120 protein-coding genes, 1 tRNA gene and 3 pseudogenes are annotated in these 109064 nt (G+C 61.2%); 26 read left to right on the forward strand and 98 right to left on the reverse strand.

What is annotated here, in order from left to right; genetic code table 11:
• Positions 1–312: 312 nt before the first annotated feature.
• The 5 genes from EFR00_RS24700 to EFR00_RS24720 form a co-directional block, all read right to left on the reverse strand.
• Positions 313–1314: an ABC transporter ATP-binding protein gene (locus EFR00_RS24700; RefSeq protein WP_077991932.1), complete on the reverse strand. Its 1002-nt coding sequence runs from the start codon at positions 1312–1314 to the stop codon at positions 313–315.
• A gap of 10 nt (positions 1315–1324) precedes the next feature.
• Positions 1325–2383 carry a Gfo/Idh/MocA family protein gene (locus EFR00_RS24705; protein ID WP_077991926.1) on the reverse strand — a complete coding sequence of 353 codons (1059 nt, stop codon included), beginning with the start codon at positions 2381–2383 and terminating at the stop codon, positions 1325–1327.
• Complete coding sequence (locus EFR00_RS24710) at positions 2380–3219, reverse strand: carbohydrate ABC transporter permease (protein ID WP_038690205.1); 840 nt, start codon at positions 3217–3219, stop codon at positions 2380–2382. The genes EFR00_RS24705 and EFR00_RS24710 overlap by 4 nt, the downstream gene beginning before the upstream one ends.
• 9 nt (positions 3220–3228) lie before the next feature.
• Positions 3229–4176: a carbohydrate ABC transporter permease gene (locus EFR00_RS24715; protein ID WP_077991923.1), complete on the reverse strand. Its 948-nt coding sequence runs from the start codon at positions 4174–4176 to the stop codon at positions 3229–3231.
• A 219-nt stretch (positions 4177–4395) separates the two neighbouring features.
• Positions 4396–5655, reverse strand: a complete 1260-nt coding sequence (locus EFR00_RS24720; RefSeq protein ID WP_077991921.1) for an ABC transporter substrate-binding protein — start codon at positions 5653–5655, stop codon at positions 4396–4398.
• Between the two features lie 213 nt (positions 5656–5868).
• On the opposite strand from EFR00_RS24720, the gene EFR00_RS33150 reads away from it, so the two are divergent.
• The 3 genes from EFR00_RS33150 (at position 5869) to EFR00_RS24730 (ending at position 7829) form a co-directional block, all read left to right on the forward strand.
• Complete coding sequence (locus EFR00_RS33150) at positions 5869–6033, forward strand: hypothetical protein (RefSeq protein ID WP_164519043.1); 165 nt, start codon at positions 5869–5871, stop codon at positions 6031–6033.
• Positions 6034–6183: 150 nt separating this feature from the next.
• Complete coding sequence (locus tag EFR00_RS24725; protein WP_077991919.1) at positions 6184–7068, forward strand: glucosamine kinase nucleotide-binding domain-containing protein; 885 nt, start codon at positions 6184–6186, stop codon at positions 7066–7068.
• Positions 7065–7829: a GntR family transcriptional regulator gene (locus EFR00_RS24730; RefSeq protein WP_038690214.1), complete on the forward strand. Its 765-nt coding sequence runs from the start codon at positions 7065–7067 to the stop codon at positions 7827–7829. The genes EFR00_RS24725 and EFR00_RS24730 overlap by 4 nt, the downstream gene beginning before the upstream one ends.
• Positions 7830–7832: 3 nt before the next feature.
• On the opposite strand, the gene EFR00_RS24735 is transcribed toward EFR00_RS24730, so the two are convergent.
• From EFR00_RS24735 to metH, 3 genes are all read right to left on the reverse strand, one after another.
• On the reverse strand, positions 7833–8234 hold the full coding sequence (locus EFR00_RS24735; RefSeq protein WP_009988402.1) for a type II toxin-antitoxin system VapC family toxin: 402 nt from the start codon (positions 8232–8234) through the stop codon (positions 7833–7835).
• Positions 8231–8464, reverse strand: coding sequence for a type II toxin-antitoxin system Phd/YefM family antitoxin (locus tag EFR00_RS24740; protein ID WP_077991917.1), 234 nt, complete (start codon positions 8462–8464; stop codon positions 8231–8233). The genes EFR00_RS24735 and EFR00_RS24740 overlap by 4 nt, the downstream gene beginning before the upstream one ends.
• 196 nt (positions 8465–8660) lie before the next feature.
• Positions 8661–12434: a methionine synthase gene (metH, locus tag EFR00_RS24745; RefSeq protein ID WP_077991916.1), complete on the reverse strand. Its 3774-nt coding sequence runs from the start codon at positions 12432–12434 to the stop codon at positions 8661–8663.
• A 275-nt stretch (positions 12435–12709) separates the two neighbouring features.
• Between metH and EFR00_RS24750 the strand changes: the two genes are divergently transcribed.
• Positions 12710–13969, forward strand: coding sequence for an AGE family epimerase/isomerase (locus EFR00_RS24750; RefSeq protein WP_077991914.1), 1260 nt, complete (start codon positions 12710–12712; stop codon positions 13967–13969).
• 40 nt (positions 13970–14009) lie between these two features.
• Here EFR00_RS24750 and EFR00_RS24755 read toward each other — a convergent pair whose 3' ends face one another.
• From EFR00_RS24755 to EFR00_RS24785, 7 genes are all read right to left on the reverse strand, one after another.
• Entirely contained in the window at positions 14010–14504 is a 495-nt protein-coding gene (locus EFR00_RS24755; RefSeq protein ID WP_009995953.1) for a heme-degrading domain-containing protein, read from the reverse strand.
• A gap of 88 nt (positions 14505–14592) precedes the next feature.
• A complete protein-coding gene (locus tag EFR00_RS24760; RefSeq protein WP_009995954.1) occupies positions 14593–15204 on the reverse strand; it encodes a flavin reductase family protein in 612 nt (203 codons plus the stop codon).
• Positions 15205–15207: 3 nt separating this feature from the next.
• The gene (locus EFR00_RS24765) at positions 15208–15951 is read right to left on the reverse strand and encodes an aspartate/glutamate racemase family protein (RefSeq protein ID WP_077991913.1); all 744 of its coding nucleotides are present in this window, start codon (positions 15949–15951) and stop codon (positions 15208–15210) included.
• Between the two features lies 1 nt (position 15952).
• Positions 15953–16774 (reverse strand): ABC transporter permease, encoded by an 822-nt coding sequence (locus EFR00_RS24770; RefSeq protein WP_038690228.1) that lies wholly within the window; start codon positions 16772–16774, stop codon positions 15953–15955.
• A 1-nt stretch (position 16775) separates the two neighbouring features.
• Complete coding sequence (locus EFR00_RS24775; RefSeq protein ID WP_009993924.1) at positions 16776–17684, reverse strand: ABC transporter permease; 909 nt, start codon at positions 17682–17684, stop codon at positions 16776–16778.
• A gap of 295 nt (positions 17685–17979) precedes the next feature.
• Positions 17980–19278 (reverse strand): ABC transporter substrate-binding protein, encoded by a 1299-nt coding sequence (locus EFR00_RS24780; RefSeq protein ID WP_039621094.1) that lies wholly within the window; start codon positions 19276–19278, stop codon positions 17980–17982.
• Positions 19279–19323: 45 nt separating this feature from the next.
• Positions 19324–20412: an ABC transporter ATP-binding protein gene (locus tag EFR00_RS24785; RefSeq protein ID WP_077991912.1), complete on the reverse strand. Its 1089-nt coding sequence runs from the start codon at positions 20410–20412 to the stop codon at positions 19324–19326.
• Positions 20413–20681: 269 nt separating this feature from the next.
• Here EFR00_RS24785 and EFR00_RS24790 point away from each other — a divergent pair, with 269 nt between their 5' ends.
• Positions 20682–21392 carry a GntR family transcriptional regulator gene (locus EFR00_RS24790; RefSeq protein ID WP_009994295.1) on the forward strand — a complete coding sequence of 237 codons (711 nt, stop codon included), beginning with the start codon at positions 20682–20684 and terminating at the stop codon, positions 21390–21392.
• A 44-nt stretch (positions 21393–21436) separates the two neighbouring features.
• On the opposite strand, the gene EFR00_RS24795 is transcribed toward EFR00_RS24790, so the two are convergent.
• Both EFR00_RS24795 and EFR00_RS24800 read right to left on the reverse strand, forming a co-directional pair.
• Positions 21437–21850, reverse strand: coding sequence for a DUF4174 domain-containing protein (locus EFR00_RS24795; protein ID WP_039621101.1), 414 nt, complete (start codon positions 21848–21850; stop codon positions 21437–21439).
• Between the two features lie 315 nt (positions 21851–22165).
• Complete coding sequence (locus EFR00_RS24800; protein ID WP_038690240.1) at positions 22166–22549, reverse strand: BRA0787 family protein; 384 nt, start codon at positions 22547–22549, stop codon at positions 22166–22168.
• A gap of 350 nt (positions 22550–22899) precedes the next feature.
• Here EFR00_RS24800 and EFR00_RS24805 point away from each other — a divergent pair, with 350 nt between their 5' ends.
• The 3 genes and pseudogenes from EFR00_RS24805 (at position 22900) to EFR00_RS24815 (ending at position 23923) form a co-directional block, all read left to right on the forward strand.
• Entirely contained in the window at positions 22900–23106 is a 207-nt protein-coding gene (locus EFR00_RS24805) for a hypothetical protein (protein ID WP_009994593.1), read from the forward strand.
• Positions 23107–23131: 25 nt separating this feature from the next.
• On the forward strand, positions 23132–23371 hold the full coding sequence (locus tag EFR00_RS24810) for a DUF2934 domain-containing protein (protein WP_009994595.1): 240 nt from the start codon (positions 23132–23134) through the stop codon (positions 23369–23371).
• 254 nt (positions 23372–23625) lie between these two features.
• Positions 23626–23923: pseudogene (locus EFR00_RS24815) on the forward strand (GIY-YIG nuclease family protein).
• Between the two features lie 419 nt (positions 23924–24342).
• Here EFR00_RS24815 and EFR00_RS24820 read toward each other — a convergent pair.
• Positions 24343–24537 carry a hypothetical protein gene (locus EFR00_RS24820; protein WP_009992445.1) on the reverse strand — a complete coding sequence of 65 codons (195 nt, stop codon included), beginning with the start codon at positions 24535–24537 and terminating at the stop codon, positions 24343–24345.
• A 122-nt stretch (positions 24538–24659) separates the two neighbouring features.
• Here EFR00_RS24820 and EFR00_RS24825 point away from each other — a divergent pair, with 122 nt between their 5' ends.
• The 3 genes from EFR00_RS24825 (at position 24660) to EFR00_RS24835 (ending at position 26561) form a co-directional block, all read left to right on the forward strand.
• The gene (locus EFR00_RS24825; protein WP_077991959.1) at positions 24660–25385 is read left to right on the forward strand and encodes a LuxR family transcriptional regulator; all 726 of its coding nucleotides are present in this window, start codon (positions 24660–24662) and stop codon (positions 25383–25385) included.
• A gap of 322 nt (positions 25386–25707) precedes the next feature.
• Positions 25708–26373 carry an acyl-homoserine-lactone synthase gene (locus EFR00_RS24830; RefSeq protein ID WP_038690244.1) on the forward strand — a complete coding sequence of 222 codons (666 nt, stop codon included), beginning with the start codon at positions 25708–25710 and terminating at the stop codon, positions 26371–26373.
• Positions 26370–26561, forward strand: coding sequence for a hypothetical protein (locus EFR00_RS24835; protein WP_009986038.1), 192 nt, complete (start codon positions 26370–26372; stop codon positions 26559–26561). Before EFR00_RS24830 ends, EFR00_RS24835 begins: the two co-directional genes overlap by 4 nt.
• A 95-nt stretch (positions 26562–26656) precedes the next feature.
• Here EFR00_RS24835 and EFR00_RS24840 read toward each other — a convergent pair whose 3' ends face one another.
• Positions 26657–27025, reverse strand: coding sequence for a response regulator (locus tag EFR00_RS24840; RefSeq protein ID WP_077991910.1), 369 nt, complete (start codon positions 27023–27025; stop codon positions 26657–26659).
• A 220-nt stretch (positions 27026–27245) separates the two neighbouring features.
• Here EFR00_RS24840 and EFR00_RS24845 point away from each other — a divergent pair.
• A tRNA-Ile gene (locus EFR00_RS24845) sits at positions 27246–27321 on the forward strand.
• Between the two features lie 461 nt (positions 27322–27782).
• On the opposite strand, the gene EFR00_RS24850 is transcribed toward EFR00_RS24845, so the two are convergent.
• The 37 genes from EFR00_RS24850 to EFR00_RS25030 form a co-directional block, all read right to left on the reverse strand.
• The gene (locus tag EFR00_RS24850) at positions 27783–28586 is read right to left on the reverse strand and encodes a DNA adenine methylase (RefSeq protein WP_077991908.1); all 804 of its coding nucleotides are present in this window, start codon (positions 28584–28586) and stop codon (positions 27783–27785) included.
• A 145-nt stretch (positions 28587–28731) separates the two neighbouring features.
• Positions 28732–30561, reverse strand: coding sequence for a hypothetical protein (locus tag EFR00_RS24855; protein WP_077991957.1), 1830 nt, complete (start codon positions 30559–30561; stop codon positions 28732–28734).
• Between the two features lie 72 nt (positions 30562–30633).
• Positions 30634–31305: a DUF4376 domain-containing protein gene (locus tag EFR00_RS24860; protein ID WP_009997092.1), complete on the reverse strand. Its 672-nt coding sequence runs from the start codon at positions 31303–31305 to the stop codon at positions 30634–30636.
• A complete protein-coding gene (locus EFR00_RS24865) occupies positions 31302–32318 on the reverse strand; it encodes a hypothetical protein (protein WP_009997093.1) in 1017 nt (338 codons plus the stop codon). The genes EFR00_RS24860 and EFR00_RS24865 overlap by 4 nt, the downstream gene beginning before the upstream one ends.
• Positions 32318–32914 (reverse strand): YmfQ family protein, encoded by a 597-nt coding sequence (locus EFR00_RS24870; RefSeq protein WP_009997094.1) that lies wholly within the window; start codon positions 32912–32914, stop codon positions 32318–32320. Before EFR00_RS24870 ends, EFR00_RS24865 begins: the two co-directional genes overlap by 1 nt.
• Positions 32914–34053 (reverse strand): baseplate J/gp47 family protein, encoded by a 1140-nt coding sequence (locus tag EFR00_RS24875; protein ID WP_009997096.1) that lies wholly within the window; start codon positions 34051–34053, stop codon positions 32914–32916. Before EFR00_RS24875 ends, EFR00_RS24870 begins: the two co-directional genes overlap by 1 nt.
• 1 nt (position 34054) lies before the next feature.
• Positions 34055–34540, reverse strand: coding sequence for a phage GP46 family protein (locus EFR00_RS24880; RefSeq protein ID WP_245435271.1), 486 nt, complete (start codon positions 34538–34540; stop codon positions 34055–34057).
• A gap of 29 nt (positions 34541–34569) precedes the next feature.
• A complete protein-coding gene (locus EFR00_RS24885) occupies positions 34570–35082 on the reverse strand; it encodes a phage baseplate assembly protein domain-containing protein (protein ID WP_077991905.1) in 513 nt (170 codons plus the stop codon).
• Positions 35082–36281: a phage baseplate assembly protein gene (locus tag EFR00_RS24890; RefSeq protein ID WP_225887847.1), complete on the reverse strand. Its 1200-nt coding sequence runs from the start codon at positions 36279–36281 to the stop codon at positions 35082–35084. The genes EFR00_RS24885 and EFR00_RS24890 overlap by 1 nt, the downstream gene beginning before the upstream one ends.
• The gene (locus EFR00_RS24895) at positions 36281–37525 is read right to left on the reverse strand and encodes a DNA circularization N-terminal domain-containing protein (RefSeq protein ID WP_009996720.1); all 1245 of its coding nucleotides are present in this window, start codon (positions 37523–37525) and stop codon (positions 36281–36283) included. Before EFR00_RS24895 ends, EFR00_RS24890 begins: the two co-directional genes overlap by 1 nt.
• Positions 37525–39966: a phage tail tape measure protein gene (locus EFR00_RS24900; RefSeq protein ID WP_077991903.1), complete on the reverse strand. Its 2442-nt coding sequence runs from the start codon at positions 39964–39966 to the stop codon at positions 37525–37527. The genes EFR00_RS24895 and EFR00_RS24900 overlap by 1 nt, the downstream gene beginning before the upstream one ends.
• Before the next feature lie 132 nt (positions 39967–40098).
• Complete coding sequence (locus EFR00_RS24905) at positions 40099–40581, reverse strand: hypothetical protein (protein WP_077991900.1); 483 nt, start codon at positions 40579–40581, stop codon at positions 40099–40101.
• Entirely contained in the window at positions 40578–40940 is a 363-nt protein-coding gene (locus tag EFR00_RS24910) for a phage tail tube protein (RefSeq protein ID WP_020050922.1), read from the reverse strand. Before EFR00_RS24910 ends, EFR00_RS24905 begins: the two co-directional genes overlap by 4 nt.
• A gap of 14 nt (positions 40941–40954) precedes the next feature.
• On the reverse strand, positions 40955–42442 hold the full coding sequence (locus EFR00_RS24915) for a phage tail protein (RefSeq protein WP_077991891.1): 1488 nt from the start codon (positions 42440–42442) through the stop codon (positions 40955–40957).
• 3 nt (positions 42443–42445) lie between these two features.
• Positions 42446–42742, reverse strand: a complete 297-nt coding sequence (locus EFR00_RS24920) for a DUF2635 domain-containing protein (protein WP_077991890.1) — start codon at positions 42740–42742, stop codon at positions 42446–42448.
• 3 nt (positions 42743–42745) lie between these two features.
• Complete coding sequence (locus EFR00_RS24925; RefSeq protein ID WP_077991884.1) at positions 42746–43327, reverse strand: hypothetical protein; 582 nt, start codon at positions 43325–43327, stop codon at positions 42746–42748.
• Positions 43327–43761: a gp436 family protein gene (locus EFR00_RS24930; RefSeq protein ID WP_009995560.1), complete on the reverse strand. Its 435-nt coding sequence runs from the start codon at positions 43759–43761 to the stop codon at positions 43327–43329. Before EFR00_RS24930 ends, EFR00_RS24925 begins: the two co-directional genes overlap by 1 nt.
• Positions 43762–43848: 87 nt before the next feature.
• Positions 43849–44286, reverse strand: coding sequence for a hypothetical protein (locus EFR00_RS24935; protein ID WP_009995561.1), 438 nt, complete (start codon positions 44284–44286; stop codon positions 43849–43851).
• Between the two features lie 121 nt (positions 44287–44407).
• A complete protein-coding gene (locus EFR00_RS24940) occupies positions 44408–45301 on the reverse strand; it encodes a Mu-like prophage major head subunit gpT family protein (protein WP_077991881.1) in 894 nt (297 codons plus the stop codon).
• Positions 45302–45311: 10 nt separating this feature from the next.
• Complete coding sequence (locus EFR00_RS24945) at positions 45312–45707, reverse strand: hypothetical protein (RefSeq protein ID WP_077991879.1); 396 nt, start codon at positions 45705–45707, stop codon at positions 45312–45314.
• Between the two features lies 1 nt (position 45708).
• The gene (locus tag EFR00_RS24950) at positions 45709–46746 is read right to left on the reverse strand and encodes a phage protease (protein ID WP_077991877.1); all 1038 of its coding nucleotides are present in this window, start codon (positions 46744–46746) and stop codon (positions 45709–45711) included.
• An 84-nt stretch (positions 46747–46830) separates the two neighbouring features.
• Positions 46831–47343: a phage virion morphogenesis protein gene (locus EFR00_RS24955; RefSeq protein WP_009997114.1), complete on the reverse strand. Its 513-nt coding sequence runs from the start codon at positions 47341–47343 to the stop codon at positions 46831–46833.
• A gap of 103 nt (positions 47344–47446) precedes the next feature.
• Positions 47447–48406 carry a phage head morphogenesis protein gene (locus tag EFR00_RS24960; protein ID WP_245435272.1) on the reverse strand — a complete coding sequence of 320 codons (960 nt, stop codon included), beginning with the start codon at positions 48404–48406 and terminating at the stop codon, positions 47447–47449.
• Positions 48407–48657: 251 nt separating this feature from the next.
• The gene (locus EFR00_RS24965) at positions 48658–50256 is read right to left on the reverse strand and encodes a DUF935 domain-containing protein (protein WP_077991874.1); all 1599 of its coding nucleotides are present in this window, start codon (positions 50254–50256) and stop codon (positions 48658–48660) included.
• Positions 50256–51908 (reverse strand): hypothetical protein, encoded by a 1653-nt coding sequence (locus tag EFR00_RS24970; RefSeq protein WP_077991872.1) that lies wholly within the window; start codon positions 51906–51908, stop codon positions 50256–50258. Before EFR00_RS24970 ends, EFR00_RS24965 begins: the two co-directional genes overlap by 1 nt.
• Positions 51905–52126 (reverse strand): hypothetical protein, encoded by a 222-nt coding sequence (locus tag EFR00_RS24975; RefSeq protein WP_009997111.1) that lies wholly within the window; start codon positions 52124–52126, stop codon positions 51905–51907. The genes EFR00_RS24970 and EFR00_RS24975 overlap by 4 nt, the downstream gene beginning before the upstream one ends.
• 157 nt (positions 52127–52283) lie before the next feature.
• Positions 52284–52892, reverse strand: coding sequence for a DUF3486 family protein (locus tag EFR00_RS24980; RefSeq protein WP_009997109.1), 609 nt, complete (start codon positions 52890–52892; stop codon positions 52284–52286).
• Positions 52893–52894: 2 nt separating this feature from the next.
• Positions 52895–53212 (reverse strand): VpaChn25_0724 family phage protein, encoded by a 318-nt coding sequence (locus tag EFR00_RS24985; RefSeq protein WP_245345030.1) that lies wholly within the window; start codon positions 53210–53212, stop codon positions 52895–52897.
• On the reverse strand, positions 53209–53556 hold the full coding sequence (locus tag EFR00_RS24990) for a DUF2730 family protein (protein WP_037140408.1): 348 nt from the start codon (positions 53554–53556) through the stop codon (positions 53209–53211). The genes EFR00_RS24985 and EFR00_RS24990 overlap by 4 nt, the downstream gene beginning before the upstream one ends.
• Positions 53556–53777 (reverse strand): TraR/DksA C4-type zinc finger protein, encoded by a 222-nt coding sequence (locus EFR00_RS24995; protein WP_077991868.1) that lies wholly within the window; start codon positions 53775–53777, stop codon positions 53556–53558. Before EFR00_RS24995 ends, EFR00_RS24990 begins: the two co-directional genes overlap by 1 nt.
• Positions 53774–53986 carry a hypothetical protein gene (locus EFR00_RS25000; RefSeq protein WP_077991866.1) on the reverse strand — a complete coding sequence of 71 codons (213 nt, stop codon included), beginning with the start codon at positions 53984–53986 and terminating at the stop codon, positions 53774–53776. Before EFR00_RS25000 ends, EFR00_RS24995 begins: the two co-directional genes overlap by 4 nt.
• A gap of 19 nt (positions 53987–54005) precedes the next feature.
• Positions 54006–54368 (reverse strand): hypothetical protein, encoded by a 363-nt coding sequence (locus EFR00_RS25005; RefSeq protein ID WP_077991863.1) that lies wholly within the window; start codon positions 54366–54368, stop codon positions 54006–54008.
• Positions 54365–54643: a hypothetical protein gene (locus tag EFR00_RS25010; RefSeq protein WP_009994352.1), complete on the reverse strand. Its 279-nt coding sequence runs from the start codon at positions 54641–54643 to the stop codon at positions 54365–54367. The genes EFR00_RS25005 and EFR00_RS25010 overlap by 4 nt, the downstream gene beginning before the upstream one ends.
• Positions 54633–55367: an NlpC/P60 family protein gene (locus EFR00_RS25015; RefSeq protein ID WP_009994353.1), complete on the reverse strand. Its 735-nt coding sequence runs from the start codon at positions 55365–55367 to the stop codon at positions 54633–54635. The genes EFR00_RS25010 and EFR00_RS25015 overlap by 11 nt, the downstream gene beginning before the upstream one ends.
• Positions 55368–55463: 96 nt before the next feature.
• On the reverse strand, positions 55464–55823 hold the full coding sequence (locus EFR00_RS25020) for a hypothetical protein (protein WP_077991860.1): 360 nt from the start codon (positions 55821–55823) through the stop codon (positions 55464–55466).
• A complete protein-coding gene (locus EFR00_RS25025; RefSeq protein ID WP_125461984.1) occupies positions 55820–56020 on the reverse strand; it encodes a hypothetical protein in 201 nt (66 codons plus the stop codon). Before EFR00_RS25025 ends, EFR00_RS25020 begins: the two co-directional genes overlap by 4 nt.
• A gap of 80 nt (positions 56021–56100) precedes the next feature.
• Positions 56101–56742, reverse strand: coding sequence for a gp16 family protein (locus EFR00_RS25030; RefSeq protein WP_009995567.1), 642 nt, complete (start codon positions 56740–56742; stop codon positions 56101–56103).
• A gap of 38 nt (positions 56743–56780) precedes the next feature.
• Here EFR00_RS25030 and EFR00_RS25035 point away from each other — a divergent pair, with 38 nt between their 5' ends.
• Positions 56781–57437: a hypothetical protein gene (locus tag EFR00_RS25035; protein ID WP_009995566.1), complete on the forward strand. Its 657-nt coding sequence runs from the start codon at positions 56781–56783 to the stop codon at positions 57435–57437.
• A gap of 27 nt (positions 57438–57464) precedes the next feature.
• Positions 57465–58202 carry a hypothetical protein gene (locus EFR00_RS25040; protein WP_077991850.1) on the forward strand — a complete coding sequence of 246 codons (738 nt, stop codon included), beginning with the start codon at positions 57465–57467 and terminating at the stop codon, positions 58200–58202.
• Positions 58203–58219: 17 nt separating this feature from the next.
• On the opposite strand, the gene EFR00_RS25045 is transcribed toward EFR00_RS25040, so the two are convergent.
• From EFR00_RS25045 to EFR00_RS25085, 9 genes are all read right to left on the reverse strand, one after another.
• Positions 58220–58885 (reverse strand): DUF3164 family protein, encoded by a 666-nt coding sequence (locus tag EFR00_RS25045; RefSeq protein WP_009995811.1) that lies wholly within the window; start codon positions 58883–58885, stop codon positions 58220–58222.
• A 198-nt stretch (positions 58886–59083) separates the two neighbouring features.
• Complete coding sequence (locus EFR00_RS25050; RefSeq protein WP_009995808.1) at positions 59084–59362, reverse strand: hypothetical protein; 279 nt, start codon at positions 59360–59362, stop codon at positions 59084–59086.
• Positions 59359–59652, reverse strand: a complete 294-nt coding sequence (locus EFR00_RS25055; RefSeq protein ID WP_037140431.1) for a hypothetical protein — start codon at positions 59650–59652, stop codon at positions 59359–59361. The genes EFR00_RS25050 and EFR00_RS25055 overlap by 4 nt, the downstream gene beginning before the upstream one ends.
• Positions 59649–60668, reverse strand: coding sequence for an AAA family ATPase (locus tag EFR00_RS25060; RefSeq protein WP_077991847.1), 1020 nt, complete (start codon positions 60666–60668; stop codon positions 59649–59651). Before EFR00_RS25060 ends, EFR00_RS25055 begins: the two co-directional genes overlap by 4 nt.
• Positions 60669–60790: 122 nt before the next feature.
• A complete protein-coding gene (locus EFR00_RS25065) occupies positions 60791–62749 on the reverse strand; it encodes a transposase domain-containing protein (RefSeq protein WP_077991845.1) in 1959 nt (652 codons plus the stop codon).
• A 2-nt stretch (positions 62750–62751) separates the two neighbouring features.
• The gene (locus EFR00_RS25070; RefSeq protein WP_037140437.1) at positions 62752–63210 is read right to left on the reverse strand and encodes a hypothetical protein; all 459 of its coding nucleotides are present in this window, start codon (positions 63208–63210) and stop codon (positions 62752–62754) included.
• Complete coding sequence (locus EFR00_RS25075; RefSeq protein WP_077991841.1) at positions 63203–64054, reverse strand: ParB N-terminal domain-containing protein; 852 nt, start codon at positions 64052–64054, stop codon at positions 63203–63205. Before EFR00_RS25075 ends, EFR00_RS25070 begins: the two co-directional genes overlap by 8 nt.
• Complete coding sequence (locus EFR00_RS25080) at positions 64054–64416, reverse strand: hypothetical protein (RefSeq protein WP_009994519.1); 363 nt, start codon at positions 64414–64416, stop codon at positions 64054–64056. Before EFR00_RS25080 ends, EFR00_RS25075 begins: the two co-directional genes overlap by 1 nt.
• Positions 64417–64543: 127 nt before the next feature.
• The gene (locus tag EFR00_RS25085; RefSeq protein WP_009994523.1) at positions 64544–64876 is read right to left on the reverse strand and encodes a helix-turn-helix domain-containing protein; all 333 of its coding nucleotides are present in this window, start codon (positions 64874–64876) and stop codon (positions 64544–64546) included.
• Between the two features lie 143 nt (positions 64877–65019).
• Between EFR00_RS25085 and EFR00_RS25090 the strand changes: the two genes are divergently transcribed.
• From EFR00_RS25090 to EFR00_RS25100, 3 genes are all read left to right on the forward strand, one after another.
• Positions 65020–65694: an XRE family transcriptional regulator gene (locus EFR00_RS25090; protein WP_086156315.1), complete on the forward strand. Its 675-nt coding sequence runs from the start codon at positions 65020–65022 to the stop codon at positions 65692–65694.
• Positions 65695–65859: 165 nt separating this feature from the next.
• Positions 65860–66096, forward strand: a complete 237-nt coding sequence (locus EFR00_RS25095; RefSeq protein WP_009993382.1) for a hypothetical protein — start codon at positions 65860–65862, stop codon at positions 66094–66096.
• A gap of 233 nt (positions 66097–66329) precedes the next feature.
• On the forward strand, positions 66330–68621 hold the full coding sequence (locus tag EFR00_RS25100; RefSeq protein ID WP_077991840.1) for an AAA family ATPase: 2292 nt from the start codon (positions 66330–66332) through the stop codon (positions 68619–68621).
• 33 nt (positions 68622–68654) lie between these two features.
• On the opposite strand, the gene EFR00_RS25105 is transcribed toward EFR00_RS25100, so the two are convergent.
• Together EFR00_RS25105 and EFR00_RS25110 are read right to left on the reverse strand one after the other, a co-directional pair.
• Positions 68655–69464, reverse strand: coding sequence for a hypothetical protein (locus tag EFR00_RS25105; protein ID WP_125461985.1), 810 nt, complete (start codon positions 69462–69464; stop codon positions 68655–68657).
• 589 nt (positions 69465–70053) lie between these two features.
• Positions 70054–71148 (reverse strand): DUF4238 domain-containing protein, encoded by a 1095-nt coding sequence (locus EFR00_RS25110; protein ID WP_164519044.1) that lies wholly within the window; start codon positions 71146–71148, stop codon positions 70054–70056.
• 126 nt (positions 71149–71274) lie between these two features.
• Between EFR00_RS25110 and EFR00_RS25115 the strand changes: the two genes are divergently transcribed.
• Complete coding sequence (locus tag EFR00_RS25115) at positions 71275–72120, forward strand: hypothetical protein (RefSeq protein ID WP_077991828.1); 846 nt, start codon at positions 71275–71277, stop codon at positions 72118–72120.
• A 910-nt stretch (positions 72121–73030) separates the two neighbouring features.
• Here EFR00_RS25115 and EFR00_RS25120 read toward each other — a convergent pair.
• Entirely contained in the window at positions 73031–73225 is a 195-nt protein-coding gene (locus tag EFR00_RS25120; RefSeq protein ID WP_009996354.1) for a hypothetical protein, read from the reverse strand.
• Positions 73226–73450: 225 nt separating this feature from the next.
• Here EFR00_RS25120 and EFR00_RS33155 point away from each other — a divergent pair, with 225 nt between their 5' ends.
• The gene (locus EFR00_RS33155) at positions 73451–73597 is read left to right on the forward strand and encodes a hypothetical protein (RefSeq protein ID WP_004677729.1); all 147 of its coding nucleotides are present in this window, start codon (positions 73451–73453) and stop codon (positions 73595–73597) included.
• Positions 73598–73925: 328 nt separating this feature from the next.
• Here EFR00_RS33155 and EFR00_RS25125 read toward each other — a convergent pair whose 3' ends face one another.
• Positions 73926–74477, reverse strand: coding sequence for a hypothetical protein (locus tag EFR00_RS25125; protein ID WP_009994284.1), 552 nt, complete (start codon positions 74475–74477; stop codon positions 73926–73928).
• A gap of 541 nt (positions 74478–75018) precedes the next feature.
• Here EFR00_RS25125 and EFR00_RS25130 point away from each other — a divergent pair.
• Positions 75019–75756 (forward strand): SIMPL domain-containing protein, encoded by a 738-nt coding sequence (locus EFR00_RS25130; RefSeq protein ID WP_009994282.1) that lies wholly within the window; start codon positions 75019–75021, stop codon positions 75754–75756.
• Between the two features lie 337 nt (positions 75757–76093).
• Here the strand turns inward: EFR00_RS25130 and EFR00_RS25135 are convergent, their stop codons facing one another.
• From EFR00_RS25135 to EFR00_RS25155, 5 genes are all read right to left on the reverse strand, one after another.
• Positions 76094–76435: a hypothetical protein gene (locus EFR00_RS25135; protein WP_077991825.1), complete on the reverse strand. Its 342-nt coding sequence runs from the start codon at positions 76433–76435 to the stop codon at positions 76094–76096.
• Positions 76436–76664: 229 nt separating this feature from the next.
• Positions 76665–76970 (reverse strand): hypothetical protein, encoded by a 306-nt coding sequence (locus tag EFR00_RS25140; RefSeq protein WP_039621119.1) that lies wholly within the window; start codon positions 76968–76970, stop codon positions 76665–76667.
• 183 nt (positions 76971–77153) lie between these two features.
• Positions 77154–77576: a secondary thiamine-phosphate synthase enzyme YjbQ gene (locus EFR00_RS25145; RefSeq protein WP_077991816.1), complete on the reverse strand. Its 423-nt coding sequence runs from the start codon at positions 77574–77576 to the stop codon at positions 77154–77156.
• Positions 77577–77647: 71 nt separating this feature from the next.
• Complete coding sequence (locus EFR00_RS25150; protein ID WP_009983973.1) at positions 77648–78001, reverse strand: DUF1428 domain-containing protein; 354 nt, start codon at positions 77999–78001, stop codon at positions 77648–77650.
• Positions 78002–78094: 93 nt separating this feature from the next.
• Positions 78095–78673 carry a DUF922 domain-containing Zn-dependent protease gene (locus EFR00_RS25155; protein ID WP_225882541.1) on the reverse strand — a complete coding sequence of 193 codons (579 nt, stop codon included), beginning with the start codon at positions 78671–78673 and terminating at the stop codon, positions 78095–78097.
• Between the two features lie 230 nt (positions 78674–78903).
• On the opposite strand from EFR00_RS25155, the gene EFR00_RS25160 reads away from it, so the two are divergent.
• Positions 78904–79149 carry a DUF6894 family protein gene (locus tag EFR00_RS25160; RefSeq protein WP_010055759.1) on the forward strand — a complete coding sequence of 82 codons (246 nt, stop codon included), beginning with the start codon at positions 78904–78906 and terminating at the stop codon, positions 79147–79149.
• Positions 79150–79286: 137 nt separating this feature from the next.
• Here the strand turns inward: EFR00_RS25160 and EFR00_RS25165 are convergent, their stop codons facing one another.
• The 17 genes from EFR00_RS25165 to EFR00_RS33945 all read right to left on the reverse strand — a co-directional run bounded on the left by EFR00_RS25165 (position 79287) and on the right by EFR00_RS33945 (position 95133).
• Entirely contained in the window at positions 79287–79532 is a 246-nt protein-coding gene (locus EFR00_RS25165; protein ID WP_038690270.1) for a DUF6894 family protein, read from the reverse strand.
• Positions 79533–79605: 73 nt separating this feature from the next.
• On the reverse strand, positions 79606–80004 hold the full coding sequence (locus EFR00_RS25170) for a DUF427 domain-containing protein (protein ID WP_077991814.1): 399 nt from the start codon (positions 80002–80004) through the stop codon (positions 79606–79608).
• 91 nt (positions 80005–80095) lie between these two features.
• Positions 80096–80788: a B3/B4 domain-containing protein gene (locus EFR00_RS25175; RefSeq protein ID WP_077991808.1), complete on the reverse strand. Its 693-nt coding sequence runs from the start codon at positions 80786–80788 to the stop codon at positions 80096–80098.
• A gap of 3 nt (positions 80789–80791) precedes the next feature.
• Positions 80792–81691, reverse strand: a complete 900-nt coding sequence (locus EFR00_RS25180) for a DMT family transporter (RefSeq protein ID WP_077991805.1) — start codon at positions 81689–81691, stop codon at positions 80792–80794.
• 160 nt (positions 81692–81851) lie between these two features.
• A complete protein-coding gene (locus EFR00_RS25185; protein ID WP_077991803.1) occupies positions 81852–82652 on the reverse strand; it encodes an AraC family transcriptional regulator in 801 nt (266 codons plus the stop codon).
• Positions 82653–82739: 87 nt separating this feature from the next.
• On the reverse strand, positions 82740–83525 hold the full coding sequence (locus EFR00_RS25190; protein WP_077991802.1) for an APH(3')-II family aminoglycoside O-phosphotransferase: 786 nt from the start codon (positions 83523–83525) through the stop codon (positions 82740–82742).
• Complete coding sequence (locus EFR00_RS33160) at positions 83522–83683, reverse strand: hypothetical protein (protein WP_004677707.1); 162 nt, start codon at positions 83681–83683, stop codon at positions 83522–83524. The genes EFR00_RS25190 and EFR00_RS33160 overlap by 4 nt, the downstream gene beginning before the upstream one ends.
• A gap of 101 nt (positions 83684–83784) precedes the next feature.
• A complete protein-coding gene (locus tag EFR00_RS25195; protein WP_077991947.1) occupies positions 83785–84876 on the reverse strand; it encodes a DUF930 domain-containing protein in 1092 nt (363 codons plus the stop codon).
• A 116-nt stretch (positions 84877–84992) separates the two neighbouring features.
• Positions 84993–85286, reverse strand: coding sequence for a GYD domain-containing protein (locus tag EFR00_RS25200; protein WP_010033023.1), 294 nt, complete (start codon positions 85284–85286; stop codon positions 84993–84995).
• A gap of 195 nt (positions 85287–85481) precedes the next feature.
• Entirely contained in the window at positions 85482–87539 is a 2058-nt protein-coding gene (gene rpoD, locus EFR00_RS25205; protein ID WP_004677699.1) for an RNA polymerase sigma factor RpoD, read from the reverse strand.
• Positions 87540–87628: 89 nt separating this feature from the next.
• A complete protein-coding gene (locus EFR00_RS25210) occupies positions 87629–87835 on the reverse strand; it encodes a hypothetical protein (protein ID WP_125461986.1) in 207 nt (68 codons plus the stop codon).
• A gap of 174 nt (positions 87836–88009) precedes the next feature.
• Positions 88010–88357, reverse strand: coding sequence for a GFA family protein (locus tag EFR00_RS25215; RefSeq protein ID WP_077991799.1), 348 nt, complete (start codon positions 88355–88357; stop codon positions 88010–88012).
• Between the two features lie 10 nt (positions 88358–88367).
• Positions 88368–89405 carry an L-threonine 3-dehydrogenase gene (gene tdh, locus EFR00_RS25220; RefSeq protein WP_077991798.1) on the reverse strand — a complete coding sequence of 346 codons (1038 nt, stop codon included), beginning with the start codon at positions 89403–89405 and terminating at the stop codon, positions 88368–88370.
• A 220-nt stretch (positions 89406–89625) separates the two neighbouring features.
• Positions 89626–90813, reverse strand: a complete 1188-nt coding sequence (locus EFR00_RS25225; RefSeq protein ID WP_077991796.1) for a glycine C-acetyltransferase — start codon at positions 90811–90813, stop codon at positions 89626–89628.
• A 106-nt stretch (positions 90814–90919) separates the two neighbouring features.
• Positions 90920–92785: a DNA helicase RecQ gene (gene recQ, locus EFR00_RS25230; RefSeq protein ID WP_077991791.1), complete on the reverse strand. Its 1866-nt coding sequence runs from the start codon at positions 92783–92785 to the stop codon at positions 90920–90922.
• Complete coding sequence (gene dnaG, locus EFR00_RS25235) at positions 92785–94785, reverse strand: DNA primase (protein ID WP_077991785.1); 2001 nt, start codon at positions 94783–94785, stop codon at positions 92785–92787. Before dnaG ends, recQ begins: the two co-directional genes overlap by 1 nt.
• 213 nt (positions 94786–94998) lie before the next feature.
• The gene (locus EFR00_RS33945; RefSeq protein WP_280954329.1) at positions 94999–95133 is read right to left on the reverse strand and encodes a hypothetical protein; all 135 of its coding nucleotides are present in this window, start codon (positions 95131–95133) and stop codon (positions 94999–95001) included.
• A gap of 322 nt (positions 95134–95455) precedes the next feature.
• On the opposite strand from EFR00_RS33945, the gene EFR00_RS25245 reads away from it, so the two are divergent.
• Positions 95456–96343, forward strand: coding sequence for a hypothetical protein (locus EFR00_RS25245; RefSeq protein ID WP_077991783.1), 888 nt, complete (start codon positions 95456–95458; stop codon positions 96341–96343).
• Between the two features lies 1 nt (position 96344).
• Here the strand turns inward: EFR00_RS25245 and EFR00_RS25250 are convergent, their stop codons facing one another.
• On the reverse strand, positions 96345–96797 hold the full coding sequence (locus EFR00_RS25250; protein ID WP_077991780.1) for a GatB/YqeY domain-containing protein: 453 nt from the start codon (positions 96795–96797) through the stop codon (positions 96345–96347).
• A 270-nt stretch (positions 96798–97067) separates the two neighbouring features.
• Here EFR00_RS25250 and carA point away from each other — a divergent pair, with 270 nt between their 5' ends.
• From carA to EFR00_RS34270, 3 genes and pseudogenes are all read left to right on the forward strand, one after another.
• Entirely contained in the window at positions 97068–98273 is a 1206-nt protein-coding gene (carA, locus tag EFR00_RS25255; protein WP_077991945.1) for a glutamine-hydrolyzing carbamoyl-phosphate synthase small subunit, read from the forward strand.
• A 368-nt stretch (positions 98274–98641) separates the two neighbouring features.
• Positions 98642–99034: pseudogene (locus EFR00_RS34265) on the forward strand (DUF7256 domain-containing protein); the annotation flags it as partial.
• A 761-nt stretch (positions 99035–99795) separates the two neighbouring features.
• On the forward strand, positions 99796–100182 hold the full coding sequence (locus tag EFR00_RS34270; protein WP_406549646.1) for a hypothetical protein: 387 nt from the start codon (positions 99796–99798) through the stop codon (positions 100180–100182).
• Between the two features lie 82 nt (positions 100183–100264).
• Here the strand turns inward: EFR00_RS34270 and EFR00_RS25270 are convergent, their stop codons facing one another.
• The 3 genes from EFR00_RS25270 to EFR00_RS25280 form a co-directional block, all read right to left on the reverse strand.
• Positions 100265–101440 (reverse strand): sulfite oxidase, encoded by a 1176-nt coding sequence (locus EFR00_RS25270; RefSeq protein WP_183738707.1) that lies wholly within the window; start codon positions 101438–101440, stop codon positions 100265–100267.
• 359 nt (positions 101441–101799) lie between these two features.
• On the reverse strand, positions 101800–104268 hold the full coding sequence (locus EFR00_RS25275; protein ID WP_077991775.1) for an adenylate/guanylate cyclase domain-containing protein: 2469 nt from the start codon (positions 104266–104268) through the stop codon (positions 101800–101802).
• Positions 104269–104351: 83 nt separating this feature from the next.
• Complete coding sequence (locus EFR00_RS25280; protein ID WP_077991774.1) at positions 104352–105449, reverse strand: branched-chain amino acid ABC transporter substrate-binding protein; 1098 nt, start codon at positions 105447–105449, stop codon at positions 104352–104354.
• Between the two features lie 239 nt (positions 105450–105688).
• Here EFR00_RS25280 and EFR00_RS25285 point away from each other — a divergent pair, with 239 nt between their 5' ends.
• Positions 105689–106009: an antibiotic biosynthesis monooxygenase family protein gene (locus tag EFR00_RS25285; protein WP_009995004.1), complete on the forward strand. Its 321-nt coding sequence runs from the start codon at positions 105689–105691 to the stop codon at positions 106007–106009.
• Between the two features lie 15 nt (positions 106010–106024).
• On the opposite strand, the gene EFR00_RS25290 is transcribed toward EFR00_RS25285, so the two are convergent.
• The 3 genes and pseudogenes from EFR00_RS25290 to EFR00_RS25300 form a co-directional block, all read right to left on the reverse strand.
• Positions 106025–107428 carry an MATE family efflux transporter gene (locus EFR00_RS25290; protein WP_077991773.1) on the reverse strand — a complete coding sequence of 468 codons (1404 nt, stop codon included), beginning with the start codon at positions 107426–107428 and terminating at the stop codon, positions 106025–106027.
• Between the two features lie 143 nt (positions 107429–107571).
• Positions 107572–108815, reverse strand: a pseudogene (locus EFR00_RS25295) (TCR/Tet family MFS transporter).
• Positions 108808–109014: a hypothetical protein gene (locus EFR00_RS25300; protein ID WP_009995917.1), complete on the reverse strand. Its 207-nt coding sequence runs from the start codon at positions 109012–109014 to the stop codon at positions 108808–108810. Before EFR00_RS25300 ends, EFR00_RS25295 begins: the two are co-directional and overlap by 8 nt.
• Positions 109015–109064 lie beyond the last annotated feature (50 nt).

A 109064-nucleotide genomic window follows, 5' to 3' on the forward strand; every position in this document is an offset into this window, starting at 1 on the left:
GCTGCCGCCTGCCTGCGGCAACAACGCATCAACAAAGCTGAATTGACCCGTCTGCTTCACCGCCATCCAAATCATCTCCGTTCAAAAACAACGGAATCATATTCTCAGCATTTTGCAACAGTCCCCGGCGGGGAGAAGGTGCCCAGGCGGTTGAGGGGGAGAGCGGCGAAGCCGCGAATGCACGGAGCGTGAGCGAAGGGCAATGAATGGTGTGCCGTCCGGCCCCCTCATCTGACCCTTCGGGCCCCCGACCGGGGTTGAGCCACGCGTCTCAACCCGTCCTTCGGACCCCCACTGGGGAGAAGAAGAAACTCAGCGGATCGCCCGATCGTCCGCATCGAAACGATGCACGCGCGCCTGGTCCGGGGTGGCATAGACGATTTCGTCGGGCTCGTACTGGTGCTCGCCGAAGAGGCGCGCCGTCAGCAGGCCGAACTGGTCGGATTCCAGATAGATGATCGTGTCGGCGCCGAGATGCTCGACATGCACGACCTTCGCCGCCCAGGTCCCCTGCTCGCGTGACAGCGTCATGTGTTCAGGACGCACGCCGATCGTCTTGGCGCTGTGGTCGCCGACCTTCTCGCCCGCGATGAAATTCATCTGCGGCGAGCCGATAAAACCGGCGACGAAGACGTTGGCCGGCCGGTTGTAAAGCTCCATCGGCGAACCGATCTGCTCGATCGTGCCGGCGTTCAACACCACGATCTTGTCGGCCAGCGTCATCGCCTCGACCTGGTCATGGGTGACGTAGATCATCGTCGCCTTCAGGCTGCGGTGCAGCCGGGCGATTTCGAGGCGGGTCTGGACGCGCAACGCGGCGTCGAGGTTCGACAACGGCTCGTCGAACAGGAAGAGTTCCGGCTCGCGCACGATGGCGCGGCCGATCGCAACGCGCTGGCGCTGACCGCCTGATAGCTCGGCCGGCCGGCGCGCCAGATAGGGCGCCAGCGACAGCATGCCGGAGGCCTTGCTGACGCGCTTGTCGATCTCGCCCTTGGCCGTACCGGCCTGCTTGAGGCCGAGGCCCATATTGTCCTTGACCGTCAGATGCGGATAGAGCGCATAGGACTGGAACACCATGGCGATGCCGCGCTTGGCCGGCGGCGTCAGCGTCTCGTCGCGGCCGTTGATGACGACGGCGCCCGAGGTGACGTCCTCCAGACCCGCAATGCTGCGGAGAAGTGTCGACTTCCCGCAGCCCGACGGGCCAACGAAGATGACGAATTCGCCGTCCTTGACCTCGAGGTCGATGCCCTTCAGCACCTCGTGCGTGCCATAGGTCTTGCGGATGGATTTGAGTTGAAGCGATCCCACTGGTTTTCCCTTATAATCTGACCGGCTGACCGGTGCGCACGCTCTCGTCGGCGGCAAGGCAGATGCGCAGCGACGCCACCGCATCCGCCATATGGCGATCGAGGTTCAGATCCTCGCGGATCGCCCTCAGCATGAAGGCCTGTTCCAGGTCGCAGAGCGCCTGATGATCGGGCTCGCCCGTCATCCTCATGTCCTGGTCGGGGCGGATGAATTTGCCGTCCGGACCGGTCTCGGCCGTATGCAGACGGATCACCGAAGTCTTGGTGTGCGTGTCGATATCGTCGGACTTGGCGTTCGGATCCATGACGATCGACACCGCCCCCTTCGGCGACATCACGTCCTTCACGAAGAAGGCCGTCTCCGAAATCATCGGCCCCCAACCGGCCTCGTACCAGCCGACAGAACCGTCCTCGAAGAGCACCTGCAGCTGACCGTAATTGTACATGTCGGCGGCGATCTCATCGGAGAGGCGCAGCCCCATGCCGCGCACCTCGACCGCCCTGGCATCGGTGATCTGGCACATGACATCGACATAATGCACGCCGCAATCGACGATCGGCGAGGTCGTCTGCATCAGCGACTTGTGCGTCGCCCAGGTCGGGCCGCTGGACTGCTGGTTAAGGTTCATGCGGAAAACGTAAGGTGGGCCAAGCTTGCGGGCTTCCGCGATCAGCTTCATCCAGGACGGATGATGGCGAAGTATATAGCCGATCACCAGCTTGCGCCCTGCCTTCGTCGCCGCAGCCACGACACGCTCGGCATCGGCGACGGTGGTCGCCAGCGGCTTCTCCACGAAGACGTCGCAGCCGGCCTCGAAGGCGGCGACGGCATAATCGGCATGGCTGTCGGAATAGGTGCTGATCGAGCAGAGATCCGGCTTCAGCTCGGCGAGCGCCGTCATGAACTCGGGATAGATCGTATAGGCCTGCAGCTCCCGCTCCAGCTTCGGCGTCGAGCGGTTGACGAGACCGACGATCTCGAAACCGGGATTGTTGTGATAGGCGAGCGCATGGCTGCGGCCCATATTGCCGAGGCCGGCAACGAGGACACGGATCGGTTTTTCGGTCACTTGACGGCTCCCGAGGTGATGCCGCGGATCAGCTGCCGCGAGAAGATGACGTAGAGGATCAGGATCGGCAGGATCGCCAGGGACAGCGCCGCCAGCACCGCATTCCAGTTGGTGACGAACTGGCCGATGAAGATCTGCGAGCCGAGCGTTACCGTCTTGGTGGCCTCGGAGGGTGCGAGAATCAGCGGGAACCAGAGGTCGTTCCAGATCGGGATCATGGTGAAGACGGCGACTGTCGCCATGGCAGGGCGCACCAGCGGCAGCACCAGGCGGAAGAAGATCGCGTATTCGGAAAGCCCGTCGATGCGACCGGCATTCTTCAGATCGTCCGAAACCGTGCGCATGAATTCCGACAGGATGAAGATCGCCAGCGGTATGCCCTGCGCGGTATAGACGAGGATCAGCGCCGTCAGCGTATTGACGAGGCCGGCCGCCACCATGCCCTGCAGGATCGCCACGGTGCCGAGGCGGATCGGGATCATGATCCCGATCGCCATATAGAGCCCAAGCAGCGCATTGCCGCGGAAGCGGTATTCCGACAGCGCGAAGGCTGCCATGGCGCCGAAGAGCAACACCAGCAGGATCGAGACGATAGTCACGATGAAGCTGTTCTGGAAATAGGTGGCGAAATCGCCTTGCCCCAGCACCGTCTGGTAGCCGACGAGGCTGAATGTCGACGGCGTCGGGATCATCAGCGGCTCGCGGAAGATCGAGGCACGATCCTTGAACGAGTTGACGATGGTCAGGAACACCGGAAACAGTGCGACCAGCGTGTAGGCGGAGAGCGCCAGATGCACGAGACCGGTGCGGATGGGAGATGTGCGTGCCTTGGACATGCGCGCTCCTCAGAACTGGTAGCGACGCATGCGCCGCTGGATGACGAAGAGATAAAGCGAGACGCCAGCGAGGATGATGAGGAACATCACGGTGGCGATCGTCGCGCCCATCGAGCGGTCGCCGAGCTGCAGCTGGAAACCGAAAAAGGTGCGGTAGAGCAGCGTACCAAGAATATCGGTCGACATGTCGGGCCCGGCGAGCGCCCCCTGCACGGTGTAGATCAGGTCGAAGGCATTGAAATTGCCGACGAAGGTGAGGATCGAGATGATGCCGATCGCCGGCAGGATGAGCGGCAGTTTGATCTTCCAGAACTGCGCCCAGCCGGTGATGCCGTCGCATTCGGCCGCCTCGATCACCTCTTCGGGGATGCTCAGAAGCGCGGCATAGATAAGCATCATTGGAATGCCGATATACTGCCAGTTCGAGATCAGCGACACGGCGATCAGCGCAGAGCCGGGCTTGCCGAGCCAGGGCGCGAACAGGAATTTCAACCCGATGAGATCGAGCATCCAGGGCGCCACGCCCCAGATCGGCGACAGGATCAGCTTCCAGATGAAGCCGACGATGACGAAGGAAAGCAGCGTCGGCAGGAATATTGCCGTGCGGTAAAAGGCCACCCCGCGCAGCTTCGGCACCGAAAGCAGGGCAGCAAGCGCAATGCCGATCGGGTTCTGCACGCACATATGGATGGTGAAGAAGATCAGGTTGTTGACGAGCGCATTCCAGAAATCACGCGCCCAGCGCGGATCGCCGAACAGCACCTTGAAATTCGCAAGCCCGACGAAGGCCGGCTGACCGTCGACAGTATTGTAGAGCGAAAGCCTGAGCGTCTCGATCAGCGGCAGTACCATGACGGCGGAATAAACGATCACCGCCGGCAGCATGAAGACGAAGATGTGCCAGCGCACCGGGCGCTTGATCGGGACGATATCGATCGCGTTGTCGGTTTCGCTCATGGCTTTTGCCTGTTCTTGTCGACTGGCCGCAATCGTGCGGACGCAGATGGAAAATCTTGCGCCTCACCCGAACTCTCTGCCGACTGGGGAAGAGAGGCAACGCCCTGATGGGATGCTATATCGGGCTGAGAGGTCGCTGCGAGTCTCCTTCTCCCCGCAAGCGGGGAGAAGGTGGCCGGCAGGCCGGATGAGGGGCCGCAGACGCCGCCCCTGATCAGATCACTTGGCCGGCTTGTACCAGCTGTCGAGGCCCTTCTGAAGCTTTTCGGCAGCAACCTGTGGCGTATCGGTGCCGTTGATCACGTTGGCCGATTCGACCCAGGTCTCGTTTTCGAGGTTCGGCGTGCCGCGCGACAGGATCTGATAAGTCGAGCGCACGGTCGACTTGTACGGGCCGCGCCAGGAAACGAATTCCTGAGCAAGCGGATCGGACATCTTGACCGGGTTGGAGTTCAGGCTGAAGAAGCCCGGCAGCGCGTTGGCGTAGATATCGGCGAATTCGGGCGACGCGACCCAGCTGAGGAATTTCTTGGCTTCCTCGGCATGCGTGCTCTTCGCGTTCAAGGCAACGCCGATGTCAGGATGATCGGAGATGTAGCCCTGGTCGCCGGCCTTCGGAACCGGGGGCGGGAAAGCGCCCATCTTGAACTGGGCCTGCGTGTTGAACAGCGCGATTTCCCACGAGCCGGCCGGATAGATCGCGGCCCGGCCGAGCGTGAAGAGGTTCTGGCTGTCCGAGTAGGTCTGGGCTTCGAAGCCGTCGCCTAGATAGGGCTTCCACTTGGCAAGCTCCTCATAGGGCTTGACCCATTCCGGATCGGTCAGCTTCTGCTTACCGGCAATCAGGGCTTGGCGGCCCTCTTCACCCTTCCAGTAGTTCGGACCGATGTTCTGGTAGCCCATGGTCGCAGCTTCCCAGAGGTCCTTCGTGCCCATGGCGAGCGGGATGTATGTGCCATCGGCCTTGATCTTGTCGAGTGCTGCGTAGAACTCGTCCTGGGTCTTCGGCACGGAGATGCCGAGCTTGTCGAAGGCATCCTTGTTGTAGATGAAGCCATGGATGACCGATGCCATCGGTACGCAGAAGGTCGACTTGCCGTCGTCGGTCGTCCAGGCGGCCTTGGCGACTGGAGAGAAGTTCTCCATACCGGGCAGGCTGGTGATGTCGGCGAGCTGCTTCTTGTTGAAGAGTTCGAGCGAGGCGTCGAACGGACGGCAGGTGATGATGTCGCCTGCGGAGCCGGCATCGAGCTTGGCGTTCAGCGAGGCGTTGTATTCGGTCGGCGCGGTCGGCGAGAAGACGATCTTGATGCCCGGGTTCTTCGCTTCGAAGGCCGGAATGATCTTCTCCTGCCAGATCTGCAGGTCGTCATTGCGCCAGCTTTCGACCGTCAGCGTAACGTCGGCGGCATGCACGAGACCGGCCGACGTCAGCAGGCTGGAGGCAAGCAGCAGGCTTTTCAGAGCAGTGTTTTTCATTTCCCTCTCCTGTGTTTTGAGCGCCGCAAGGCGCTGTTTTCGATCTGAAACAAGCAGTTGGCGTGCTTGAGGAAACACCCAACGCCTCTTGGAGGGCCGCCAGCACCTGCCGGCCCCGAAAGCTCGACGGACGCAAAGGCGGATCGCTTGCGGCCGGACTGTGCGCTGCCCCATCACCTGCATCGGGCGCGGCAAAATCGATCGGGAAAGCCGATGGATGCTGAACTTCGCCACCAGCCTGTCAGGCGGCGGATCGTTCTCGATCATCTTCGAAGCGGTGCCGGCTTGGCTTTGCTGCCGGTTTTCGTTGGCTTCGATGTGCTGTTCCCTTTTACCGAATTAAGGCCAAAAAAATACCAATTGTCCAGTCGATTTTAACTTTTCGCCCTCCAAAAATTCATTAAAAAATTTTAGTCAATAAAATCAACATGATAAAAAGACGAATTTTCTCCATCTTTCCTACTTGGTAAATGGTATTTTTTTGGTATTGTATGAAAAAACACGGGGAACGGCATAATCGGAGGCCCGATGACGGAGCTTGCAATCGGCATAGACGGCGGCGGAACGAGTTGCCGGGCCGCGGTCGCAGACAGAAACGGCAACATCATCGGCCGCGGCAAAGCAGGCCCGGCTAACATCCTGTCCGACCTGGAAAACTCTCTTCTCAACATCGTCGAATCCGCTCGGCAGGCGTTGCGCGACGCCGGGCTTGCCGATGAAACGATCTCGTCGGTTGCCTCAGTCGTTGGCGTCGCCGGCGCCAATGTCACGGATTACGGCGAGCGAATCGAAAAGGCCCTGCCCTTTGCCGAAGGCCGCGTCGTCACGGATGCGCTGATCGCCCTGCAGGGCGCGCTCGGCAACTCCGACGGCATCGTCGGCGCCTTCGGCACCGGCTCGGTCTACAATGCCCGTAGGAATGGCCGGCTGAACGGCATCGGCGGTTGGGGCTTCGTCGTCGGCGACCAGGCGAGCGGCGCCCGCCTCGGCCGCGATCTCATGGAACGATCACTGCTCGCCCATGACGGCGTGCGCCCGGCTTCTGCGATCACCGAAGCGCTGATGAGCGAATACGGCAACGATCCGGAACGCATCGTCGAATTCGCGCATTCGGCAAGACCGACGGATTTTGCTCGCTATGCGCCTGCTATCTTCGACCATGCGGCCAAGGGCGATACCGTCGCGGTTGGCATCGTCACGGATGCCGCAACGGCGATCGGCGAAAGCCTTGACGCACTGCTCTGGCCCGAATGTCCGTCGATCTGCCTGCTCGGCGGCCTTGCCGGAGCCTATGAGCCGTGGCTTTCCGAACGTTACAGATCGCGGCTTGCCAGCCCCAAGGGCGATGCCCTGCAGGGTGCGGTGGAACTTGCCGTCAAGCTTTTGAACGACCGGCAGAGAGGGGCGGCATGACCGACGACCTCGCTACCCTCCTGTCCCTGCAGCGCCTGCAGGCCGCCGGGACCGGCCCGCTCTACGTCAAACTCCGCCGCACCCTCGAAGAGGCCGTACGCTCCGGCACGCTTGGTCACGGCGATGCGCTGCCGCCGGAACGCGATATCGCCGAATTTGCCGCCGTCAGCCGTGTTACTGTGCGCAAGGCGATCGACGAACTCGTCGCCGACGGCCTTTTGGTGCGCCGCCACGGCTCCGGCACCTTCGTCGCCAAACCGGTTTCAAAGGTCGAGCAGCGCCTGTCGCAGCTCACCTCCTTCACCGAGGACATGGCGCGCCGCGGCATGACCTCCCGCTCCGAATGGCTGCACAAGGGTGTCCATACCCCCTCGCCCGACGAGATGATGATTCTCGGTCTCGGCACCGACGTGAAGGTGTCGCGCCTGTCGCGCCTGCGCATCGCCGACGACCAGCCGCTGGCGATCGAGAATGCCAGTGTCTCCGGCGAATTCCTGCCCGATCCGTCCGTCGTCACCAATTCGCTCTACGCCGAGCTCGAACGCCTCCAGGTCCGCCCGGTGCGCGCCGTGCAGCGCATTTCGGCAACCAACATGAAGGAAGCCGACGCCCAGCTTCTCGGCGTCCCCGTCGGCGCCGCCGGCCTGTCGATCGAGCGCATTTCCTATCTCGGCTCCGGCCGCGCCGTGGAATTCACCCGCTCGCTCTATCGTGGCGACGCCTATGATTTTGTTGCCGAGCTAACGATCGGAGTGACGTAGGCCCTACCAGAAGCGGGCGATCCAAAACTGGTTTCCGGCGAGTTCGTCGAAGACCGTATCGGCGGAGATAATCGGTATCCCATTCTGCATGGCGGTCGCAGCAAGAAGTCGGTCGAACGGATTGCGATGCGTCCAGTCCATCATGGCTGCAGCCAGACAGATTTCCGGTGTCAGGCCCGCGGTAATGCCACCCTGCTCCTGCAGCAGTTCCGGCAGCCGGCCGATGAAAGGCTCCATGTCTGGCCATTTGCCGAGACGGACCTTCTGCCCGATTTCAAAAAGGGATATCGCGCTGACGAGAATAGTCTCCGCCTTTTCGATCAGAGCGACCGCCTTGGCCGAGAGCCGCTCGTCGCCGGTCAGCGACCATGCCCAGGCATGGGTGTCGAGCAGAAGCGAATTCACTCGACCCCTTCCCAGGCAGCAAGATCGCTTTCATCCATGGGCTCGAAAAACTCCGGCCCATTTCCAGCAACCTGTCCCTTGAGCAGACCGATCTTGAAGGAAGATTGCGCAATCGGAATGATCTTCACCACGGGCTTGTGCCCTTTGGCGATCACCACTTCCTCACCGGAAAGAGCGGCGTCGATCAACTTCGACAGATTGGTCTTCGCGGCATGAATGGTAACCTGCATCGCAGCCCTCATTAGCTAACTTAGCTAATCATATCATCTCACCATGAATTCCGCCACCGAATTCGAAAACCCCAAAGGCGGATGACTATTGAACCATATCAAAATAATAAAGCCGGAAAGTGAATCACTTCCCGGCTTTCATTCATTAAATCAGTTCCTCAGCGCGCCGCCTCAAGCGGCTGCGAAGACTCGCCACTCAGGCCGCGTCCTCGATGTCCTCGTCCGCCTTGCGCGGCACGTAGTTCAGCACCGGTCCGAGCCAGCGCTCGACTTCGGAAACTTCCATACCCTTGCGCTTGGCATAGTCTTCCACCTGATCGCGCTCCACCTTGGCGACGCCGAAATAATAGGAGTCGGGGTGGCCGATATAGAGACCGGAGACGGAGGAGCCCGGCCACATCGCATAGCTTTCCGTCAGCTTCACGCCTGCGGTATGTTCCGCATCGAGCAGCTTGAAGAGCGTCTTCTTCTCGGTGTGGTCGGGCTGAGCGGGATAGCCTGGCGCCGGACGGATGCCGGCATAGGCCTCGCCGATGAGATCCTCGTTGCTGAGGTGCTCATCCCTGGCATAGCCCCAATATTCGCGCCGCACCTGCTCGTGCATGCGCTCGGCGAAGGCTTCGGCAAAGCGGTCGGCCAGCGCCTTGACCAGGATCGAGGAATAGTCGTCGTTCGCACGTTCGAAGCGTTCGGCGATGGCGATCTCCTCGATGCCCGCCGTCACCACGAAGCCGCCGACATAGTCCTCGACGCCGCTTGTGACAGGCGCGACAAAATCGGAGAGCGCCACGTTCGCCCGTCCGTCCCGCTTCGAAAGCTGCTGGCGCAAGGTGTAGAAAGTCGCAAGTTCCTTGCTGCGGCTTTCATCGGTGAACAGGCGAATGTCGTCGCCGACGGCGCCGGCCGGCCAGAAGCCGATGACGGCGCGCGGCCGGAACCATTTCTCGTCGATGATCTTCTTCAGCATCGCCTGCGCATCGGCCCAAAGCGCCCGCGCTGCCTCGCCCTGCTTCTCGTCTTCGAGAATGGCAGGGAAACGGCCGCGCAACTCCCAGGTCTGGAAGAACGGTGTCCAGTCGATATATCGCGCAAGGTCGGCCAGATCGTAATCCTCGAACACCCGCGTGCCGAAGAATTGCGGTTTCGTCGGCTGGTAGGCCGGCCAGTCGATCATATGGGCATTCTCACGCGCCCGCGGCAATGGCAGCCGCACCTTCTCGGCTTCGCTGCGCGCATGCGCGGCCGCCACCTTGGCATATTCGGCTCTTGTATCGTCGACATAGCCCTGGCGCGTCTCCGGCGACAGCAGCGCCGAGACGACACCGACGGCGCGGCTCGCGTCGGTGACGTAGATCGCCTGGCCTTTGTTGTAGCCGGGGTGGATCTTCACCGCCGTATGCACGCGGCTGGTGGTCGCGCCGCCGATCAGCAGCGGGATCTCGAAACCCTGTCGCTCCATCTCGGCCGCGACATGCACCATCTCGTCGAGCGACGGCGTGATCAGGCCGGAAAGGCCGATGACATCGACCTTTTCGGCGATCGCCGTTTCGAGGATCTTCGTCGCCGGCACCATGACACCGAGGTCGACGATTTCGTAATTGTTGCAGGCGAGCACGACGCCGACGATATTCTTGCCGATATCGTGCACGTCGCCCTTGACCGTCGCCATCAGGATCTTGCCCGCCGATTTCCGGTCGTCACCACCATTGAGGCGCTTTTCCTCTTCCATGTAAGGAAGCAGCACGGCGACAGCCTGTTTCATCACGCGCGCCGACTTGACCACCTGCGGCAGGAACATCTTACCCGAGCCGAAGAGGTCGCCGACGACATTCATGCCGGCCATCAGCGGCCCTTCGATGACGTGCAGCGGCCGCGCCGCCTGCTGGCGGGCCTCCTCGGTATCGGCTTCGATATATTCGGTGATGCCATTGACTAGCGCGTGTTCGAGGCGCTTCTCGACACTCCATTCGCGCCAGGAGAGATCCTGCACCCGGCCTTCCCTTGCACCAGCGCCACGGAAGCGCTCGGCCACTTCGAGCAGCCGCTCGGTGCCGTCGGGCCGGCGGTTCAGCACCACGTCCTCGCAGGCCTCGCGCAGTTCCGGATCGATATTGTCGTAGACGGCAAGCTGGCCGGCATTGACGATGCCCATGTCCATGCCCGCCTGGATGGCGTGGTAGAGGAACACGGCGTGCATCGCCTCGCGCACCGGCTCATTGCCGCGGAACGAGAAGGACAGATTGGAGACGCCGCCGGAAATATGCACGAGCGGCATGCGCTCGCGGATCGTCCGCGTCGCCTCGATGAAATCGACGCCGTAATTATTGTGCTCTTCGATGCCGGTCGCCACCGCGAAGATGTTCGGGTCGAAGATGATATCCTCGGGCGGGAAGCCGATCTTTTCGGTCAGCAGCTTGTAGGCGCGCGTGCAGATCTCGACCTTGCGCTCGTAATTGTCCGCCTGCCCCGTCTCATCGAAGGCCATGACAACGACGGCGGCGCCGTAATTGTGCAGCAGCCGCGCCTGGGCGAGGAAATTCTCCTCGCCTTCCTTCAGCGAGATCGAGTTGACGATCGCCTTGCCCTGGACGCGCTTCAGGCCGGCTTCGATGATCGAGAATTTCGAGCTGTCGATCATCACGGGCACGCGGGCGATGTCGGGCTCGGCGGCGATCAGGTTCAAGAACTCGACCATCGCCTTTTCGGAATCGATCAGGCCCTCGTCCATGTTGATGTCGATCACCTGGGCGCCGTTCTCGACCTGGTCGCGGGCGACATCGAGCGCTGCCGTGTAATCGGCATTGGTGATCAGCTTGCGGAACTTCGCCGAACCGGTGACGTTGGTGCGCTCGCCGACGTTCACGAAAGGGATGTCCTTGGTGAGCTCGAAGGGCTCGAGACCGGACAGCGACATGAAGGGGCGGTGCGCCGGAATCGGCCGCGGCTTGTACTTGGCAACGGTCTCGGCGATCGCCCGGATATGTTCCGGCGTCGAGCCGCAGCAGCCGCCGACGATATTGACCAGGCCTTCGCGGGCGAAGCTGTCGATCTGCGCCGCCATCAGCTCCGGCGTCTCGTCATATTGGCCGAATTCGTTCGGCAGGCCGGCGTTCGGATAGGCGCAGACGAAGGTGTCGGCGACACCCGAAAGCTCCTGCAGATGCGGGCGCATCGCATTGGCGCCGAGTGCGCAGTTGAGCCCGATCGTGAAGGGATTGGCGTGGCGCACCGAGTTCCAGAAGGCCGACGGCGTCTGGCCGGAGAGCGTGCGGCCGGAAAGGTCGGTGATCGTGCCGGAGATCATCACCGGCAGGCGCACGCCCTTGGCTTCGAAGCGCTCCTCGCAGGCAAAGATCGCCGCCTTGGCGTTCAGCGTATCGAAGATCGTCTCGATGAGGATAATGTCGGCGCCGCCGTCGATCAGACCGTCGATCTGCTCGCCATAAGCTTCCCTGAGATCGTCGAAGGTGACGGCCCGGAAACCGGGATTGTTGACATCGGGCGAGATCGAGGCGGTGCGGTTGGTTGGACCGATGGCGCCGGCGACGAAACGGCGGCGGCCGTCCTCACGCTCGGCGCGCAGAGCCGCGCGGCGGACGATCTCGGCGCCCTCCCTGTTGAGGTCGTAGACCGCATTTTCCATCGCGTAATCTGCCTGGGCGATGCGGGTCGAGGAGAAGGTGTTGGTCTCGAGAATATCGGCGCCGGCCTTGGCGTAAAGGTAATGGATCTCTTCGATCGCATCCGGCTGGGTCAGGATCAGAAGGTCGTTATTGCCTTTCTGATGGCAGGCGCAGCCAATGAAGCGGGTGCCGCGGAACTGGTCTTCGTCATAGCCGAGCCCCTGGATCTGCGTGCCCATGGCGCCGTCGAGGACGAGGATGCGTTCGCTGGCGGCTTTGCGCAGCGCTGCGAAAACTTCATTGCCGTCACGCTTGCCCGTTTCCGGACCAAAGAGGTTGTCAAACACGGGAGGCTCCTTGACGTCGTAAGACCAGACAGTCCAAATCACATAAAGATATCTTTATGTCAATATATGCCTGTCGATTTCGTGCTTTGCAAGCCTACAGCGCCGCGCGTTTTCAGACGCGCACAGGACGCTGTAGCATTTTGAATCTGCGTATCGTGCTTTGCGAAAATCGACTTCGATTTTTCGCGAAGCACGATACGCTGGCCAGATGACAGGCTTGAACGGCCTCTATATAGGCAATTGATACGCATTGCCCACCAAATCGGAGGAGTATCATGGCACCCGCAACCGGCAAAGCCGCGCTTGGAAACTGGACGAGCCGCGCCTATCATCGCGCCTGGCTGCTCGACCAGGCAAACGGCCTCTTCGATTTCTTCCAGCACAATTCGGTCAATCCCAATGGCGGCTTCTACGACCTCGACGATAGCGGCAAGCCGCTCGACGCCGAGGGGCAGATCCGCAGCATCCATATTGCGGCGCGCGCCGTGCATTGTTTTGCCATCGGCGCGCTGCTCGGCCGTCCGGGTGCTGCCGACCTCGTCGACCACGGCATGGACTATCTCTGGAACCATCACCGCGACCGGACAAATGGCGGCTATTTCTGGTCGCTCGACAATAATGGTCCGGTCGACAGCAACAAGCAGGGCTACGGCCACGCCTTCGTGCTGCTCGCCGCCTCATCCGCCAAGACGATCGGCCATCCGCTGGCCGACGGCATGCTGGCCGACATCACCGAGATCCTCAACACCAGGTTCTGGGAACCGCGCCATGGGGCGATCGCCGAGGAATTCACCGCCGACTGGCAGCCGCTCGACGGCGGCACCTATCGCGGCCAGAATTCCAACATGCACCTGACCGAAGCACTGATGGCCGCCTTCGAAGCCACCGGCGACAAGGAATACCTCACCAAGGCCGAAAGCATCGCCGATCTCGTCATCCGCCGAGCGGCTGGATCGGTCGACTGGCGCGTCGCCGAACATTTCGATGCCGAGTGGAAGCTCGACAAGCAATATTATCATCCGAACGAAATGTTCCGCCCGGCCGGCACGACGCCCGGCCACTGGCTGGAATGGACCCGCCTCATCCTGCAGCTCTGGGCGCTCGGCGGCAAACGCATCGAATGGATGCCGGATGCGGCCAAGGCCCTGTTCGAGCAGTCGATGGCGCTCGGCTGGGACAGTGACAAGGGCGGCTTCTTCTATACGCTCGACTGGGACGACAAGCCTGCCAAGCGCAACAAGCTCTGGTGGCCGGCCTGCGAGGGCGCTGCCGCGGCGCACTTCCTCAACGAGCACCTGCCGAGCGACTACCACGAGGAATGCTACCGCAAGATCTGGAACGTCATCGAGCGCGCCTTCATCGACCACCGGAACGGCGGCTGGCACGAGGAACTGACGGAAGACCTCGTTCCCTCGCATTCGCTCTTCCCCGGCAAGGGCGACATCTACCACGCCCTGCAGGCCTGCCTCATCCCGCTCTTCCCGGCAACGGGCAGCCTGACCAAGGGCATCGCCGAGGCCGGCGGCCGGATCTGAGGACTGAGTATCTACGCGCCGGGCTGAGCGGGCCGCCCCGTCAAAGCGGCGCGAGCCGCAGCGTGTCCAGGTCCTTCGCCAGCATCAGCGCCAAGGCTTCGACCACGAGATTGTGGTCGTCGCGCTGCGGCAGGCCGGAGACGGTGACGACGCCGATGCAGCCGGTGCCCTTGACGTTGATCGGGAAGCTGCCGCCATGCGGCGCGTAATCGTCACCGGAAAGACCGTTATCCTCGACGGTCTTGCCGTCCTTTCTGAGCTTCAGGCCGGAGGCATAGCTGCTGCGGAAATAGCGCAGCACCATGTTGCGCTTGCGCCTGATCCAGTTGACGTTGTCGGGCGTGACACCGGGCAGCGCGGCATAGAAGACCGGCATCGAATGCAAAGTCACATCGATTGCGACCCCGAGGCCGCGCTCGGTGGCGAGTTCCTGCAGGAGTTTGCCGAGCTGCCATGCCGTCGTCAGGTCGAAGGCATCGAAGCTCAGCGCTTTTTCCTGCTCCGCGATCCGGTTGAGATCGTCGTCGAGTGTCATGATAAGGCGCTCCTCTGCCGCAATGATCCGTGCAGACCATTCTCGCCGGAGGCGAAAAAGTAAAGCAAAACTTGGACCTGCCCTGATGTCAGAGCTTCGGCGTCAGCATCTCGAAACGGTCGCGTGTTGTGGCGCAAGTATCGCCGCCGAGCCGCGCAATGGCGTCGATCGCGGCCGGATCGACATGCAGCCTTCGCGGATCGACGACACCGTCGCGGTAATGCGCATAGACGATCTCGCCCATGATGATCTGCCTGGAGCGGCCGAGTTCCAGCGTCACATGCCGCCGGCATTCGAAGGCGGCCGGCGCCTCGGCGATATAGGGTGAGGCCACCTTCTCGCCCGGCATCGCCGTCAATCCGGCTTGCTTCAGTTCGTCGACGCCGCGCGGATAGCGGGCGCCGCAGACATGCATGGCTTCGGCGATGGCGAAGGAGACGATGTTGACCGTAAAAACCTCGGTCATGCGGATATTGTGGCCGGTGTCCTTGAACGACATGTCGGCATTGTTCTCGACGCCGATCGCCAGGATAGGTGGATCGGCCGACAGGCAGTTGAAGAAGCTGAAGGGGGCGGCGTTGATCCGCCCATGTTCGTCGACCGTCGTCACCAGCGCGATCGGCCGCGGAATGATCGTGCCGATCATCAGCTTGTAACGCTCGCGCTCGGAAAGCTCTTTGAAGTCGAAGGAAACGGCCATGGCTCAGTCGAGCTTCCCGGCCGGCGAGAAGCCGCTCATCGCACCGGTGAAGGGTTTCGGCAGCGGCGAGGCGTAGGAGCCGCGCTTGCTGGTGGAAAGCCCGAGCGAGACCAGCGCCTCGGCCTGCTTGACGGCGGCCGAGACACCATCGACGACGGGCACGCCGTAAATCTCCTGCAGTTGATGCGCCAGATCGGTCATGCCGGCGCAACCGAGCACGATCGCCTCGGCGCCGTCCTCGGCCAGCGCCCGCTCAATCTCAGCCCGGAGCTTGCCGATCGCGCCCGAGGCCGCGTTCTCCAACTCCAGCACCGGAATGTCGGAGGCGCGCACCTTGGCGCGCTCGCCCATGCCGTAGCGGCGCACCAGATTGTCGATCAGCACCCGCGACCGCTCCAGCGTCGTCACCACGGTGAAACGCTGGGCGAGGAAGCCGGCCGTTACGACGGCGGATTCGCAAAGCCCGAGGATCGGCACATCGGCGAAACTCCGCGCCGCTTCGAGCCCGGTATCGTCGAAGCAGGCGATGACAGCCGCGTCGTAGCCGGCCGACTGCCGCTCCTTTAGTTCGGAAAGCAGGCCTGGGATCGCCAACGCGCCGTCATAATGGCCCTCGATGGAAACCGGCCCCATGCGCGAAGTGGCGGCGATGATTTCCGTGCCGGACGCGGCCACCGCACGCGCCGCGGTCGCGGCCTTCTCGGTCATGGAGGCGGTGGTATTCGGATTGACGATGAGAATGCGCATGTCAGTTGATCTTTGCCTGCCGCCGGCTGAGCATGGTCATGATGCCGAGCGCGATGAGAATGATGGTGAAGGAAAATAGCGTCGTCACCGTGCCGAGCGCATAGAGCACCGGCGTCGTGACATTGGTCGTCATGCCGTAGATTTCGAGCGGCAGCGTATTGTAGCTGCCCGACGTCATCAACGTGCGGGCGAATTCGTCATAGGAGAGTGTGAAACCGAACAGCCCGACGCCGATCAGGCTCGGCGCGATCATCGGCAGCACGACATGGCGGAAGGTTTGCCAGGATGTGGCGCCGAGGTCGCGCGCCGCCTCCTCATAGGCCGGCGAGAAGCGGTTGAAGACGGCAAACATGATCAGCACGCCGAAGGGCAGCGTCCAGGTGAGATGCGCGCCAAAGGCCGAGGAATACCAGGCAGGCTTCAGCCCGCCCTGCTGGAAGACGACGCCAATGCCGAGCGAGACGATGATCGACGGCACGACGAGACTGGCGACGGTGGCGTAGAACAGCACGGTCGAGCCGCGGAAGCGGCGGCGGAAGGCAAGGCCGGCAAGCAGCGACACGGTGACGGTCACGACCATCACCATCAGCCCCAGCGAGAAGGAGCGCCGGAAGGAGGCGCCGAAATCGCCGACCGCCTGCTTCTCGAACAGGTTGAAGAACCAGTGGGTGGAAACGCCGTTCAACGGGAAGGTCAGGCCACCGTCCGGCCCCTGGAAGGAGAGGATGAGGATCGCCGAGAGCGGGCCGTAGAGGAACAGTACGAAGATGATGAAGAAGATCGCCAGCAGATAGAATTCGAGGCCGCGTTTTTCGTGGTTCATCTCAAAGCTCCTTGCGGATGTCGACGACGCGCAGGATCGCCGCGACCATCAACAAAACGACGGCAAGCAGCACCACCGCATTGGCGGCGGCCGCCGGATATTGCAGCAGCGACATCTGGTTCTTCATCATCAACGCCACCGAGGCGCTCTGGCCGCCGGACATAACCTGCACCGTCGAGAAATCGGCCATGACCAGGGTGACGACGAAGATGGTGCCGATCGCCATGCCGGGTTTGGCCAGCGGAATGACGACGTTCCACAGCACCTGCCAGCCCGACGCGCCGGCATCGCGCGCCGCCTCGAACAGCGATCGGTCGATGCGCATCAGCGTATTGAAGATCGGCGTCACCATGAACAGCGTATAGAGGTGCACCATGGCGAGCACGACGGCGAAATCGGAATAGAGCAGCCATTCGATCGGCTGCGGGATCACGCCCATGTTGATCAACGACGAATTGACGAGGCCGTTGCGGCCGAGCACCGGGATCCACGAGATCATGCGGATGATGTTCGAGGTCATGAACGGCACGGTGCAGACGAGGAAAAGGATCATCTGCGTCGAGGTCTTGCGGATGTGAAAGGCCAGAAAATAGGCGACCCAGAAGCCGATGACGAGCGTCAACGCCCAGACGATGGCGGTGAATTTCAGCGTGTTAAGATAGGTTTTCCACGTCACCCACGAACCGAGCGTATCGGTGTAGTTTATGGTGAGGAAGTCGGGATAGAGGCCGGCGAAATCGTAATCCCAGAAGCTGACGACCGCGATCATGGCGATCGGCAGCAGGAAGAAGAAACCGAGAATGGCGATCAGCGGCGTCGCCTGGAGATAGGAGATGGCTGACGGGGAGAGGCGCAGCGCGCGGCGTGTAGGCTGCTTGCTGTCTTCCGTTACCGCTGCGATGGTCGCCATGATCCGCTTCTCCGTTCTCATTAAGTCAGGTGGGACAAGGGTGCGTGCTGCCCCCCTCATCCGCCTGCCGGCACCTTTACCTGGGTCGAGCCACTGGACCCGTCCTTCGGACCCCCTAGGGGAGAAGAGAAACGCGGCAGCGCCTCGGCCACCGCGAAGCATGCTTTCGAATGGGAAGGGTCAAAAAAGACCCCTCCCCAACCCTCCCCACAAGGGGGAGGGAGTTACTGTGCCGCCCCCCGCCGGACTCCCTCCCCCTTGTGGGGAGGGTTGGGGAGGGGAAAGCGGCAAACGCTTACGCCGCGATGAACTCGTTCCAGCGGCGGACCATGTAGCGGTCTTCGTCCATGACGGAGTTCCAGCAGGCCACAGCCCCCATGCGGGCTTCGAAGGCGCCGCCGTCGCGGACGGCTCCGGCCTTTTCCATGACCTTGCCCTCGGGTGAGAGGATGTCGCCCTGCGCCGGCTTGCCTTCGATCCAGTAACCCCATTCGTCTGCGGTCATGAAGTTCTTGGCGGTCTCCATGCAGGCGGAATAATAGCCCTGGCGGTTGAGGTAGCCGCCGACCCAGCCCGACGTGTACCAGTTGATATATTCATAGGCCGCATCGAGCTCGGCGCCCTTGAGGTGCGAGGCAAGGCCGAGGCCGCCGCCCCAGGCGCGGTAGCCTTCCTTCAGCGGCTGATACTTGCAGGCGATGCCCTTGGAGCGGACGGCGGCGACAGCCGGCGACCACATGGACTGGATGACGACTTCTCCCGAAGCCATCAGGTTGACCGACTCGTCGAAGCTCTTCCAGAAGGCGCGGAACTGGCCGTCGCCCTTGGCCTTGATCAGGAATTCGATCGTCTTGTCGATCTCTTCCTTGGTCATGTTGCCCTTGTCGGCATATTTAATGTTGCCCATGGCTTCCATGATCATCGCCGCGTCCATGATGCCGATCGACGGGATGTTGAGGATCGAGGTCTTGCCCTTGAACTTCGGGTCCATGATATCGGCCCAGCTGGTGATGTCGCGGCCGACGAGATCCGGGCGGATACCGAGCGTATCGGCGTTGTAGATTGTCGGAACCATCGTCATCCACTGCGTCGGTTCCTTGGCGAACTTCTTGGCGCCCTGCGCCTCGACGAAGCCGACCGTGTGCGGCGCCGTGCCCTGGGCAATGACGCTGTCCGGCTTCATCTTGCCGTTGATGAAGAGCGGCACGATCTTGTCGTAATATTTGAGCTTCTTGACGTCCATCGGCTGCAGCACGCCTGTCGGGAATACCTTCTTGGCGATCCAGTATTCAATGTCGGCGATGTCGTAGCTGTCGGGCTGGGTGACGGCGCGCTGGGCGGCGGCGTCGGAATCGGTTGCCGTCATCTCCAGCGTGATGCCAAGATCGGCTTTGCACTTCTCGGCGATGGCATTGATGTTCGAAACACCGGTGCCGAACTGGCGAAGCGTGATATTCGTCTTCGCCCAGATGGTGGGAAAGCCGGTGATGGCGCCGGAGCCGGCGATGGCGCCGACGGCGGCAGCGCCCGTCTTCAGGAGCGTGCGGCGGGACAGGCCCTTCGCAGCCTTGGTCGGTGTGGTTTCAGTCGTCATGTCAGTTCCCCTTTTTGTTGATGCGGAAGGTTGGTTGATGTTGGTTCATGCGGAAGAGCGGCCGAGAAGCACGGCATCATCAAGTTCCCAGCTGAGCGCGACGGTCTCGCCGACGGCGACCGGCCGGGCAAAATAGTTGCTGTCGTCTGATATGACCGTGAAGTCGTCGCTGCCGGCGCCGATAACGGTGACCTTCACGGAGGCGCCGCGATATTCGACGTTGGAGACGATGCCGTTGAAGCCGAGCGTCCACTCGGTCGCCACCTGCAGGCGCACGCGGTCGGTGCGGATGCCGATATCGACCGGTTCGCCGACTGCCCTGCCCGCCCCGCGCACGGTAAAACTCTGACCCTCCGGCACGGTCATGACGAGCACGCCGTTGTCGCTCGATGTCACCCGGCCGCTGAGCACATTGTGATCGCCCATGAAGCGGGCGACGAAGGCGGTCGCCGGCTTCTCGAAAACCTCGCGTGGGGCGGCCGCCTGCTCGATCCGGCCGTCATTCATGATAACCATGATATCGGCGAGCGCCATCGCCTCTTCCTGGCTATGGGTGACGTGCACGAAGGTGATGCCGAGCGACTTCTGCAGTTTCTTCAGTTCGGCGCGCATGCGGATCTTCAGGAAGGGATCGAGCGCTGACAGCGGCTCGTCGAGCAGCAGCGCCTCCGGATCGGTGATCAGTGCACGCGCCAGCGCCACACGCTGCTGCTGGCCGCCGGAAAGCTGGGCCGGACGCCTGGAGGCATAGGACTCCATCTGCATCAGCTTCAGCATGTCGAGGGCCTTGGCCCGCCGTTCTGCCTTATCAACACCCTTCATCTTCAGGCTGAAGGCGACATTGTCGATCAGGTCGAGATGCGGGAACAGCGCGTAGGACTGGAACATCATCGCCGTGCCGCGCCGGGCCGGCGGAAAATCGGTGACAACAGTATTGCCGAGCCGGATATCGCCGGAGGAAATGCTCTCATGGCCGGCGATCATGCGCAGCGTCGAGGTCTTGCCGCAGCCCGACGGACCGAGGAAGCAGCAATAGGAGCCGGCCGGAATTTTAAGGCTGATCCCATGGACGGCGGTTGTCGCCCCATAGACCTTCGAAACGGATATTATATCGATCTCTGCCGCTTTCGACATCATGCCTTCCCCTGTTCGGAGAAGGTGATGCATCTGGCGTGCCAACCCGTTTTCAGCAGGACAAGGTATTGTAAATAAATACCTTTGACAAAAACGAGCCCGCAAGAGCGAATTATAAGCATGGCATCGTCTGCACATGATTTAGGCTATTGTCCGCAATTTACGCAAAAAATCGTATGCAATTTAGCTACTACTTCGGCTACAAATACCGTTTAACTTTTGCCGCGAAGCCGGATATGGTTTGCCCGTCATCAGGGAACCAGAATTTCATGAAATCCGTCGTCAAGGCTCAACAGGCCGAAGACTCCGCCGAAACCGGCGCGCAGCAGATCCGCGACGCCATTCGCGAGGCGATCGTCGAGCGCAGGCTTTCCCCCGGCACGAAGCTTTCCGAAAGCGATGTCGGCAATCTCTTCAACGTCAGCCGCACGCTTGCCCGCGCTGCGCTGCAGGCGCTCTCCTACGAAGGCCTCGTCAGCGTCGAGAAGAACCGCGGCGCCTTCGTCGCCTATCCTTCGCCGGATGAAGCGCGCCAGATCTTTGCCGCCCGCCGCCTTGTGGAGCCCGGCATATTGCGGGAGGCGGCGGCGCGCATCACGCCCGCCGACATCGCCCAGCTGAGACAGCTTCTGCTGGAGGAAGGCCGGCTGATGAGCGAGCGCGGCCAGACGGCGCGCCGCGCCGAGATCAAAGCGTCAGGCGATTTCCATTTGATGCTGGCGGAAATCTCCGGCAATGCGATCATGCTGCGCTTCATGGAGGAACTCGTCGCCCGCTCGTCGCTGGTGATTGCGCTTTATGGCCAGTCGACGGCCTCAAGCTGCGGCCATTCCGAACACGGCGACATCATCGCGGCGATCGAAAACGACGATCTCGACCGCGCCTGCCAGCTGATGCTGCATCACATCGCCCATATCGAGGCCGATCTCGACCTGCGCGAGCGCAAAAGCCTCGGCCTCAAGGAGGCCTTCGAACTCTGACGGAAGCGCCCGCGCCGCTGACATTCAACCACGTCGCGCGGCAGTTACCAGGGCGTCGTCTTCGGCAGGCTCTCCAGGGCTTCGAAAATCTCCTCAACCGTGCGCGGTTCGCTGGAGCGCAGCTTCACCGTTCCGTCGCGCCCGATCAGGATCAGTCCGAACTCGCCGGACGGCGGCCCCTGCAGCCGCTCTCTCACATCGTCGGCATCAAGCTCCCATGCATCGTCGAACAGCGAGAAGGCGCCGCCGCCGGCGATGATGAACACTTCGACGTCTTCCTCGATGAGACGCATATGGGCATTGCGCAACCACTCGTCTTGGATCACCGCGCGATCGTCCTGCGCATCGGCGAAGATGATCAGCACCCGCTTGTTGTCGCGAAACTGTTCGAGCGATTGCGGAAGTTCCGGCTCACGCCGCGGTGTGCCGATGATTTCTTGAACGATGGATTTCAGCATGATGGCATTCCTCGCCCGTCATCTTGCTACGGGCTGTGTCTGTCGCATTCCAGCGCCGGCGCACAAAGGCGCAGAGAATGCTGGAACGCGCTGAATGACTGAATAATTCCCAACCCTGTGCGAATTGGGATCACGGAAATAAACGGCTGGGAATAAGGGAGGTTCCGCCGAAACAGAAGAGGATCGCAGTCCTAAAGCGTGTCGCGATCTTTCAGATTCGCGTGCCACGCTTTAGGTCCTCGATTCCAGCATGTCCTAATCGCAAAACCGTCGCACAGTTTGCGCGGGCATGCTTGAGCTGCGATCCTTTTCCTGTCAGTCGCGGCTTTGGTCTTCGGCCGCATGCGCCGAAACGGCGACGAGATCCGCCGTGCCGTTGGCGAGAAGACGTTTGCGCACCAGCACGCGCATCACGCGTGCCGCCGTCGAGAAGGTCATCTGGTCGAGCGGACCTTCGCCTTCCCACGGCTTGGTCAGACGTTCGGTGACGGCGCCGACGATATTCATCGGCACGATGTCGGTGCATTCGCGCATGGCTTCGAAAACGAAGCTGATCGGGATGACCCGTCCTTCGTGGGTCACGATCGGTTCGGTCAATTCACTGTCCCATTCCTCGAAGGCGTAAAGTGCTTCGCGAAACAGCTGCTGGAGGGTAAACGGCGCGTGGCCGTTATGAAGTGGCGGCAGGGCATTCATCATGTCTGTCTCCTCTTGAGGGATTGAAGCCAAAGTCCTCCTGGATCGGTCGGCATCGACGCGGGGAACGCAGCTTTTTGCCCCTCGCAGACCGATTAACACGATTGATTCTATAGAGTAACACGCCACGGATAAAGCCCATTTCTCCGCCGAAACGGAAGCCATTTGCTTAAAGGCATGAAATTATTGCATGTTATAGGCGAAATTTTCTCGCCATGCAGCCTTCCTGGAATTCCATGCCAGTTGCCCCGCATCGGTGTAAACGGCCGAAAAAACGGTGAAAAATCACGGAACTTTTGCGGCTGTAATCTGTTTTGTTCTCACTTTGCAAAAAGCAGATGGGGTTACCACCAATGACGCAAATCCGTGAACCGGAGCGGCGGACCAGGGTTCTGCGCGGCCGCCCGTATAGTCTTGACGAATTCGCCGCCAAATATGGCCTGCGCAACGAGCAGGCCGAAAGCCTGTTCACCCGTTTCGGACCCTCCTCGATCGAACTCGATTTGCTGATGGCAGCCAAGCGCCGCGCGCCTGTTCAGCCTGACAGAATTGCCGAATAACGCCTTTCACCAACGGATAGGATCGATGAGCGACAGACGCCAAGAATGGATCAGCAAGCGGGCCTACGCGATCTGGGAACAACAGGGCCGCCCGGACGGCCGGGACGACGAACATTGGCGCCAGGCGGTTGCCGAGCGCGACGCGCTGGAACGCACGCAGGCATCGGTGGATGGCCGCGAGGTGCTGGTGAAATTCCGCCCGAAGCCGCCGCGGCCGGAACTGCCGAGCCAGGAATGGATCAATCCGTCGACGAAGGTCGGTTGAGCCGGCCATACGATTTAATAATCAGCCCAGCCACACGGCACCACGACCAGCGCGTGGCTGGGCGCTTCAACCCACATTTATTGCCGGAGCAGACGCCGGAGCCGACTCTCGCCCTTTGAGGCCCCTGCGGGGCACCTCAGGATGAGGTCGGCCACCCGCAGCCCGAAAACGTAGTCTCGAAGGACGGGGCGGTGGCTGGCCGACCCAGCGCTGCCCGATTGCTGCCCAATCACCCCCCATGCTAGCCTGCCGTCATGGAAGTCACCGTGTACATCCTCCGCTGCAGCGACGGCTCATACTATACCGGCCTCACCAAGCAGGAGATCGAGGCGCGTGTCTGGGAGCACAATACCGGAAGCTATGACGGCTACACTGCCAAGCGCCTCCCCGCCGAACTCGTCTTTTACCGAAACCTATGACCGCATCATCGACGCCATCGCCCGCGAGCGGCAGATCAAGGACTGGTCGCGCCGCAAGAAGGAGGCGTTGATTGCCCTGGACTACGAGGCCTTGCCGGAACTGTCGAAACGCGGACCGGTCAGGGCTGAGTGAGCGGGTGGCCCGGGGTGGCCGACCCTCGTCCTTCGAGGCCCCTGCGGGGCACCTCAGGATCAGGGCGGAGGGAGGGACGGCGCAGGAGCAATGCTTTCCAGGCTGACCCATGGAAATTTCGTCCTTTAGCCAGGAAGTGTCAGCAATGGCACAGTGCAGCCGCTTGCGGGAACGCCGACTGTTCCCGCTCGAAACGTTTCGTCAAGCATATTGGCACAAAGACAGGGGATAAGGGCGATCCCCCTCCGCGCCAGCGACATTGCCGCTCGACACCCTCTTTGCAAAATCGGAAACGGGAGGCATGAACCCTGCTCATGGGCGGAGCGCGGGTTTCATCTCGCCGGGGGGCCGGTTTCGATGTGCAACCGATGCTGTTGATATCGGGGAAAAGACTGAAATCGGCAGCCGGGGCAGACCTGTCAGAAAGCCTTGTGTTCCTGGCAAAGCGCCCGATGGACCTCGGTCCAGAACAGCGCCAGCGGGCTGTCGCCGTTGCGTTCGGCAACCAGGGCGCGGATCAACGCTTCGGACCCTGCCATGTCCTGCCAGCTGGATTTCAGGCCTTTGGCGGCCTGTTGGCATTCGGCAATCTCGAACGGTCTGTTGCTGTCCATATGAGGCCTCCTCATGAAGGCGCTAACAGTTGGTGCCCGAATTGTCATTCCCCGCATATGTGGGGATGCCTTGTATTTTAGATGGTCCTCACGGTAGGATTGAGGGAATTGGGATAATGGAAATGATCGAGAATACCTATAGCGACAAGTTCGAACCCGCCTTCGAACAGATCAAGGCTGCGCCCCATGTGGATGCCGCCATCCGTATTCTCCAGGCAGGATATGGCCTCGATTTCGTCACCTATCATCTCGCCCAGACGATCGCGAGCAAGATCGATTCCCCCTTCGTGCGCACCACCTATCCCGATGCCTGGGTCTCCCGCTACCTCCTGAACAGCTATGTGAAGGTCGATCCGATCGTCAAGCAGGGCTTCGAACGCCAGCTGCCCTTCGACTGGAGCGAAGTCGAGCCGACGCCGGAGGCTTATGCCATGCTGGTCGATGCCCAGAAGCACGGCATCGGCGGCAACGGCTATTCCATTCCCGTTGCCGACAAGGCGCAGCGGCGTGCGCTGCTGTCGATGAACGCCCGCATCCCGGCCGACGATTGGGCCGAACTTGTGCGGCGCTGCCGCAACGAATGGATCGAGATCGCCCATCTGATCCACCGCAAGGCCGTCTATGAGCTGCATGGCGAGAATGATCCGGTGCCAGCCCTGTCGCCGCGCGAGATCGAGTGCCTGCACTGGACCGCACTCGGCAAGGATTACAAGGATATCTCGGTGATTCTGGGCATTTCAGAGCACACCACCCGCGACTACCTGAAGACCGCCCGCTTCAAGCTCGGCTGCGCCACGATTTCGGCCGCCGCCTCGCGGGCGGTGCAGCTGCGCATCATCAATCCCTGATGCATGTCGCCCGGAGTGTGCAGCGGTTCCGGGATAACGACATGCATAAAAACAAAGGGTTAAAGCGCGTCGTGTGAATCAAATTTGACGCCGACGCGCTTCAGAGAATTTCCGTTTTCTTCGATCCACCCACCTGTTTTCGCAAGCTAGGTTCAAGACGTTGAAGCGTTGCCGCGCTTCAGCGCCTTGCTGTGCGGCATAATCCCCATCCTCATACTTTTGGGCTAATCCCCCCATCTGGGGGGGCCTATCTGTGGGAATTTCCGATGCGGCCCGTCTGAACCATTCTGCTCTCCACGGACTGCAAACGCTGGAGGGCAAAATGTTCGTTATCATTCAGGCACATGAGTATCAGAAATACGCTGCCGTACTCGACCAGATGTTCCGCCTGCGCAAGAAGGTCTTCGCCGACACGCTCGGCTGGGACGTTCCCGTCATCGGCCCATACGAGCGCGACAGCTATGACGCGCTCGCCCCGGCCTATCTCGTCTGGTGCAACGACAGCCGCACCCGCCTTTATGGCGGCATGCGGCTGATGCCGACGACCGGCCCGACCCTTCTCTATGACGTCTTTCGCGAGACGTTTCCCGCTGCCGCCGATCTCGTCGCCCCCGGCATCTGGGAGGGCACGCGCATGTGCATCGATGAAGAGGCGATCGCCGGGGACTTCCCGAATATCGATGCCGGCCGCGCCTTCTCGATGATGCTGCTCGCGCTGTGCGAATGCGCGCTCGACCACGGCATCCATACGATGATTTCCAACTACGAACCCTACCTCAAGCGCGTCTACAAACGCGCAGGCGCCGAAGTGGAAGAACTCGGCCGCGCAGACGGCTATGGCAAGTACCCCGTCTGCTGCGGCGCCTTCGAAGTGTCGGACCGCGTGCTGCGCAAGATGCGCGCCGCCCTCGGCCTGACGCTACCCCTTTATGTCAGACATGTTCCGGCCCGCTCGGTCGTGACGCAATTCCTGGAGATGGCAGCATGAACCGCCTCGCTGAAACCGCAATACAGAAAGATATCAGCGCCCTGGAGCGCCACGTGCTCGCATCCCGCGACATTGCCACGCAGATAGGAGATCCCTTCCTCTCTTACCTGCTCTCGATGGCGCTGTTTACGATCTACGAGAAGAAGGCCCAACACGAGAACGAGGCGCTGAAGAGCAGCTTCAGCTGAGGGTGCGGTTCCCTCCGCCCCGCCTGAAGAGGAGCATGGCTCCCGGCGTCTCACGCGCAGCCGCAAAACCTGTCCCCGTTTTGCGGCTGCGCGAATTACCTCATCAGGGAATCAATCGTCGAGATCAGCGCATCGTGCATATAGGGTTTCGGCAGGAAGGCCGTATTGGCGGGCAGCGCCATCGGATCGAGCCGCACCATGCCCGAGGTGATGATGATGCCGATATTCGGCCGCATCGCCCTCACCCGCTTGGCAAGCTGGATGCCGTCCATCGACCCGGCCATGTTGACGTCTGTGAACAGGATATCGACATCCTGCCGGCCCTTCAGCACCACCATCGCCTCATCGGCATTCGCCGCCTCCAGCGCCACGTGACCGACATCCTCCAGCACATCGAGGATGTTGAACCGGATCAGCGGCTCATCCTCCACGATGAGCACCACGGCACTGTTCGAAACCACCATCTGCAAACGACCTTTTCATGCGAAATATGATTCGAATAAGTGTATTCCGCGCGGCAAGGTTCCAGTGCTTTTGCCAGTGAATTATGCATCATCCACAGATGTTGCCCTGCCCGCTTGTGGCTCCCTGCAATTTGGGCTAGAGCGAACCGATGCTGCGGGAACCATTGCCCCGGCATCACGGTGCCGACCTTCGGCGCCAGGGCGCCCACCACCGGCGTCAGGGCCTGTAGCTCAATGGTTAGAGCCGGCGGCTCATAACCGCTTGGTTGGGGGTTCGAGTCCCTCCAGGCCCACCACTCAATTCTTATCCATCTGTTTTATTCTCCGAAATCCTCATTGTAGCCGGTGTAGCCGGACGCGGAAAACCGGAATTTTGACACCAGGTTCCGGAATTTTCGAAGTCTTTTGAGAGCCCTTCGAACTAGCTTCGAAGGGCCCTCACAGCTCCTCATTTTAGAAGACCGAGCGACTTTGCTGTGGCCCTGGTGATCGTGCACTCCGAAGCGCCGGGCTCGGACACCAAGACAACGGCATTATGGATGTAAGAAAGAGCCTCGGGATCGGATAGACCCGTATCAACGAAATAGCGTTCCAGAGCTCCCTGGTCGATCTCGTAACCACACGTTTTGGAGAAGGCTATGATCTGCGCCAGTCCGCTCGCCTGGCTCCGTCTAGCTGAATTCATCTCAGCCGAGGCTTGGCCGGCGGCGCCTATAGCAAAGATGGCCAACGCACAAAGTCCTACGCAACGCATCATCTAACCCTCAATGATCAATTCCTTCGCTTTCGTACCCTTTCCGCCGGATATCGAATAGGCCAATTCGACAGGCTGAATTAGGCAGCCGCTGAATAGGCTGCGGATCTCCGGCACATCGTTTATGGAGAGAATGAAGCGCCCCTTCAGTTGCCGCAAGCGAGCCGCCATCGCTTCGAACTGATCTCGGCCAAAAATGGATTTTCCATAGTCGCCCTCGTTCCCGAAGTAAGGCGGGTCGAGATAGAACAAAGTCCCCGGCCGATCGTAGCGATCGACGAATCCCAGCCAATCCAAGTTCTCGATTACGACGCCCGCCAGACGCTCGTGCACGTCCTCCAAAACCGGCGCCAGGCGCGTCAGATTAAAGCGCGCGCCACCTGTCGTATCTACCCCGAAGCTTTGCCCAGTGACCTTGCCGCCGAAGGCCAGCTTCTGAAGGTAGATGAACCGTGCCGCACGTTCGAGATCGGTCAGCGTGGTGGGGTCGCAAGCCTTCAGGCGTTCGAATTCCCGCCGGCTTGTGATCTGGAATTTGAGTGTGTCCATGAACTGCGGATAATGCCGCTGCAGAATGCGGAAGAGGTTGATTACATCTCCATTGCGATCGTTGATGACCTCGCTTCTTGGCACCTTTGTGCGTCTGAAGAAACCTCCGCCCATGCCCACGAAAGGTTCCGCATAGAGCTGGTGTGGAACTGCTTCGATCGCCTTCACCAAACGAGGAGCAAGAGTGCGCTTCCCACCTATCCAGGCGGCTGGCGGCTGTGTGTTGGGGACATCCCGCCAGGTATTCTGATTCACCATTTCAAATATCTTTCGACTCGGTCACAGGAGTCCCGCCCCTGCAGGGTACGGGTGTGACGGTTATCGAGAATGGCTGTCGGACGGGTCGGTCGCCAAACTAGGCCCGTCTCCGGGCGAAATGACGCCCGGCACTCGCTGTCTATTTTCAGGCCGCCAACTTGGCCTTTTCCGATTGAGGGATGCCGTTCACGATCCGGTCGATCATGATCGGGAATGGATGGACGAGAGATATCGGCGTCGTGCTCTCCTGAAGCGCTGCCGACGGCCGTACCACGGAACCCACCGGCAGGATGACCGCGCTAGATCCCTGGTAGGTTATGACATTGCCGGCGATGCTGGCGATCGTCTGGGTGCTCAGCCGGGCAATGCCTTCAGGGCCCGAATAGATGATGATCTGTTGTTCCGGCCTGAAGATGCTCGCATCAGCGACAACGATCTGGTTATAGGCCACGACGCCGTCTGTTCCAGCCTGCGCAGCCACAGTCGTACTCGGCAGCTCCAGCATGCCCGGCCATGCTCCGCCCTTTGCCGATGAGACCCATGCCGCGTAAGTGTCGATCGCCGCGTCGCAGCAGGACGACGTTTTAGCCAGAATGTCGTCACGGAGGCGCCATTTGCCTGATGCGTCCGTTGCGTCTGCCGGCCACGAGTTTTGGGTGGTATAGGTTTGAAACGTGGCGTCCAAACCAAGGTCGTTGACGCGGATAGTTCCGGTCGCCGGTGATGTGCCGCCTGCGAAATTGTAGGTGAACGTGGTTGGCCCAGTCACGGTAATTGCATAGTTCCCATTATAGGCGGCAGGCGTGGCGCCGGAGATGGTGAGGGTTTGGCCCGACCGAAGCCCGGATGTAGAGGCAATGGTTGCGGTCGCGACCGTGCCGACCGAAGTCAGCGTTACTGTCTTCTGTGTGTCGGTTCGGCCGAGCGGCGGAAAGGCGACAATCTTAATGCCTGGATATTCGGCACGAATGCGCGTCGGGAGTGAGCGGTAGTTAGTGTTGAACCAGGTGTTATAGACGCCTGACGTGTCATTCTGGCCCATCTGGTTTGCGGCCACTGTCATCGGCCATTTGCCGCCGTTGAAGGCGACGATTTCGCGGATGATGTCACGGCGACGGGTAGCGATCGTCGATCCGCTTCCCGTATACTCCAGCGCCGAATGGTTGCCCGGCATGCCAACCAGGCAATGTGGTATGCGGCCGATTCCGCCAGATTTGTCGAGCCAGCGCCGCACCCAGCCGAGATTGCCGCGCGCGTCCGCAGCGGCGCTGTATTCCTGTCGGCTCTCTCCGATGCTGTCGACGAAGCCGAGAACGACCGGCCTTCCATCCCAATCGCCCTTGGCGACCATGAAATCCGGTCCGTAATACAAAGGCTGCGCCTGAGTGGCATAGCCCGTGTCAAGCGCCGGCGTGCTCGCTGCCAGCGGGTTGTCTTTGAAGGCCAGCAACGCCGAAAGTTCGGCCGCGCCCCAGACGCGTTCACCTCTATGTTTCTGGATGCGGTAGACCGGCCAGACCTTCTCGCCCACGGCGGTATGATAGAAGGTCCACAGCTCGATCTCGCTTTCTGGGTCGACGTCGGGAACAGTCAACTCGTCCGTCCAGGCGCCGTTCGTTTGGTCGGCAATGGTGACCGCGCTCAAGCCACCAAATTTCAGCTGATAGAACACGCCCTCAACCCGCATGAGCATCAGATCGACGACGACCGAATTGCCAGGCGCGCCGATCGCGCCAGTAACGACAGTCTCCTGGGGCGAGTTTCCGCCTTCTGTCGAGGCGAAGCCCGACAGATGGAACTTGAACGTCCGCGTGACGTATTGCGGCGTGTTGACGACGATCTTGCTGCAGACGTAGTTCGCGCCGGCTGCGGCCGTGATGAGCGCACCGGATGGCATTCGGTTGCGCGTCGCGAAGAACAGGTAGCGGTCCTTATCGACGGCCTCGGGAATACCGAAAGCCGTCTTCGGCGTCATCACTCCGCGCGAAATCGGCCGGTCGGAGTAGCTGACGAGCGGCGGACGCCGATTGACGATCTGGGCCATCCCTTACTCCTCCCAGCCGATCGCCGCGACTGCCTCGGCCGAGGCCGCCACCACCACCTGGGCGCTGAGCTGCCCGAGCTTGGTCTGGCAGGTGAGGATGTGCGCTTTGCCATCGGCGCCGGCCGCCTGGATCTGCTCGGCCGTGTGAGCGCGGAACGCCCAGGCACCGGCTTCGTCGGCACACCAGAAGGGAGTCGACCAATCGACGGGCTGACCGGGCAGAAGGGAATCCGTGACCGAACCCATCATGTTGATCTGATCTGTGACCTTCGACGGATATTGATGCTCGCTGCCGAGCGCCGCCGAGGCATAGCCTGATATGATCGCTTCGGCGCAAGCCGCCGTCAGCAGCGCGATCCGCGCCGCCTTGACCGCGGCCAGATCGTCGGACGCGTTCTTCAGCCGCCAGACGCCGGCGTCGTTCACCAGCTCGGCGTCGAAGCTGCATTCCACCTCCTGGCGGTCAGCGCCGGCGACGGCATATTTGCGTCCGTCCTCGCCGACGAAGAACGCGTCCAGCGATGCAAGATCGACGATCGCTTCGCCATCCCAACCGAGCCGATCGGCCGGCAGGAAAGAAAGAGCGCCATCAAAGGCGATCGCGGTTTCTGGAGCAACAAGGTCTCCCGACAGAATGCGCGTGACCAGGTCGTTTTCAACGATAGCGTAGCTCATGCGGAAATCCCGATCAGATAGGGGCATGTGATGTAGTAGGAGGGCGACGTGCCGGTGATGAGATATTGGAAGCTGTAGCGCGTCCGGTTGTTGACGATGATCCCCTGAAGATTGTCAGCCTCGGAAGTGACGTTCGCGTCCGTGAGGTCGAGAGAGATCGCCGGCGTTCGCGCCCAATCCATAGTAATCGTGTCGTAGACCCAGCCTGCAGCGGCGTTTGCTCCGAGAACGAACGCTGTGCGCTGCGCGCTGGCGGTCAAGCGGGAGGCATTCTTCAGGAGCTTGACGGTAGGCACGTTCCCGGCATCCGTCGTCACCCGCGCTATGATCATGTCGTCATAGCCGGTGTCGAAGGCCACGTTCCCCTCGGCCAGGGTGGAAGGATTGTAGCCGGCCGAGGACAGATCCTTCAGCGACAAGGTCTGGACGCCGGTGACGACGTTATACGAGAGCCGAAGGTGATAGGTCTTGCTGGCAGCGGTCGCGAAGGTGCGGGCGGCAAGATCGAGAGCCGATAGGTCGAGTGTCTTGAACTGCCGCCAGATCCATTTGAACGGGGTAACGACGACCTGGCCTGCGGACGGCGTAACGACCGCCTTGTTATCCGCCGTGAGAATGGTCGGATAAACGTTCAGATAGGTGGCAACCGAGGCATCGAGCGGCCCGGCGGCAAGTTTCACAGCCAGGACGTCGGCCAGCGTCTTCGGGCTGATGATCTTGTTCAGCAATACGCCGGCGATTGCCTCAGGCGTCGTGGCGAAGGGATAGGCGGCCTCGACGTCGGCGAAGAGGGCGTCCAGCATGATGCCGATCGCCTGATAGAGCTGCGTCCAGTCGGCCTCACTCGGCGACAGACCGGCCTCTGCGCAAACCTTCATGATCTCTTCCTGGATCATGTTGGCCCAGAGCGCGGTGACTTCCGTTCCTTCTACGCCCGCGCCAAGATTTTCGTCACGGAAGCCACGTCGGCCACCGCCAATGTCAATCGTTCCCGCACCGTTAATGCGATCCATCAGGCCTCTCCATAGGCAAAAGTGACTTGGGTGTGAGCGGGCTTTACGCGGCGGACATCGCACTCGATCGACGACAGCTGGAAGCTGCCGAGGCTTTGACCTGTGCGACCGCTGCCCACCTTGAAATTCTTGACCGTGACAAGGCCGGGCACGTTGACGCGGAAGACGAACTGGCAGCCCTCCGCCCGCAGCGGCTGTCCGGTTCGCAGGCCGCCGGTACGCGACGGCCAGAACTCCTCGATCGTGATCGAGACGCCGAGCTTGGCGGCGAGCTGGACGAGATAGGGGATCGATTGCCCGCCCGTCGCCGTCCAGCGCTGATGCGCAAGCTTCTGCCGATCGGCGACCGAAAGCCCGCCGAGATCCCGGCCGCAGGGATCGGGACCTAATACGCGCTCGAAATCGGCGAGGAAATTGTTGGCGCTGCGGGGGTCGGTTTCGACCATCATCGCTTCGGCGCCAGCCTCGATGTCGGCGATCGGCGCGGCGGCAGCCTCAAGAAGGCCGTCCAGGACGCCGCCTCTAAAGCCGAACGCAAAGCCGGTCGGAAGCTTTGAAATCAGGCTTTGAAGGATCGTTGAAGCCAGCCGAGCCATCACGCATCCTCGAACGTGATAGGGCCGGCGACCGGATATTCCGTCCGCTCCAGAGTGAAGCGCGCGGCCGGCAGGTCGAGATCATGGGCATATTCCCCAGCGGCGGCCGAGATCGCCTCGGAGATCCGCGACGGCTCGATCACGGCGCCAATCGGGCTGGCATTCTGAGTGTCTTCCTCGTCGCCGATCGTCGCGACGAAGCGCTGCCAGGCGTCGGTCACGGCGGCGCGGGTGATGACCGTGTCGGGCCGCAAACGGACGGTGATAGCCAAGGTGCGAAGGACGCCGGGCACGACGATCACCCGCGCCGTCACCGGCCGAGTGCCGGTCTGGCTGCCAACGCCGCCCAGATGCTCCTGGATGACGTCAATCTCCGCCGAGGACGGTACGCGGGCGGTCCCGTCGTCGTTCTTCATCAACACGACAATGCCGACCGAGCCCCGGCCGATCCAATCTTCGATCACCCCGACAGCCTTGATGGACGCGACCTGGGCGACCCAAGTGGGATAGTCGAAGGCAGCGCCACCGTGCGGCGGCTGGCGGATACGCTCCAGCGTGGAGGCCTGGATCTCGGCGGGCGTCGCCTCGTCGGCGCCACCAACGAAGGCAGCCGCGCTCGTTGCCTTCGAGATCTCCGGGAATGGCGTCACGACGGTCACCTGGACACCGCTTTCCAGGTTGCCGGCCGTCCCGGCCGCGACCGCAGCGGCAGCGACGGTCACCGTTCCGCCGGCGCCGATCGCCGTGGCGGCCGTGGTCTGGTAGATGACCGCGTTCGACGCGGAAAACTGCAAGAGGGAAGGCAGCGGTGTCCCGGCCACGCCTTCAATAAGGATGCTGCCGACAGCTTTGGTCGCGCCGCGCTGCTCGACACCCCAGATGCCGGCATGACGGAAGATGAATTCTTCCTCGGCCGTGTCGGGAAAATACTGCCGGCCCCACCACGCCAAATGGTCGTGGACCTCGCGCAGCTCCAGCGAGAAGGCGCGACCGATCTGAGAGAAGACACCGTAGGCCGAGCGGACAGCCCGCGAAACGTCGGCCGGATCGGCGCCTGGCCGAATGCGCAAGAGAGCGACTTCGAGCGAGCCGGCGATCTTGGCGGCGATGGCTTTTGCAGTCGGGATCGGCCAGGGCATGTCAGGCCTCCACGCGCCGGCTGAGCATGACGCTGGCGTCTTGCACCTGGACGCGATAGCCGAGGATGTCTGGCCCAAGCCATTCAACCTCGATTTCGGCAGGCTCTCCCGTTTCCTTCTTTGCCCAGGCGAGGCTTTCCGAAAGCCAGAATTCGCAGAGCTGCCGCGTCGTCTCCGTCCGCTTGGCGCGATCGAGAAGCCAAAGGCGGCAGCCGGTCAAATTGCCGTAGGGATCGAGCGCATCCCCGGCGCATCCCCGACGCTCGGAGAAGGAAGCTGGCGCCAGAAACTGCGATCGGCCCTCGGGCAACGGATCGTCCGGAGCTGCGCGCCGATCGAGCCCGACCGACATGAGGATTGCGGGAATGGGGGTTTCGTCGATCGCAAGATCATAGTCGTCGCCTAGCACCAGGTCGCAGCGGCGCGCATCACGGTCATATCTGAGGGCGAGATCGAGAAACATGGCGCGAAAGTATCGCGCGCGCAAGCTACATCATGCCCGCCTCGGCGGGCGGGTCAGACCGGGACGCCGGAATTTCCGCCGCCTGGCACCACATCCTTATGACGATGCGTGTCGCCGATGTCCTTGCCATTGTGTTTGACATGGCCGCCGGTGATGTCGACGCCATCGGCAGAGACGACAAAGGTGACGCCGCCGACCTTGACAGAAATGGACTCTCCCGCCTGCAATTCGATCGTGCCGCCGTCCGAAATCGTCACCCTGTCGCCGTGCTGGCCATAGAGGCCGACGTCGCCTTCACTGAGCTTTCCAAGCCGCTTCGAAGGATTGGCGACTGGCAACACGACCAGGTCGCCTTCGTCGGAACCAACGGCGAGTACAACCGCCAGGGCGCCGTCCTCGGGAACATGCGATGCGAAGCCGTAGGGCTGCAGGATCTCGACGTCGTCACGCCAGACGCCATCGGCGACTTCTACCGAGGCGGTCTGCGTCTGGCCGTTATCCTTGATGTTCTTCAGCGTGGCCCGGCGGATCATGCCGCGCATCTTGCCTGCAGTTTCGTTATCCATCATAGCCCCCGCGCCGTGTTGTCGAGGTTGCCGGACGTGGTTTTGCGCCGTGTCCGGTTCGTCCGCCGCTTCCCGGTCGGTTCCGCGTCGAAGGCTTCAGGGCTCATGACCGTCAACTCGCTAACGTCGCCGGCCTCGTCGGAACGGTTGCTCACCCTGACGACCAGCATATCGCGCTCGATATCTTGAAAGGCGTCGGAGACTTCAGCAATTTCATTGACACGCCAGAGCTGGCCGTTCACGCCAAAGCCCTTGACGGTGACTGTCACCTCTTCACTCGCCCCGCGCGCCGTGCGCATCCGCCAGTCCGCCTCGTCTTGGGCGGCGGTCGCGTCGGCCTTGCTGCGCGCCAGATGCACGATCGGGCGATGACGGGTGATCTCGTCATCCGTTGCAATGCCGGTCGCAGCCGTGCCCTTGCGTTCCATCTCTGTCGCACCGCTGGACGCCTGCCGATCGCCGGGCGCCAAAGGCTCAGCTGTCTTGTCCAAGGCCGCAGATCCAGAGCGGTTCTTGCCGGCCTTTTCGCCTTGACCGCGAACAAAGGTCTTCGAGTATCGGCCGGCGTGGCTATAGCTGCCCCTGGATGCAATGACATTGCCGGGGAGCTGGATCTTGCCAGGTGCTCGGGTCTTGCCGGTTTGGGTGATGACGATGTTGCCGACACCATCAGAGAGGATCAGGGCATGGCGCGCCCGCGCACCTTTCTCGGTTGCGGAAAAAGCTGTCTCGGCAAGATCGAGGCTGTAGCGGGTGAAGGGCTCGCCGGTATCGATCTCGCTACGGACGCCGAGGCCGAAAGGTTCGGCGATACGCTTGACCGCCTCTTCAAGCTTGACGTTGCGAAACTCGGAAGGGCCGTCCGTTAAAGCCGCGCTATCGACGAGGTCGCCTGTCTTATCGCGGCCAGAGATGGAGACGGAAGCAGAGCTCTCGCTGATTTCGCGATCGACACTTTCTACATGCCCCTTCAACACGACTTGGCCGGCGATCAAAACCTCGCATTCCGGGCCGGGCTTGATGTCGGTGATGACGCCACCGGTGGCGAAATCGAATGTCTGAAGCGAGCGCTTCACATCGCGCAGCACGAAATTGAACGAGCCGGAAAAGTCCTTCAGGTCACGCGTCACCTCTGCCGAGGTCCACTGGTCGTAGACAACGCCAGCGACGCGCAAGGAAATGCCAGACTTCCTGGTCATCAGCGCAGCACCTCGACGCCACCGGCCGGAAGAGCTGAAGGATGGCGCGGTTTGTTGCGGCTGACGATTTCCCGATAGCCGGCCTCGATCAGCTGCGGAGTGTCACCGAAGACGTGCTGGGCGAGCAGCCAAGCGTCGAGCGGCCGATCGTTCCTGAAGACAACGACGGCCGGCAGCCGGCCGATCGTCTCATTGATATCGGCAATTAAAGCCGCCTGCAGGTCACGAGCTGCACGCCGCAGCGTGGTGCTTTGAACGTCGAAGGTGGAGCCAGAAAACGTCTCCAAGGTGTCGGTCAGCGTGTCGATCGCCGTCGTTGCCCTTGCCCTGAACGCCTGGGCTTCCTGCCGAGAGGAATAGTCGGCAAAGGCCGACTGGCTGGCTGTCGCGGCAACGAATTGCGAGACCGACGCCAGAAGCAGCGCGCGATCGGCATCTGCAGGTGCATCCGCGACGGCGCCGGCGAGCTGCTCGGCAAAGCTGATGCCGAGATCCATTAGTGCGAGCGGCGTTGGCTGCTCGGCCGTGGTCGCGGTCGCGGCCGGAGAGACCGCCGGCGTCGCGGCATATTCGCCGATCACCGAGGCGGCCGCCACGACCAGGTTATCCAGCGCTACGGGATCGGCCGGTGTCGTCGCCCCGATCGCGGCCTTGACGCGCGGCAGCGCTCGCGCCGATCCGGCCGGCGCCGTCAATACCGCGGCTGTCGAAGTCAGAACGCGATGCGAACGGGAAACCGCCTTGCTGCGGGTTGCCGAGAGGATCGAGGAGACGCCGGCGGCCAAGGATGACGCTGCGGCCGATACCGACGCAATCGCATCAGACAGGCCGCTGATGCCGCCAAGGATCGCCGAGACAGATGTATCAATCCGCTTGACGGTGGCGGAGAACCGCAGAACCCGCAGCTCCCGATCGGAGAAGTAGATCTGCGCCGGCTCCTCGGCGATGACCGTCATCGGGCCGAGCCATGGATGGATCAGGGTGGCGGGACCGGCCGTCTCGAATGCCGCCTGCAGCGCGACGGCCTGGGTGCGGTAATCATCGCCAACGATCAGGCCGCTGAAGGAGATGACACCAGGCGCCCGGCCAAAGTCATCATAGGCGGCAGCATCGACGCCGGGAAAGAGGTATTCGACGACGCGCCGGCCGGCATCGCTCGACGCGTCAGGCACGTGAAAGGTGATGCCGCGAAAGCTGCCGGGCAGCAGGCCGGGGAGAACCCAAGAGATACTGTCGAGCTGCATCACGGCCTCCCGATCGAGCGGCCGGTGTTTGCCTTCAACGGCACTGCGGGGTTGTCACTCGTGACGCTCGTCACCTGGGCGGCGCCTTCGACCTTGACGGTAACCGTTCCGCCGACGACAGCCTTAGTCTGGGCCGGCGCAACCGCCGCTGCAGGACGATTGCTGTTTGCCGGAGCTCGTGGAAGTGGGGCGAGCATATCATTCAGCGTAGCATCACGGCCGGCACTTGGGTCCTCTACCGATCCAGCAGCGGTTCCATTCGGAAGCTTCTCGCCCGGCGCGAAGGTGTTACCTTGGAAATACGACATGGCGGCTTTCACGGCGTTGATCGCGCCCGCCAGTGCATTCCATGCGTCCGCGATGCCGGTGGGCATGAGCTTCTGCCAGTCGATGCCGGTATTGACCTTTTCGGCCAGGTCGGCCACGCCATTGACTAGCGTGGCGATGATCTCTGCGAATTGCCGGATGACGGTGAGCTGCATCTCAGTAATCTTGCCAGCAATGTCGCCGAGCCATCTCGCCACGCCGTCGAGCCTGCCCGCATCCATGCCTATTAATCGCCCGATCGCCGACGCGAGACGAGCAAACCCTGAAGCAATGTCAACGACGGCGTTTACTGTCCCGCCAAGCTGCTTACCGATTTCGCCGAGATGCGGCGCGAAGCCGGAGCCGAAGTCTCGCAGCGCTTCCCAGCCGGCCTTGATGCCAGCAAGCGCAAGGTCGAGCGCCTTGAACGACGCAAGCTTGGCGTTGTCGATGGACAGGCCAGACAGGTCGATATCGAACTTGAGGCTCTTGCGGAAGCTGTCGAAGAACGGCTGAAGGTTGCGCAATCCCGCCTGGACGTCACGCCGGGCGCTCTCGAATCCCCGGCGCACCATCGGCGCGTAACGCGTGTAGATCTCGCGGCCGGCATCGATGATCCGGCGGCCACGCTCGCGCACACCATCGGCGAGTAAGAAGAACCCGGTCTTGGCTTGATCCCAGAGGCGGGTCAGGCGTGGGCCGAAGCTCGACCAGTTGCGGTAGATGTAGACAGCTCCGGCGGCGATCGCTGCGAGTGCCAGGCCGACAGGCGAGATCAGGGCGGCGACTGCCGACAGCCCGGCAGCGATCACCGGTAGGACCACACCGAGCGCGCCGAGGGCAGTAACGACCAGGACGCCGGCGCCGGCCCAGGCGAGGCTCTGTTTCACCATGCCGCCCGTCGAGGCGTCGAGATCTCGAAGCCACTTCAAAGCCGTCATGAGGCCGTCGTTGATCGGCGACAACCAGGTGCCGAACGCCAGGCCGACTTCACGCCAGGCCTGCGTTCCGATTTCGCCGAAGATGGTGAGCTGCGTATTCAGGCTCTGCATCTGCGTTTCGAAGTCGGCATCGCTCATGGCGCCGGTCGCCTCGGCTACCCTATCCCGGATGCGCTTGTATTCGTCGACGTTGGCAAGCATCGGGATCAGGAAGCCCATAACCTGCATGTCGGAGAACAGTCCGCCGAGTGCGCCGGCGCCGTGGATGGCCTCAAGCTGGGCGCGGACTTGCTCGAGCGCGTCGGCGCCCTCGAGTCCGCCAGCCTTGGCCTTCTTCATGAGACCGTCGATTTCCTTGCCGGAGATGCCGGTCAACGTGGAAATCTTCTGGATCACCGCTTCGAGCGGGTTGATGCCCTTGGTGGCGGCGTCCTGCATGACGCCCTGGATTTCGACGCCCATCTTTTCGAAGTTGCGAGCGGTCTCCGGCGACGTGATCTTCGACAGGAAATTGTTGAGGTTGTTCGCCGCTTCGGCCGGATCGGCGGTTCCCTTCTTGGCGATCTGCAGCATGGCGGCGAGCTGCGTCGCAGCCGTCCGCCCGGTGATGCCGAGCTTGGCCATTTGCCCGGTCAGTCCTGGAAAGGATTTCGCCATGTCCTTCAGCTCGAAGGAACCTTCCTTGCCGGCGACGATGAGGCCGGCCATGGTGGCGTCCAGCTGGTCGGCCGGAAGCTTCAGCGTCTGCAGGAGCGAAACTGCAACGCCCGCCATGTCATCGAACTCGGCGTTCGCTGCCTTCGTGGCGCGGCCGATGCTCTTCAGGGAATTGTTGACGAGCTGCTCATCAAGGCCGGCGGCGATCATTTTGCCCGCGCCCTTGGCGACCGTGTCGGACGTCTGCCCGACCGCCAGGGCGAGATCCTCGAATCGTCCCTTCAATTCATCGACCATCAGATAGGCTTGCGCGCCCGTCTTGTTCGACGTGCCGGCAATGTCGAGGAGCTGCTGCTGGAATGCAGCCGCCTCCTTCATCGGCTGCATAAAGGAGATGGCGGCGATCGCCGTGCCGACCAGGCCGATTTTCTTAGCCGTGTCGACGACGCCCTCAAGACTGCGGCGCAGGCCGCGCAATGGCGAGGAAAGAAGGTCCTTCAGTCGGACCAGGACGTCCAGCGCCATCGACCTTGCCATGTCAGTCTCCCAGGGTCTTGGCGTATTCCCGCCATTCCATTACGCAGTTCCACCAGAAGGTGAGAGTTTCGGCGTCGAACCCGTCAATGTCCGACGCCGAGAGCGACGTGCTGTCGGCTAGAGCGCCGACCATCAGCCGCCAGTTTTGGGGCCATTGCTGACGAAAAAATTGATCACCCGTCCGGCCCGAGCGATGTCGGACAGGTCCATCTTGTCGTAGAGCGCGTTCATGACCGCCTGGTTATTGCGGGTCGATCGGGCAAACGACACGGCAATCTGATGTTCGTCGCTAACCGCCGCGATCGCGCGCTGATCCGCACCATTGAGGCGGTGGAAGATCAACTCCGCGAAGACTCGCTCCTTGACGGCGCCGTCCTTCTTGGTGCGGAGGGTGACACTGTAGTGCAAGGGCAGTGTAACGGAGCCGTCCGCATTACGAACGACGTCATCGGGCAGACGATCGAGGGGGTTCGTGTCTTCGTCGATGACGTCGCCTTCCGGCTTGCTGCCGATCGTGGCCGGCCGATCCAGATCCACGACAGTCTCCGTGGACTTGCCGGCATCCTCGTCAAGGTCGATAGTCAGGCTGCTGGGCTTTGAAAGAGCGACACTCATGCCAGGATCTCCTCGGGCTCGCCGCCGAACCATTTCAGCTCCATCTTGCCGCCTTCGCCGCCGGTGACTTCAGGGGTTTCCCCCAAGAATGCGTCACCCCAAACGAAGGTCTGGCCGGTATCGCAGACGACCTGAAGCTCATCTTCGCCGGGGTCCAAGAGGTTGCCGAGGCGCTGACCAGCTTCGAGGTTGGTCACTGCCGTGATTTCGGACGCAACGAACTCCTGCGCCCGGCCGACCTTTCGGCCATAAGTGACGGCAGTGTTCTGGATGCCGCCCCTTTTGAACTTGGCGCCTTTTTCGACAGGGATATTGCGTCCGCGCCAGACGATATCCACGATGCCCAATACTTGAGCCATGGTTCAGTGTCTCCTTACACCTGGAATTCAAGAGAGCCGGCGAGCACCATCAGGTTGCCGACGATCTTGATCTGTTGGCGGCTTTCGAGCCGGTTCTTGTCGTCGGATGCCCGCTGGAAGACGCTGGCCTTGACGGTCGCCTGGACGTCCTCGATCCAGACCTTCTCGCCATAGAGCTTGCAGCGCGCGCCCCAGGATGCATGCATGCGGCGCGGCGTAACGACGGCGCTGCCGGCGTCCTCGTCATCATCGTAGCGGCTGGCGAAGGAAGCGCTGCTTTCATCGTCGACCAGCTTGGAGCGCGAATACTGCAGCGAGACGTAGGCGGCCCAGTCGTAGCGGATGCGCGACAGCGTCTTCGGCGTCATGATGTCGAGCCAGGCGCGATCGAGAATGCCGAGGTTTGACGTCTTGTAGGTCGTGATGACGCGCGAAATCACCGTCGAGCCGTCCGACAGATGGTCGAAGGTGCAGATGCCCTTGTTCAAGAGCAGGTTCTGCTCGCTGTCGGTGAACTGGTCGGCCGGCGCCGGCGCTTCGACACCCGGCACGACGAGCGAGCGCAACTGGCGGGCCGGGTCGTTGGTCAGGTGGAAAGCGCAGATGCCGCCGACAGAAGCCGAGAGAACCCACGGGCTGGTCGGGGAGCGGTTAAGGCCCATCGCCGTGAGGTTCGGCGAATTGGTCAACTGTCCGAAAGTCCCAAGCGCGCCATAAGTGCCGCGCTTGGCGACAAAGCCGTGGACATCGAGCTTCGACGTCGCGGTATAGCGAACGCGCAGCCACTCGGCGAAAGCCGCCATGTTGGTCGCATCGCCCCAGGGGACGATCACATCAGTGAACCAAGTTTTCGCCAGCACGTCGAGGACCGGTTGCAGCGCCGGGTTGCCGGCGCCGTTTGCCATATCGACGACGGCGATGGTCAGGCCGGACGGTACCGGAGCTGCGGCCGCGTCAACGCGCAAATCAATGCCGTTGCCAACCTCGCCGCCGTTGCGTGCCGTGCATGTCACGACGCCAAGAGCCGACGCCGCCGTGACCACGTTGTCGAGGTCGGCGTTGATGGCCGTCGCCAGCGCCGCCGCCATCACGGTGACGGTGTCGGCCGGGTTGACGGTGATCCGGATCGGCCGCCCGGCGACCTTGAAGCGCAGGACCGTCGCCTGCGTCACCGCACCCGCGAAGGTGAAGGTGCCCGAAGCCTTGACCGCGCCGCCGGCGTCCACCGCTGTCGTAACGAAGAGCGGCGACGTCATATTGGCCTTGCGGAAGGCGGCAATCTGTTCGGCGCCGATCGAGCCCCGACCGCAAAGCGCAACGCCTTCCTCGCCGCGTGTAACCTCGACGATCTGGCCGGGCTGAAGAGAGCCCGTGGCAAGACTATGGGCGACGAGCAACACCTTGGTCGGATACGGCAGGACGCCGACATTGGCATAGTTCGGCTTGACCTCAAGCAGGGTTGCCGGTTCAAGCCAGTCGTAGGGGATTTCATTGAAGTCCATGGCTTACTTGTCTCCTTTAGACCGGCGCGAGCGCGACGGCGTTTCGGTTTCGGTGACGTCGGTGAGCTGCTCGCCCCCGGTTTCCTCGCCCTCGGGCGGCTCGACGACGGGCGGCTGTTCGCCCTCGGGCGTTTCAGTCGCGGGAACGACGATCGGCCTCTCGGCCACGACCAGGTCGCCGCAGGAAATGCGACGGCGCACGAACAGCGTGTTCGGCGCGTCCATGCCTTCGGCCGGCCACGGCCTGCCGTCCTCCTGGTCAACGGTGCAACCCTCGGCGGGCTTATAGAATCCAAGCATGTCCTACTCCTGGGGTAGTTCGGTTTCGTCGCTGGCGACGGTCGTTTCGGGATCTTCGGCAAAGGCCCAGCTCGCGCCGATCTTCTTGAGATCGTCGAGCGTCACTAGGGCGAAGTTGGCCGGGCTGGTGACGAAGGCGACGGCAAAGTCGATCTGGGAAATCACGACGTTGTCGTCAGTCCAGCCATCGGCGATCAGGCTGTTGGCGGCGGTGACCGTAGCAACGCCGACGCCGGGAATCTCTGCCGCCTGCAGGAGCGCGACCGCGACGTCAAACATGGCATCGAGACCGATACCGCGTTTGTCACCTTTGAAGCGGGTTTCAAGACCATTCGAAGCCCTGAAAACGAGCACCAGGCGCCAGAGCATCTGACCCTTCAGAGCGCGACCGCTGGCGGCGTCGGGTTTCATGCCGGTCCAAGCCAGGCCGATGAAGGGCGCCTGTTTAACGAGCCGTTCGAACTCCTTGATCGTCAGCGTCTGCGGGATACGCTCGATCGTGAAATCTTTCGCCGGAAAGGCGAGCCGCAGCCGCTCGACGATCGCCGGCTCCATTCTGCGGATCGGTGCATAAGCGAGATCCATCAGAGGCCTCGCAAACTGTCGTCGGAGAGGATGCGCGGCCGATCGGACATGCGCGGCCCAGAATTAACCGCGGGACCGGCCGGCTCTGCCGCCGGGACATCGAGGTTGACCAACTCCTTGGCGATATTCTCCAGCCAGGAGATGACGTCCTTCCGGCCCTTCGCCATTTCCTCGCTCGGGTCTGTGTGCTCGCCCTGGGCGAGATCGTAGCGGGCAAGGATGCAGGCGGCGCGGACGATCTCCGCCGGCGGCGCGGCGATCGGCACGAAATAGCGGCCACGGATATAGCCGTCGATCAGCGCTCCAGCGTCGACGAGCGCGATGTTGACCTTGTCTTCGTCAACCGTCTCGGCCGTGCGATCCTCCGGGCGGGAAAGTCGGATGATCTGCGTCTCACCGAAGCGGGCGATCATGTCGGAAACAGTTGCATACATATGGATTGTCTCTGTGTTCGGCTGTGAAGGAGGATGCCCGGACGGCAGGACCTCGTTTCCCCGCCGCTCGGTCGGCCCGCCCTGGGATTACTTGGTGCCCGCTTCCTCGCCGGCCTTGTTCGCCTTCTTTGCGTCGGCGATCAGTTTTTCGAGCTTCGCGATCTTGTCGTTGGCGGCCGCCAGATCCTTGCCAGTCTTGTCCATGGCGTTGTCGTGCTCGGCCTTCAGCTCGGCTGTCTTGTCCTGGACTGCGGATTTGACAGCCTGGTCGAACTTCGCCTGCAGCTCGTCGGCCTTTGCCCTCACCTGGCGCGCGACCTCAGCATTAACGCGCAGCAAGAAGTCCGCGTCCGTCATGGTGTTTTCGGCCGTTTCATCGACCTCGCGCACGGTGAAGGCCGGGTCGGCGCGAAAGCGTTCAAGCTCCTTTTCGCTCCAGCGATCGGCCGGGTAGAATTCGCTCGCCGGATGCTGGACGCCATTCCGCCACATGCCGGGCGAGCTGCAGATGATCTGGATCTTCAAGAGAGGTCTCCTTCGGGTTTCGGGAAAACGGCCCGGTCCGGCCGCTTGTCAGAAACCCGTCGCCGGCGGGAGGAGGAGTGCCGGCGACGGCTTGGCGGGCGAGAGTGCCCGCCACCCGGGATCACGTGAGGTACGGGATAACCAGAACTTCGGCGGTCTTGGCCCAGACGTTGCTATCGCCGCCGTTCACCAGCTCGGCATTGAGGATCTGACGAGCCGTGCCTTCCAGCGCTGGCGGAACGACCAGCTTCGTCGGCCGGATATTGATGATTTCGCCGCTACGCTTGCGGATCGACTGCATGGCAGTGCGAGCCAGGGCATAGTTCGCAGCATTCAAGGTCGCTTTGGACTTATAGGCGAGCTGCCAGAGCCCAAGGCCGGCGTTGCAACGGCCGTCGACGCCCCAGACGAACTTGCCCTGGTAGAAGACGTTAGGATCGTCGGGGCTCTGCATCGCCGTCAGAGCGAACTTCTTGCGGTTCTGGAAGACGAACGGCTTCATCGTCTGAGTATCGTCGATGAGATACCAGGCCGGCCCGGCGCCGTCCGTGAAGTTGGATACGACGGTGGCGGCGCCATTCTCGTCATAACCCGGATGATCAGTGTCGAAGAAATACTGGCCGTCATAGCACTTCACGGTTTCGGCCTTCTTCATCAGCGGGAAGACCAGTTGATCAGGAAACTCCGCAGCGTCCTGGCCGATCTGAGAGGCCACCGGCGTGAAGATGCCGATCTGATCGTCTTCGATCTGCGAGCGCTTGATCGAAATCGTCTTTTCAAACTCGCGGTTGCGGATGATGTAGGTCTGAGCCGACAGGTCATGAACGACGCGGTCGCCGATCCATTCACGCATCCCCGGCAGATCGTCCAGGCGGGGATATTCGTTCATGGCGGTGGTCGACGGCACGGTCATGGCAACCGAGGTGTAGAACGTCTGTACAGACGCGAAGCGGCCGTTATACGCGGTCGAGAGGCCGGTATAGATGCTGCGAAGTGTATTGGAATTGATATCCAAAGCTCGCTCCTTAGAGGGTTTTCAGCCAGACGCCGTCCGCGTCGATGGCGTCGATGGTGCCGATCTGAAGCAGCGCGCCGGCCGCCAGGGTGAAAGTGTCGTCGGCGCTGGCGTAAACGGCAGCGCCGATATTGGCGACCGTGGCGCCGGCGAGCGGAATGACGCGCACGTCCTTCTCGATCTTGACATACTGGTCGCCGGTGGCGCCGGCGGAATTGTCAATCCGCTCCTCGGCAAAACCGATGAGCTTGACGGCGCTGGCATGGCCAGCGGGAACGGCTTCCTTGTTCGCCGTGATGCCGACGGCGGCGCCGCCGTAGATGATCACGCCGGCAAGAACCGGATATCCGTAGGCGCGGCCGAGGCCGGGCTTCTTCTTTGCGCGAATATCGTTCGTCGCTACCATGTCAGTTGCCCTTTCCGTGCAGCGCCTTGGCCGTGTCGGCGAAGGCCTTGGGATCGATGCCCATCATCGCCATGACCTGGTCGTCTTCGGCGGTGAGTGCGCTGTCGTCGGCGCCGGGCTGCTTGCGTCCGCCGAGGCCGCCGGCATTGAGTGACGGCAACAGCTTGATTTCGGCCTCGACCTCGGTCGGGTTTTTCATGTGCCGGGTGATCATGTGATCGCGCAGCGCCGGTACGATCTTGCCGGCCTCGATTGCGCCGTCGATCGCCGCCTCGGCCTTGTCTTTGGCGGTCGTGGTCGCGAGCGTCGTGAGCTGAGATTGCAGCGAGGTAAGCTGCGTCTTGAGATCGGCATTCTCGGCCTCGGTCGCCGTCATCTTGCCGCGCGAGTGGATGGCCGTCACCAGCGCATCCGGGGCGGCATCCCTGGCGACGCCGGCCGCCTCGGCGATGCGGGCCATCAGGGCAGCGGCGCCGACCTGGGCGGTATGAGCCGTCGTGACAGCCGCCAGAATGGCAGCCTCATCGGCAGTTTCGGGAAGGCCGAGAGCCTTCCGCAACTGTTCAAGCATTACTGTCTCCTCGGTTGAATGAAGGGATTTCAGAGCGGTCAGATTGGGATCGTTGGTCAGCGAGACGCGAAGTATCTTCGCGATCTTGAAGGGCTTCTGAGTGCCATGAAGAAGGACCGGCGACAGGAAGCCATATTCTTTGGCCGTCACCATGCGCTCGCCCTCGGGCGTCCATTCAACGCGCCCATAAAGGCCGTCGTCGCGCTTCTGCAGCTCGACGATCCAACCACGCGCGGGAGCCGAATGGCCCTGCTTGGCGGCAAGATCGGTCGAGTGGTTTTCGTCGACGGCGAGCTTGTTGCCTTCCCGGTTAAAGGCGGCGATCAGCGCATCCATGTCCGGAGCAGCCCAAGGGCCGCGACCGTCGATACCTTTGAACTCGGCGGCCGGAAGCAGATGGAGCCATTCCGGCGCCGTTGCGTCGGCCTGGTTCAAGGCGCGGATGATTGAGTTGATCGCTTTTTCCATGGCGAGAGATATGCCATGGCGCCCAATGCCGCATCATGCCCGCCAAGGCGGGCGGGCCGGATGATCAGGGGTCGAGGGGGAGAGTTAGCGCCGGAGCGAATACCGGTCAACGAAGTCGAAGACGATCTCGGCGATCGACGTCTCGTCGTCATCCGATATACCGAGGAAGGGACGCGCGGGCAAGGTCACACTGTCGACCACTACCAAGTGCCCGCCGATCCGGAAATAAAGATGGCTCGCCGTCTTCGGCTTGATCTCGGCCCCGAACTGGTGAGCGGCGGCATAGATCGTGTTCGTCCCAACGCGAACCTCATCACTCGTAGCCTGGGAATCGATGCTGTCGCGCAGCCGACCGCTTTCGGTCAGGATTCGGGAATTGCGCTTGCCCTCCGCGTATTCCGGATTGAGCGGCGCCCAGGCCTGGCCGTCCGAATCGGTCTGGGTGATGAAGCGCATATGGGTCGATCCGACCAGCTCGACGCCGATCGCGGACATCACCGGCCGCGTATTGCCCATCAGGTGCTGCAGCTGCTCGAAGGCGCGCTGCACCTGCTTGTCCATCACCTCGGCTGTGATCGAGAGGGCCGCGCCCGCCATGTTTGCCTTTCCGCCCGGTCGGGCTTATATTGATGAGGACGCGCCGAGCAGGAAGCGCACCCTTTAGGGTGAGTGGGATTGGCAGTTCCGGCCCCCCGGCGCGTCATTCTCCAAAACGCCGCTTGATCTCATTCGCATTCGCCCGCCTCAGCGAAACGAGATAGATTTCCTCGCGATCGGCTTTCTTCACGACTTTGACCGCCGCCTGGTAGAGCTGCCCGTCATATTCGCCGACGAAAGCCCAGCGGCCGTTCTGATCCTTGACCAGGCGGCCGGCCGAAGCGAGGTGGCGCGGAATGACGCCGTAGGCCGCCGGCGTCGCGAGCGTATGCTTCAAATGGCTGCGGATCGTGTCGGCCGACAAGCGGATCTCGGTTCCTGCCTTCACCTCGAGCGTGACCGCAACGTCTTTCGATGCCACTCCGACAGGCGTCCAGGAACCGTCCGGCCATTTGCCGCGCAATGCCGAGGAGACGAAGGCGGCGACATTCGCCTCGTCCGCAGAGACCGCCTTCGGACCAGGTGCGGTTTGCTCCAGCCAGGCGCGTCCGGGATTATAGGCAAAGGAAGGATCGACGCCGAGCGGCTGATCGGTCCCGAGCTGGTCGAGATCCGGAGCGCGATCGGGACCGGCCTTGCCGAGCCGACGAAGACCAGGACGCGAAACCGGCGTGACGAAGCAGCCGCAACCAAAGCCATTCGGTGGATAGGCTGTTTTCCAGAATGGATCGTCGGCAGCAAGGCAACGCCCATCCCAGGCCTTGTGCTGCTGGCGCGGATGGACAGCGCCGGAGTGGTGGTATTGCCAGTAAGGAAAGCTCGCCAGCGTGTCCGGCTCGCTCATTTGCGCATAGCGGCCGGCGGCGTAGGCTGTGCGGAGGTTCGTTTCAAAAATCGTCTTCGTCCGCCAGCCGCGTTCACCCTTGTAGCTCCAGCCGTGCGTCTTCACGATCGCGTCGAAGTCTTTGCGGAAGTCGTCCAGCGTCGTTCCCTGTTCGAGCGCCTTGGCGATCGCTCCTTTGAAATCATCGACGAGCGCTTTGCTGTTGGCTCCCGCGACCATGAACATCTTGGAATGGGCAGCATCCTAGACGTCGCGCCAGCTTTCGGTCGGGGTGCTGACCTTTTGCCGGAAAAAGTCGATTGCTTCGTCAAACGGCAGATCGATCGCGGAAAGCGTCGAAGCCATTAGGGCGACGGCCCTTCGCATCGTTTTCAAAGGGGTTTCAAAGCCCATGGACGCGTTTCGGAGGTTTTTTCGGATCACCGCAGCGCCGGGGCCGTTTACGCGCGTCTGTGGGCCTCTAATCATGATTAGCCCTTTAGGTCGTCGAGCAACGCCGCCTGACCAGCCAAATGGGCTAGCGCCATACCCCTCGCCATCGCCTCGGCCAGCTCGTCCGGCGCCAGCTCGAGGAGCGCCAGGCGCTCGGCCGCGTCCCTCAAATCGGAAGCCTGCATAAGCGCCGCCTTCACCTCGTCGATCATGCCGGCCATGGCACCGGCGGCGTTACGCTCCAGCCGATCGGCCAGCCGGTCGACCACGTCGTCGTTCTCCGATCGAGCATGAGCCGACCGTTCGAACAGATGTTTGAAGCTGCTGTGAGCCGTCTTGTCCGCCACGTCTTTCGCCGCCGGCGGCGTGACCGGATCGACACCAGGAGCAGCTTCAGGCTTGCGACCGCCGATCAGCACCGCGCCCTTCTTCGGCGCCGGGATGCCCATCCGGTCCTGAAGGAAACTCTCTTCAGCCGTCAGCCCGTGTTTCGCGAGCTTGTCGAAAGCCTCGGCGAAATCCTTGATCGGTAGTTCGTCCGGCCGACCGATCTTCACCTGCGGGTAATGATCCTGCGGCCCGAAATTGAAAGCGATGATGTTCGGAATGAGCTGCGAATTGACAGTGCCCGTCAGGCACATGGCGTCCGAACGCTCGATGTCCTCTTGCACCAGGCGATGCTCCTGGCTGACGGCATGGCCGCCCGATATCGCGTCCGTCGTCGTCGTTTGCCCGAGCACCAGCTTCGAGATCTGGCGATCGAGCCAGTCGGCCCGGCGCTCATACATGTCGGTCGATGAAGACTTTGAACCGACATCGACGAACTCGACCAGCATGTCGCGCGGAATGATCGCCGCGCAATCGCCGGCGATGCTGCTGACCGCCCGCCAGAGGACATCCTTCTGCGCCTCGGTGGCACCCGGTCCGTAGCGGCCGAGGCGGATCGGTTGGCCGTAGTTCTGAGCAAAGATCGCCCAATCCTTGATCGTGAAGCTTTTGAACATCCACGCCCAGCAGGCGACACGGGCAATGCCGGAGCGGATCGTCAGGCCCGATTTCGTCTTGTGGCGATGGACGATGAACTTGTGCGGTGCCAGCGGCGCGCCGGCGACGCCTTCGCGAAGCAGAACGGTTTCGCCATCCTCCTGGTCGAAGGTGAACCAGCGCTGAGTGCGCCATGTCAGATCGCGAGGCAGCATGTTTCCGAGCCGATACTGCCAATCGATCTCGGTAACTGATAGGCCCTTGCCCACGGCGTCCAGCATGTCGAAAAGCGAACGTTGCAGGACACCGTCATCAATCCATGACTGGACGAGCGCGGCATGCTTCTTGTGCTCACCGGAATCGGATGCGGCCTTGACCGTGATCGGCAGCTGCGAGACCGAGCGCTTACGGGTGGCGAGCACGGCGGCATAGTGCAGGTCGCGCTCCTCGATGTCCTCGGCCAGCTCGAAATAGGCTTCTGGTTCGCCGTTGGCAGCCGAGCGCAGAATGCTGGCAAGCCGCTGCGGTGTCATGCCATCTGCCGGGTGGCCGGAGAAGGGATTGCGCATGCTGCCGACGCGAGCGTCCGCCACCTGCTCCATCAGCTCCTTGCCGAGGACGATCCGGCCCAGCCAGTCGCGAAACGATGCCATTACAATGATCCCCTCAGGTGGACGTTAATGCTGTTCCGGCGGTCCTCATCGAGCGGCGGCCCGCCATTGTGACCGACTTGCGAGGCGGTCGTTTTCCGATTGGTCTCGTACTCGTAGGAGATCGATTCCTGTCGGCTGGCGAAGAAGGCGAGCGCGCCGGCCGGCGCGGTGTCGCCGTGGCGCTCGTATCCGTCCGCGCCCTTGCTCGTGTGATTGTCCGGAACCTTGATGATGCCGTTCACATAGGCGAGCGCCTGGTGGTCGGCGAGCACGTCGGCATCGCGCGGCAGCAGGATCGTCTTGTCCGAGAAGGCCTCGATATAGGGCAGCATGTTCGTGCTGTACCAGGCTTGGTTCAGCTTCACCTCAACAATGGTGTCGCCGTAGCGCTGCCGGGCCTTTTCAGCGAGATATTCACCGTTGCCGGTGGCGTCCAGGGCGCCTCCCATCAACCGAGGCAAGGCATCGACGACATAGAAGAGAATGTCGCGCTGCTGATCGTAGGGAATGTTTTTCAGCTCCAGGACAAAGCAGGCGCGCCGGACCAGGTCCAGCCCGATCTCAATCGGGATGATTGCCGTCTTGTCGCCGCTGCGGGCGAAGTCTTCGCCAAAGGCATGTTCCCGATCGGGGTTGAGGCGGCTTAAAAGCGGCTTCAACTGCGTCCTGCAGAACGCGTCGGCCTGTCGAGCCCGTTCTTCGTCGGAAAGGTTTTTGAAGTCGTCGTTGCGATCCCAGCGGACGACAGGGATATCCGCCGACATGCAGCTCTCGATGAGAACGCGTGTCAGCGCTGCCCCTTCGCCTTCGGCCGGGATGCCGTCCAGCTCCTGTTTCATCTTGGCAGTGCGCGACCCATAGGCACCGCGGATCTGCTTTTCCCAGGCATCCTGCTTTTCCTGGCTCCAGTCCTCGCCCTTCTGATCGCAGACCTTGCGGAAAAGCCCGTTGTCGATCGCCGCCTGGAACGGGATGTAATGATAGCTGAAGGGGATTTTCTTGGCCTGCGCATCAAGGCAGAGCTGGTTGAAAGCGTTGAGGAAGCCGTTGTGGGAGGAGATGACGCGGATCTTGCCGCCCCAGATCAACAGCGCGTTGACGGCGTCGAGCACTTCGTGGACGTTCTTGTGGAAGGCCGCCTCATCGATGACGACGGTTCCCTGCAGGCCGCGAATGTTCTCGGGCCGGGATGACAAGGCCTCGACGCGGAAGCCGGAGGCAAAGGAGATTCGATAGCCCGAGATGAAGGCCGTGGTGCCGTCCGCGCGTTCGTCGACGAAGATACTGTCCTCGATCGCGGCGACTTCCTTGGCGACGGTGTAGGCGAAGTGCTTCACATAGCCGATGAACTCGCGGCCCTTGTCCTTCGTGTCGCCGATGTAAAACACGTTCTGCCCGCCCGCCGATCGCGCGGCCGAAGCGATCAGCGTATCGTCGAGCGCCTCGGCAAAGGTGATGCCGGTACGACGTCCCTTGGCGCAAACCTTCAGGTCGCTCTCGTCCTCAAGCCACTCGGCCTGGTGACGCATCAGCACGCCCTCGGCGAGCGGATCGAGATCATCAGGAATGTCGGCGCCGCGCAGCAGCTCGTCCGGCAGCTTTGCCGGATCGCGCGTGAGAACAACAACCTCTTCAGAAACCGCCTCGGTCATTGAGCGCCCTTCATCAGCATGAAGGTGACGACGACGGACCAGACTGCAGCGCCGCCGATCAGAAAGCAGGCGAACACCAGCAGAGGCGAAACGAAGAGCGCCGCCGCCAGGCCGGTGACCAGGAGCAGCAAGAGGAAGGCCAGAAGGTTGGATAGAAGCGCGAAAGCGACGAACAGGGCCATCGCGATGGCGATGCCCTTGGCGATTTTCAGGAACATGGCTTCGTCCTTTCCCTGGGAAAGCCCGTTCCCTGACAAGGCTCGCAATCGGCCTTCGGATCATAGACGATACTGGAGATGGTCCCGTTCGGCCGGTAGGTCACGCGTTTGACCTTTTGGCCGATGCCTCTGCAGCGCTGGCAGGTCGCGGCCTCGGTCATGCGGCATCCTTCTTCTGCTTTGGCTTGACACCGAGGAAGTCACGGCGGAGCTGCGCGACAACTTCGGCCGACATGCCTTTTTCCTTGGATACCTTCTCGATCGCCTTCTCGGCCTGGGCCTTGAACTTGGCTTCGATCTTGTCGCGCCGGGCCGTCGATACCGACTGCGCATGGGTCGCCGACCGGAGCGCGTCGGCAAGCGCCTTCGCATCTTTGGAACCGATCTTGCCGCGCTGGGTGCGCAGCATCGTGAAAATCAGGGCCTTGATCGCCTCGGCCGCGACGAGCGTGAGATCGTCGCTCTCCTCGGGGTCGAAGGTGTCGGAGATCGCCGCCGCCATTTCGCGCGTCTCGTTGAGGTCGCGTGTCATGGCGTCGAGATTGATCGAATAGCGATTGAAGGCCGAGAAGCTCGGGATCGTGAATTCCAGCTCGCCACGGCTTTCCCGCTGCAACGCTTCAAGCTTGGCGGAAAACTCTTTGTAGATTTCGAGCTGTGTGCGCGCATTCTCCTGCAGCTCGGCCGCCGCCCACATGACGACCTGGTTGCACTCCTGCGGCAGGAGCTGGATCGACGATAGACGGCCGCGACCTTTTCTCGCCATGGTCAGGCTCCCGGCCGGGACGGCCGCTTCACGCCCTCGATGACGACATGCCGGTCAACATGCCGCTTGCCCAGCGCCGTCAAGGTGACGATCTTCACCGTGCCGGCCGGGACAACTGTCACCGCCCCCATGTTCCGGAGGTATTCCACTTCGCCGTGGATCCACGCCCGCTCCTGGTGAATGGCGAAGCGGGCGAGAACGGGCTCCAGCATGGAGCTGCTCAAGCTCTCGTTGGTTTGCTCGGCAAGCGCCTTCAGGATGATGAGGCGCGCTTCCTCACGCATGATCTTGTCAAAATTGACGCCGATATCCTCTGTCACTTAGCTCTCTCCAGAAGCAGTTCCTGCAGGCGTTCGCCGATCGCTTCGACCGGCTTCAGCCTTTCCGTCATTGTGTTCAGTTGCCCGGTTAGCTCGGTCATGCGCATTTCCAGGCGATGGAAGCCGTCCCGATCGGGGAGATGCCGCAGCTCGCCCTCGATGCTGAGAATGCGCGTGGCATGGGATTCGAGACGGTCTTCAGCGGCCTTGACCCTCGCTTCCGTAGCCTTGGCCTTTTCTGCGAGCGACTTTTCGCCGGAATTGATCCAGCCCTTCAGATGGCCGAGGAGCGCGATGACGCCGAGCGCCAACGAGATCCAGATGGCGTATTCTTTCGGGTCCATCAGCGGTTCCTTTTTCGCCCGCGCTCGAAACGCGCCTGACATGCAATGCACCGGGTGGCGGAGGGCATCGCCTCACGCCTTGCCGGCTCGATTTCGTTCTCGCAGTCCTGACAGTCGAACCGGCCGTCACGCTGCAGCTCTGCCTGCAGGCGACGAATGCCGGCCTGCCGTTCCTTCTCCGCCAACTCCTCGGCGCGATCGAAATCCTGCTCTGTGGTCACGGCGCAGCTCCATTCGCCGCGTCGATCGCGGCAACGGCGGCCGCGCGTCGCCGATCGCAAGACTTGATCTCGTAGCGATCGGCCGCCGACATCTCGAAAACCTGATCTTCCGGCGCCCTGTTGGTGACAGGATCAACGGCCGGCTTTGGCGCCAGGTCGCACGGGCGCCGCGCATCCGGCGGCACCACGATCGGCGCCGGCGCCGGCATCAGTTGGACTTCGCGGCGCTCAGTCTGGGAGCAAGCCGACGCGATTACCGCTAAGGCCACAATCGTTGCCCTTAGGAAGCTGCGCATTCTTCGCCCTCAAATCTGCAAGTGCCTGTTGATCGGACCGGCCCTTCTCGGCCAGGTCCGCCTGGATCTTCACGACTGCTGCCGCCTGGTCGGCAGCGCGCTTGTTGGTTTCGGCGTTCGCCTTCTCGATCTTGGCAGACCAGTAGGCGTCACGTTCGTCGCCCTTCAGCTGGATCGCTTCGTCAACCATTCCCCGGACCTCGCGAACACCAAGCAGCGCCAGGCCGAGGACGGCAATCACGAGCAGCGCAACGAGCACCAGGTAGAACGTCGTCTTTGAAAACAGCGCGGTCATTGAACCTCTCCGTTCTCATAGGTCGGCGCGGCCATCATCGCCGCGGCTCGGAAATCCGAAGCACCGGAGAAGCGATGGACGCCGAGCATGCCGGCGATCAGCAGAAAGGTGCTTGGGGTGATGACGGGGGCCAGTTGCACCGCCTCGGCCGAGTGATAGACGACGGCCGCGACCAGGATGAAGCCGTTGACCAGCCACGCCAACCAGAACGACGCCCAGAGCTGGCGTCGCGAAAGGCTATAGCTGGGCTTGGAGGAACGATGGTCAGGCCTCATTGCGCGAGACCTCACCCGTGGCGGTGGCGCAGACGCGCCCGCCGACAGGCGCTTCGCCCGTCTTCGGCCAGCGGATGCCGACGCAACGGCGCTTTTCAACCGGGGAGAATTTCACTCTGTTCCCCTGGTTGCCGCCGAGGACGATATAGTGGTCATCGTCCTCGCCGGCATACAGGCCGACATGGCCACCGCCTGGGCGCTGGAACACGAGGATGGCGCCAAGCGCCGGCGTCGTCATAGGCTGGCCGAACTTTGCCCACTCCAGCGCGCCAAGCGGGTTCGCGGGCAACTTTTCCTGCGGCAGCGTCGTCGAAATCAGATTGCCGATAAACAGGCCGCACCATGGCGTATCGTCGTTGGTGTAGAAATTGGCGATCCACCCGCCGAGCCGTTTCGCCCATCCAAGAATTGTCGGATTGGACGCAGCGCCGGCGATCTCCTTCAGCCCCATAAAACGCCGCGCTTCGCGCATCCACACGGGCTCGGGCGGCATACGGGGCGCAGGCGTAACGGCAACTGGAGCGCTGCTCGGCACTCGGGCCGGATCGCAACGGAGTGCTTCGATCGTGGTCTCATCGGCCTGCCCTGTTTCAGGCAAAGCTTCGGCATGCTGAAAGCGCTTTAGCGCCTCGATCGTCGCCCGCCCGTGAACGTCATCGACGACGCCTGCATAAGCGCCGTGCAGCCGGAGGCGCTGAATGAGCCAGCGATCGAAGTTTGTCATGATGTAGCCCCTGTCGAAGCCGCGAACGCGGCCGAATATGGGGGCAACAATAGCTGGACGACCGCCCGGAGGGTCATGCCCGCCGAGGCGGGCGGGTCAGAACAGTTCGATCTGTCGGGGGTCTTTCTTGGCCGTCACCCGCACTTTTGGAGCTCGGCTGAAGAGCTTTTCGACGCCGGTCTCTGTCAGACCGAGGCGTCGCGCGATCATCGCGTTGCTCTCGCCGTGAGCTCGATAGTGACGAGCGCGAAACTCGCGGGCGACTGGCACACGTATATAGCCGCCGGAAAACATTTTGGAAAGCCGGGCCGTATTGTCAACGCCGATCTCGCTCGCCAGTGTCGAGCCATTCGCGACCTTCGGGACATAGACACGAATGCCGCCGTGGACATCCGTCAGCCTGAGAAAGCCCTCGTCTCCGAGCAGTTCGTGTAGCTCGGTCGTCAGATCGCTCACTTCGCACCTCCGAGGCCAAGCTGAATCTCAAGCCGCATCTGTTCAGCCCGTAACTGCCGGAGCCGCTGCTCACGACGGATGCGTGTCTGGGCATCAACGCCGCCCCTTTGAAGCTTCCTCGAAAGCTCTTCACACTGAGCTTTAACGGAGGCCAACTCGGAACTTTCGAACAAGGGCATGGCATTCAGCATGATCATGTTCCTTCCAGGAGGGACAACTGCGGTGCTGTGACTTGCGAGGAGCCAGGACTCCATGACCTGCGCGGCGCCGGAAATAGTCATCGCTTGCCCGCCCGGATCTGCTCACCGAAATGGTTCATCACGATCTGCCAACCGGCTCCGGTGATGTCCTGGAGCACAGCCTTGCCCGTCAGCCTCACTACCTCGGCATCGAAGCCCTTGCGGACGATCAGGGACGTTGCGCCGGAGAGGATCTTCCATTGCGCCCACGCGACCTTGGCGCCATCTGCCGAGAGCCATTCCTGGCCGTTGGTATTGCCATAGGAGACGCCAGCTTCGCGTTTGATCCAGCCTTTGAGCGCTCCGATCGCGCTGTTGGCATCGTCCGCGTAGACCAGGAACCGCGTGTGATCGAGGCCGGTCTGACGTTTCACGAAGGCAACAAGCGCCTTGTCGTCGCGTTCCCGGACGATCCCGAGGTTCCAGGCGGCGATCCAAAGCGCCTGCAGCTTCTTGGCATATTTGCCGGTGAGCTTTTGCCGGCCATCCGCACGGCGAGGCGCCGAAGCTGGCCTGAAGCCCTCATTGCGGAAGACCGTCAGCACCTTCTCGCGCTCGGCTTCTGTCATATCCCTGGCGGATTGCTTGCCCGTGATCCAGGCAAGCTTGGCGCGATAGGTATCGTCGTCAAGGCCGAGCTGCTTCTTGGCGACATGGATTGCTGCGATTGAGGCGCTCATGCGATATTTTCTCCCGATGAGTGCCGAGGGCGATTCGGATGAAGCGTTACTTGAAGTGTGGCTTGGTAGGCGGGACGCTCGGTGCAGTCGTCGCGATTCCTTTGTTCCCTGTCTGGATGGCGTGGGTAGATAAGTTTCAAACGTTGATAACGGGCGTTGCGGCCGTAGCAGCCGCTTATCTTGCGATCCGCCAATCGCAGATCACAGACGCGAATAGTGATCGACGACACGATCAACTGATGGAGCTGAGCCTCAGGCCGATAAGATTGAAGATCGACCGCACGGTCCGCCCGATGGCTGAACGTATCGCGGGAGCACTCGAAGACATTGAGCGATGGCAGCGTCGATTGAGCGCCGCCAACGGTGCGTCGTTCCTCAAAGACAACGTTGAGGAATTCCATCGCCTGTCGGTTCACTGGGTCATAGTGGTCAACGACCACCAGCTTCAGATCGGCGAAGATTTCTTCTCGGGCTATATGCTTGATGCGCTGAGAGTGTCTAAGGAAGCGACCAGTTCCATTGTCGAAGAGTTCGATCAGATACGACACATGATCAAAGCCGGCGCTGGCGCCAGCGAGCTTACGAAACGAACAGGGCGCCTGCAAAGCGCCATGGCAACTCTGGCAGAGCACTTGGGATACTTTTGGGTCCAACTCGGGCAGCTGGAAAGAGACTATCTCGCACATATTCGGTGATCGCCCACTGAGCGAAGTGAAAAGAGCATGAAGAGCAACAGAGAGAAGCTCGCTTGGGCATTCGCCATTGTAATTGCGGCAGGCCTGCTGTTTCCGGTGACCCTTGGTGAGCCTCGAGCGGTTCAGGGCTCGAGCGGTGGAGACAGTTGGAGAAACCTTATTTATGACTTCCAGACGTTGATAACTGGTCTCGCTGCGGTGTTTGCTGCAGCGGTTACAATTCGAACGATGGAAAGAACCGATCGCGAAAGCGAAAGGCGCCACCGCGAATTGGTGATGATCCAAATGCGGCCAGAGCGGCTGAAGGTGAGCCGCGCGCTTTTTCCCCAAATCCAGGATTTGAGGGATATCGTATCTCAATTTCACGACTTCGATAAGGTCGGAAGCGAGCTGCCTCCGCCGTGTCGTGGGACACCTGAATGGTACTGGCTCACGGAGGTAAGCAAGCGTTACCTTCCCTGTTTCGATCGGATACAAAGTGTACTGCTCCGTCGACAGTTTCAGGAAGGCATTGTCTTGTTTGACGGAACTACGACCAGGATCTTCGACGAATTGCTTGAACAAACCGATTTGGTTCGAACAATACTCCGCGATCATGCGCGTTTCGACGCGTATTTCGATCCGAATAAAGGTGAACACCAAAACTACGAGGAGCGGTTCGCGGCTGTATATGACCGTGCTTTTTCTGCGATTACCCTTACGCTTGGGCTGCTGCCTCGCTTCATTGAGAGCCTGGAATTCACCCGCCGATCCTATGGAGTCTAATTGCAGTGACATCGCGCTCACGCCTTCGCCAGATCAATAGTAACGGCGCGCCACTCATCCTTTGGGCTACCGCGCTCGTAGAAACGGACATATTCCTTCGAGCCGGTAACCGTGATTGAATTTCGGATCGCCTCCATCGCCCGAAGCCAGCGCTCATCGCAAATGTCGAGGCGGAGCAGCATGAACAGGTCGGACTTGTTGATCTGTCCTTCCTTCTCCGTATTGAACGCTCGCATGACAAGTGCGCGGATCTCATCACGGCTTCCTTCGGACCATTCCATAATGCAGCCATCGATCAGCGTCTTGGCGATCTGCAGCTGCGGCCCGAAGCTGATCTGATCAGAAACCTGCACCTGGACCTTCTGGCATCCGTCGATCGTCTGATAGGTGCGATTGCCCTTCTGGCCGCCGATCTTCGTGCCGTACTCCTGTTCCAGGAGCGCGTCGAAAGAACCGAGGTCGGCAACGGTGTGACTTCGGAAGCGAGCGATCTGCGCCGATAGATCGCGGGCAAATCCCATGATCTTGCGTACCGTTTCGTCCTGCAACTTGTCCTCTGCCCGCACGTTGTCGACCGGCACCAGGTTGCCCTTGGCATCGTTCATGTAAGAACGACCGTTTACGATGATGACGCCAACTGCGGCCTCGGCGGCGTCCGGTTGCTCGATAAGAACTGCTTCCATTTTACCTGTTCCTTTGCTTGATGGCGGCGGCGCGCAGATTGCGAACAGCCTGCATGAGCTTTCGATGCGCGCTGGGTTCACCGACCGTATGGGTGACTGTTTCGAGATGTCCGAGCGCGCTTACGACGCGCTCGACGGCAGTTCGGATGGTCTCCGCTTGTGTGCGACGCTTGACCGGAGAAACGGGAGGCGGGTTGCTCACGCGCGCCCTCCCCCCGAAGGCGCGTGGCCTGGGAAGACCACGACATTTGGGCCGACCACAGCAAGGCAACGCTGGCGACCGCCGGTGAGACGCTCCCGCCGCTCCAGGTCGCGCTTCTCCTCCTCGACCTCCTCAGCGAGAGCGATCGCAGTGTTGAGGCGGCGGACAAGGTTGCCGACGTCCTCGCTGGTGAAGAACTTCCCGCCGTGAACATGCGGCTTGAGTTCCTCGCGGATTGCGATCAGGCAGCTGGATGTGAGTTCCGAGCAGCTCATGCTTTCCTCCCGAAATCAGGCCGGATGACATTGTCGTCGCGGCTCAAGACGAAGGTGGCGGCAGCTTCGGCGGCGAGTTGTTCGACAACCTCCCTGCCTGTCTTGCCGGCTTCACAAAGCCGATAGATTTGCACTTCGCGTTCAAGGCTCTGAGCAAGCTTGCCGAGGATCTGTAGGTGTTTGCGAAACGCGACGACGTCGGCGTCCTTCAAACGGTCGGGAGAGACCAGCCCGTCAAACCGCGTCCTTGCGTTGGTAATCTCAGTGCTGAGCATCAAGGCAGCGCTCATCCCAGATCCTCCACGTCGCGGTTCTTCCAGGCGTCCCGGATATCCCTGAGCGTGACGGCACGATCGTCAGCGAGTGCAATCATGCTGGCGAGCTTCATCGTCTTGTCGATCTGGCCGAGCGCCCCTCCCTTCATGCCGATCCCTGTCAGCAGCTTGACGCTGTCCAGATCGGTCACATCCCATGCCCTGATGTAGGCGGCGACATCTTCGGCATAGGGCTTCTGGCGCTTCAGGTGTTTGCCGATACGGCGTTTCAGCTGGGCATAGGATTTTCCCGCCGCCTGCTTGGCAAAGCGAGAATAGACCTCTTCGTTGCCGACGAGCGCGATGCCGCACTGGTAGATGTCGGAGAAATGGCGGAGCTGGTTGATCGCGTCGTCGACGAGGTTCTGTGCTTCGTCGATGATCAGGAGCGAGCCGCCGCCGATGCGTTGAAGCCTGGCACCGATCGCGCGCGTCAGCTTGGCGGGATTGTTCTCGTGAACCTCCAGCTCCGCCGCCAGTTCGACCAGCATACCGTGAACCGTGCGAGTATGGGGGCTTACGGTCGCATGGAAGACATGCGGATGCGTGGCTCGATAGTGCCGGCAGGTGGCTGTCTTGCCGAAGCCGGCTCCGACCGTAATCATCACGAGATCGGCCGTCATTTGCGCCCATTGGAGCGTCTGGGCAATTTCCGATGCGATGCGGGTTTTCACGAATGCCGGCGACGTCGGAATGGCAGGCATACCGGCGGCTTCTACGACCGCATCCACCCACTGGCGCATTTGCCGGTTCATGTTTTCGAGGCGGCCGAGATAGGTTCCGGAGAACCACTGGCTGAAGGTACCCTCCTTCATGGCGCTGCGGCGGGTGACTTCCGCCTTGCTCCAAGAATTGGCGATCGCCAACTCCGCGACCTGCTCGCGGATCGCCCGCCAGTCGTCGATGTCGTCGACGTGCTTGGAAAGAAAGTCGATCGAGGGTTCGGGCTGTTCCCAGCCTGTCATCCTACTTGTGTCGACGTGTTTGTTCATACTATGGTTCCTTTGTCTTGCCCCTTTGAGGGCTGATTTGGCGGGCGGGGTTGAACCCCGCCCAATTTTTTTGTCGGAACCGGACGCACTACATTTCGGCTCTGCTACTCCGGTCGGACGCACTACTCTCCCGACCGATCCCCCTTCGGGAATTGGATGATCGCGTGCTCGCCCGACACTCGGGACAAGGCGCGCGAAAAACTGTCTTCGAAGGCGCCGTCGTCGCTCACCGGCTGCTGCTTCAGCGCCAGATTGCCTCTCGACAGGCGTGTTACTTTCGGACGGATCGGCTCCGCTGCCAGCGGTGTCGCGGGCTCGCCCTTGGAGAGAAGATCGGCGAGCTGGGCAGCAGTGAGCGCTGCGGTCGCGGCCTTCTCGGCGGCGACTGCCTTCTGATAATCGCGGCGCTTGCGGGCGTGCTGCCGAGCCGCCTCCTGATCGTCAAAGCCGGCATCCGCGATGCAAGGCGCTTCGCAGATCAGGGTATTCTTGAGATCGTAGACACGGATCGACCCGTGCAGATTGTCTGGGTCGAAGCGGATCGTCACCTTCTGACCGGCATACTGGTTCAGCTCCCGGCTCCAGTAGCGGTTGCCGTGATAGTGGATCTCCCCACTGCCCTTTTGAGCCCGGATGACTTCCGACGCGAGGAGCCAAAGCGAACGTTGCGCCGCCGTCGGCCACCGCACGATTGCTCCGGAGTCGATGCTTGCCTGAAACGTCTCATCGAAGCTGCGGCCTTTGCAGGTCTGCGACTTGCGCCCGGCCAGGGCATTGTGCTCGGCGATTTCGCGGGCAACATGAGCGCGGAACCCCTCAAGCGGAACCGCGCGGCTTCCGTAGTTTTCAGGCTTGGCATCCGGCTTGTTGCCGGTGTATGCGCCGGCGCAGTACGGGTGCTTGGCGATATTCTCCGCCAAATCCCCCCAGGCGCGCTCGATCGGCTTCGACTGGCCCGAATAGGGATTTGTCCAGCGCGGCTCGATGCCGAGCGTGACGAGCAATCCTTCCGGATCTTCCTCTCGCACCTTGAAGCGATAACGGGTCGCCGCACCGCCCGAGATCCATTTCGAAGCGAAGGATCGGCCGTTATCGAGGTAAATACGGTCGGGAATGCCGAAGCGCTCGACCATATCGCCGATGACAAGACGCACCGTTTCCTTGTTTTCGCTGTCGGAAATCCGCCATGCGACGATCTTGCCGGAATAGAGGTCCTGGATGCCGAGCAGGAACATGCGAACCGGCTGTTCCGACCAGGGCACCGACACGAAGACGTCCAGCTTATGGCCGTCCATGTTGACCATCTGCATGGCATGCAGGTGCGAACGCGTTCGCCGCTGGGCCGGATAAAGCCCCTTTGACCTTTCCTTGCCTTTGCGCGCGAGCTGCTGGACTGCGGCGGACACCTCGGCATCGAGGCGGCGGCGAAGGGACCGCTCATGCGGTATCGGCGACCATCCCTGCTTCTCGGCGACCTTGATCATGCGGCGATAGCAGGTGGAGAACTTCGGCGCCTCGGCGCGCAGATAATCCGACGTCAGGTATTCCCACGCCTTTGGATGGCAGACCGAGCGACTCCGTTCATTGGTGTAGTTCGGCGCCAGTGCAGCAAGCCAATCCTGGCGGTCGATGCCCTCGACCCTGCTGCGCCACTCGTAGAGCGCCGACTTTTCGACGCCGCCCTTGTTGCAGGCCATGAGGACCGCAGCCTTAGCGGACATGCCGGCTCGCTCTAGCTCATCAGCCAGTTGAAGAGTCTTCAAACGGGTTTCACAGACCGTTTTCTGATGCGCTGGCAACGCTTCGTAGCGCTGCCAGAGAGCCTTCTTCTCCTGCGCTTTCAGATCCTTGTCGTCGTTTGCTGGAGCTGAATGGACGATCAGCAAGCGCGTTTGCGCCGCCTGCGGCAGAAGTGAAACGTGATATTCCCATACCGGCTTCGTCTTGCCCTTCACCCGCCGAGCCGTCGCCTCGTTCCCACGCCACTTCGCGCGGGCCAGGTTGTCGAGGCTTTTCTCCGTGCGCGGAAGGTCCGGCAGGTTTGCAGCGACCAACTCGGCTATGGTGTAGAACTGCTTCACGTTTATCGTCCGCGTCGCTTGATGTTGATGGGAGTGGACCGGAGCGCCTTCAACTCCTGGGCAAGCGCCCGCTGCTCCTGTTGCAGCCGGGCGATTTCGGCCAGGCGTGCTTCGTCGCCCTCAAGCATGATCAGGCCATCCTCAGAGACAATCAGATCCCAAAGCCAGAGAGCGCCCGTCGCTCGTACGAATGCCTTGAAGCGGACAAGGCTGATGTCGTGGGAGACCTTGCTTTCCGCCGTGTAGGCGTCGAGCGTCGTCTTGGAGAGGTTCGGCAGGCCGAGATATTGCGCCATGCGAGCTGCGACGACTTCGCGGCTGTGCGGGCATTCCCGGATCGCCTGCGCCATCGCCCGCTTCAGCCTTGCGCGGAAACGCTCGATGTCGATGGTGACAGCAGCCTGGCGAACGGGAAAGAGCGGCTGCAGGAAGAAGTCGAGCTGCGCGGGATGTTTACTCATCGCCGGCCTCGCTACGGATTTCTGCCATCAGCACGTCCGGCTCATCGCCTAAGCCTATATGGGCGAGGAACTGGTTGCGGGTCTCCTCACTGGCGTCTTCCCAGGCTGTGACGAGACGAGACAGCAGGGTCGCCTGCTCGATCTGCGCCTTCGAGAGCTTCGGCGCAGGCTCGACTAACGCGAGTGCCTTTTTCAGATCCGGCTCGGCCCGAAAGGCAATCGCTGCCTGGCGCTGCTTTTGCGGTTCCATCTTGGCGATCTTCAGAAGGGCGGATTGATTATCGGCGACTGGAGTGCCGCGAACTGCCGCGCGAACATCGGGGTGGACGTTCTGTGCAATCTTGTTCAGATATTCGACGGCGCGCCGGGAGATACCCATTCGATCCGCGACGTGCTTCGAAAAGCTTCCAGCTTCCGCCTCGTCCGACAGTAATTGCGCAAGGTTTGCGCGATTTCCGGGTCGGCCCGCCTCAACCTTCCCGTACTTGCCTTCCCAAACATCACGATAGGTTTGTACGAAGACGGCGCGGTCCAGCACCGACAGCTCATTTCGAAAAAGGTTCTCGGTGATCTCAATGAGCTGGGCTTCGGCCTTGTCACCTTCGACGATCATCGCGTCGATTTCGGGCTCTTCATTGATCTGTTCTGCCCGGATACGATGGGCGCCTGCGACAAGGGTGTATTTGCCGCCCTTCGCATTGGGCGTGCTGCGAACAGTGATGGGGTTGATCAGGCCATGCTCGACGATGCTCTGAGCAATCGCGATCGCGTGCTCTTCTTCAACAGCGCGCAGCCGCTCCGGAATGACGATGTCTGAAATCAGGATGCGTTTGAATTCGGCCATTATGCGACTTCTTCTTCTGCTGTCGTTTGGAGGGTGATGAGCGCGCGGGCGCGTAGCGCCATCGTCTTGTAGTGAGCGGAGAAGCGCAGACTGCCGAGGCGCGCATCGACCGTGCGGAGCGCCCGGTTGATCGCTTCGCGAGAACGATTTTCGGCCTCGACGACGCGCCGCTTCGGCCACTTCAGTTCCGTGACCATGAGGTGCATCACGATCTGGCGCGCGAGCGCCGCGTCAAACCAGTCGTGCGGCGGGTCAACGATTTCGCCAACCGCGAGGTGCGGAAAGCCTTCCCGGACTGCCGCAAAGCAGGCGTGAAGATGCGCGTGATAGAGCGCGTTCTGGTCGAAAACATTCAAGCTCATGGCATCACGCTCGCGAGCAGAGCAACTGCCGCCGCCGTCAAGCCCGCGAACGTCACGCCGAAAATCAGGATCAGATTTGCAAGCTCGCAAACCGGGGAGCGTGAGGGAATGAAGGGGTTGCGCATGTCTATGCCGCCGTGCCGTTTTGGCGTTGTGCCATCGTGGCGGGACGCTCATAGTTCTCGCGGGGTTGAGGGGATTTCCGCAGACCGGAGGCGTGGTAACGCGACCGCCACAGCAGATGTGGCCTTGTACCGAGAGCTGCAGCGATCGCCCTCTCCCCAGCCGCATTGGGTTCCCGGAGCGTCGTTCCAGCCGTTCCACGCGGGAGCTGATAGGTTCGATCGATATCGAGAAGAGAAAGGCCGGCGGTAAAAAGCCGACCTTTGATCGCTGTCATCTCAGCAATCTTGTCGATCGCCTTCCGGGTCTTCTTGTCCGCCTGCTGGGGCCGGTGCATAGTGGATCCTCGTGGTGATGAGGGAGGCCCTGGCCGGCCTCCCTTTTCATGGGTGATTTGGTCCGTATTTATGGAGAGGATAGCAATTTTCTGCCATGTGGCAAGCAGATTTCTGCTAGTCACGCAGAAATCTGCGAATAAGCATGAGTGATTTAGGCGCAAGAATCCGCGAAGCCGCTGGATTGATTGGTGGCTTGGATAAACTGGAAGCCGAACTTTCTGGCGTGAGCAGGCGAACGCTGTCCGACTACGTGTCGGAAAAAAGCGAACCTAAGGCATCAACGGTAATTGAGATCGCTCAAGCCACGGGGGTCTCCATCGCCTGGCTGATGGGCGAGGACGGCCGGGGCGATTCTGGCAAGAATCCGCCAGCGGAGGTGACCGACAACGTTGTGCGGCTTCCGAGGTTCGACGCGCGAGCCTCCGCGGGCCGGGGACTGGTGCCCGTAAATGAGATGCCGATCGGCGAAGTGGCGTTCGCTCGCGACTTCCTTCGCAACCTCGGCGCAAACCCTGATTACTGCTACATCTTGGAAGCTCGCGGCGACTCCATGTGGCCGACGATACCGGACGGCGCACTGCTCATCGCCGACGCCTCGAAAACCGAAGTCGATGACGGGCGCATTTACCATTTCAACGTGATGGACCGGGCCCTTGTTAAGCGTGCCCGATGGTCTCTAGACGGCAAACTCTACCTTACTTCTGACAACATGGCCGCTGGTTATCCTCCGGAAGAGTTTACGGCGGATCGCATCGACGAATTACACGTTGGTGGACGGATCATGTTCACCGGCCACGCGCCTATGCCCGTCCGATAATCCACTGGTTGTCCACAGGCGCCGCAAGGTTCGATTTCAGCGCTCCAGTAGGCGCTGCGGCAACCAATATCCACACGCGCAGCCGAGTCGGCAGATGTCCGGTTGACTTTACAACCCAGGAGAACAAAATAAGAACATCGGTTTTACAGAACGAAAGGATTGCCGATGTCATTATGTGAGAAGTTTATCGTTATGCCATTTAAGAAAGTGCGCGGGAACATTGCTCCCGGTGAAATGCGGCAAGCTTCGAACTCCGCAGCTGCAGAACGGCTCGCCGGCGCGATGGCAGACAGGTTCGTTGGTGTCGCTGCTTATGCAGTGATGGTGGACATGGAGAGCGGCGATATGAGCAGCCCACGCGTTCTATGCCAATACGGCGAGATTGCGGATATCGCAGCCTGAGCAGGCAACAAATGCCAATCATTGAAAACCGAGGGCGTGAAGACGCCCTTTAGAAAAGCCTGGAAATGGCAAGCAAATCGACCGATTGCCTAACTGCGCCTGCCATTTCCTTAAAGGGCCGCTATCGACTCGAAGCGGACCCGACATTCGGCGGCTCGCTGTTGCCTGTTTGGCGCAACCTTTGCTAGATATCATGACATTTTACTTTGTGCTTTGCGGGGGATGCTGCTGGTATGATCGAACATATTCAACTTCTCAGGAATGTCGGCCAGTACGATAATCTTAACCCGCCGGCGCAGACGGCACTTACGCCTTTCACGTTGATCTATGGCGAAAACGCTCGCGGAAAGACCACACTGGCGGCAGTGCTGCGGTCGCTAGCGACCGGCGACCCCAAGCTTGTTCTCGAGCGCCACCGCCTCGGCGCACAGCATCCGCCACACGTTGTTATTCGCCACGCTGGAGGAGCCGCAGTTTTCCAGAACGGGGCGTGGTCGCACCCGCTGCCTAACGTTGCGATTTTCGACGATGTTTTCGTTACGGCAAACGTCTGCTCGGGAATCGAACTTCAATCGGGGCATCGCCAAAACCTGCATGAACTGATTCTCGGTGCGCGGGGCGTTGCGCTCAGCCGCGCGCTGCAGGGACACGTTGCTCGGATCGAAGAGCACAACACTGCGCTGCGCAACCTCGCCGAAGCCATCCCTGCCGGAGCCCTTGGCCCCTACAAAGTTGATGCCTTCTGCGATCTTGAACGGGACGCGGAGATAGACCAGAAGATTCAGGAAGCGGAAAGGAGGCTGGCTGCGGCACGGTCGGCCGATGTAATAAGGCAAAGACCAGGATTTCAAACGATCCAGCTCCCTGATTTTGACATCGACGGCATTGATATCGTTATGAGGCGCACTCTTGCCGATGTCGAAGCCGCCGCCGCGGAGCGCGCGCGCAGCCACATCGGGAAACTGGGGCGCAGTGGTGAAAACTGGGTATCTGAGGGCATGACACTTATCGCGCCTGCATCTGTCGGAGGCGAAGCGGAGGTCTGCCCGTTTTGCGCACAAAATCTCGCGGGCTCTGATCTGATTGCCCACTACCGCGCTTATTTCAGCCAGGAGTATGAGGATCTAAAGGCCACAATACGGCAGACTGGGATAGGGGTGCGCGATACCCATGGCGGAGACATTCCATCCGCCTTTGAGCGGAACGTGCGTACCGCTGCGCAGGCTCATGAGTTTTGGAAGGATTTCGCAGAGCTGCCTGCACTCGACATCGATACGGCGGAAGTAGCCCGGAAGTGGAATGCAGCGCGCGAGTCCGTCCTTGAACAGCTTCGCGCAAAGGCGGCTTCGCCATTGGAAGCAATGGCTCTTACGGACGAAACACGGCGGTCCATCCAAGCTTATCGCGCGTGTATCGCTGAAGTGACAGCACTCTCGGAACGCTTCGTAGGTGCCAACGCCCGGTTGGAACTCGTCAAAGAGCAAGCTGCCGCAGACGACCTTTCTGCATTGCGCACCGACCTCGCCAAACTGAATGCGCAAAAAGCGCGATTCGAGCCGGAAGTCCTGCCTCACTGCGCAGCCTACATTACAGAGAAGGCCGCGAAAACGGCAACGGAGGCGCTTCGGACGCAGGCCCGCGCGGCCCTCGATCAGTACCGGCAGCAGATTTTCCCTGCCTTTGAGGCGGCGATCAACGACTACCTGCGCCGCTTCGGCGCGCCGTTTCGGCTCGGGGAAGTTCAATCGGTCAACAACAGGTCGGGCTCGTCGGCATCGTATGTCATCGTTATTAACCAGCAGAATGTAGACGTTACGGCCGACGCTGGCCCATGCTTCAGAAACACCCTTAGCGCGGGAGACCGCAACACCCTCGCCCTCGCATTCTTTTTTGCATCGCTGGAACAGGATCCGGATCTCGCGAACAAAATTGTCTTGATCGACGATCCGATGACAAGCCTCGACGACCACCGCACTTTGCGGACCCGCGAGGAAATCATGGCGTTAGCCGCAAGGGTTCGCCAGGTGATTGTACTCTCGCATTCCAAGCCGTTCTTATGCAGCCTTTGGGAGCAGGCTGACAGGAACAGTTCCATCGCCTTGAGAATCAATAGGGCAGCGGTCGGTTCTGAAATCGCGGTGTGGGATGTTCGTAGCGACAGTATTTCCGAGCACGACAAGCGCCATGAACTCGTCCGGGGGTACCTGCAGGTTGCCAATCCTGCTCGGGAACGCGAGGTGGCCCAGGCGCTGAGGCCGATACTAGAGTCATTTATGCGAGTGGCGTACCCTGAGCAATTTCCTCCGGGGACGCTTCTTGGACCGTTCATTAACATATGTGAACAGCGCGTCGGCGGGCCTAACGGAATACTCTCGGCGGCCGATATTGTCGAACTCAAATTGTTGCTCAACTACGCAAATCGGTTTCACCATGACTCCAACCCGGCCTGGCAGACGGCCGCTATCAACGATGCAGAGCTGTCCGACTTCTCACACCGCACGCTGATCTTCGCATCGCGGCGCTGATATATTCATTAGTCAGTGCCCGGTGCCACGGCCTTAGCTTTTTGGGTCGAGACGATCTAGCGCGGATATCAGGCCCATTTGGCCCATGGACCAGATCACGAGTCCCCGCCCGCCGTCAGCAATACTGGGGGATGTGTCTTCAATCAGCGCGAGCGCTTCCTCGTCAGTCAACTTTCGACCCGCCATCGCGCAGAGATAGGCATAGCTGGCCGGATACGTGCCTCGAAGAAGATGCCAGAAGTCATCGGGGATTGAAGTTGCCCTCAAGGCGGCTTTGCTGATGATCCACCCATCCGCACCTCCAGCTGCAAGCTCAACGAGGATTCCGTCTAAAAAAATAGGTTCAGCCTGATAGGCCAATATCTTCGCCGCGCGCGTGTCGTGCGACTTCAGCCAGTAATTGAATATTGCCTCTGCGTCGAATAACGACTTGTCGGAAGCCATGGCTTTGAGCCACCGACCCGCGGTGCCGCTCGTCTCGCGATCAATCCAACGTTCGAGAACCACGTGACGAGTCGCAACAGGCAACCAAGAATAGACGGCTGAGAGAAGCGCGTCCACGCGTGTTCGCAAGACATGATTGTCCTCGTGAAGCGATTGCGCTGTCTCAACAAGAAGCGAAAGCCGCTCCGCAAGTTCTCCATCGGAGAGGCGTAAAAGCCGTAACAGTCTTCCACGAAGGGCCATGCGCAAGGGCGCTTCAGCCTCCAGTGTGCTACAAATCGCCTCGCAGAGTTCGTCAAAAGTCAGGCAAGCAACGTAGGCGTGAAGCAAGCTACGTTCCGTTCCGTAAGGTGCCGGACTTTTGGCGCAGTTGTAGATGCGCTCCAATTTTTCACTCAACGAATATCCCATGCGCATAAGTTTACCGGATTCTGACTGTACAATGCGAGGGCGAATGTCCCTTCACATTCGAAAATGTCGACGCTTTGAATGACTGCATTGAAGGCGCAACGCGGACATCGCAATACGGCCACATGTGGAAATCTCCCCGACACCCGAACGCAGGCCATCCGCTTGATTTCTTTGCTCATTAGAGAATGTGAAAGATTTCCGCGTTCACGTGGCAATCTTTTTTGCCGGAAAGGCCAAAAGCGCGACGCGCGCGATCGCTCATTGCGTCGCGAACAACCTAAGAAGCCTTGTTTAGTAGGCTTGAAGGGTACTTGAAGGCGGTTGGAGGTTTTCTCGAAAGCATTTTGAGGCAAGCATCCAGTTCAGGCAGGTTTGTCAATGAGACTGCCCTTCGGCAATTCGAACTGTCAAAGATAACTGACGGGATTTCCCGCTCCGCCCCTGCTAAGGCCCTGATTTTAGGTGTCTTCGCGTACGATCCCGGATAATCCCAAAGATTCCCACATATTCCGGATACTGGTGTCAGACAACAGCCGGACACGAAAATCCGGAATTTTGACATCAGGTTCCGGAATTTTCAAAATACTGTCGACCATCTTAGGGTCCCACTTCGAGATTCAAGTGACCCCCTCGGTGGCGCAGTCGTCCTTCTCTTTTCGACTGTCCCTTCGAGCAACCGAGGTTCGTGATCTGTGGCAAAAACGCTTTCGACAAACCTCCGTTGCGACAGGTCATTTGCGTAACCAAACTTAACTGCGTTCGTCATAACAGTGCGGTTCGATTGCATCACGATATCCCGAGAGGGTGTCCTTCGGAGATCCGTGAGAAACGTCGGATTTGAGGCAGCAACAAAAAGCAGGCTTGGGCCGACAGGAAGGGCCAGGTGCCCCTGAGGACTTTTCAAGGCTGCGCTTCTCACGATGGGTCGATCTGAGGTCATTAGCCGCAAATTTGACTTCGATGTCTCGATCACCCCCCAGTGCATTTGATTTATGTGGGTCCCTATCGTTTCGTTATCAATGAACCTTTGAAACATTTCAAACAGCGTTCGCTCGTGCTCCCACTGAGGCCGAGAGAGTAGGTAATCTCGAAAAGTTGCTGGATCGTCCGACTGCCGTATGTCGGCATACTTTGCCTCGCTGTCAGCGTCGCTCGCCACGCTTTCCTCTGCCCAATAGGCACGCAACAAAGCCAAATCCTCCGGACAACGAAGTAGGAGCGAAAGCAGGAAGCGCGTCCAGGCGGTGCGGCTGTCCACATCCCATTTTACCCCGTCACCATAACGCTCCAGCGCAGCCAGCGCTTCGCTAGCCTGCGAGTCGACCGGCTTGAAGAAATTCTCTTCCACTTGATTCGTCAGGGCGGGTTCGAAATCCCGCAACGCGTAAAGACCCTCAAGATATCCTGTGCCATCTGGAAAAAGCCGACGATCAATAACTCGTTGATGGGGGCGGCTGTAGACTACTAACCGGCCATCGCCTTTATCGGCCCACCTCTTGGTGTAAAACTTGGGAATGTAGTGGTGCTTTTTCGGGGGGTTCTGAACAAAGACATCGGATTCGCCATTGTTTGAAATGTCACTCCATGAATTTTGACACGAACGAAGCCGCTCGTAGCGACCAATAAATATCGCCGTGCTATTTTCGCGAGTGTAATCTCGGCTTTCAAGCATACTAGATGGCATTGATGAGGAGGGTTCAAACTGTCAAGACAGTCCATATTCTGGCCCGGGTTCAGGGGCGTCTTTGATTCGACTGCACTTAGGTCACTTCCGCTCCAGTTCGAAGCGCGGTCTCGTATGATCCTCGAAGCAATAGGCTACGCGGCAGATGCGATCGAAATGTCCATGGGAAGGGCCTATGACTCGTTGTTATCGGTTCAGGCGAGGAGCACCGATGGCCTCTTCAAGCCAAGTCATAAAGAAACGGTCGGCATTTTCTCAGATTGTTGGTCAACCGTTGATCAATTTTACGCTCTTACCAAACTGCTTTCAAAGCTGGATGAGCTCAAGTCGCGCGAACACGTTGCAAGGTTTCTAACGCTTAGCCGGACGATATCTGATCTTCGGAACCACATGGATCATTTGAGCAGCAATCTAACCTCGCCAAACAGCAAGCTGTTTGCGTCGACGAACATGCCACCGCTCTTCGGAGCTCTGACGTTCACATGGCTGCACGAACAGCTTTTCACCGCAGCAGGCAGATACCGCCGACATGTGATGTGGTACCTACCGGCATCCGGCCATCATACTCAGACAACGCTTTCAGTAGAACAAAATACAGATCCTCCGCACTTCTCTCCCATCGACAACGTCTTTCTTCACGCCTGGAAATTTAAGCTGAATCTCAGTGAAACAACCAGTTTCGCGCTGGAGGCAGCTCGAGAGGCTTCCAATTTTGCGGAGTCGGCTGTCGCTGGCTTGACAGCCGAGCAAGGACTTCAGGTCGAAGACTTGCGACTGGTTCGAGCCTATTCAAATCTGTCGTGCAGGGTCACTCGGTCTCAGGAAGCCGATGTTCAGTTCCGATCATTTAACGAGGGCACTTTCACCGCCGTGAACCAAAAACAGGACCGGACACAATGGCAGTTTATCGAGTATGGTGAACCTCTATTAGTGGAAGATGAGCCTGACGGCGGCCACTGAAGCCAACGAAATCACGTGCTCTTACACGAGCTAACTTTCGTCATGATACACGCCCAGGCGAGATTGAAAAACAACCAGAGCTGGCTCTATATTAGCGAACCTGCGGCCCCGATGGTCCCGAGCTTCGACAACTCGGACAGCCTAGGACACCTGCAGGCCCCGTCCCGCTGTCGATGTAGCAGTCCTCATACGACCAAGTGAAACGCCAGCGGGAGTCGAACGGGATCTATCGGAAGCTACTGCAGATGCAGACGATAGACCGATGCTGCCGTGAAGGCCGGGTTAAAGCCATTCGACGGTGCGCTCCCACGCAACCCTAATGGGCTGCGCCGGCGTGGTCCAGAAAGGGCTTTCCTATGAGGAAACGCACCTACTTGACCGTCAAAGTCAAAGTGGATGTTGCGGACTGCCTTTTTGGTATCGCCGCTATCCTTCACTTCTTCTTCTGACCTTTGGGCTCCTGGCAACGGGAGCCCTTTGTTTGCGGAGATGGGCAGGCCGTTATGATAAGTTCCTTGGCAGGGCTACCCTTCCCCCACTGATCGAATACGTCAGATCGGCTTCATGGAACTGGAATCTCGTAAAGGTATTCCGAATTTCCCGACTGTTTGATCGAGAGGACAAATCGCCCTTTAAGGCACTTCAAACGCTCTCCGATGAGGGCGCTCCCGAAATACGGCGGATCGAGGTAGAAGAGCGTTCCCGGTCGATCATGACACGCAGTTCTGAGGAATGGCTCAACATACTGAACAAGGTCTGGAAGGAAACACGCACGGCCTAGGTTCAGGACTCATCGCGGCAACTATCAGCTTCTGGCTGCCGCAATGAGTCCTGAGCCTAGGCGTTCGAACGGTGCCTTACAACCGGATCTTGTGTTCAAACTTAACGCCACTGCCGATCGACACGGGTTTTAATAGCTGCAGGAACGCCCATCGCTCGGCCTGAACCCATCCGTGCAAGCCGGATTGAGCGGACGGCTTTCCTGATAGTAGCTGCCGTTGATCGACGACGTCTGATCGAGGTCAGGGGACGAAGTGCAGGCCGAAATGATCGTGGCAAGGCTGATCAGCGTTCCGGTCGCGACAACTGCGAAAAAGCGGTTCATCTGAGCTTCTCCTTCGGAGGGCTTGGCTTTAGCCAAGTGCCCAATCTACCACGCCACGTCGGCAGCCGCCGAGGATTTATGGCGACGGATTGCCCCGATGGGCTCTTCTAACGCCAATGTGATCATCCACTGTCACATAACTGTCATGCAAAATTGCCCATTGCGACGGCAGCTTGGGCAAAATATATGCTGCCGGCTAACAAAAAAAAGAATGAGTGAAATGCCATGAGTGCCATACAGAAACTTTTCAACCGCAATCTCCTGTCCCGTTTCGTGACCGGTCTCGGTGCGGTTCCCCAGCGTTTTCGCGAAGCCCGCGAAGAGCGCAAGCCTGCCATCCATCCCTCTTTCATGGATGATTTCGGCGCTTAATTCAGCGCTGCATCCTTCAGCGGTCACGGCAAATCCGGTTCCGGATGATGTAAGGCTTTCCGCCAGGGATAGCGAAGCAACCACGCGGTTGCGGTCCTAGCCACACAAGCTCCCCACCCTCCGTCGTCCTCGGGCTTGACCCGAGGACCCATAGCCCCAAGTACTGCGTTGGCGTTCGCACTGACAATGGCGACCGCAGCCCAGCAGCTCGCGCGCCGCGTGCGGCATGGATACTCGGGTCAAGCCCGAGTATGACGGAGGGTGGGAGACGCTCCCCTGCCCTCCGTGGGTCTCAGGGCTCGACCCGAGGAACCACGGATGCGCGTCCTCAGTTTACCGCGGGCGCTGCCGGTTCGCCCCAGCTCGACATCGGTTGGCCGGCCCTGGTCGCCACGCGCGCATCATAGAGCGCGAGCGAAGCCTGCAGCTGCCGCATGTCGTTACAGCGGTTGATGATGCCGCCGATATATTGCACGCAGTCGCTGGCGCTGCCCTGCATCGAGCCCGTCGCCCAATCCTTGACGATGCCGTCGGCGCCCACCAGGAAATAGGACAGCCGGTTGTTTTGCGACACAGTCGAGTTGCCGACCAGGCCGGCGAAATTCGTGCCGGTCTCGGTTTTGGCGGCAGGCGCCATATGCCGGTAGACCGTCATGCCGTTCGTCAATGGTGTCGCGGCGATCATCGGGTCGTAGGTTGCTTCGGAACCGGAAAGCCGCGCCATCGGCGACTGGTCGAGATTGGCGATGTCAGCATAGGGTTTGCCCAAGGCATAGCTGGTGAAGGAGCGGTTGGCGGCGTTCTCCGCCTTTTCAGCCACCTGAGTGCAGCCTGCCAAGCCGATGGCGAGGCCGATTGGTAGAATTGTGATGAAGCGCATGTTGTCCCCCTTGCCGGGCACAGCGTGTCCGGAGCCCCTGTTTCTTAACCCGCGGTATTTGCTAGCAGGTTTGGGGGAATTGGGAAGCTGGTGCGCCTTTCACGAACCCGCAGGAATGGAGAGGCTGTGCCGTGGCCGCCGCCTTTGCCCTGCCGCCACGCAGGCAAAAAACGCACCGCCGTTACCGGCGTCTGGTGGGAGCGTCACCTCGAACTCCCTCATTCCTGTGCCTGTCACAGGAATCCAGCCACCGCGCGTCTGCGCGGTGAATAATCATCAACGTTGAACAGAGTCTCTCGCGCCCAAGGACTTGGGCGCACTGGATTCCTGTGACAAGCACAGGAATGAGGGAGAGTGACGTGAACGTCTTCCAACCAATCTTCCCGACATGGGGATATCCGGCAGGCTAGAGGGGATTACACGGCAACGCCTCTCCGCATATTTTTCTCTCGCCACACGCTCGCCCTTCCCTTCCGCCGCAATAGCTTCACAATCAACCGACAGAAAGTTCATCCGGGAAACGACAACTAGGGAATGAAACATGGCGCCGAACCTGTCCAAGACTGTTCTGATGACTGCCCTTCTGGCCCTGCCGCTGGCGGCGGCAGCGCCTGTATTGGCGCAGGAGGCAAAGCCGCGCGAGGCGGTGATTTCGGTGACGGGGGATGGCGAATCGCCCATGGCGCCCGACATGGCCATCGTAACTCTTTCCGTCGTCAAGCAGGCGAAAACCGCCCGCGAAGCGCTCGACGACAACAACAAGGCGATGAAAGACGTGCTCGACGCGCTGAAGAGCGGCGGCATTGCCGAGCGCGATCTGCAGACCTCCGGCTTTTCCATCCAGCCGCAATATAATTATCCGCAGCCGGTCGACGGCCAGCAGCAGCAGCCGCAGCTGATCGGCTACCAGACCATCAATGCGGTCACCGTCAGGCTGCGCGATCTCGCCAAGCTCGGCCAGGTGATCGACCAGTCCGTCACGCTCGGCATCAACCAGGGTGGCGACATCCAGTTCACCAACGACAAGCCGGAAGCAGCGCTCGAAGAGGCGCGCAAAAACGCCGTCGCGGAGGCGGTCAAGAAGGCGAAGACGCTGAGTGAAGCAGCCGGCGTCAAGCTCGGCCGCATCATCGAGATCAACGAGAACGAGCCGCGGCCGCTGCCGCAGCCGGCCTATCGCGCCACGATGATGAAGGAAGCCGACGCCGCCGTTCCCGTGCAGGGCGGCGAGACCACCTACCATGTCAGCGTCACGGTGACGTTTGCGATCGAGCCGTGAAATGAAGGCGTCGCGCGTCTGCCCCTCATCCGCCTGCCGGGACCGACCGGGGTCGAGCCACGGGTCTCGACCCGTCCTTCGGACCCCCGTTCTGACGGGGAGAAGGGGATATGCCGCGACCTCTCCGTCCCCCGCGAACCTCTAGCATGGCACGTCCCCTCGCCCCGTTTACGGGGAGAGGGTTAGGGTGAGGGGCAGCCTTTGGGTCCAAACCCGAGGAAAGAGCGCAGCTGCCATCAAACAAGCTCACAAAAGAAAACCGCCCTTGCCGATCGGGGAGACTGGCAAAGGCGGCTCTGGCCGCCGCATCGGAGACGAGGCGGTATTCTGCCTAATATCAGCGGCGGCGCAGCGCCGGGCAGCCGCGGACGTTGCCGAAGCTCATTTCGTCGGGGCCGCGGCGGGTCCAGCCCTGGACGATGACGCGGCGCGGGGTAATGTCGACGACGCGGGCGCGGCGGAGGCCGTAATCGCGGGCGAGATCTTCGGCGAGCCTGGGATCACAGCCGCGCGGCCGGCGATCGAAGCCCGGAGGCGGACGGCGGTAATCGCGCGGCGGCTCACGCTCCGGATCGCCGATAATGATACTGAACTGCGCAGCGGCGGGGGCCGCCGTGCCGGCAAGGGTGCCTGTTATCAGCATGGCGGCAAGACCCGCCTTTGCCAGAAACTGCATCATCGAAAAACCTTTCGTTTCAAAGTCGGTGCGGCCAAGCCGCCGTCCCCCCATCACGCCAAAGCGCTACCGGGAATCACTTATACAAATCAGAGAAGAGACGGCGGAAAGTGGCGCCGTCAAGGCAAAACGGCCGGCAAGCGTCGCATCGGCGCTTGCCGGCCCGGTCCCTCCGGCGCCGCGTGGCTTTTTGAGACACGCAAACAACGCTGCAGGCCTTCAGGTCCAGACCTTAGCGCCGGATCAGCGGGCAGCCGCGGACATTGGCGAAGACCATCCTGTCCCAGCCGCGGCGGTCACGCCCGGAAACGACCACGACGCGCGGCGACATACGGGTGATATGGGCTCGGCGCAGGCCGAAGTCGCGGGCCTTGCGCACCGCATGCATCGGCGAGCAGCCGCGGATCGGGCGATGATATTGCGCCTCGACGATGAAGTTCGTCTGCGGCCCGGCGGCAGCGGCCGTGGAGGTCGTGGCCGGAATGGAGCAGAGGGCGAGCACTGCGGCAAAGCAAGCCTTGGTGAGGAAATGCGTCATCAGGTGTCTCCGTCGATTGGTCTTTGTTTTCTTAATCTCTCCCCTGAGGGGATTGTGTCGACAATAGACGCGGCAAACTGAACGGCGTTCGAACCGGCCATTCAGTTTGCATTCACAAGAAGATGAGCAGTTTTCTCGCCCGATCGGATTTGCGCGATCATTTGGGTCTGGCGCCGCTTTCTCTCAGGAACCGAGATGCAGCACGATCTCGCGCCGGTGCGGCCGGTCGCGGTGTTCGAAGAGGTAGATGCCCTGCCAGGTGCCGAGCATCAGCCGGCCGCGTGCGACGGGAATGCCGATCGACACCTGCGTCAGCGCCGCCTTGATATGGGCCGGCATATCGTCAGGCCCTTCGGCCCTGTGCACGACCCAGCCCATCGACGGATCGGAGGCCGGCGGCACGAGGCGGCGGAAGAAGGAAAGAAGGTCGCTGCGCACATCGGGATCGGCATTTTCCTGGATCAGCAGCGAACAGGAGGTGTGGCGCACGAAGACGGTGAGAAGCCCCTCCTCCTGCCCGGCGGCATCGACGAAGGCCTCCGCCTGGTTGGTGAATTCGTAAAGGCCCTGGCCACGCGTGGCCAAGGTGAGGATTGTCTGGGGCACGGGCGCTCTCCGTCTCGCAATGTTCCCTCGCGAGTTGGCGCGCCATGACGGGCGAGTCAATGCTTTCTCGTTCAAAGCTTGAGCAGTGTCTCGAAACCGCCATAGATCATCCGCTTGCCGTCGAACGGCATCTGCCATTGGTCGCCCTTGAGCCGCGGATCGGCCATCACCTTGGCATTGATATCGTCGCGTTCCTGGCGCGATCGATAGGTGATCCAGGAGAAAACCACCACCTCGTCCTCCCTCGCCTGGACGGCGCGGGGAAAGGAGGTGAGCTCGCCATAGGGCACGTCGTCGCCGATGCATTCGACATATTCGAGCGCGCCATATTCCTTCCACAGCGAGCCGGCGAAGGTCGAAAACTTTTTATAGGCCTCGATATTTTCCCTCGGCACCGCCACGATGAAACCATCGACATAGGACATCGCATGTCTCCTCCATCTCTCCGTTAGCGAGAGAAATAGGAGGTCAGCGGGGCTGGTCCAGGGATGCAGCGGCAGGCAAGCCCTCTCAGGCAATCACGGCCCGTTCACCAGCTTGAGGATGAGCTGCTGGATATTGCCGCCGTCGCCCATTTCGACCTTGTCGAAGTCGCGGCCGCGCTGGCGCTGTCTTGCGGAGATCTCGCCGAGGCGCCGCGTCAGTTCGACCCTGATCTTCTTGCAGTCGGGATCGTCGGCAGCAGTCAGGCCGACGCTCGTCGCCTCGATTTCCCTGACCATCTCCTTGATGGTCTCGCCATGCACGCGCTCATGTGCGGCAACACCCGATATGAAACCGTCCCAGCTGCTCCTGACGGCCGGCGGCAGCGCGGCCGAGGGCTTGGGCAGCGTATAGGTGATGATGAGCTTCGGCCGGTTGGTCGTGATCACGCAGGCATTGCCCTGCGGTTCATATTTGCGGGTCCAGGTGAGTTTGAACGTCGTATGCGCGATCACCCGGCCGGTGACCCCGGCCTTCGGCCCGTGCTCGCCGATCGATTCGTAGAGTGCCGCACCCGACATGCCCGAGATCGCATAGGGCCGCACCTCTTCCACCGCCTGCCATCCCTCGGCCAGTGCCGCGGCCGGCAGCGAGGCGACAATCGCCGCCAACATCCAAGATACGAATTCTGCCCTCACGCGCGCCCTCGCCGAACAATGTTTTGGCGCGACCCTAACGGCAGCGGTCGAAGCTTTCAACGCATCATCGGCAGGCATCGTTACAAGGGTCAGCAGCAGCTGCCGAACTATGTCGATCCGGCCAGTATTTTCTATGGGAATCAACGGCGAGCGACGGGAACAATTGTCTTCATCGGTAATTTCCCCTGTGACGCGCAGGAAAGAACATGGCTCGCTACTATTTCGATCTGCACAACGGGGAAGGTCCAACGCGCGACGAGCACGGCACCGAGCTCAAATCTCGTGAAGACATTCCCAAAGAAGTGACCCGCATCCTGCTGGATGTGGCCCGCGACGAGCTGCCCGCAAGTGATCGCACGACGATCGCCGTGACCGTCCGCAACGAAAGCGGCGAACCTGTCACGGTTGCCAGCCTCGTCTTCAGCAACGAATGGCTCGACGTCATTCGATGACGGCCTCGATCAGGGTTGCCGCCGTCATACCTGCGCATCAATCCACACTCGGATTGATCCGGCGACGCGAAGACCCGCTTTCATAGGCAACAAAATTTGACATCGTTCCGCAATGCGGGCGACGCTATCGGCAGCGATCAGGCCGGCGGCTGTTTCGCGATCTCTTCGAGGATCAGCCGGATTTCCGCCAGCGGCCGCCGGCTTTCATCGAAGAGCTCCACCGAGAGCATATTCAAGGGCGCAGCCGGAAGGCCCTCGGCGGCCATCTCCGCAAGCACGCGCCGCGCCTCCGCTTTGGCGGCCTCGACCGTTTCGAACTCATACCCGGTTTCGGTCGCCCCGGCGCCATCGCGATCGAACAGTTGAAAATAGAATTTTGGCACGACACATCCTCGCTAGATGGCGCTCAAACGATCCCGCGTGCAACATGTTCCCGCATCGATGCCGGGCCGGCCGTCAGAAGCTGCCGGCTTCCGGGGAGGCCATTTCCTCGATGCTGTCGACGCGGTCGGGATAGAAGGCGAGATGATCCTTGATGTTGCTGACGGCGGCATGCGGCGTCTCATAGGTCCAGACGGCATTCTCGCCGCGTTCGCCGCCGGGAATGATGCTGTAATAGGCGGCGTCGCCCTTATAAGGGCAATGCGTGCTGTGGTCGGTGCGCTGCAGCAACGACATGTCGACATCCTTGCGCGGAATATATTGCACCGGCGGATAGGAGGCTTCGCGCAGCGTCAGCGCGTCGCGGCTGTCGGCCATCGTCCTGCCGCCGAGCGTGACGACGACGCGGCAGGGATTGTGCTCGACGGTGATCGGATGGTCCGGCCCCGGGATCCTGATCGATTTATCGGACATGCGGTTCGTCTCCAGAAGCGATCGATCCCGGTAAGATAGGGCGTGCATGCCGCCGGCCCAAGGTGCGAACGCCCCTTCCCAAGCGTCCGCTTCAGAATTCGAAACCCGGCGATGCTGCGCTGAGCAGCGCCGCTTTCGGCGCCGCCGGCCAGGCCTTCGCCAGATGATCCGCGAGCGTCGCCACCAGCCTGGCGATATCCGCCTCGGCCGAGGCATGCAGCGCCTCGACAACGATCAGCACCGACCGCGTCGTCGGCCGTACCGCCGAAAGCCCGCTCTGCCGGTTCGTCCAGCGCCGCGCATGGGCGCTTCCCCCGCCATCGGCGAAGATCACCTCGTTCGGCTCGGGATGTTCGATCTCACCGCCGAAGGTCAGATAGGTCTCGTCGCCCGTTGCCGGCCGGACCTCGAGATCGCCGCCGATCTTTTCGACATCGAAGGCGGCAATGGGAATGGCAAAGGCGAGCGAGACCGCATTGCAGAGATCGACGAGCGGATGCAGGCGCGGCAGCGCCTGCTCCTGGCGGAAGCGCCGCAGCAGCGCTTCGGAGGCCGAGCGATATTGCGTCGGCTTCAGCCCCATGCGGGAAAAGCCGCGCCGCCAGGCCTGGATTTCCGGAAATTCGCTTTCCTGGGCGCCGGCAAGCCGGGTGTCGGCGATCGCCCCGAAGCTTGTTATCGCCGCTTCGACGTCCACACCGGCATCGATGCCGGTGGCATAGAGCGCGCCGGCGCGAAGCTCGGGAAAGGTCTGCCACATGGCGGCGGCATGGTTGAAACGCATGGCCTATCTCCCCTCGGTGGGTTGGGTTGCGGTGCGGTTTCCAGCCAGGCCGAGCCCGAGCACCGCCGTAAGCACGCAGGTTATGCCGGCAAGCTGGCCGAAGCCGACCGGCTCGCCGAGGGTGACGAAGGCGAGCAGGACGGCGGACACCGGCGCGAGCGCGGTAAAGAGCGAGGCTTCCGTGCCGCTCACCCGTTCGGCCCCGGCATACCAGAGCAGGAAGCCGGCGACGGTCGGCACCAGCGCATAATAGACGACGGCCGCCGCAGCGCTTGCGGAAAAGCCGTGTGCGGAAGGCGCCTCGAACACGCCCGGAATGACGGCGACGGCAAAGCCGATGCCGCTCATCAGCGTCGATTGGGCAAGCGGCGGAATATCGGCGGTCAGCTGCTTGTTCAACAGGATGAACAGCCCTTCGCAAACGACCGCCAGCAGGATCAGCGCATTGCCGGCCAGCGACCCGCTGGCCGCCTCCGGCGTGAAGGCGATCGAAAACACTCCGGCGGTCGCCAGCGCCACGGCGAGAAGCAGGGCGGGCTGCGGCCGCTCGCCGAGCAGCAGAATGGAAATTGCCGCCGAGACCACCGGCAGCGTGCCGATGATGACGCCGGCATCGGCGGCAGACGTCAGGCTGAGGCCGGTGATCAGCAGCGTCGTATAGCCGACGCTGCCGGCGCCCGCCTGGATGGCGAGGATCAGGCGGTCACGCCGGGGAAGTTTCGGCAGCCGCGTGCCGGTCACCCGCATCAGCACGAGAAAGACGGGAAAGGCGAGCGCGAAGCGCAAGGCGGTGGCGGTAAATGGCGCCAGGCCGGCGGCGATGAGTTTGCTGGCAATGACGGTGCTGCCGACCGTCAGCATCGCCAGCGTCAGATAGACATAACCTTGAACCTGTCTCGACATTCCTGCCTCCTGTTGGATGCGCCGAGGAAACAGCAGGAACCGGTTGGGGTCTTGAACGAAATTGCAGGGCGGCGGAGCCTCGGCCAGCCCCGTCCTTCGAGGCCCTTGCGGGGCGCCTCAGGATGAGGCGGGAGAGAGGGCGCGCGGCCTGCGGCACGGCTCAGAGAAAGGCGCCGGCATAGAGCCGCGGCGACAGGCCGTATTTGCGCACGAAAACGCGCGTCATGTGGCTCTGGTCGGCAAAGCCGCTGGCAAAGGCCGCTTCCGCAAGCGGCGTGCCCCGAGCGATCAGCCGGCGGGCGCGATGGATGCGGGCCTGGAGGAGATAGGCATGCGGTGTCAGCCCCGTCGCCTTGGCGAAGCCGCGCAGCACCTGGAAGCGGCTGAGGCCGCTTTCCCGGGCGAGATCGGCGAGCGAGACGGCGGCAAGAGGATCGTCGTCGATAAGGGCCTGCGCCGTCCGGATGGCGGCCGGCACCGGCGGCCGCTCCTCGCGATCGCCGTCTTCCCGGATGACATCGGCGACAAGCTCCAGCAGCAATTCCTCAAGGAGCAGCCCGTCCGCTCCGCCACCGGTCACCGCCCCAAACAGGCTCTCGAATCGGGCGGCGATTGCGCCATTGCGGATGACCGGATGGGGGATTTCCTGCCGGCCTGCCCCGCCGCCGATCTCGCGCGACAGATGGGTGACGATCTCGGGGTCGAAATAGAGGATGCGCCATGAGCGCGCCGCGCCGATCGGCGCTCCGTCATGCACCTCGTTCGGATTGACGGTGATGATGTCGCCGGCCGCAGCCTCGACCATGCCGCGCCCGCTGCGCGACTTCTGCGCCCCTGACGAGACGAGGCCGATGCCGAACTGCTCATGCGTGTGCCTGCTGAAGCTGTGATGCGTTTGCGCTTCCACCGCTTCGACCCCGGCCAGCGCCGAGCGCAGCATCCTGAACTGGTTTTTCGCCATTATCTGCCCGCAGATCCGATCGCCGGCATCTTGCCAGCCGGATGGAGCGGGCGCAACGCTTGGCAAGCGCCACGCGTCTTTGAAGCGTCAGAAGAACTCGTCGAGCAGCTGGTAATAATCGAGGCGCGCCGGATCCGGCGCCGTCAGCCCGTAACGATCAAGGAAGGGCTGCACCAGCGCCGCACCGAAATTATCGGCGATGCTGCGGCAAGCGAGCGCAATATCCTGATAGCGGTCGGCGACGCCGAGGCGGCTGCAATCGATGTAGCCGGAGAATTGGCCGCCGGAGGCGACGAAATTGGGCAGGCAGGCATCGCCATGGGTAACGACGAGGTCCTCACGGTCCGGCCGCCGGCCCTCGAGTTCGGCAAACAATGTTTCGGCGCTCTTTCCGAGCCGCGTCTCGTCGAAATCGGTCTCGTCGACGATCCCGGCCTGCATGCGCGCGCCTGCGGCCGGCAGGCGCTTTTCCAGCCGATGATCGAACGGGCAGGAGGTGATCGGCAGGTGATGGAGATCGGCAAGTGCGGCCGCCAGCAGTTCGACGCGCGCCAGCGGCGTCAGCGCCGATGCGCTGGCAAGATTGGTCCCCGGCAGGGCGCCGATCAGCAGCCAGTTGCGCTTGCCGTCGCTTTCCCGGGCGATGACATCGGGACATGGCAGGCCGGCGGCCTTAAGCCAGGATAGCCGGGCGGCTTCATCGGCAAGCTCGCCGAACGGCCCGGCCGCCTCGACCTTCAGATAGAGCGCCGGCAGGCCCTCGCCCTCCAGCCGGAAGACGCTTGCCGCGGAACGGCCGAGCGCATCGCGTTCGAACCGGTAGCCGGTGAGCCGCTCGCCAAGCGCTGCCGGCAATGACTTGGGAAATATCAATGCAGCGTTTCGGCGGGTGCGGCTTCGAGCAGGATCTCGAAGGCCTCTTCGAGCGCCGCCACCAGAATATCGGTCAACTCGTCACCCTTGTTTTCCAAGAACAGCGCGCTGACGGCTTCATCCTGACGCTCCAGAAAACGCTCGATCTCGTTCGACATATCATTGTCCCTTCTTCGCCGTACCATCACGGCCATAGGGAGAGGCTAGATACGGTTGCTTGCGTGTGGCTGGTTGCGGGCGGGAAAGATCACCGCGCGCTTTAGTCATCAATATCATACTTCGAATACTGGCTGCGGGGGATCGGCCCACCAACCTGGTGGGCAAAGGACATCACTTTGGTAGCTCCCTCATCCACCTCGCAGCGGAAACGAACTTGGAACCAGCCGTTGGCTGTGCCAAAGGCTGCATCCTTGACATCGAGAATGGTACCGGCTCGCAAGCCAAAACTCGGCAATGCGAGCGGATAATAAGCCGGCGAACCGTGAATAAGCTGGCCCTGAAGCTCGGTGGTGCAGAGCGTGGCCACTCGCTGTTTGCGTGAAAGCCCATCCATCGCGGTTTGCGCAAACACATTGCCATCTGCAGCCCGTGAAAAAAGCGTTTTTGCCTCGAGCAGATCGTTGGTGTCGGACAGGTTTTTCGGCTTCTCAGCGCTCTTCTGCTCAGGCGGATTCGCCTGCTCGAAGGTGGTATTGGCTTCGCCGGACGCTTCTGCTGGCGGTCCGTTACGCTCCGGAGAAACGTCCGTCACTGCCACTTCCGGAAGCTTCACATCATCCGGTACGGGTCTTGATGGAGGCGCCTCAGTTTTTGGCTCTTCCGCAACAGCCTTCGGCAGCACCCGCCCTGATGTGCGCTGCGGCGAAGTTCTCGCCGGTTTTCTTTCACCCTCGGAAGAATTTCCCGCCAGGAATTTGTCAGGGCCGCTATTTTTGCCCCCGAACTCGGTGACAGGGTTGAGAGTCGGCATCGGCCTCGGTTTAGCTTGCTCGGAAGCCTTCTTTGCCGGCGGCGGAGGAGGAGGTGGTGGGGGTGGCGGTTGCTTCTTCGCCTGTTCCGGCGGCTTCGGCTCCGGTGGTTTCTCCTGGGGCTTTTTCTCTTCCGGCTTCTTCTCCTCCGGCGGCGGAACGAGTTCCACCTTCACACTCTCGTCTTCAGGCGGCTTTGGTTCGATCTTCGGCAGGCCGAAAATGAGAAGGGCGACGATGGGCACGTGCAGAAGCACGGACGCGCCGACTCCCCAGCGGATTTCAGGCCGCTGCTTTGCCGCTTCATGCGCTTCTGCCGGTTCGACGTCTTCTTCTGTCACAGCAGCGATGTGGCCTTTAAAGCCGGCAGCATCAAGCCACAAATACAAAAAACCGCGTGATCGCTGCCGCAACGATTGGCCGGCAGGCCCGTCATCATTCAGCGCCACGCGGTCTCCGGAGAGCCGTGCCTTGGCATCCGAACCGGCTTGAGCAGTGGTCAGCCGAGCGAGCCGATGAGATCCCGATAGGCAGCCTCCGGGAACGCCTTCAGCGTCTCGGTGCGGACATTACCCGCCATGGCGAGCGACAGCGTAAAATGCGCCATCACCGCATCATCGGGCGCCTCGCAGACGGCAACCATGTCATGGCCGCCCATCGTCAGGTAGAACTGGTTGATGGAGCCGCCGACGCCGGCGAGCAGTTTTTTCGCCGCGTCGAGCCGTTTTGTCGAGTCGCGAACAGTACGGATGCCTTGGTCCGTCCAATCGATCAAAAGAATATAAGTGGTCATGTCGCACCTCCTAACGGAGGATCGTTCACGCAGGCATACGATCTCGCGTGTGTCGCGATCGATCCTTTCCCCGTGGCGGGATTATAGGCCTGTCACCAGACAGGGACAAGGAAACGGCCTTGATCATTGGTATTAATCACCAAAGCAAAAGCCGGGCGCAGGGCCCGGCTTTTCCAATCGGAACGGCGTTAAAACCTAGCTGTCGAGGAACGAGCGCAGCTTGCGCGAACGGCTCGGATGCTTCAGCTTGCGCAGCGCCTTCGCCTCGATCTGGCGAATACGTTCACGGGTGACCGAGAACTGCTGGCCGACCTCTTCGAGCGTATGGTCGGTGTTCATGCCGATGCCGAAGCGCATGCGCAGCACGCGCTCTTCGCGCGGCGTCAGCGAGGCGAGAACGCGGGTGGTCGTCTCGCGCAGGTTCGCCTGGATGGCGGCGTCGATCGGCAGCAGCGCGTTCTTGTCCTCAATGAAATCGCCGAGATGCGAATCCTCTTCGTCACCGACCGGGGTTTCGAGCGAAATCGGCTCCTTGGCGATCTTCAGGACCTTACGGACCTTTTCGAGCGGCATGGCGAGCTTTTCGGCCAGTTCTTCCGGCGTCGGCTCGCGGCCGATCTCGTGCAGCATCTGGCGCGAGGTGCGGACGATCTTGTTGATCGTCTCGATCATATGCACCGGAATGCGGATCGTGCGGGCCTGGTCGGCGATCGAACGGGTGATCGCCTGACGGATCCACCAGGTCGCATAGGTCGAGAACTTGTAGCCGCGGCGATATTCGAACTTGTCGACCGCCTTCATCAGGCCGATATTGCCTTCCTGAATGAGGTCGAGGAACTGCAGGCCGCGGTTCGTGTATTTCTTGGCAATTGATATGACGAGGCGAAGGTTCGCTTCGACCATTTCCTTCTTGGCGATGCGCGCTTCGCGCTCGCCCTTCTGCACCATATGGACGATGCGGCGGAATTCCGAGATCGAAATGCCGGTCTCGGTCGCCAGATTCTGGATTTCCTGACGGATGTCGCGGATCGTCGTGTTCTCGCCCTTGGCGAATTCCTTCCAGCCGCGGGCGGCCAGATTGCCGATCGACTTCATCCAGTTCGGATCGAGCTCGGCGCCCTGGTACTGTTCCAGGAAGCTGTCGCGCTTGACGCCGTAGGATTCGGCCAGACGCAGCAGGCGGCCTTCGTTGGAGACGAGGCGCTTGTTGATGTCGTAAAGCTGCTCGACCAGCGCATCGATGCGGTTCTGGTTGAGCGACAGCGACTTGACGGCCTTGATGAGCTCGTCCTTGAGCTCCTTGTAACGGCGCTCCTGGGCGGAGGAAAGCGTGCCGGAGGCCGACAGGCGCTGCTCGACCTGCTGGTCCTGCAGCTTGCGCAGCTTCTTGTAGGTCTCGGCGATCGTATCGAGCGTCTCCATCACCTGCGGGCGAAGCTCGGCTTCCATCGCCGCCAGCGAGAGGTTGGATTCGTCCTCGTCCTCTTCCTCCTCCTCGGGAGGCAGGCCTTCGCCGCCGACATCGGTGATATCGTCGTCGCCGGAGCGGGCGCGGCGGGTCTTTTCCTTCTCCTCGGCCGCCTTGCGGTCGGCCTCGATCTTCTCGGGGCTTTGGAACTGCGGCGCAGCCTTGGCTTCAGGACCGGAATAGGTCGTTTCGAGATCGATGATCTCGCGCAGCAGCGTCGTGCCTTCGTTGAGTTCGTCGCGCCAGATGATCAGCGCCTGGAAGGTCAGCGGGCTCTCACAGAGGCCGGCGATCATCGTCTCACGGCCGGCTTCGATGCGCTTGGCGATGGCGATTTCGCCCTCGCGCGACAGAAGCTCCACCGAGCCCATTTCGCGCAGATACATGCGCACCGGATCGTCGGTACGGTCGGTCGGTTCTTTCTTCTTGGCGGTCGCAAGCGCGGTGCCGCCGGAAGGCGCGAGTTCGCCGCCTTCGCTGTCCTCGTCGCCGCCGGCATCATCGTCATCGCCGCCGCCGGAAGCGCCGGCTTCCTCGGCTTCTTCGTCCTCGATGACGTTGATGCCCATGTCCGAAAGCATCGACATCGTGTCTTCGATCTGCTCGGACGTCACTTCCTCGGACGGCAGAACGGCATTGAGCTCATCCATCGTCACGTAGCCGCGCTTCTTGGCGGCCTTGATCATCTTCTTGACCGCGTCGTCGGAAAGATCGAGAAGAGGGCCGTCGCTTGCGCCGTCGCGTTCGACTTCCGCGTCTTCGTTCTCTTTGACCTTGGTTGCCATTTATATCGTCGCCTTCCTGACGCTATCCAATCTCGCTACGGTGAATGGGCCGTCTCAGGGCCTGACGCGCCGCACGCGCCGCCCTAGAATCACCTATGCCCACCTAACGGGATGACATTTAAAGCCTGATTAACCACGATCGCCGGCACCGGACAGCAAAGCTTTTTTGCTTTTGGATTTCCGGCCATGGTTGCGCGATCCGCCTTGACCCAGTTCACCGTTTCAACAAGTCGAACGGTGATTCCCACATTTTTTGTTCTCGTCAAGCTTTTCCATAAAAAAAGCTCACGAATCATCGGAAAAAGCCTTATCCACAGGCTTTGAACCGCGGCTGCGATTGCGAACCTTATTTAAGAAGCGCCGAACAAAAGACAAGGGCAGCATGGATTTTGCCGGCGCTGCGGTTGTTTCCGCTGTTTTTACAGTTTTGACGGCAGTCTATTCCCCAGCTCCGGGCGGGCACTCTGTTTCTAATGCGCGGCACCGTCATAGGCCCTAACCTTCAGCGCGCCGAAGTCGATCGCGGGAATGCAGCGCAGATTGATCGACGCCATGGCAGCGCCGTTCGGGCCTACCGCCTCACCGAAGGGCGCAATACCGCACTTGGCGCAGAAGTGATGGCGGATGACATGCCTGTTGAAAGTATAGGTCGAGATATTCTCCTCCTGCGTCTTCAGCACCAGCTTCTCACGCGGCACGAAGGCCAGAAGCCCGCCGCGCCGGCGGCAGAGCGAACAGTTGCAGTCGAGCGCCTCGGTGAACTCGCCTTCGACCTCGAAAGCAACATTGCCGCAATGGCAGCTTCCTTGATAAATCATCCCGTCCTCCTCACATCCAATCCATGACGACCTTGCCGGAGTTGCCCGACCGCATCGCCTCGAAGCCGTCTCGGAAATCGTCGATCTTGATCCGGTGGGTGATGATGGGCGAAAGATCGAGGCCGCCCTGGACGAAGGCGATCATCTTGTACCAGGTCTCGAACATCTCACGGCCATAGATACCCTTGAGATTGAGCATCTTGAAGATCACCTTGTTCCAGTCGATTTCGAAGCCGGCCGGCGCAATGCCGAGAATGGCGATCTTGCCGCCATTGTTCATCTTGTCGATCATGTCGCGGAAGGCGGGTGCTGCGCCTGACATTTCCAGCCCGACATCGAAGCCCTCGGTCATGCCGATCGCCTTCATCACGTCGGCGAGATTTTCCTTCGACGCATCTACGACGTGGTCGATGCCGAGATTGCGCGCCAGATCCAGCCGATGCGGATTGATATCGGTGATGACGACTTTGCGGGCGCCAGATCGTTTGGCGACCAGCGCCCCCATGATGCCGATCGGCCCGGCGCCGGTAACAAGCACGTCCTCGCCGACGAGATCGAAGGAGAGCGCGGTGTGCACGGCATTGCCGAACGGATCGAAGATCGCGGCAATCTCATCGGAAATATCGTCCGGGATCGGCACGACATTGCTTTCCGGAATGCAGACGAACTCGCCGAACGAACCCGGCCGGTTGACGCCGACGCCGAGCGTGTTGCGGCAGAGATGCCCCCTGCCCGCCCGGCAATTGCGGCATTTGCCGCAGACGATATGGCCCTCGCCGGAAACCCGCTCGCCGACATGATAGCGAGTGACCGCCGAGCCGATCTCGGCGATCTCGCCGGAAAATTCATGGCCGACGACCATCGGCACCGGAATGGTCTTCTGCGCCCACTGGTCCCAGTTCCAGATATGCACGTCGGTGCCGCAGATCGCCGATTTCTTCACCCGGATCAGCACATCGTTCGGCCCGACCTCCGGCACCGGCACATTCTCCATCCAAAGCCCGACCTCAGGCTTCGATTTGACCAGCGCCTTCATCATGTTCGACATCGGCAATATCCCGCCCTTGTTCTGGTGCCGGACCTTGCGACTCCCTCTTCTCCCCATCGGGGAGAAGGTGCCCGTAGGTCGGATGAGGGGGCCACACGGCACGCCATTAAACCTTATCTTGTTTCTCGCTCAACGCTCGAAACGTCGCTTCGCTCCGCCCCCTCATCCGACCCTTCGGGCCACCTTCTCCCCGCTGGGGAGAAGAGGGAGAAAGCGGCACTCAAATCACACCCAATTCCCGCCCTGCCTCGGCAAGGGCCGCAATCGCCCGCTCGACATCTTGGCGCGAATGCCCTGCCGACATCTGCGTGCGGATGCGGGCCTGCCCCTTCGGCACCACCGGGAAGGAAAAGCCGATCACGTAAATGCCCTTCCTCAGCATCAAAGCCGCCATATCCTGGGCCAGCTTGGCGTCGCCAAGCATGACAGGAATGATCGGATGGCCTTCGCCGGCAAGCGTGAAGCCGAGCTTCGTCATCTCGCTGCGGAAGAGAGCGGCATTGTCGGAGAGGCGCTTGCGCAAGGCATCACCATTTGCGATCAGATCGAACACTTTCAGAGAGGCGGCGGCAATAACCGGCGCCAGCGTGTTCGAGAACAGATAGGGGCGCGAGCGCTGCCGCAGCCACTCGACGACCTCTGATTTCGCCGAGGTATAGCCGCCCGAGGCGCCGCCGAGCGCCTTGCCGAGTGTGCCGGTGATGATGTCGATCCGGCCCTCGACGCCGCAATGTTCGGGCGAGCCGCGGCCGTTCCTGCCGACGAAACCAACGGCATGGCTGTCATCGACCATGACCATGGCGCCGTATTTTTCGGCGAGATCGCAGACGCCGCCCAAATTGGCGATGATGCCGTCCATCGAGAAAACGCCATCGGTGGCGATCAGTTTGAAGCGGCTGCCCTCGGCCCTCTTCAATTCCTCTTCGAGCGCCGCCATGTCGTTGTTGGCATAGCGGAAGCGCTTGGCCTTCGACAGCCTCACGCCGTCGATGATCGAGGCGTGGTTCAGCGCATCCGAGATGATCGCGTCCTCCTCGGAAAGCAGCGTCTCGAACAGGCCGCCATTGGCGTCGAAGCAGGAGGAATAGAGGATCGTGTCTTCCATGCCGAGGAAGGAGGAAATCCGGGCTTCGAGCTCTTTATGCTCCTCCTGGGTGCCGCAGATGAAACGCACCGAGGCCATGCCGTAGCCGTAGCGGTCGAGCGCCCGCTTGCCGGCCTCGGCCAATTCCTCATTGTCGGCAAGGCCGAGATAATTGTTGGCGCAGAAATTCAGCACCCGCTCGCCGGTGGAAATCGCAATCTCGCCCGCCTGCTTGGAGCTGATGACCCGTTCGGACTTATAGAGCCCGGCATCCTTCAGCGCCGAAATCTCGGCGCGAAGATGGGAGAGAAATGGCGAGGTCATGCGCGGCCCTTCCTGATGTTTTTTATAGCGTCGGAGTTAGCATATCGCCATCGGCTTGTCTTCTTCAGCGCTGGGCCGAGAGCGAGAAGAACAACGGCCGGTCCGCTCAGTCGTCCTGCGCCAGGATGATCTCCAGGAAGGCGTCGCCATAGCGTTCGAGCTTGGCCTGACCGACGCCGGAAATGGCGAGCAGTTCCTGGCGGCTGCGCGGCCGTTCGGTGGCGAAGGCGATCAGCGTCGTATCGGGAAAGACGACATAGGGCGGCACGCCCAGCGATTTGGCGATTGCCATGCGCTCGGCCCGCAACGCCTCGAAGAGGTTGCCGTCGGCGCCCGACAGGGCCGATTTGCGCTCGCTGCGTTCAGCCTTCTTCGTGCGCCGTTCCGAGGCAGGCCGATCCTTGCGGAAGAATACCTGTCGCTCGTGCTTGAAGACGGCGCGCGCTTCCGGCTCCAATTTCAGCGCCCCATAGGCCTCGTGATCGACGCGGATCAGCCCCATGGCGAGCAGTTGCCGGCAGACGGATTGCCAGGTCCGCGCCGGAATGTCCGTGCCGGCGCCGAAGACGGGCATATCGACATGGCCGAAACGCTCAGTCTTCTCGTTGACATTGCCGACGAGCACGTCGATGACGTGGCCGGCGCCGAAACGCTCGCCGGTGCGGTATACGGCAGCCAGCGCCTTGATCGCTGCTTCCGTGCCGTCCCAGGTCTCGACCGGCTTCTGGCAGGTGTCGCAATTGCCGCACTGGCCGGCATGGGCTTCCCCGAAATGGGCGAGAATCGCCTGCCGGCGGCAGGAGGCGGTTTCGCAGATCGCCAGCAAGGCATTGAGCTTGGCGCGCTCGACCCGCTTGATCTCGACGGCGGCATTGCCCTCGTCGATCATCCGACGGCGCTGAATGACGTCGGCCATGCCATAGGCCATCCAGACCTCCGACGGCAGGCCGTCGCGGCCGGCGCGCCCGGTCTCCTGGTAATAGGCTTCCACCGAACCCGGCAGGTCGAGATGGGCGACGTAACGCACATTCGGTTTGTCGATGCCCATGCCGAAGGCGACGGTGGCAACCAGGCAGAGGTTCTCTTCCTTCAGGAAGGCATCCTGATTGGCGTCACGAAGCGCCCGGTCCATGCCGGCATGATAAGGCAGTGCACGAACCCCCTGCCCGTTCAGCCAGTCGGCCGTGTCCTCGACTTTGGCGCGCGACAGGCAGTAGACGATGCCACTGTCGCCCTTATGGTCGGAGAGGAAGCGCAGAAGCTGCTGGCGCGGCTGATCGCGCTCGACGATCTCATAGCTGATATTGGGCCGGTCGAAGCTGGTGGTGAAGATCTCGGCAGCGTCGAGCCCCAACCGCTCGACGATATCATCGCGCGTATGCGGATCGGCCGTTGCCGTCAGCGCTATTCTGGGAACACCGGGATATTGCTCGCCGAGCCGGCCGAGCTCACGATATTCCGGCCGGAAATCATGCCCCCACTGCGAGACGCAATGGGCTTCGTCAATGGCAAACAGCGCAATCTTCTCATTGGCGATCAGCTCGCGGAACCCATCCGTCAGGATGCGCTCCGGCGTCACATAGAGAAGGTCGAGCTTGCCGCCCGAAAGCGCGCGGCGGACCTCGATAAACTCCTCGCGCGACAGCGACGAATTGAGCGCGGCGGCGCGGATGCCGAGCTGCTTCATCGCCTCCACCTGATCGCGCATCAGCGCAATCAGCGGCGAAACGACGATGCCGACGCCCTCGCGGCAGAGCGCCGGGATCTGGAAGCACAGCGATTTGCCCGCTCCTGTCGGAAAGAGCACGACCGCATCGCCGCCAGAGACGACGTGCTCGACCACCTGCTGCTGCTTGCCGCGGAAGGAAGAGTAGCCGTAAACCTGCTTCAACACCTCGAGCGGCGGGCGGCCGGCGGAAAACAGCGCATAGGAGGCGGAAAAGCCAGCTTCGTTCCGTTCGGTTTGCGGCATCAGTGGTTCGCCGCCCCTTTGACGCGGCCGGAAAGCACGCCGAAGCCGTCGATGATCGCCTCCTGGTTCTCAAGGCGCACGCCTTCCAGATGCACTTCCTGCTGGGCCCGTATCAGCTGAACGATCGCCTCGCCGTCGCCGGCTTCGGTGGCCAGCGCAATCTCGCGTTCGAGCTCCATCTTCTGCCGGCGCAGCGCCTTGGCCCGTTTGTGGAAGGCGAGCGCCTGGCGATAACCCTCACGCGCATCTTCCATCGCCGCCTCCTCGGTCGCCGTCCAGAGCCGGGCATTTCGCACCTGCTGGTCGAGGCTCTTGATCAGCGGACCGAAGCCTTCGAATTCCAGCCGTTCGGTCAGATAGTCACGCGTCAGATGCGGGCCGGCAACGGCGGCCGCTGCGCCAAGCACCGCCGACCAGAGCCGTTGCAGCTCGCGGCTGTCATATTCGATCGCGGCGATCTCATCATAATCGTCGATCATCAGCGCCGGATGATTGACGATGGTGAGCGCCAGCACGCTCTCGCGCAGCGCCGTATTGTCCCGGTGGCCGCGCACGGGGCCCGAGCGGGCAAGCCGGTCGGAAATAAGGCTCGGGCTTTTCGGCCCCGCCTTGCCGGGATTGTCGCGGCCCGCCCGGGAATTGCCGCCGAAACCGCGCCGCTCGCTATTATTGCGGTTCTGGAACTGCGGCTGGAAGAAAGCGTTCAGCCGGTCGCGGATATCCTGCTGGTAATGACGGCGCACATTCTCATCGGCGATGACGGCCACAAGCTGCTTCAGCCGCGCCTCGAGCTCGGCGCGCGCCTCGGGCGTATCGAACTTGCCGGTGTTGATCTCGCGGCTCCACAGCATCTCCGAAAGCGGCTTTGCCTGGCTCATCACCTTGTCGAACGGCGCGCGGCCCTCATCGCGCACGAGATCATCAGGGTCTTTGCCGTCGGGCAGCAGCGCGAAGCGGACGGAGCGGCCGGGCTTCAGATGCGGCAGCGCCAGTTCGGCGGCGCGATTGGCCGCACGGATGCCGGCGCCGTCGCCGTCGAAGCAGAGCACCGGTTGCGGCACCATCTTCCAGAGCAGCTCGAGCTGGTTTTCGGTAAGTGCGGTGCCAAGCGGCGCAACGGCGTTCTCGACGCCCGCCTGATGGAGCGCGATCACGTCCATATAGCCTTCGACGGCAATGATGGTGCCGCTCGCATTGTCGTCCTGCTGATCGCCGCGGCCAGGCCCCTGGATCGCGCGGCGGGCGCGGGCGAAATTGTAGAGCACATTGCCCTTGTGGAAGAGTTCCGTCTCGTTCGAGTTCAGATATTTCGCCGGCGCATCGGCCGACATGGCGCGGCCGCCGAAGGCGATCACCTTTTCCCGCGACGAGAGGATCGGGAACATGATGCGGTCGCGGAAGCGATCGTAGGACACCGGCACGTTTTCGTGAACGACGAGGCCGCAGGCCTCGATCAGCTCCTTCGAGACGCCCTTGCCGGCAAGGAATTCCTTGAGCGCATTGCGGCTGTCGGGCGCATAACCGAGGCGGAAGGTCTCGATGGTGCGCCCCGTCAGCCCGCGATCGCGCAGATAGGCGCGCGCCTTGGCGCCATTGGCGGTCTGCAGCTGGTCCTGGAAGAAGGCCGTCGCCATTTCCATGACGTCGATCAGTGAGCCGCGCTCCTTCTCGCGCTTTTCCATGACAGGATCGGCAAGCGGCATCGGCACGCCGGCCATATCGGCGATCTGCTGCACCGCCTCGGGAAAACTCAGGCCTTCCAGCTCGGTGAGGAAGCGGAAATGGTCACCGGTAACGCCGCAGCCGAAGCAGTGATAGCGGCCCTTCCGGTCCTCGCAGTGAAAGCTCGGTGATTTCTCGCCGTGGAACGGGCAGCAGGCCCAGTAATCGCCGCGCGACACGTTGGTCTTGCGCTTGTCCCAGCTCACACGGCGCGCGATCACGTTCGAAATTGGAACGCGGTCACGGATCTCATCGAGAAAGGTGTTGGAAAAGCGCATTTATACCTCTTGGCCAGCCTCCATATAAGCTGCTTTGCCGCGCCATGCCACGAAACTTGTCAGGAAAACCCGCTATTCACAGGCAAGTGCACGCGTCCCTGATTGCGTCGCTTATCCAATCAAAAACACGTTATCGCCCCTGCGACAGGGGTGCGACATTATTGTCCCCGGGGGACCAGAATTCCGCCGTCGCGCAAGCTTCGGCAAAGGCGGTCATTTCCCATGATCCTCAAATAAATCGTTTGAAAACAAATTATTATCACCCTCTGTCACGATCCGCTCTGCTCTTTGCAGCGCCATCCGAGCCTCCGCTTCGACATCTCCAAAACCGACATTTTCGGCAATCATTATTTTTTTGTAATTTGAACAGGCCGCCGCCCCGCAATAAGTTCGATCTCAACAAAGCGATCCCCGAGCGAAGCACCATCCCTACCCCCGGCGCCGCTTCGCAAGGGTGCCTTTGCAAATACCCTCCGGCTTGGGCTTCGGCCCTGCGTGCCGGCGGAAGCAAAGTGCAAGAAGGCAGGAGCGCCCCCAGCTCCTGCCTTCTTAATTTTTCGGCTTGCCCTGATACAAATTCCCTTTTGAAATTAACCGATTATTGACAAAACCGTTGACATCAGGCGCGTGCGTGAAGGAAGTATGGGCCGACTTTCCTGGACCCCTTCCCATGGCCTTTACCGCTGAAACTCTTGCAGCGGACGATCGCTTTCTCGCTGCGATCCTCCACTGCGCCGATCAGATGCTCGCGATCTATCGTGAGAGCCCACGCATCGCCTCGATTTTCGCCGCACAGCAGCGCTGGCTGATGGCCCATGCCGGTTTTGCGCTTCATTATGGCCATCCCGACTATGAAAAGAGCGGCCTCTATTCCGGCCGCTTCGTCGATTTTGCAGTCAAGAACGACATCGCCAGCCGCAACACGGCCGCAGCCTTCATGCAGGAAATGCTCGCCTATCGCTTCCTGCGTCCGGCTCCTGGTGCCGACAAGCGCACACGCTATCTGGAACCCACCGAAATCGCCGAGCAGCATTTCACCCGATGGCTCGTCACCCACATGATGATCCTCGACAGCCTCGACGGCGGTAAGCGCGCCGTCATCATCGCCGCCGATCCGGCGGCGATGATGACAGCGATCCAGCCGCGCATCGCAAAAGCAATCATCGGAAGCCAGGCGGTGCGCAGTCCAGGCCCCACCTTCAACCTCTTCAACTGGGCAAATTCCGGCGGGCTGGTGATGGACTACCTGATCTCGCGCCTTCCGGAATTTCCCCGGACGGCCGAGCGCGTCGCGGTCGGCCCCCTGTCGCTGCGGGAAATCCGCGACCAATTCATGATATCGAACACGCATCTGAAGCGGCTTCTGACGCAGGCCGCAACCATGGAAAGCGTCGGCTGGACCGAACCGTCCCGCAAGGGCGACTTCTGGCTGTCGCGCCGCTTCATCCTTGAATACTGGAATTATCAGGCTGCGAAATTCGCCATCGTCGACGCCGCCGCCGAGGCGGTGCTCGGACCCGCGGTCCTGATCGAACCGCAGGCAAGACGCGTGGTCTGAATCAGTTCAACAGTTCCTTGACGGTCGCGGACGCCTTGGCGAAATCCATCTGGCCGGCATAACGCTCCTTGAGCGCGGCCATCACCTTGCCCATGTCCTTGGCGCCGACGGCACCGGTCTCGGCGATGATCGCCGAAACGTTGGCGCGCACTTCACTCTCCGAAAGCTGCTTCGGCATGAAATCCTGGATGACGGTGATTTCGGCGCGCTCCTTGGCGGCGAGTTCCGGCCGGGAATTCTCCTCGTAGATCTTTGCCGATTCGTCGCGCTGCTTCACCATCTTGGCGAGAATCTGCAGGATCTCGTCGTCGCTCGCCTGCTCCTTGCCGGCGCCACGATTGGCGATATCGCGATCCTTGATCGCGGCCTGAATCAGCCGGACGGTGGAAAGCCGCTCCGAATCCTTGGCCTTCATCGCCTCTTTCAGCTGGGTGGCGAGTTGATCGCGCAGCATGGTCTTTTCTCCTGATTTGATGCCGCTTCATAAACCACGCTGATGCGGGGGATCAAATAAATTGCGCGATCGGCGCGATAAAGCGCAGGAAAACGGCCGCAATCCCGGTTACAAAGATTGACGCTCAGCGATTGCGTGGCTATCTACCGCCACCTGCACCAAAATTCGTGATCAGGCCTGAAGCGCGCGGCATTGCCGCGTCCACACGCCTGCGAGATCAAATGGCAGCGAGCGCGGCAACGCGCATCGGCCGCCGGAAACGGGATGAAGATGACCGCGACAGCACCCTGGACAATCGAAAAGCCGACCGCCCTGCTCGTTCTTGCCGACGGCACGGTGATCGAAGGCAAGGGCATCGGCGCCACGGGCAAGGTCCAGGCCGAGGTCGTCTTCAACACGGCGCTGACCGGCTATGAAGAGATCATGACCGACCCTTCCTATCTCGGCCAGATCGTCACCTTCACTTTTCCCCATATCGGCAATATCGGCACCAATGATGAAGACATCGAAGATCTGACGCCTGCCGCCCGCCACGGCGCCGTCGGCGTCATCTTCAAGGCCGACATCACCGAACCGTCGAACTACCGGGCCGCCAAACATCTCGACCAGTGGCTGAAGGCGCGCGGCATCATCGGTCTCTGCGGCATCGACACCCGCGCCCTGACCGCCTGGATCCGCGAGAACGGCGCTCCGAACGCAGTGATCGCCCACGATCCGAACGGCGTCTTCGACATCGAGACGCTGAAGGCCGAAGCCAAGGCCTGGAGCGGGCTGGAAGGCCTCGACCTCGCCAAGATCGCCACGTCGGGCCAATCCTCGCAATGGACCCAGACGCCGTGGATCTGGAATGAAGGTTACGGCGAGCTCGGTGCGGCCGATGCCAAGTATCATGTCGTCTGCCTCGACTACGGCGTCAAGCGCAACATTCTGCGCCTGTTTGCCGGCCTCGACTGCAAGGTGACCGTCGTGCCGGCGACAACGAGCGCCGAAGACGTGCTCGCCATGCAGCCGGACGGTATCTTCCTGTCGAACGGCCCGGGCGATCCGGCGGCAACAGGCGAATATGCCGTGCCCGTGATCAAGACGCTTGTTAAGACCGATATCCCGGTCTTCGGCATCTGCCTCGGCCATCAGATGCTTGGCCTCGCCCTCGGCGCCAAGACCGAGAAGATGCACCAGGGCCATCATGGCGCCAACCATCCCGTCAAGGATCACACGACCGGCAAGGTCGAAATCGTCTCGATGAACCATGGCTTCGCGCTCGACTCGAAGTCGCTGCCCGATGGCGTTGAAGAGACTCATATATCGCTTTTCGACGGCACCAATTGCGGCCTGCGAGTCCTCGGCAAGCAGGTCTTCTCCGTCCAGCACCATCCGGAAGCCTCCCCCGGCCCGCAGGACAGCCACTATCTCTTCCGCCGCTTCATCAACATGGTGCGCGAGAAGAAGGGCGAACCGGCGCTCGCCGAGCGCTGATTTCAAGAACTGCCGATTTTCGCAAAGGCCCGCGAAACCGGCAGCCACCAACGTGATGTGGATTGCTTGCGGCGACGTCACATCGCCTGTGAGCGTAACGGTCTTGGCAGGGCATCTTTCGATCCTGACATGACCTAGCCTCGCGGCGGATCGCACAGGCCCAGAAGAAAACAGTTCTAGGCAACCTGCTGCGATGTCCTAGACAAGCAGGAACAGAAAGAATGCGCGGTTTGGGGCGTGATCTTTCGTCGAGAACGACTGGGAGCGCCTTCCGCGCCACGCTTAGCCTCCAACCTCCCGCTATGTCATTGCCCTATTTACAACCCGTCCTATCTCTTGCGCGGGACGGTCAGCGAGAGAGGACGCGCATGCCGATAGACAATGCGAGATTGGCGCCGATGCAGCCGGGTGTATCCGTGGAGGAGCTGAAGGCGGCTTTGGGGACGAGCTGGCAGGAGCCGGGCGTTCAGGCGGAAGGCTATTTGCATATCGAGGAGTTCGGCACGCGCATTACCGCCGATGGCAGGCTTGGCGAAGTTCATTTCCGTGCCCCCTTCGAACTTCCGCCTATCCATGGCGTCAGGATGGGAATGCCGGCCGAAGAGCTGCATCGGCTTTATCCCGTCGCCGAGCGCATCTCTGACGAGAGAGAGAAATACGGTTGGACCATGCTGAAGATGAACCTGTCGGATACGCTCATGCTCGGGGTAGGCATCAGAGAGGAAGTCGTCAGGATCATCAGCCTCACGGATCCGACAGCGGTCTATCCAGAGCGGCCCTATAAATATGCCGATCCCAACCTCACCGAGGCTTACGATCTGACGATGACCGATCCTGTCGACCTCGCCCGCCGTCCCGAAAGCGGCTGGTGCTACGGCCGTCCGCCCGGCATCGATGCCAGGATATGGCCAGTCAGCACCACAAACGGTCTGCCGCTTCGCCACGCCTTCACGGTGAAACTGCCGCCGCAATATCGCACACTTGGCGATAATTACGTGGCGATCTCGCTCTTCGTCGACGAACAATGGGAGACGCTGCCGGCAAGGGAAAACGTGGCCGGAGGCGCGCGCCACGCCGATCCGCGCCGCTTCGACATCAAATACATGGACAACGAATACGTTCTCTTCTGGCTGACGGAAGAGGAGTTCGCTGCACCGCTTGGTGTGCCACCCACAATCGAGGGCGCCCCCGTCCCCGGCTGGCTCTCGAAATCGCCGCTTGAATATTTTGGAGAATTCAATCTGCCTAGAACTGTGGCCGAACAGCAGGCAAAGAACGTCTTTTCGCCCGGTGGACTTGCCGTCAACGAGCTTCTAGCGGCGACCCGGCCCCAAGACGGATGGAAAAACCTGCCGGGCCGCGAGGCGCTGGATTACGGCTGGCCGATCGAGATCACGCTGCGCGAAGGCGATCCGAATATTGGCAAGCCGGCGCGCGAATTCAGGCACCAAAACGAGCTCAGCGGCTATATCGTCGCATATTCGGAGGAAGGCCAGGAACAAGGACTGGAGCGCTTTCTGGACTGGCAAGCCCACCTTGGCGGCACGATGTTTCCGATGCAGGGGTATCCCGATTTCTCACCTTACTACATCGAGATCTCGGAAATCTTCGGCGGCTTCAATTTCGGCAACGGGGTCGCCCAGATCGATCTCAAGGAGATGAAGCTCGAATGGGCCTGCTGACGCTGGAGGGATGGGAAAACGGGAATGCCAAATTCATCCGCGATCGCGGCGGCATGGTGGGCAAAGCGACTCGTGTGGCCAAAGACAGCATCTCGAAAGCCGTGAACCCCTTTTGTGGATATCTTGTAGTCGAGGCAGAGACCGCCGAGGAAGTGGCGAGGCTGTTCGAGAACCACCCGCACATTACAGTCTTTCCGGGGGACGGCGTAGATATCTTCCTAAGCTGAACGGCATCGTGGTCAGAAGCTGCGGCATCTAAGCTAACGGCTGTTTTGCGCCGAAAGCCGCCATTCCGCCCCATGCGGGTGATTAGATCACGAATTCCTCCTCGTACGTCTGTGGCTCGGGAACGACCGTAACCTCCACCGGTACGATCCAATTGGCCGCGTAGCTCTCGCAGTCGGAACGCTGGAGGTCGGGCTGCACGCACCCCGCACCATCGATCGCGCGACATCGCAGTATGTATCGCCCCGCTTCTTCAGGGGTCCACATGTACTCCCACAAGCGCCATGCGAAGGGACGTTCTGTTTCGAGGAGCCTTCCCTCGCGCCAGCCCCTGCCATCTCCGGTGCAGACCTGCACCTGCCGGATAGGAGCCTCTCCGCTCCAGGCGGCTCCGAAAATCCGATACGGTTGGCCGGCGACGAGACGCGCGCCCTGCACGGGACGCGCGATCTGCGCTTTGACCTCCATCTCCGCAAGCGGGACCAGCCTGGGTTCCCCGAGGCTGCGCTCCCAACGGAAATAGTCGCGCGCCTGCCAGTAGCCAAGGAACGGTTGCTCCACAACCGTGATATGTGTGATCCACTTGACCCAAGCCATGCCGAACCAGCCACCCACGACCGCGCGTAGCGGGTAGCCGTGATCGCGCGTCAACGGCTCCTCGTTCATCGAATAGGCAAGGATCGTGCTGTCAGCGATGGCCTTCTCAAGCGGTAAGCTGCGCGCAAAAGCGATGGGGCCTGGAGAAGCCGTTTTCTTGTTCGTGTCGACGACGCCGCTGTCTGCGCCTACGAGCAGAACCTCACATGCGGTTCGCTTAACGCCCGCCATTTCTAAAATCTCGCGGAGAGGAACACCTGTCCACGCGGCATTGCCGACGGCTCCGTTCTGCCACTGCAACCCCTCCTTCGGCGGCACATAGTAGACGCGCCCGTTGCCTGCGCACTCGACGACGGCAGTGAAACTCGTGCTCCGCATCGCCTTGATGCTGTCGAGGTCGAGTTCGATCGGCCGCTCCACCGCCCCGCCAACGCGCAATCTCCAGTCTCGCGCATCGAGGTCCGGCGACGGGAAATGGTTTCGCACGAAGAACAGCTCGGTTGGGATCAGCCAATCGGAGAGTGATGCAAACGGAAACTCGATATTCTCAGGGGATTTCTGTCGAACTATTAGACTGGGTTGCTCTGGTGTCGGCATCGTCCTCGTTTCCCCTTTCAAGAGTACAACGTTGGCACTCGGTCGCGCGAATTCCGGTTTGATCACACCGCCCCTCGCAATGCGTCTCTCGCGTTCCGTCCCCACTCTAGCACATACCGCAGGTTCCTCGGATCGACCTCGAACGGCAGCAAAGGGCCGGAATGCTGCTATGGGCCTCACGTCTCTTTCGCGCCCCCATAATGGTCATCGAGCCAGCGGTCGCTATTGCTGCAAAGCGGACATAGTGCAGCGACAACATGGGTCGGTGTTGCGCCAACAGCAGTCCCTCGTCCGGATTCGCACAATGACCGCGCGCCATTTCATGGGCCGAGCCAGCGTTGCAGGAAGGTCGAGTTGCGACGCTGGCCCGAGGGCTGGTCGACGAGTTTGGTGCCTGTGGAGGCGACAACCCGCGCGAACGGAGCCTACGATCCAGGCTTGTGACAAAGTCGATCGAGCGTGTCTCGAAGTGCGGCGGCGGCCTGATCGCGCTCATCGGTAGACATAAGCTCGGGCTCGGCTTCCAATCTCAGGTGCGGCAGTTCGGTCCGGACAGTACGACGGCTGCGGACCAAATTTTCCTTCAGATCGACCACGCGATAGGTGGCGACCGGATAGGCTATTCCCTTTACGTGGACATGCCCCAGTTCCTCGCACTCGATCGTGTCCTTCACTTGCGCAAACGTCTCATAAGAAATGAGCACGGTGCCCGGCGACGCTTCCTGCTCAAGACGCGAGGCGAGATTCACGGCGCCGCCGATTATCGTGTAGTCCATCCGGTCCTCGCTGCCGAAGTTTCCCACAGTGCAGTAGTCTGTGTGAATGCCAATGCGGCAGCGCAGCGGTGTTTCAATTCCGATATCGCGCCAGATTTCGCCAAGCTCGCTCATTCGCTTTTGCATGGCGAGTGCCATCTGCACGCAGGCGAGCGCGTCATCCTTGACGCCGCGGGTTTCCGGATCGCCAAAAAACATCAGGATGGCGTCTCCGACATACTTGTCGATCGTCGCGCCGTGATCCGAAGCAATCTTCGACATTTCCGTCAGATAGTGATTGAGGAGCTGTGTGAGATCCTCGGATTCCATTTTGTCCGTGGTTTCGGTGAAGCCGGCGATATCGGAGAAGCATATCGTCAGCTTCTTCCGCTGGCTGGCGATCCTGACGTCCTGGCGGCCGGTGAATATGGAGTTATACACTTGCGGCGCCAGGTATTTCGCCAGCTTGCTGGAAAGCGCCTCGAGAGCTGCGGATTTCTCGGCGAGGTTTTCCTCCCGTTGCTTCAGCTCGGTGATGTCCGAGTAGACGGCCACCGTGCCACCAGCCGTGATCCGCCGCTCGCTGATCATGATCCATCGTCCGTCGCGACGCCGCTGCACCGACGTTTCACCAGGGTTGCGATGCCGCGAAAGCCGCTCGGCAACCCACTCCTCGACTCGCCCCTCAGCATCCTTGATGTAGCCGCCTTCAGCGGACCGGCGCACAATCTGCTCGAATGTCGTGCCGGGTGTCATTTCCTCCAGACCGGCGTACAACAGCTCGCGGTAGCGGCTATTGCTCAGCACGAGCCTGTCCTCGCCATCGTAAAGAGCGAATCCTTCGGAGATGCTCTCGATGGCATCCACAAGCCGCTGGCGCGCTTCCGCAACTTCGCGCAGGCTGTTTTCCTCCACCTCGACCGCAGTGTCCCGGAACAGCCTGAGCGCCCCGGCCATGCGGCCGATTTCGTCGCCGCCGCCGGCGGGCATCTGCACATGCAGATTGCCGCCCGCGATGGCCAGCATGCTTTGGCTTACCTCTCCCAGACGGGCGAGAAGGCTGCGGTCGACATAGAGCCAGACAACTAGAACCGAACTCAGCAGGCTTAGAAGGGCGGAGCCAAGGACAATGCCGGTGCCGTAGCGCTGGACGACCGAGGCTTCGAGGGCGGACGCGGCGATCTCATGGTTTGCCTTTGCAACCAGGCGATCGACGGCCGCGGTAAGGTCGCGCGACAGTCGGCTGTTTTCAGCCAAAAGCTTTTCGCCCTGCGCAAGGACAGCAAACTCGTCCTGTCGTACCTTCGGGATCCCGTTCTCACCGTCGGTCAGCGACTTCAACTCGTCCAGCCGTTGTTGGAAGCGGGTCCGCAACTTTTCGTCGATCTCGGTGGAGACCGTTTCGAGTGCGGCGAGCGACCGGCGCAGCGGAAACAGGATCAGCTTCAGATCTCCCGGCGTCGGCGCGTTGGCAGTTTTGACCAGCGCGTCGTTGACTGCCGAGATCTCCTGTTGCGCCCTCTGCTGGGGGATGTAGGCCGCGATTGCCTTGACCAGGTCGCTCGTCGCCGCAGCACGCGTATCTGGTGGTGCGGCGGGATCAGCCACCGCTGCGCGCCATTGGGGAACCTTGGAGTTCATCACGACGATGCCGGGCGCGAGGAGACGCTGACTTGCATTTGACGTGTCCGACAAGCGGCGCAGCAACTCCTCCTTGCGCTGAACCATGGTAAGGCGAACGGCCACAACATAGTCGAGAGCATCGAGGTTTCGTCGCAGACCAATCACGGCGTCTTCGATTTCCGTCACCGCCGTCGCGCTGAATGCGGTGCCTTTAAGTGCGGCGAGCAACTCTTCGAGACGCCGCATCTCGACTCCGATTGCAGCCGAGACCTGGTTGTGCTGAACCGTGCTGGTCGCCGCCAGAACTGACGGCGCGGTGGAGGCGACCCTCTCAGCCTGGCGCGACAATTGGAGAGAGGCGAGCGCCGTCGGCACCCGTTCCTTGGTGATGCGATCGACCACGTCGCCGACCTGAAGGAAGGCATAGAGAGCTGCGGCGGTCGCGAGCACCGCGAAGGTGCTGATGCCGAAGAAAGCGAGCAACAAGCGCCCGCGTATGCCGACGCGTTCAAACATGGCGGCAACCGCGAGGTCTGGCTTGCGCAGCCACCAAAGTCTGCACAGATTGGTCTAAAGCGATCCACCCGGCCGGCGGTTGACTATTCCAGCGGCACGTATTCGCCACCCTTCCAGACATACCATATCCAGCTTTGAACGGTGAGGTCGCCCTTGTCGTCGAAATCGACCCGGCCCATTGCCGTTTCGAATTGATTACCTTGCATTGAGGCGATCACCTCTTGCGGCCCTAGAGAACCGGCCTTCTTCACCGCCTGCGACCAGACCTGGACGGCGGAGTAACTGAGCAGTGTGTAGCCTGCGGGCTCGAAATTCTCGGCACGGAAACGCTCGACGACTTGAGCCGCCTGAGGGACGCGCCGTGGGTCCGCGCTAAACGTGAAGAGCGTACCCTCGGCGGCAGATCCGGCGATCAGTGCAAAGTCCTCGCTCGCCATGCCATCGCCTGAGACGAGTTGAAGTGCGTAGGCGCGGTCTCGTGCAGCGCGAACCATAAGCGCGACCTCGGGCAAATATCCACCAACATACAACACGGCGATGCCGGCGCCCTGTAACGCCGAGATCTCGGCCGTATAGTCGTTCTTCCCAGGGGTGAAGGCCTCGTAGATCGCTTCGGTGACACCCCGCTTATTCAACTGCTTTCTGGTCTCGTCGGCGAGCCCCTTCCCATAGGTAGTGTTGTCGTGAAGGATCGCTATTTTCTTGTCACCCCAGCGATCGGCCAAATAGTTGCCGGCGACCACCCCCTGCGCGTCGTCGCGACCAATGACGCGGAAAACATTGGCACGACCTTGTTCGGTCAGCAGCGGATTGGTCGAACCCGGTGAAATCTGTAGAATTCCCGCGGCCTCGTACACCTTGGATGCCGGGATCGAGGCCTGGGAACAGTAATGCCCGACGACGAGCACCACACCGTCGGCCACCAGTTTCTGGGCGGCCGCCACAGCCTGCTCGGGATCGCAAAAGTCGTCGACCGTGATGAGTTGCACCTGCTGCCCGAGCACGCCGCCAGTCGCATTGATGTCGGCCACCGCCATCTCTGTGCCGCGCTGCATCTGCTCCCCAATCCAGGCGAGCGGTCCTGTGACCGGGCCCGCCGCTCCGATCAGGATCTCCGCCCGCGCCAGACTGCCAAGCGAAACGACGAGCGCGACGATAGCTGCAGTAATGCTGCTGCGCATGGTGTACCTCCTTCACAGCTTACGCCAATTTAGTCCCCGCCGACAGCCCCCGCGCAGGCGCAGATCTCTCCGCCTTTCTGCAGCGCACTTGCCTCTTATACAGTCACGCTGGAACGCGACGGCTTCAGGAAGCGGTCGCCCCGAAATTCCACTGACCGGACGTCTTCGCTTCCGTATTGACCTCAACCACACTTGAAGAATTACAAACGCCCCCAGACATCCGATGTAGGAGAAAAGGGATGAGCGGAGCTTTCTATCGTGTCGATAAATTCGTCGTGCCGGCTGCGGCGCGCGAGGAATTTCTCGTCAAGGTGATGATGACCCACAAGCTGCTGGAGGCACAGGAGGGTTTCATCGATCACAGGGTACTGGAGCAGGTCGCCGGTCCCGGTGAATTCAATTTCGTCACCATTGCCGAATGGGAAAATACCGAGGTCGTCGAGCGTGCGCGGGCAGCCGTCGCCGCCGCCCACAAGGCCGCCAATTTCGATCCGCAGGAAATGTTTGCCCGTCTCGGCATTCGCGCCGATATCGCCGGCTACAAACCTGTCGCCGCTTAAGGCCGGACGGCTGGCTCAGGCGCCAGCCGGCGCGCCTTCCCGGCGAAGGAGAAGATAGAAGCGTGCGCAGAGCATGACGGCGGCAGCCGCCAGTCCGACGAGGAAGCCGAACCAGATGCCGATGCCGCCGAAGCCGAGCGGGAAGGCAAAGGCCCAGGCGAGGAGGAAGCCGATCGGCCAATAGGCTATCAGCGCCATGATCATCGGCACGCGCGCATCTTTCAGGCCGCGCAGCAATCCGTTAGCGATCACCTGCAGCCCGTCGACGAGCTGGAAAAGCCCGGCAACGACGATCAACGGCCCGGCATAGGCCAGCACTTGCGGCGCCTCCGGCGAGTTGACGTCGAGGAACCAGCTGCCGAGGAATTGCGGCATGGTGGCAAAGATCACCGAACCCACCGCCGAGATCGCGCAGGCAATGACAACAACCATGATCGAAGCGCGCACCAGCCCGTCATAATCGCCCTGCCCGTGCGCCACGCCGATGCGTACCGTCGCCGCCTGGCTGAGACCGAGCGGGATCATGAAGGCGATTGAAGCCCATTGCAGGGCGATGCCATGCGCGGCGAGTTCGATGGTGCCGATATAACCCATCAGAAGCGACGCGACCGTAAACAGACTGACCTCGGCAAGCACGGTGACGCTGATCGGGAAACCGAGGCGCAGGACCTCCAGCAGTGCGTGCCAGTCCGGCTTCCAAAACCGCACAAAGATCTCGTAGCGCCGCGTCTCTTCCCGCCGCTGGACAAAGACGAGGATGAAGAGGAAGCCCGCCGTCTGTACGACCACAGAGACGATCGCCGCACCCTCGAGCCCCATTGCTGGAAAGCCGAAATGGCCGAGCACGAGGGCGTAGGCGAAGATCGCATTCATCACCAGCGTGACGATGGTGACGTTGAGGATGATGCCCGCCTTGCCGATGGCGCTGACGAGGGCCCGCATCACGTTGAAGAGAAGGGCCGGCAGCACGCCGAATTGGCCAATCATGATATAGCCGTGGGCGAGCTTGGCCACCTCCGGCTTCTGCTGTGCAAAAAGCAGGATCTGTTCCGCATTGAAAAAGGCCGGTTGCGCGATGATCCAGAATCCGATCACCACCCAGAGCCCCATGCGCAGCGATCGGCGCACCGAGACGACGTCGCCGCGGCCATAGGCCTGCGCCACCATCGGAATGACGGCAATGGAAAAGCCCGAGCCGAAGATGAGGATCGTGAACAGGAACTGGGCCGACAGCACCATGGCCGCCAGTTGCTCGGCGCCAAGGCGGCCGATGATCATCACATCGGTGGTGTGGATGCCCAGCTGGGCAAGCTGGGCGCCGATCAGCGGAATGCCGAGCGCCAGCGTCGCACGGAAATGTGCGCCCCAACGGTTATCGTTTGTCGGCGCAAGGCTGCGCGCGTCGATCGACGTGTCCATGACACCAGTCCTGTGATTGAAATATGTGGTCGTCGCAACTTGCTGCGAAATATCATTCGGACTTAGATCAAAGCCCGGGCAAGAACCACCCCAAAACAAGCAGATGATGAAAAATTCATCATCGCATCACCATTTCTGATCAATCAGCCAGTGGCTTCCAGCGCGTCGACCGGCTCCCTCGCCCGAACCCGTGTGAGGAATACCCCGGCGGCCAGAAGGATGAGCACGGCGGCCATGAGGTAAGGCGCGCCGGCAAAAGTGACGGGCGCCTCGGGCCTTGTGAAATAACCGAACATCTGCGTGAAGATCAGCGGGCCGACTATGGTGGTGATGCTGCTGAGGCTGGTCAGCGCACCCTGCAGCTCGCCCTGCGCCGACGGCGGCACCATGCCGGCGGCAATGCTGCGCAGCGGCGGATCGGCGACATTTTCGATGACGGTCGCGACGATAACGACGTAAACCACCCAGCCCTCCCAGGCGAAGGCATAGCCGGTCAGTCCTGCGGCGGAGAAGCAGAGGCCGAGAAGCGCCGTCTTCCATTCGCCGAGCAGAGGCACGACACGCGGCAGGACCAAGCCCATAACGAGCGCCGCACCGATGCCGTAAATGCCGAGCGACAGGCCGATCTGCCCCTCGCTCCAGCCATAGCGGTAGGTCGATACGAACGACCAGACGGAGGGATAGACGGCATGCGCCAGGAAAAACAGGAACATCACGAGGCTGACCCAGCCGATGCCGGGGTAATGGCGCATCTGGCGCAGCGCGCCGAGCGGATTGGCACGTTTCCACTCGAAGCGGCGGCGGTTCTTCGCTTCCAGCGTTTCCGGCAGCAGGAAGCAGGCGGCGATAAAATTGAGAAGCGACAAAGCGGCTGCGCCGAGGAACGGCACGCGCGGACCGAATTCCCCGAGGAAACCGCCGATGACGGGGCCGATGGTGAAGCCGACGCCGAAGGCGATGCCGATCAGCCCGAAATTCTTCGCCCGATCCTCCTCGGTGCTGATATCGGCGATATAGGCCGAGCATGTGGCGAAGCTGCCGCCGCTGATGCCTGCAAGCACGCGGCCGACGAACAGCATCCAGAAGCTGGTGGCGATGCCGCAGATGAAATGTCGATCGCAAAGGTCAGCACCGACAATAAAAGGATCGGCCGGCGGCCGAAACGGTCGGACAGGTTACCGAGCAGCGGTGCGAACAGAAACTGCATGCCGGCATAGACGAGCATCAGCCAGCCGCCGTCGATTGCCGCATCGCTGACGCTGCCGCCGGTCAGCTGTTCCAGATAGGCCGGCAGCACCGGCATGATGATGGCGATGCCGATAATGTCGAGAAAGAGGATGATGAAGACCAGGAAAAGGCCGCGGCGAACGAATTTCGGGTCAAGCATGAGGCATCTCTACAGCGATTGTTTCTGAAAAGACGATCTCGTCGCCGCCCAAGTGACATAACTCAGAAAGGAAAACGAAACAATCCGTGAACATTTCAAAGTTTTTGATGAGCTGTACGGGAAGTTTATGAAACCCCTCAACCGTCAGGCGCGGCGGGGTGGTCGGCAACCACCTGGCGGGGACGGCGTCCTTGCGCATCCCCACGCTCAGCCCGAAGGGCCCGAAGCGAAGGTCCTGCCGTGGGCCCC

It is taken from the genome of Rhizobium sophoriradicis, assembly GCF_003939025.1.
GTDB classification, from domain to species: Bacteria; Pseudomonadota; Alphaproteobacteria; order Rhizobiales; family Rhizobiaceae; genus Rhizobium; species Rhizobium sophoriradicis.

What these genes read in the sequence shown, in the direction of transcription:
- EFR00_RS24710 (WP_038690205.1), bottom strand. Translation starts at nt 3,219, where the DNA reads ATGTCCAAGGCACGCACATCTCCCATCCGCACCGGTCTCGTGCATCTG.
- EFR00_RS24715 (WP_077991923.1), bottom strand. Translation starts at nt 4,176, where the DNA reads ATGAGCGAAACCGACAACGCGATCGATATCGTCCCGATCAAGCGCCCG.
- EFR00_RS24720 (WP_077991921.1), bottom strand. Translation starts at nt 5,655, where the DNA reads ATGAAAAACACTGCTCTGAAAAGCCTGCTGCTTGCCTCCAGCCTGCTG.
- EFR00_RS33150 (WP_164519043.1), top strand. Translation starts at nt 5,869, where the DNA reads ATGGATGCTGAACTTCGCCACCAGCCTGTCAGGCGGCGGATCGTTCTC.
- EFR00_RS24725 (WP_077991919.1), top strand. Translation starts at nt 6,184, where the DNA reads ATGACGGAGCTTGCAATCGGCATAGACGGCGGCGGAACGAGTTGCCGG.
- EFR00_RS24730 (WP_038690214.1), top strand. Translation starts at nt 7,065, where the DNA reads ATGACCGACGACCTCGCTACCCTCCTGTCCCTGCAGCGCCTGCAGGCC.
- EFR00_RS24740 (WP_077991917.1), bottom strand. Translation starts at nt 8,464, where the DNA reads ATGCAGGTTACCATTCATGCCGCGAAGACCAATCTGTCGAAGTTGATC.
- EFR00_RS24750 (WP_077991914.1), top strand. Translation starts at nt 12,710, where the DNA reads ATGGCACCCGCAACCGGCAAAGCCGCGCTTGGAAACTGGACGAGCCGC.
- EFR00_RS24755 (WP_009995953.1), bottom strand. Translation starts at nt 14,504, where the DNA reads ATGACACTCGACGACGATCTCAACCGGATCGCGGAGCAGGAAAAAGCG.
- EFR00_RS24760 (WP_009995954.1), bottom strand. Translation starts at nt 15,204, where the DNA reads ATGGCCGTTTCCTTCGACTTCAAAGAGCTTTCCGAGCGCGAGCGTTAC.
- EFR00_RS24765 (WP_077991913.1), bottom strand. Translation starts at nt 15,951, where the DNA reads ATGCGCATTCTCATCGTCAATCCGAATACCACCGCCTCCATGACCGAG.
- EFR00_RS24770 (WP_038690228.1), bottom strand. Translation starts at nt 16,774, where the DNA reads ATGAACCACGAAAAACGCGGCCTCGAATTCTATCTGCTGGCGATCTTC.
- EFR00_RS24775 (WP_009993924.1), bottom strand. Translation starts at nt 17,684, where the DNA reads ATGGCGACCATCGCAGCGGTAACGGAAGACAGCAAGCAGCCTACACGC.
- EFR00_RS24780 (WP_039621094.1), bottom strand. Translation starts at nt 19,278, where the DNA reads ATGACGACTGAAACCACACCGACCAAGGCTGCGAAGGGCCTGTCCCGC.
- EFR00_RS24785 (WP_077991912.1), bottom strand. Translation starts at nt 20,412, where the DNA reads ATGTCGAAAGCGGCAGAGATCGATATAATATCCGTTTCGAAGGTCTAT.
- EFR00_RS24790 (WP_009994295.1), top strand. Translation starts at nt 20,682, where the DNA reads ATGAAATCCGTCGTCAAGGCTCAACAGGCCGAAGACTCCGCCGAAACC.
- EFR00_RS24795 (WP_039621101.1), bottom strand. Translation starts at nt 21,850, where the DNA reads ATGCTGAAATCCATCGTTCAAGAAATCATCGGCACACCGCGGCGTGAG.
- EFR00_RS24800 (WP_038690240.1), bottom strand. Translation starts at nt 22,549, where the DNA reads ATGATGAATGCCCTGCCGCCACTTCATAACGGCCACGCGCCGTTTACC.
- EFR00_RS24805 (WP_009994593.1), top strand. Translation starts at nt 22,900, where the DNA reads ATGACGCAAATCCGTGAACCGGAGCGGCGGACCAGGGTTCTGCGCGGC.
- EFR00_RS24810 (WP_009994595.1), top strand. Translation starts at nt 23,132, where the DNA reads ATGAGCGACAGACGCCAAGAATGGATCAGCAAGCGGGCCTACGCGATC.
- EFR00_RS24820 (WP_009992445.1), bottom strand. Translation starts at nt 24,537, where the DNA reads ATGGACAGCAACAGACCGTTCGAGATTGCCGAATGCCAACAGGCCGCC.
- EFR00_RS24825 (WP_077991959.1), top strand. Translation starts at nt 24,660, where the DNA reads ATGATCGAGAATACCTATAGCGACAAGTTCGAACCCGCCTTCGAACAG.
- EFR00_RS24830 (WP_038690244.1), top strand. Translation starts at nt 25,708, where the DNA reads ATGTTCGTTATCATTCAGGCACATGAGTATCAGAAATACGCTGCCGTA.
- EFR00_RS24835 (WP_009986038.1), top strand. Translation starts at nt 26,370, where the DNA reads ATGAACCGCCTCGCTGAAACCGCAATACAGAAAGATATCAGCGCCCTG.
- EFR00_RS24840 (WP_077991910.1), bottom strand. Translation starts at nt 27,025, where the DNA reads ATGGTGGTTTCGAACAGTGCCGTGGTGCTCATCGTGGAGGATGAGCCG.
- EFR00_RS24850 (WP_077991908.1), bottom strand. Translation starts at nt 28,586, where the DNA reads ATGGTGAATCAGAATACCTGGCGGGATGTCCCCAACACACAGCCGCCA.
- EFR00_RS24855 (WP_077991957.1), bottom strand. Translation starts at nt 30,561, where the DNA reads ATGACGCCGAAGACGGCTTTCGGTATTCCCGAGGCCGTCGATAAGGAC.
- EFR00_RS24860 (WP_009997092.1), bottom strand. Translation starts at nt 31,305, where the DNA reads ATGAGCTACGCTATCGTTGAAAACGACCTGGTCACGCGCATTCTGTCG.
- EFR00_RS24865 (WP_009997093.1), bottom strand. Translation starts at nt 32,318, where the DNA reads ATGGATCGCATTAACGGTGCGGGAACGATTGACATTGGCGGTGGCCGA.
- EFR00_RS24870 (WP_009997094.1), bottom strand. Translation starts at nt 32,914, where the DNA reads ATGGCTCGGCTGGCTTCAACGATCCTTCAAAGCCTGATTTCAAAGCTT.
- EFR00_RS24875 (WP_009997096.1), bottom strand. Translation starts at nt 34,053, where the DNA reads ATGCCCTGGCCGATCCCGACTGCAAAAGCCATCGCCGCCAAGATCGCC.
- EFR00_RS24885 (WP_077991905.1), bottom strand. Translation starts at nt 35,082, where the DNA reads ATGGATAACGAAACTGCAGGCAAGATGCGCGGCATGATCCGCCGGGCC.
- EFR00_RS24890 (WP_225887847.1), bottom strand. Translation starts at nt 36,281, where the DNA reads ATGACCAGGAAGTCTGGCATTTCCTTGCGCGTCGCTGGCGTTGTCTAC.
- EFR00_RS24895 (WP_009996720.1), bottom strand. Translation starts at nt 37,525, where the DNA reads ATGCAGCTCGACAGTATCTCTTGGGTTCTCCCCGGCCTGCTGCCCGGC.
- EFR00_RS24900 (WP_077991903.1), bottom strand. Translation starts at nt 39,966, where the DNA reads ATGGCAAGGTCGATGGCGCTGGACGTCCTGGTCCGACTGAAGGACCTT.
- EFR00_RS24905 (WP_077991900.1), bottom strand. Translation starts at nt 40,581, where the DNA reads ATGAGTGTCGCTCTTTCAAAGCCCAGCAGCCTGACTATCGACCTTGAC.
- EFR00_RS24910 (WP_020050922.1), bottom strand. Translation starts at nt 40,940, where the DNA reads ATGGCTCAAGTATTGGGCATCGTGGATATCGTCTGGCGCGGACGCAAT.
- EFR00_RS24915 (WP_077991891.1), bottom strand. Translation starts at nt 42,442, where the DNA reads ATGGACTTCAATGAAATCCCCTACGACTGGCTTGAACCGGCAACCCTG.
- EFR00_RS24920 (WP_077991890.1), bottom strand. Translation starts at nt 42,742, where the DNA reads ATGCTTGGATTCTATAAGCCCGCCGAGGGTTGCACCGTTGACCAGGAG.
- EFR00_RS24925 (WP_077991884.1), bottom strand. Translation starts at nt 43,327, where the DNA reads ATGGATCTCGCTTATGCACCGATCCGCAGAATGGAGCCGGCGATCGTC.
- EFR00_RS24930 (WP_009995560.1), bottom strand. Translation starts at nt 43,761, where the DNA reads ATGTATGCAACTGTTTCCGACATGATCGCCCGCTTCGGTGAGACGCAG.
- EFR00_RS24945 (WP_077991879.1), bottom strand. Translation starts at nt 45,707, where the DNA reads ATGGTAGCGACGAACGATATTCGCGCAAAGAAGAAGCCCGGCCTCGGC.
- EFR00_RS24950 (WP_077991877.1), bottom strand. Translation starts at nt 46,746, where the DNA reads ATGGAAAAAGCGATCAACTCAATCATCCGCGCCTTGAACCAGGCCGAC.
- EFR00_RS24955 (WP_009997114.1), bottom strand. Translation starts at nt 47,343, where the DNA reads ATGGCGGGCGCGGCCCTCTCGATCACAGCCGAGGTGATGGACAAGCAG.
- EFR00_RS24960 (WP_245435272.1), bottom strand. Translation starts at nt 48,406, where the DNA reads ATGGTCGCGGGAGCCAACAGCAAAGCGCTCGTCGATGATTTCAAAGGA.
- EFR00_RS24965 (WP_077991874.1), bottom strand. Translation starts at nt 50,256, where the DNA reads ATGGCATCGTTTCGCGACTGGCTGGGCCGGATCGTCCTCGGCAAGGAG.
- EFR00_RS24970 (WP_077991872.1), bottom strand. Translation starts at nt 51,908, where the DNA reads ATGACCGAGGCGGTTTCTGAAGAGGTTGTTGTTCTCACGCGCGATCCG.
- EFR00_RS24975 (WP_009997111.1), bottom strand. Translation starts at nt 52,126, where the DNA reads ATGTTCCTGAAAATCGCCAAGGGCATCGCCATCGCGATGGCCCTGTTC.
- EFR00_RS24980 (WP_009997109.1), bottom strand. Translation starts at nt 52,892, where the DNA reads ATGGCGAGAAAAGGTCGCGGCCGTCTATCGTCGATCCAGCTCCTGCCG.
- EFR00_RS24990 (WP_037140408.1), bottom strand. Translation starts at nt 53,556, where the DNA reads ATGGACCCGAAAGAATACGCCATCTGGATCTCGTTGGCGCTCGGCGTC.
- EFR00_RS25000 (WP_077991866.1), bottom strand. Translation starts at nt 53,986, where the DNA reads ATGCCGGCGCCGGCGCCGATCGTGGTGCCGCCGGATGCGCGGCGCCCG.
- EFR00_RS25005 (WP_077991863.1), bottom strand. Translation starts at nt 54,368, where the DNA reads ATGACCGCGCTGTTTTCAAAGACGACGTTCTACCTGGTGCTCGTTGCG.
- EFR00_RS25010 (WP_009994352.1), bottom strand. Translation starts at nt 54,643, where the DNA reads ATGAGGCCTGACCATCGTTCCTCCAAGCCCAGCTATAGCCTTTCGCGA.
- EFR00_RS25015 (WP_009994353.1), bottom strand. Translation starts at nt 55,367, where the DNA reads ATGACAAACTTCGATCGCTGGCTCATTCAGCGCCTCCGGCTGCACGGC.
- EFR00_RS25025 (WP_125461984.1), bottom strand. Translation starts at nt 56,020, where the DNA reads ATGATCATGCTGAATGCCATGCCCTTGTTCGAAAGTTCCGAGTTGGCC.
- EFR00_RS25030 (WP_009995567.1), bottom strand. Translation starts at nt 56,742, where the DNA reads ATGAGCGCCTCAATCGCAGCAATCCATGTCGCCAAGAAGCAGCTCGGC.
- EFR00_RS25035 (WP_009995566.1), top strand. Translation starts at nt 56,781, where the DNA reads ATGAAGCGTTACTTGAAGTGTGGCTTGGTAGGCGGGACGCTCGGTGCA.
- EFR00_RS25040 (WP_077991850.1), top strand. Translation starts at nt 57,465, where the DNA reads ATGAAGAGCAACAGAGAGAAGCTCGCTTGGGCATTCGCCATTGTAATT.
- EFR00_RS25045 (WP_009995811.1), bottom strand. Translation starts at nt 58,885, where the DNA reads ATGGAAGCAGTTCTTATCGAGCAACCGGACGCCGCCGAGGCCGCAGTT.
- EFR00_RS25050 (WP_009995808.1), bottom strand. Translation starts at nt 59,362, where the DNA reads ATGAGCTGCTCGGAACTCACATCCAGCTGCCTGATCGCAATCCGCGAG.
- EFR00_RS25055 (WP_037140431.1), bottom strand. Translation starts at nt 59,652, where the DNA reads ATGAGCGCTGCCTTGATGCTCAGCACTGAGATTACCAACGCAAGGACG.
- EFR00_RS25060 (WP_077991847.1), bottom strand. Translation starts at nt 60,668, where the DNA reads ATGAACAAACACGTCGACACAAGTAGGATGACAGGCTGGGAACAGCCC.
- EFR00_RS25070 (WP_037140437.1), bottom strand. Translation starts at nt 63,210, where the DNA reads ATGAGTAAACATCCCGCGCAGCTCGACTTCTTCCTGCAGCCGCTCTTT.
- EFR00_RS25075 (WP_077991841.1), bottom strand. Translation starts at nt 64,054, where the DNA reads ATGGCCGAATTCAAACGCATCCTGATTTCAGACATCGTCATTCCGGAG.
- EFR00_RS25080 (WP_009994519.1), bottom strand. Translation starts at nt 64,416, where the DNA reads ATGAGCTTGAATGTTTTCGACCAGAACGCGCTCTATCACGCGCATCTT.
- EFR00_RS25085 (WP_009994523.1), bottom strand. Translation starts at nt 64,876, where the DNA reads ATGCACCGGCCCCAGCAGGCGGACAAGAAGACCCGGAAGGCGATCGAC.
- EFR00_RS25090 (WP_086156315.1), top strand. Translation starts at nt 65,020, where the DNA reads ATGAGTGATTTAGGCGCAAGAATCCGCGAAGCCGCTGGATTGATTGGT.
- EFR00_RS25095 (WP_009993382.1), top strand. Translation starts at nt 65,860, where the DNA reads ATGTCATTATGTGAGAAGTTTATCGTTATGCCATTTAAGAAAGTGCGC.
- EFR00_RS25100 (WP_077991840.1), top strand. Translation starts at nt 66,330, where the DNA reads ATGATCGAACATATTCAACTTCTCAGGAATGTCGGCCAGTACGATAAT.
- EFR00_RS25110 (WP_164519044.1), bottom strand. Translation starts at nt 71,148, where the DNA reads ATGCTTGAAAGCCGAGATTACACTCGCGAAAATAGCACGGCGATATTT.
- EFR00_RS25115 (WP_077991828.1), top strand. Translation starts at nt 71,275, where the DNA reads ATGATCCTCGAAGCAATAGGCTACGCGGCAGATGCGATCGAAATGTCC.
- EFR00_RS25120 (WP_009996354.1), bottom strand. Translation starts at nt 73,225, where the DNA reads ATGAACCGCTTTTTCGCAGTTGTCGCGACCGGAACGCTGATCAGCCTT.
- EFR00_RS33155 (WP_004677729.1), top strand. Translation starts at nt 73,451, where the DNA reads ATGAGTGCCATACAGAAACTTTTCAACCGCAATCTCCTGTCCCGTTTC.
- EFR00_RS25125 (WP_009994284.1), bottom strand. Translation starts at nt 74,477, where the DNA reads ATGCGCTTCATCACAATTCTACCAATCGGCCTCGCCATCGGCTTGGCA.
- EFR00_RS25130 (WP_009994282.1), top strand. Translation starts at nt 75,019, where the DNA reads ATGGCGCCGAACCTGTCCAAGACTGTTCTGATGACTGCCCTTCTGGCC.
- EFR00_RS25135 (WP_077991825.1), bottom strand. Translation starts at nt 76,435, where the DNA reads ATGATGCAGTTTCTGGCAAAGGCGGGTCTTGCCGCCATGCTGATAACA.
- EFR00_RS25140 (WP_039621119.1), bottom strand. Translation starts at nt 76,970, where the DNA reads ATGACGCATTTCCTCACCAAGGCTTGCTTTGCCGCAGTGCTCGCCCTC.
- EFR00_RS25150 (WP_009983973.1), bottom strand. Translation starts at nt 78,001, where the DNA reads ATGTCCTATGTCGATGGTTTCATCGTGGCGGTGCCGAGGGAAAATATC.
- EFR00_RS25155 (WP_225882541.1), bottom strand. Translation starts at nt 78,673, where the DNA reads ATGTTGGCGGCGATTGTCGCCTCGCTGCCGGCCGCGGCACTGGCCGAG.
- EFR00_RS25160 (WP_010055759.1), top strand. Translation starts at nt 78,904, where the DNA reads ATGGCTCGCTACTATTTCGATCTGCACAACGGGGAAGGTCCAACGCGC.
- EFR00_RS25170 (WP_077991814.1), bottom strand. Translation starts at nt 80,004, where the DNA reads ATGTCCGATAAATCGATCAGGATCCCGGGGCCGGACCATCCGATCACC.
- EFR00_RS25175 (WP_077991808.1), bottom strand. Translation starts at nt 80,788, where the DNA reads ATGCGTTTCAACCATGCCGCCGCCATGTGGCAGACCTTTCCCGAGCTT.
- EFR00_RS25180 (WP_077991805.1), bottom strand. Translation starts at nt 81,691, where the DNA reads ATGTCGAGACAGGTTCAAGGTTATGTCTATCTGACGCTGGCGATGCTG.
- EFR00_RS25185 (WP_077991803.1), bottom strand. Translation starts at nt 82,652, where the DNA reads ATGGCGAAAAACCAGTTCAGGATGCTGCGCTCGGCGCTGGCCGGGGTC.
- EFR00_RS33160 (WP_004677707.1), bottom strand. Translation starts at nt 83,683, where the DNA reads ATGTCGAACGAGATCGAGCGTTTTCTGGAGCGTCAGGATGAAGCCGTC.
- EFR00_RS25200 (WP_010033023.1), bottom strand. Translation starts at nt 85,286, where the DNA reads ATGACCACTTATATTCTTTTGATCGATTGGACGGACCAAGGCATCCGT.
- rpoD (WP_004677699.1), bottom strand. Translation starts at nt 87,539, where the DNA reads ATGGCAACCAAGGTCAAAGAGAACGAAGACGCGGAAGTCGAACGCGAC.
- EFR00_RS25210 (WP_125461986.1), bottom strand. Translation starts at nt 87,835, where the DNA reads ATGATTCGTGAGCTTTTTTTATGGAAAAGCTTGACGAGAACAAAAAAT.
- EFR00_RS25215 (WP_077991799.1), bottom strand. Translation starts at nt 88,357, where the DNA reads ATGATTTATCAAGGAAGCTGCCATTGCGGCAATGTTGCTTTCGAGGTC.
- tdh (WP_077991798.1), bottom strand. Translation starts at nt 89,405, where the DNA reads ATGTCGAACATGATGAAGGCGCTGGTCAAATCGAAGCCTGAGGTCGGG.
- EFR00_RS25225 (WP_077991796.1), bottom strand. Translation starts at nt 90,813, where the DNA reads ATGACCTCGCCATTTCTCTCCCATCTTCGCGCCGAGATTTCGGCGCTG.
- recQ (WP_077991791.1), bottom strand. Translation starts at nt 92,785, where the DNA reads ATGCCGCAAACCGAACGGAACGAAGCTGGCTTTTCCGCCTCCTATGCG.
- dnaG (WP_077991785.1), bottom strand. Translation starts at nt 94,785, where the DNA reads ATGCGCTTTTCCAACACCTTTCTCGATGAGATCCGTGACCGCGTTCCA.
- EFR00_RS33945 (WP_280954329.1), bottom strand. Translation starts at nt 95,133, where the DNA reads ATGATTGCCGAAAATGTCGGTTTTGGAGATGTCGAAGCGGAGGCTCGG.
- EFR00_RS25245 (WP_077991783.1), top strand. Translation starts at nt 95,456, where the DNA reads ATGGCCTTTACCGCTGAAACTCTTGCAGCGGACGATCGCTTTCTCGCT.
- EFR00_RS25250 (WP_077991780.1), bottom strand. Translation starts at nt 96,797, where the DNA reads ATGCTGCGCGATCAACTCGCCACCCAGCTGAAAGAGGCGATGAAGGCC.
- carA (WP_077991945.1), top strand. Translation starts at nt 97,068, where the DNA reads ATGACCGCGACAGCACCCTGGACAATCGAAAAGCCGACCGCCCTGCTC.
- EFR00_RS25275 (WP_077991775.1), bottom strand. Translation starts at nt 104,268, where the DNA reads ATGTTTGAACGCGTCGGCATACGCGGGCGCTTGTTGCTCGCTTTCTTC.
- EFR00_RS25280 (WP_077991774.1), bottom strand. Translation starts at nt 105,449, where the DNA reads ATGCGCAGCAGCATTACTGCAGCTATCGTCGCGCTCGTCGTTTCGCTT.
- EFR00_RS25285 (WP_009995004.1), top strand. Translation starts at nt 105,689, where the DNA reads ATGAGCGGAGCTTTCTATCGTGTCGATAAATTCGTCGTGCCGGCTGCG.
- EFR00_RS25290 (WP_077991773.1), bottom strand. Translation starts at nt 107,428, where the DNA reads ATGGACACGTCGATCGACGCGCGCAGCCTTGCGCCGACAAACGATAAC.
- EFR00_RS25300 (WP_009995917.1), bottom strand. Translation starts at nt 109,014, where the DNA reads ATGCGCAAGGACGCCGTCCCCGCCAGGTGGTTGCCGACCACCCCGCCG.